The sequence below is a fragment of the Sphaerisporangium aureirubrum genome (assembly GCF_042658925.1).
Classification (GTDB): domain Bacteria; phylum Actinomycetota; class Actinomycetes; order Streptosporangiales; family Streptosporangiaceae; genus Sphaerisporangium; species Sphaerisporangium aureirubrum.
Window position 1 is genome coordinate 1 of record NZ_JBHSRF010000016.1, and the last position, 115,343, is coordinate 115,343.

A 115,343-nucleotide genomic window follows, 5' to 3' on the forward strand; every position below is an offset into this window, starting at 1 on the left:
CGGCGGCGCGGCGCCGGGCCGGGCCACGGCCGTGCCGCGGCCGGTCGCCTTGCGGCGTACGCCCGCCTGGCCGTCGGTGTCCAGCGGCACAGGTTGCGCTCCCGCGGCCGCGCGGGCGCCGGCCTGCTGGGCGGACCCGGCGACCTCCTCGCCGCGCACCCGGCCCTGGGCGACCGACGCGGCGGACGCCGCCGCGCTCCCCGCGCTGACCGCAGCGGCGGCGTTGATGAGCGGCTCGGCCTTGCGCAGGCCCCACCGTCCCATCCGGGCCGCGGCGACCGGCGGCAGGACGTTCGCGGCCCGCGACAGCGTGGGCGCGCTGGCCGCCTCGCCGAGCATGCGGGTGGCGAGCGTGTGCCCGTCCATCGAGGCGAACAGATGCTGGAACGGCCGCCGGTAGAAGAACACGGCGATGGTCAGCAGCGCGATGAACATGATCTGCATGCCCCATGGCAGGGCCGTGGAGATGATCAGGGCATAGCCGTACACCAGCACGCCCAGTACGAGTGCGAGCACCGCTTGTCGGAGCAGCGTGCCGACCAGCATCTCGACCCAGCGCATGGCGATGATGCGCCCGGTGCCCGGATGCACGCCGATCAGCAGGAACACCGGCCCCATGATCAGCAACAGCAGGAACCCGATCTTGAGCGCGATCAGCGACACCGCCACCAGGAAGATCAGCACCCCGGCGACCATGGCCGCGATGAGCGCGCCGATGGCGATGCCCAGCCTGCTGGTCCAGTCCTTGCCCTGGAACAGGAAGAACATCGGGGTGTTCTCCAGCGGCTTGGCGACCTCCTGCTCGAACCGGCTCTGGTGCGCGCCGGAGCCCGGTTTCTGCCCGGACGACTGTTCCTGCAGGTCGCTGGCCTGGATGTCCAACACCTTCGGCCCCATCACCGCCACCACCGGCGCGGCGGGGTCGGCCGTGCCGAACTCGCCCATCAGCCACGGCTTGCAGACCAGGGTGGACCACAGCGCGTCGGCGTTCTGGGTGACGCCGGGGGTGCCGCTCTGGCCGTAGCCGCCGGGCCCGGCCTTGGGGCTGGCCTGGCCCTTGACGGGCAGGCAGGACGCGCCGCCCGCGCCGGGCAGCCCGCTGAACGCCGAGTTGACGATCTCACCGGTCTTGTCGGTCACGGCCTTGCCGAGGCCGGTGAAGTCGCCCGGCCTGCTGAAGAACCACACCGCGACCGTGACGGCGAGGATCATCCAGATGACGCCCTCGGCCGTGGTGCTGGCGCGTTTGCGGATCAGGCCGTACCACGCCAGCCACACCGCGCCGAGCAGGATGATCACCCGCAGGTACGGCCAGTACATGGCGTTGGCGAGGTTGGTGATGATGTCGTCGACCACGTCCTTGATGGACTGCAACGGCCCCTCGGTCGCCGCGGCCTCGTAGGTGGTGATCGTCATGCGGTCGATGGCCTTGGCCCAGGAGAACACCGTGTTGGCCCAGGCGTTGCCGAGCACCGCGGCCACGTCGTTGCAGCCCAGCTCGTAGGTGTGCCAGAACTGCCCGGCCATGCCGTACCGGTCGTAGTTGGTCACCGGGTTGGGCAGCCGCCCGGTGCTCGTGGTGGCCGAGCCGTCCGGGCCGGGCGCCGTGTTGGGCGCCACGGCGTCGTCGGGCAGGGGCGGCTTGACGAGGCCGTCGACGCCGCCGCCGACCATCTCGGGCGCGAGGTCGGGCGACAGGTCGCACGGCCCGGCCGCGCTCGCCGTCAGCGGGGAGAAGGCGATCGGCACCACGACGATCGCCGCGAGGATCGCCAGGACCAGAAGGATCTTGCGCCGCAGCCGCCGCCCACCACCACGCCTCATGACCGCACCTCCTGTGCCATCCCGGACCTGGTCCCAATGCGATCATCACTGCTCTCGCCGGGTTTGTCATGCGTCGGATTCGTGTCCAGCCAACGCAGCAGGTCCTCGGAGATGAGGTCCACCCCGATACGCCCGGCCCGGCCGTCCAGATCCCGGAAGACGCACTCGCCGTTGCCGAGCGCGCGCAGCGCCGCCTTGTGCTCCTCGGACGCCTCCACGCCGAGCAGCGCGAGCACGTGCTCGACCTCGACCCGCTCGGTGGAGCGGAACGCGAACACCGAGGAGAGGCAGTTGGTCACCTGTTCGTTGAGCAGGTCCCCGGCGTTCTGCGAGACGAGCACCAGCGCGGTGTTGCGCGACCGGCCCATCCGAGAGACCTCGGGCACCAGCTTGGCGCCCTCCGGCGTCGAGGTGATCGCCCACGCCTCGTCCAGGAAGATGGCCTTGGGCGAGCGCCGGTCCAGGCCGTTCATCAGCCGCCGGGCGAACTGCGACACCAGGTAGAGCAGCGCCACCGACAGCCGCTGCTCGTACGAGTAGTCGTCCCGCGCGGCGGCGACGTCGGGCAGGGTCAGGCCGCCGAGGGTGAACACCGTGGTCCAGCCCTCGGTGTCGATCTGGGAGCCGCCCGAGCGGTCGAAGCAGAGCCGGGCCAGGTGCATGTCGGACATCGAGCGCAGCACCGCGCCGAGGTTGCGTGAGGCGGGGTCCTCGGCCTGCTCCAGGTGGTCCACGACCTTGCCCAGCGAGGGATCGGGCCCGTTGGAGACCGACGAGACCGCCTGGATCATCGCGGACTCGCGCTCCTCCGACATGCGCGGCAGCAGCAGCCGCAGCGTCTCGGTCGCCATGGTCTTCTTCGCGGCGATGTCGTCGCCGAAGGAGAACGGGTCGAGCAGGCCCGGCTCGGCGGACCCCAGCGGGATGATGCGCGCCTTGCGGCCCCGGCGCTGCAGCAGCTGCACCAGCGACTCGGCGTCCCCCTTGGGGTCGATGACCGCGACGGTGACGCCGCGCAGCGCCATCTGGTAGATCATCAGCAGCGCGAGCGTGGTCTTGCCGCCGCCCGGCTCGCCGGTGATGGCGATGGCCGTCGGGCGGTTGCGGGTGGCCGCCACCAGCGGGTCGAAGTGCACGATCGACCGGGCCCGGCCGAGCGTCTCCCCGATGTACGGCCCGGCCCAGCCCGCGCCGGACTCGTCGATGCGGTCGCCGAGGTCGACGGTGGCGGTGGCCATGCCGCCGGCGATGGTGCGCAGCGGCTGCCGCTGGGCGTAGGCGTTGACCCGCACCCGTTCACCGGGCAGCGCCTCGCAGAAAAGCGAGAACTGGTCGCCGGTGGAGTTCACGATGTCGATGCCCATGTCGCGGTAGTGCTCCACCACCGCCTCGACCCGCTGCAGGCACATCTCCTCGGTCGGCGCGGCCACGATGAGGCGGTGCCAGCCGTACACGAACGGAAGCCGTTCCTTGGTGATGCCGTGCTCCAGCATGCGGGCCGCGTCGATCTGCTCCGCCAGCGCGATGGGAGCCTCGGCGCCGGCCTCGCGGATGTGGATGTCCATGTCCCTGGCGTGCGCGAGCTTGCGCGCGACGTCCTTGCTCGCCTTGACCGGAGGGATCAGGCGCATGCGGGAGCTGACCTCCACGGGGAAAGGTAACTGGTCGACGAAGTGCAGCCAGGGCTCGCCGTCGGGGAACGGCATCAGGTCGGGGAACCGGGCGAACGACAGGTGGGCGACGTAGGAGTCTCCGGCGGGCTGCTGGATGCGCAGGAACGACCGGCCGTTGTGGATCTGGCCCTCGACCAGCGACTCGATCTCGCCCTTGCCCCACCGCCTCGTCGGGGACGCCGACCCGGGCGGGTCGCCGAGGGAACCGGCGGCGGCGTGCCTGAACAGCCAGGCGACGTCGCCGGAGCTCGCGTGGCGGGCGTACAGGGCGCTGGCGGCCAGGGCGCGGCCGAGGCGCTCGGCCTGTTCGGTCCACTTGTCGATCTCGCTGTCCGGGACGTGGTCGTCCTCCAGGCCGAGGGTCTTCTCGCTGCGCTGGTAGAAGCCGATGAGCTGGGCGAGCACGCCGGTGCCGAGCTGCGCGCCGCGGTTGCCGAGCCGGACGCCGAGGTAGACCTCCTTGGACCAGAAGTCCTTGGCCCAGACGTGGCGGTACATCTCCTCCAGGTAGTCGCGCCAGCCGTCGCCCTCGTCGGAGGTGGCGTTCAGCGTCATCGCCCACTCCGCCGCCGGGTACGCGCGGTGCGCCACCCGCAGGTGCACCTCGGCGTCGCTCATGCGGATCGCGGCGAGGGCGATGGTGATGTTGGTGGCGAGCGCCTCACGCTCCTCCGCGGTGACGAACTCGTAGCTCACCGTGGGAAGCCGGAAGTACGCCCACGCCGCCGAGTCGGTGAGAAGGATGCGGTCGTCGAAGTACCGGACGGCCAGCCTGCTCCTCGACCGTGACGATCGCGCCATCAGCCGGACCGCCGTGCCGTCATCGGGACACGTCGTCTGGTGGTCACTGGGCCACTTCCTCCTCGCTCGGGCGGCTCGCCACCGCCAGGCCGCTTGCCACAACCCCCGCCAGGGCGAGGTACGCCCGGCGGCTGCCGACCCGCAGGTGCGCGGGGTCGGCGGCGCCGGGGCGCCCGGGAGCCAGCTCGTCGTCCCAGGGCACCCGGACGATGGCGCGGCAGCGGCCCCTGGCCACCGCCTCCGCCTGCTCCACGCCGCCCATGCTGCGGCGGCTCACGCCGTTGATCACCAGGATGGCCCTGCGGCGCAGCTCGGTGGACCCGTGGCCGTCCAGCCAGTCGAGGGTCATCGCGACCGCGTCCGGGGCGTCCTCGCTGGCGGGGGCCACCATGATGAGCTGGTCGGCGTACGGCAGCATGCGGGCCGCGACCGCGGCGGCGGGGTCGACGAGGATGACGCGGTAGTGGCGGTCGAGCAGCCGCACGGTCTGGGCGAGGCGCTGGTCGGAGAACAGGCCGCGGTCGGCGAGCCGCCGGGACGCCGCCGCGTCGGAGTCGGACGCCACGACCTCCAGGCCCGACTCGCACCTGGTGGTGTAGGCGCGCATGCCGAGGTAGCCGTTCACGCCGTCCAGGCCGGCCAGCAGGGAGGTCAGCGTCTCGGGAGAGTCCACCGGGACGCGGGCGGTCATGGTGTGGTCGCCGACGTTGGCGTCCACGGCCAGCACGCGGTCCTCGCGGTGGCGGGCGAGGGTGTGGCCGAGCATCAGGGTGGTGGTGGTCTGGCCCGCGCCGCCGGTGCAGCCGAGCACGACGACGCGGCGGCTGCCCGTCAGCGGGGTGCGCGTCCTGGCCTCGTCGCTGTCGACGCCGTCGCCGCGGCCCGGCCCGCCGCCACCGACCACGACCTGGGCGAGACGGCGCCAGCCGCCCGACTGGTCCCGGCCGACGACCGACTCGACGCGGCGCATCCTCGGCTCCTCGCCCGGCCTCGGCACCGGCACGGGCACCGAGGGCGCGGCGGGGTCGGCGGTGGTGCCCGGCCCGGCGGGGACGGTCCTGATGGACAGCGGGGGCGCCTGCTCGCGGGTCCCCGGCCGCGCCGGGCTCCGTGCGCCCGGCCTCGGCGCGGACGCGCCCGACCCGCGGGCCGCCGCGGCCTCGCCGGGCAGCGGGCGTCCCGAACGGGACGTGCGGACCTCGGGGAGCCGCCCCGGGCTCGCCGGGCGCGGCGGCTGGCCCTTGCGATGCTGTTCGGCGGCCTCGGTGCCGAGCGCCGCGAGGAGTTCCTGGTCCTGGGCCGACAACAGCCGCTCCCGCCCGGGCGCGGGCGCCACGGCGGCCTCCTGGCCGGGGGTTCCGGCTTCCGGCACGGCGAGTTCCTGGCCGGGGACGGCGAGCTCCTGTCCGGGTACGGCTGGTGCCCCGCCTGGTACGGCCGGCTCCCCGCCGGGTGCGGCGGGCTGCCGTCCGGGGAGGGCGGGGTTCTGGGGCGGGCGGATGGACCGCTGCGCCTGCTCCGGCGAGGCGGCGCGCTCCGCCGTCCTCTTCGCCTCGGCGGACGCCGCGAGCCTGCGCAGGCGGCGCAGGGCCTCGGTCCCGATGGGCTCCTGGGCGGGCTGCCCGGCGGCGGGCGCCGCGGGCTCGGGCGCCGCCACCGGCTTGGCGGGGGGAGGCGTGGTGGCCGGCGGCTGGGAGGAGGGACGGTGCAGGGCGGCCGGAGGCAGGGCCGTGCGGTCCGGCACGGCGGGGATCGCCGCGGGCGGGGCCGGTTCGGGGGTGCCCGTGAGCGGACCGAGCTGAGGGGTGCCCGTGAGCGGACCGAGTTCAGGGGTGCCCGTGAGCGGACCGAGTTCAGGGGTGCCGGAGGTCGGCCGCGGGGCCGGAGTGCCGGTGGCCGGGCGCGACGGCGGAGTCCCGGCGCGCGCCGGGGATCCCGTTCCGGGTAGCGCGGGGGTACCTGTACCCGGGCGTGACGCAGGAGTCCCCGTACCGGGGCGCGACGCGGGAGTCCCCGTACCGGGGCGCGACGCCGGAGTTCCCGTGCCGGGGCGCGAGGCCGGAGTTCCCGTACCGGGGCGCGATGCCGGAGTTCCCGTGCCGGGGCGCGAGGCGGGGGTGCCCGTGCCGGTCCGTGGCGACGGGGTTCCCGTGGTGGGGCGGGAGGCCGGGGTGCCGGTACCGGGGCGGGAGGCCGGGGTGGCCGTGCCGGGGCGGGGGACGGTGGGGGTGGCGGGCTCGGTGACGACGCTGCCCCAGGTGACGCGGGGGCGTTCTGGAGTGCGGACCGCGGGGGTCTCGGCGGGGGACGTGCCGGTCACGGCCGCCGCGGCGGCGGCGACGGCGGGGCGGACCTCACCGGGGACCAGGGCGGGGGCCTGCGTGCGACCGGCCGGCTTGACCGACGGCATGGCGCGGGAGGCGTGCCACGCCTCCAGCGGACGGCGGCGCGGCGCGGTGTGCTTGGCCTTGCCGCGCGTGCCACGCCGCGACCTGGCCGTGGCCCCGGCCGTCGCGGCGGCGCGTCCCGGCGGAGGTGCCGTGCGCCAGACGCGGGCGGTGAGCGTGATCTCGACGGGCTCCTCGACGGGGGCCAGGCGGCACCAGGTGCGCGGCTCGCTGAGGTAGCGGACCTGGGACTGCAACAGCTCGTTGAGCCGCTTGCTCTCGATCACCGGGCGGGTCGACAGCCACGTCACGACGCCGGGCGGCACGAGGTACAGCACGTGCCACGGCGTTTCGAACGGCACCCCGACCAGGGCGAGCAGGATCGACCACGGAGCCAGCACGCCCACGAACACGCCGATCCAGACGATCGGAAGCGGCATCGGCAGCCGGAGGTCGTACAGCTTGTAGAGCCGCTTCTCGATCCGCCAGATATTCGTATAGGTAGGCAGGTCCACCCGATGATCCTCCTCTCCCTGTCACGCCGACGCGGTCATGGTCACTTGATGCCGAGCGCCCCCGCGATGGCCCGTGCGGTCACCTCGATGATGTTGGGCACGTAGAAGATCACTCCGATGGCGATCGCCAGGATGATGAACTGCACGAACCTGGTGATCTCACGCGTGAAGAGGAAGAAGATCGCGACCACGGAGACCACGACGAGGAACAGGGGGGCGAAGAACTTCCGCAGGAAGTCCGCCAGGCCCGCGGTGTTCACCCCGCCGCCCGCCGGTGCCGTCGGCGTCACGAGCTCCAAGGCGCTCTCCACGATTACTTTCAGAACCAACTCTCGTCCTCCTGCTCCTGGTCGCGCCGCCCGGTCCCACAGGCCCGGTCACGCGCTCCCCTCGGTCCACCCTCGCCCTCCCTCATGACGGCCGCCCTCACCCCACAGACCTGGTCGCGCCGCGAATGCTCTTGACGTACCAGTTGTCGCCCTGCTTCTCCATGGACAGGCGGTAGGCCTGCTCCAGGCCCGCCGACTGGGCGGTGGGGTCGGTGGACGTCGCCTCTGGCGCGGGGCTCGCGCTGGTCGGGACGGCCCACACGACCACGGCGGTCACCTCGCGGCTGGTGCCGCCGGGCGGGGCGATGACGGTCTTCAGCTCGGCCAGGGTGACCTTGCCGCCGAAGCCGTCGAGCGTGGTGCCCTGCACCACGAACCGCTGGAGCTGGGTGGCGTCGCCCAGGGCGAACGCCTTGAAGAAGCCCTCCAGCTGCGGGCGCAGCTCGCTCTCGGTGACGTCGTCGCGTTCGGGCTCGGCGGCCTGCGGCAACCCGGCCGGGTCGCCGGCGGGCAGCAGGGCCGGCTGGCCGGAGACGACGAACCGGTGGTCGGCGTAGTAGACGGGGATCGACAGCTTCCAGCGCTGGGGGCCGGACTGGGCGAGGACGGTGACCACGGCGTTCTGCGCGTCGGTCACCTCGACGCCGGAGAGCTGGATGCCGCCGGTGCTCATGCGGCCGAAGCCGTTCCAGCCGAACTGGCGCTCGGCGCCCTCGGGGAGGAACGGCTGGAGCCGCTCGGCCCGGTCGTCGGGCTTGGCGCCGTCGAAGTTGAGGTACGCGGTGGCGAACTGCCCGGCGAACGCCGCCGCCTCGGCCTCGGGGAACCCCAAGCCGGTCGGCTGGGCCGTCACCTGGCCGGGCTGCTCCCCCTGGGTGAACCGCTCGATCGGCGCGCGCACGCCGTTCACCACGATCACGATGATGATGGCCCACAGCACGGCGCGGCCGACCCACACCAGCCAGCGCCCGCCCCCGCCGGACCAGCCGCGCCGCGGGGCGCTGCGTCCCCGAGCCTGCACGGGATCAGGGTCCGGATCGTAGGGCGACGGAGGGTACGTCGAATGCTCGGGTTCGCCAGCGGTCCGCGGACCGTGCTGGACGTCTGACCTGCGAGCCATCACGCCTCCGCTCGCGCCGATCCCCCCGGCTGACGCGCTGTCGTCTTACCATCAATCCCGTTATCCATGGTGAAGTATTCACCTTAGCGGCCTCACCAATTGTTCCAGGAAAGCCACGCCCATGCCGCAGGCATCGCCACGACAGACCAACTGGGTCTTCTTGCTGGTCCTGGCCTCGCGGCGCGAAGTTCACGCGGGGCATGGAGACGTCATCCGCTCGCGAGCCACCATTCACCTCCGCGACAAAGTTCGCAATAGGGACAAAGCTCGCACCAGAGGGGTAATCACTCGGAAAACGGCTGACGATGACGACATTACCGCTGTTCACGGGCTCTTTCCGTCCCGCGGCGACCAATGCGACAGGCTCGGCCCGGAGGCAGCGAACCGTCCGCACGCACCGGCCTCCCTTCCGCCGTCCGCGCCCCTGGGCGCCGCGGCCACGACCACCCGCCCCGCGCACCTCACAGGACGACCCAAACAAAGGAGGGTACGCGGGCGGCGAGCCCCGCTCGATTACCTGACGGCCACGCATTGGTAGCCGCGGCGAAACACCGGCCTCAAACGTTGAAGCGGAACTCCACCACGTCGCCGTCCCGCATCACGTACTCCTTGCCCTCGATCCGGGCCTTTCCGGCGGAGCGGGCGGAGGCCATCGAACCGGCGGCGACCAGGTCGTCGAAGGAGACGACCTCGGCCTTGATGAAACCGCGCTGGAAATCGGTGTGGATGACGCCGGCGGCCTCCGGGGCGGTGGCGCCCTTGCGGATGGTCCACGCCCTGGACTCCTTGGGGCCGGCCGTGAGGTAGGTCTGCAGGCCCAGGGTCTCGAAGCCGATGCGGGCCAGCTGGGTGAGGCCGGACTCCTCCTGGCCGACCGACTGCAGCAGCTCCAGCGCCTCGTCGTCGGGCAGCTCGACCAGCTCCGACTCGATCTTGGCGTCCAGGAACACCGCCTCGGCCGGGGCGACCAGGGCGGCCATGCGGGCCCGCAGGTCGTCGTCGGTCAGCTCGTCGGCGTCCAGGTTGAAGACGTACAGGAACGGCTTGGCCGTCAGCAGGTGGAGGTCACGCAGGGGCGCGAGGTCCAGTCCCGAGGCGTACAGGGTGGTGCCGGCGTCCAGCACCTTGTTCGCCGCCTCGACCGCCTCCAGGGTCGCCTTGGCGTCCTTGTTCTGCTTCGCCTCCTTGGTCAGGCGCGGCAGGACCTTCTCCAGGGTCTGAAGGTCGGCGAGGATCAGCTCGGTGTTGATCGTCTCGATGTCGCGGCGCGGGGAGACCTCGCCGTCCACGTGGGTGACGTCGGGGTCGGAGAAGACCCGGATCACCTGGCAGATGGCGTCGGTCTCGCGGATGTTGGCGAGGAAGCGGTTGCCCCGCCCCTGGCCCTCCGAGGCGCCGCGGACCAGGCCGGCGATGTCCACGAACTCGAGCTTGGCCGGGAGGATGCGCGCCGAGCCGAACAGCTCGCCCAGCGTGTTCAGCCGGGGGTCGGGCACGCCTACGACGCCCACGTTGGGGTCGATCGTGGCGAACGGGTAGTTCGCCGCCAGGGCGTTGCCGCTCTTGGTCAGCGCGTTGAAAAGGGTGGACTTGCCGACGTTGGGCAGGCCGACGATGCCGATGCTCAGGCTCACGTCCGCCGAGTTTAGTAAGCCCCGGACCGTACGCCGTACCGCGCGGGGACCTCGGGACTGGAATCATGCGACAGATGGACGTCATGGCGCTCGCCTTCCAACTCGTGGCAGGGCTCGCGGCCGGGCTGGTCGTGGGGTTCGCGCTCGGCCGGGCCCGCGCCGCCGCCGGGGCCGCGGCGGCCGAGGCGCGGGCCACCGAGGCCGAGCGCCGGGCCGCGCTCGCCGAGGCGGCGGCGCTGGCCGCCGAGGAGAAGGTGTCCTACGTCGAGGAGCAGATGACCCAGCGCTTCCAGACGTTGTCCAACCGGGCGCTCGACGTCAACAACCTGCGGTTCCTCGAACTGGCCGAGGGCAGACTGGCCGCCTCCCGGTCCGACGCCGCCGGGGACCTGGAACAGCGCAGGCAGGCCGTGGAGAACCTCGTGGCACCGCTGCGCGACACGCTGGCGCAGGTGCAGGACCAGCTGCGGCAGAGCGAGACCGGGTACCGCGTGGCGCACGCCGAGCTCGGCAAGCAGATGGACTTCGTCCGGCACAGCTCCGAGCAGCTGCGGGCGCAGACCGGGGCGCTGGTGCGGGCGCTGCGGCGGCCCGAGGCGCGGGGCCGGTGGGGGGAGCTGCAACTGCGGCGGGTCGCGGAGATCGCGGGGATGGCGCGGTTCTGCGACTTCGACGAGCAGGCGAGCGCGACCACGCCCGGCGGGGTCGTGCGGCCGGACATGGTGGTGCGGCTGGCCGGGGGCAAGAACATCGTGGTGGACTCCAAGGTGTCCCTCGCCGCGTACCTGGAAGCCGCCGAGGCCGCGGAGGACGGCGTCGTGGACGTACGGCTGGACGCGCACGCCCGCCACATGCGCGAGCACGTCGACCGGCTGGCGTCCAAGATGTACTGGCAGGCGTTCACCCCCACGCCCGAGTTCGTGGTGCTGTTCATCCCCGGCGAGGCCTTCCTGGCACCGGCCCTGGAACGCGACCCCGCCCTCCTGGAATACGCCATGTCCCGCCGCGTCCACATCGCCACCCCAACCACCCTGATCACCATGCTGCGCACCGCCCAGTACGCCTGGCAGCAAGCCGCTCTGAGCGACAACGCCCGCGCCGTGTTCGACCTCGGCAAGGAGCTCTACGACCGCCTCGGCACCATGGGCCGCAGCCTCGACACCCTCGGCCGCACCCTCGGCCGCGCCGTCGCCACCTACAACCAGACCGTCGGCTCCCTGGAGACCCGCGTCCTGGTGACCGCACGCAAACTCAACGACCTCGGCGTCGTGAACGCCCCCCTCCCCGCCCCCGAGCTGATCGAGGACCTCCCCCGCCCACCCTCCGTGCCCGAGCTCGTCACGGACGACCCCGAGGACGCGTCCCCCGGGCGACCGGGTGACGGCGAGGACGTCCCGCCTGACGATCAGAAGGACGACGGCGGCCTGTCCGGCGACGGGCGGGCCCGGGAGGACGGTCGTGGTGCGGGGATGGGCCCTGAGCCGCAACCCGCTGGTGAAGAGAAGGCAAGGGCGTTCCCGGGTCCGCCCCCGGGCGGTAAGTTTGCGCCAGGCTCGTCGTAGGGCGGCCCCGGCCAGGTGGGGCCGGGCCTGGAGGGGACGACAGTGGTAGCTCGGGAGCGCACGCGACCAGGGGTCAGGCTGACCGCACGGGGAGCCGTCACGCTCGTCTTCGTCATCACCCTGGCCTCCGAGCTGACCGGCTCGATCACCGTCACCTGCGCCACCTTCGCCGCCGCCTGCGTGGTGGCCGTCCTGCTGGTCCAGCCCAAAGACCTGCTCGCCCTCGCGGTGACCCCTCCGCTGCTGTTCTTCCTGGTCACCCTGATCTCGGCCGTCGTCGCCGCCCTGGGCGCCCCGTCCATGGTCCAGGCCCTCGGCCTCGGCATGTTCACCGACCTGAGCGCCGCCGCCCCCTGGTTGTTCGGCACCTCGGCCGCCATGCTCGCCATCGCGTGGTTCCGCGGCCTCCCCGACAACATCACCGCCCTGAAGGCCGACCTGCGCTCGGACCGCCCCACCCGACCGGCCGTCCGCCCGAAGACGGTCCCCGCGAAGTTCGCCCCCGAACCGGAGGGCTACTACGAACCCCGCGTCTACGGCTCCCCGCGCGACCCCAAGGACCGCCCCGGCGTGCAGAGCGGCCCCTGATCCCCGTACGGACCGTGGGTCAGGAAGAGGCGCGGAGGTCGCGGCGGAGCTCGTGGGGGAGGGCGAAGCGGACGCTCTCCTCGACGGACTCGACTTCCTCGACGGTGGTGTAGCCGTGCGCGGCCAGGTGGGTGAGGACGCCTTCGACCAGGGACTCGGGGACCGAGGCACCGCTGGTGACGCCCACGGTGGTGACGTCGGCGAGCCAGGTGTCGTCGATCTGGCCGGCGTCGTCGACGAGGTAGGAGGCGCGGGCGCCGGCGTCCTTGGCGACCTCTACCAGGCGCTTGCTGTTGGAGGAGTTGGTGGAGCCTACGACGATCACCAGGTCGGACTCGCGGGCGATCTCCTTTACGGCGATCTGGCGGTTCTGGGTGGCGTAGCAGATGTCGTCGCTCGGGGGGTCGATCAGCGCGGGGAAGCGGTCGCGGAGGCGGGCCACGGTGTCGGTGGTCTCGTCGACCGAGAGGGTGGTCTGGGAGAGCCAGACGACGCGCTCGGGGTCGCGGACCTGGACCGAGGCGACGCCCTCGGGGCCGTCGACGAGGCGGACGTGGCGGGGGGCCTCACCGGCGGTGCCCTCGACCTCTTCGTGGCCCTCGTGGCCGATCAGCAGGATGTCGTAGTCGCTCGCGGCGAAGCGCTTGGCCTCGTTGTGGACCTTGGTGACCAGGGGGCAGGTGGCGTCGATGGTCTTGAGGGACCGGGCGGCGGCCTCCTCGTGGACGGCGGGGGCCACGCCGTGGGCGGAGAAGACGACGATCGCGCCCTCGGGGACCTCGTCGGTCTCCTCGACGAAGACGGCGCCGCGCTCCTCCAGGGTCTTGACCACGTGGGTGTTGTGCACGATCTGCTTGCGGACGTAGATCGGCGCGCCGTACCGCTCCAGGGCTTTCTCGACCGCCTGGACCGCACGGTCGACGCCCGCGCAGTAGCCGCGCGGCTTGGCGACGAGGACACGCTTGGTCTCGGTGGTCTGAGAAATCATGGGTCCATCGTATGCGCAGGCGATTCCCGGGGCCGCCCGGCCTGTGGACGGCGCGGGGGATAATCCCAAGTCATGGGTGAGCTTCCCCTGGCACGCGCGGTATATCTGCTTCCCTATGCTTGAGGGGAGTGTGCGATAGGACAGCACCGTCCTCGCCCCTTGACCTTACGCGGCACGGTCCGTCCGAGACACGCCGCCCGAGAGCAGATTCTTAGGGAGTCGGCATGTCACTGACCGACATCGTCCGCAGCATCGCCAAGAATGTCCGGCAGACCGTCTCCGATCCCGGTGAGCTGAAGGAGAAGGCCAAGGACCTCCCCCTCAACGTGCTGCAGACGGCGCTGACCGGCGTGGGACAGGCGCTGACGCTCAGCGACCGCGTCCGCACCCGGCTGCGCAACATCGTCGGCGACCGGGACACCGACGTGTCCGCCCCCGCGCCCGGCGACCGCGACTCCGCCTGGGCCACCGCCACCGAAGAGGCCCCCGAGCGGGACAAGCCGGCCAGGCGCGAGCCGGTCATCTTCGCCCCCCGCCCCAGCCCGGCCCCCACCGGCGCCCCCTCCAACGGCGCCACCAAGCCCGCGGCCACCACGACCCCCGAGCCCACCACCGTGGCAGAGCCCGCGTCGACCGTGGCAGAGCCCGCCGCGACCGTGACCGAGCCCTCGGCCACCGTCACGGAGACCGAGCCCGTCGCCGCCCCGGCCGAGGCCGTCGTCACCCCGGCCGAGCCCGTCACCGCTCCGGCCGAGCCCGTCGTCACCCCTGCCGAGGCCGTCGTCACACCCAAGGCCAAGCCCGCCGCGGCGAAGCCCGCCACCACCCGCAAGAAGCCCGCCACCCCGAGGGCGAAGGCGGCGCCCAAGGCCAAGCAGGCGGCCACCGAGTCCGGTGCGGCGCTCGCCGAGCCGCTGGCCGGGTACGCGGAGATGACCGTCGCCTCGCTGCGGGCCCGGATGCGCGGCAAGAGCGTCGACCAGATGCGCGCCCTGCTGGAGTACGAGCAGAGCACCACGGCCCGGCCCGAGGTCGTCCAGATGTTCGCCAGGCGCCTCGCCAAGCTGGAGAGCGGCGAGTAGCACCGCTTTGTAGGCTGCCCGCATGACGGCGAAGACCACACCGGAGCAGCCCCTGCCGATCCGGTCGGTGCTGCAGATGGTGGCGCAGTGGATCGGCAGGCTCGGCGTGGTCTGGGCCGAGGGCCAGATCACCGACCTCTCCTCCCGGGGCGGCACGGTGTACCTGACCCTGCGCGACCCCGTGGCGAACGTCTCGGCCCGGGTGACGTGCCCCCGCAACGTGTACGAGGCCACGGTCCCCCGGCCCGTGGACGGCGCGCGCGTCGTCGTGCTCGTCAAGCCCGACTTCTGGGTCAACCGAGGCTCGTTCGCGTTCACCGCCCTGGAGATCCGCCCGGTCGGCGTCGGAGAGCTCCTGGCCCGCCTGGAACGCCTGCGCCAGATCATCGTGGCCGAGGGCTTGGCGAACGCCGACCGCAAGCGCAGGCTCCCGTTCCTCCCGCACGTCGTCGGCCTGATCTGCGGCCGCGACTCCGCGGCCGAGCGCGACGTCCTGGAGAACGCCCGCCGCCGCTGGCCCGCCGTCCGCTTCACCGTGGAGCAGGTCGCCGTGCAGGGCCAGTACGCCGTCGGCGAGGTCACCGAGGCACTCCGCAAGCTCGACGCCGACCGCGAGATCGACGTGATCATCATCGCCCGAGGCGGCGGCTCACTGGAGGATCTGCTCCCGTTCTCGGACGAGTCCCTGGTCCGCGCCGTCTCGGCCTGCCTCACCCCCGTCGTCAGCGCGATCGGCCACGAGCAGGACAACCCCCTGATCGACCTGGTCGCCGACCTACGGGCCTCCACCCCCACCGACGCCGCCAAGAAGGTGGTCCCCGACGTCGGCGAGCAACTGGCCCTGATCAGGCAGTTGCGCGACCGGGGACGCCGCGTGGTCGTCGGCTGGCTCGACCGCGAACTCTCCTGGGTCTCCGCCGTCAAGTCCCGCCCCGCCCTGGCCGACCCCGTCCGCGAGATCGAACGCCGCGCCGAACAGGTGGACGGCCTACGCGAGCGCTCCCGCCGCTGCCTGACCTCGTCCCTGGACCGCGCCGAGGACTCCCTCGGCCACCTGAGAGCCCGCCTGGTGGCCCTCTCCCCCGCCGCCACCCTGAAACGCGGCTACGCCATCGTCCAGCGCCCCGACGGCGAGGTGATACGCCTGGCCGCCGACGTAACCGAAGGCGACGACCTGAGCGTGCGCTTCTCCGACACCAGGATCGCCGTAACCGTCTCCGAACCCCAATAGGGTGGCCAGAGTGACCGAGGAGAACGCCGAGACCCCGTCCTACGAACGCGCCCGCGAGGAACTGACCGAGGTAGTCCGCAAACTGGAGACCGGCGGCCTGACCCTGGAACAGTCCATCGACCTGTGGGAACGCGGCGAACGCCTAGCCGCCCTCTGCGAGGAATGGCTCCAGGGCGCCCGCGTAAAACTGGCCGCCGCCATGGCCCGCCGCGAGGACGGCCCCGACGCCCGCTCGGATGACGCCCCCTTCTAGTTCCTCACCGCAGGGCCCGGCGATCCCTCGGAGGACACTCCCTATCTGCCGATCGGTCGCCTGAAAGACTCTTGCCACGACCGCCAGGGAGGCGGTGGTCAGGCCGAGGTGGACGTGGAGGCGGCGGTCATTGCTGTTTCCAGTTGGTTCAGGATTGTGTACGCGTCGTGGGCCAGGGTTCTGGAGTCGGGGCTTTCGATGTAGAAGACCCCGGCAAGATTGAGGGAACCTCGTGGGGGGTCGAAGGACGCCATGGGCGTTCCCGGCGGCAGGCTGGTGAGGTCTGGCACGATCTCGATGTGGCTCCCGGGCGAGACCAGGGAACGCAGGTCGAGGTGGGTGGGCTCGAACGTGGGTGTGCTCCTCCATGGGACGCCCAGGGAATCGGCCGCGATCATGTTGACCGAGCCGGCGGCCCGGCGGCCGGGGCCGGTGATCATCTGCTTGGGTAGGCCCGGGTTGTTCCCGAGTGAGGCCATCGTCAGGGCTCCCACCAGGTCGACGCCGTGGATCGCCTCAACCTGCCGGGTCAGCAGGTGCCCGCCGAAGCGGGCAGCCGTCTCCAGCAGGCAGACTCGCCGGCCGGGCAGCAGCTTCATCTCGGTGTGGGTGCCGCAGGTGCCGAGCCCGAGCGCGTTCACGGCCTGTACCGACACCCGCTCGATCTCGCGCTGCAGCGGCTCGGGCAGGACGGACGGCGCGAGGTTGCCCCGCTCGACGAACGGGCGCAGCGTGGGGAGCCGCTCGGTGATGCACACCGGGTGGTAGGTTCCCTCGACGACCAGGCCCTCGACGCTGAGGTAGTCGGCGTACCGTGCGTCGTCGTGCCAGGACGACCGGCTGGACACGATGATCTCCTCGGCGATGAGCTCGCCGGGCTCGGCCACGTAAAGTTCCGCCATGTTCGCCTGCCGCGCCTTCTCGGAGGCGGCGCGGGCCCGGGCGTACGCGGAGGGGATGTCCTCCGGCCGCTCGACGACGACCTGGCCGATCGAGCCCGCGCCCCACGCCGTCTTGAGCAGCACGGGCGGGGCGAGCAGTGTCCAGGCGAGGCGCAGGTCCTCCACCGAGTCGACCGGGTGGAAACCTGGGACCGGCACGCCGGCTTCGGCCCACGTCCGCCGCATGAGCCGTTTGCTGCGCGCCTTGATCACCTCGCCGCCCGGCCCGGGCAGGCCGAGCCGTTCGGCGGCCACGGTGGTGGCGATCAGGGCGAATTCCGAGAAGGTGAGGACGCCCTGGGCGCGGACGGACCGCGCCGCCTCGACGATCCGGCCCGCCAGCGCCTCGCCCGCGAGCCCGTCCCCGGTCGCGTCGAGGACGGAGGCGCAGTGCGCGGCGATGGCCGCCCCACCCCCGGCCGGGGGTGCGGAGATGGCGAGCAGATGGACCTCCGCGTGCGCGGCGACGCGGGGGAGCACGTCGGAGAGCGGCGGTCCGCCACGCGCGTAGACCAGCAGGATCGGGGGTCTGGTCATCGGCCTACTCCTGGAAGACGAAGTAGCCGTTGGCCGCGAAGTCCCAGCCGGGCCTGCGGTAACGGGCGGGCGGCAGGGGGTAGCCGGCGTCGAGGTACGCCTGGAGGAAGTAGGCCGCCTCGGGCTGGTCGAGGCCTATCTCCCGCAGCAGCTCGCCGTCCAGGCCCGTCTCCTGCCCTCGGGCGAAGTCGATGAGCTGGAACAGCAGGCCGGTGCCCTGCGGCATTCTGATCTTCGGGCGCCAGGCCAGGTAGTCGGGGATCACGCCGCTGATCGCCGCGCGCAGGATCCACTTCTCGATGCCGTCACGGAACTTGTACTCCATCGGGAGCTTCCAGGCGAAGTCCACCACCTCGCGGTCCAGGAAGGGGACGCGCGCCTCGACGGTGTTCATCATGGAGAGCCGGTCGACCCGTTGCAGGTCGGTGCGGTGCAGGTTCATCACGCGGTAGCGGCTCATGGCGACCGGGTCGGGGTGCTCGCGGAACAGCTCGTACCCGGCCAGCGACTCGTCGCTGCCGTCCCCGACCAGCACGACCTTGAGGCCGAGCTCGCGCGCCACCTCGTAGGCCGGCGCCATCACGCAGGAGTCCATGATGTCGATCACCTCGAAGGTCTCGACCTGCTGCACGATCGACTTCATGCTGTCGATGAGCTCGCCGTACTCCAGGTGCCGCGTTATCTGCCGGATGCCGAGGTCCCGGCAGGAGCGCTCGGCGAAGTCCAGGTCAGGTGCGCCCGGGAAGCCGACGGTGATCGCCGTCACGTCGGGGTGGTGGCGGGCCGCCAGCCCGAGGACGGCCGCGCTGTCCACGCCGCCGCTGTAGATCACGCCGATCGGCAGGTCGGTCTGGACACGCTTGCGCACCGCGTTGTCCATCAGCCCGCGGAACCCGGCGACGAGCTCGTCCTCGCCGTCTGGCAGGGGGCTGTCGTCCCGCTCGTCGTAGCGGTGCGGGCCCGCGCCGTCCACCATCAGGTGGCCGGGCGGGAACTCCCGGGGAGTCACCTGGATCGGGAGGAAGCACTTGATCTCGGACGCGAACAGTAGGCGGTCGCCGTCCCGGGCCCAGTACAGCGGCTTCACCCCGAACCGGTCCCGCGCGCACAGGAAGCTCCGCCGGGAGGCGTCGTAGACCACGAACGCGAACATGCCGTCGAGGTGGAGGGGCAGGTCGGCTCCCCACTCGCGGTAGCCGTGCACCAGGACCTCGGTGTCGGAGGCGGTCTGGAACCGGTGGCCGAGCCCGGCCAGCTCGCGGCGCAGCTCGGCGTGGTTGTAGATCTCGCCGTTGAACGTCGCCCAGACGTTCCGCGCGGTGTCGGACATGGGCTGGGCGGCCGTCGCGCGGTCCACGATGGCCAGGCGGTTGCAGCCCAGCGCCGCGCCCGGAAGCTCGGCCACACCGCCGAAATGCTCGGCGTCGCCGCGATGACGGATCTCGGAGAGCATCACCTGCACCCGGGTGCCCGGCACGCCGCCGGCCGGCCCGGCTATTTCCGCCGTGATTCCGCACATGGTCTCTCCTCGGTCATTTCTCGCCGACGGCCACAAGGGCCACTCTCGGGATTTCGGCCACCCACTCGGCGCCGTCGCGGTAGACGACCGGCTCCCGCTTCCATTCGGGTCCGGCGTCGTCGGGCGCATATTTCGCACTGTGCGCGAAGTGGTATTGTGCGAGCTTCCACACCGTCTGCCGGAGGTCGTCCAGCGAGGTCTGCGGAAACGCCAGGCCGGTGAGCCCGTACATGTCGAATAGGTAGTCGGCGAGCAGGTTGCGCGCCTCGGCGGCTGAGCCTCCGCGTATGACGAGCGGGTCGTAGACACGGCGAACCAGGACGGATCCGAGCCCGCTGAGTTTCAGATGACCCGCCATTTCCGCAGCCGTGAAATGGTGATAGGAATGACCTGCCCTGGAATATCGGTGGACGACCTCCGAGAACCACAGGGCGGCCGGGGCGCCCGCTTCGAAGTCGTGCAGGACGAGCCGTCCGCCGGGCCGCAGCACCCGGGCCGCCTCCTGGCAGACGCCGAGCCGGTCCTCGGGCGCGATGTGGTGCGTGCCGTACGCGAGCAGCGCCGCGTCCACGGACTCGTCCCGCATGAACAGGAATTGTGCCTGCTGGCGGATGGCGGGGAGCCCGGCGTGCAGCGCCGCGGCGACCATGTGACCGGCCATGTCGCTGGTGATCACGGCGTGGTGTGGCCGGGGAGCCATGGACGCGAAGACCCGGGCCAGCAGCCCGTCCCCGCCGAGGAGGTCGAGCAGGGTCCAGCCGGGCGGAATGGATTCCATGTCCGGCACCCCGGCAGCGAGGGTGAACAGCGTGCGCATGCCGCGCGCCCGAATCATTCGATTGAGCTGCGCCCGGCGATAGGAGTCGCCCCGGCCGTCGTCGTCGTTGGTCTCGAATTCGTTCGTGGTCGCGGACAGCCCGGCCAGCGCCTCGGCGGCGCCTTTTCGGTCGAACCAGAGGACGCGGCCGAAATCAGGGAAACGTTTGCCGATTTGGTCGAGATAATCCCCGAGGGGCAGGCCGGGAAGATAAGGCTGTCGCAGTAACGCCTTTATGGTCACACGCTTCCCTGTTGTTAGAATCGAATAATGCCATGGGCTTCCTATCAAGGGTCAAGTAGAGTGTCAATGAGCGGTGTTAAGCGACGAGCGGCGGTCCCGGAGCATCGACTCAAGATCCATGAATGCTGTGAGTGCCGGATGTGCTGCGGATTCTCCGCGTCGAGGCCAGGAGAAGTCGGGCGCGGCGGCGGGGGGAAATGGCCGCTTCCGGCCAACAGAAGCCGGCACCCGTTCCGGGCGAGCGGACGCGAGGACGCCGCGTCGCCCGAGGAAGGGGCCCACGCGTGCCGGCTCGGCTGAGCGGGGCCGGAGCCCTGGACACCTGGCGCGCGACGCCGCCCGCCGCCCGGGCACTGCTGGCCGGTACCTTCGTGAACCGCTTGGGCGGTTTCCTCCAGGTCTTCGCCATCCTTTACATGGCCGACCGTGGCTTTTCGGACACGCAGGCGGCGTTCGCTCTCGGCGCGTACGGCGCGGGGTCCATCGGCGGCATGCTGGTGGGTGGCTGGCTGTCGGACCTGCTCGGCGGGCGCCGCACGATCGTCGTCTCCATGGCGTGCACGGCGGGGCTGCTCCTCGGCGTCTACTACCTCGGGCCGTACCCCGCGAAGATCGTCCTGATCGCGCTGACCGGCGCGGTCGGCCAGGCGTACCGGCCCGCCTCGGCGAGCATGCTCAGCGACCTGGTGCCGCCGGAGCGGCGGCTGATGGTCTTCGCGATGAACCGGCTCGCGGTCAACCTCGGCGCGACCGCCCTCCCGCTGGCCGGCGTCGCGCTCGCGTCGGTCTCCTACGGCCTCCTGTTCTGGGGTGAGGCCCTGGCCGCGATCTCCTACGCCGTGATCGCGGGCGTCGCCCTGCCCCGCCGCCCCGCCTCGGTCCCGGCCCCCGGCCCCGCCTCGAGCCCGGGAGCCGGGGCGGAAACGTCTCCTGAACTCGCCGCAGCTCCAGCCCTCGGACCGGCCGCGCCGCCCGCCCGAGGACGCACGATGCTCGGTGACCGCCCCTACCTGCTGTTTCTCGCTGCCTTGCTGCTCCACTCCGTCGTCTACGTGCAGTACCTGTCCACGCTCCCGCTGGCGATCCGCGACCACCACATGCCCGTGGTGGTGTACGCCGTGCTGATTTCGGTCAACGGCGTCTTCGTGATCACCTGCGAGCTGCTCGTCACCCGGCTGGTCCAGGGCCGGCCGCCGCGCCTGGCGATCCTCGGCGGGATGGCGCTCACCGGCCTCGGCATGACCCTGTACGCGCCGCCGTGGGGAGTAGCCGGCATGATCGTCGCGACCCTGGTGTGGACGCTCGGCGAGATGGCCGGAGCACCGTCCATGTACTTCGCCTACCCTGCCCAGGCCGGCCGGGGAGGGCACCAGGGCCGGTACCTGGGCGCCGCCAACGCGATGTTCGGTCTCGCCAACTCCCTTGGCCCCATCCTCGGCGTGGCCGCCTGGACCGCCTTCGGGGATGGGGTGTGGCTACTGTGCGGCGTGACGACCGTGGCGGCCATGACGCTCGCCCGCCACGGCGTCCACGCCGGCGCGGGGGCGGACCGCCTGGATCGGGGCCTGGTGTCGTAAGCGAGCTGTGAGGGGTCGTTCCTGGTGTCTGCCGCCTAACAGGAACACTTAATACTCCAGCATCACTTTGTGATCTTCGGTGTGTAGTGTGCCGCTCTTGTGATGGATCATGATCTCGCCGCGTGGGTGGCGGGGTTGGATGACCTGTTCGCTCGGGTGGCGGGCCGGTTCGGCCGGCCGGAGCCGCGGCGGCGGGCGCGGGCGTACGTGCGGGGGCTGCTGGCGCCGATCGAGGGCAAGAACGGGTGGACGCTGGCTGAGGCGGCGGGTGAGAGTAACCCGCTGGGGATGCAGCGGCTGCTGAACGCGGCCCGGTGGGACGCCGACGCTGTGCGCGATGACCTGCGGGCGTACGTGGTTGAGCACCTGGGTTCGCGTGATGGTGTGCTGGTCGTGCACGAGACCGGGTTCGTCAAGAAGGGCGGCAGGTCCGCCGGGGTGCAGCGCCAGTACTCCGGCACGGCGGGCCGGATCGAGAATTGCCAGCTGGGGGTGTTTTTGGCGTATGCGACCGGTGCCGGCCCCACCTTGGTGGACCGGGAGCTGTATCTGCCCAAGTCGTGGATCGGGGATCGGGACCGGTGCGCCGGGGCGGGCATCGGGTCCGAGGTGGAGTTCGCCACCAAGCAGGTGCTGGCACGCCGGATGCTGATGCGGGCGATCGAGGCGGGGGTGCCGGCCGCGTGGGTGACGGCTGATGAGGCTTATGGCCAGGAATACAAGTTCCGTGTGTTTCTCGAGCAGTACCGCATCGGCTATGTGGTGGCGGTGCCGCGCAGTCAGGCGATCAGCGCAGGGCTCGGCCCCAGGGCACGTGCCGAGAGTCTGGTGGCCGAGGTGCCGGCGTCCGCCTGGAAGCGGCTCTCGGCCGGTCAGGGGGCCAAGGGCCCGCGCTTGTATGACTGGGCGATGGCGACCTTGCCGATCATCCGCGACCCGGAGCAGGGGTATGAGCGGTGGATCCTCATCCGGCGCGGCATCGCGCATCCCGATGAGGTGGCCTTCTACCTCGGCTTCGGTCCGGCCGGCACCACGATCGGCGACCTGGTGAAGGTCGCCGGGAGCCGGTGGGCGGTTGAGGAGTGTTTCCAGAGCGCCAAGACCGAGGTCGGACTGGATCAGTACCAAGTCCGCCGTTACCAGGCCTGGTATCGGCACATCACCTTGGCCATGCTCGCTCACGCTTATCTTGCCGTCACTGCGGCAAACAGCCGGCCCAGGCGGATCGAGACGGCCTTGTCCCCCTCTCGATGGGAGAGGTCCGGCGTCTGCTGGCACACATGATCACACGACCACCCGACCTTGATCAAATCTGGACGTGGTCGCATTGGCGCCGTCGCCACCAGTACACAGCCAAGATCAGCCGCTACCGCCGAAGACAGCCAGAGATCACAAAGTGATGCTGGAGTACTGAGTCGGTGCGGGGACGCCTGGCGGCAGGGATTTCCGGGGGGCGAGGGGGGCAGCGCCCCCTGGGAGAACACAGTGCGCTCTGCGCGCGGAGGGAGGCCCGAGGGGTGGGACGCGAGCAGGACCGGCCGGGGTTTTGGGGGCGCTTCAGGATGGTTGGGAGCGGGGCTGGGGTTTGAGGGAGGCGGCTAGGGCGGTCAGTTCTGGCCAGTCGGCTTGGCCGGTTACGACTACGGTTACGCCGGGCTGGAGGCTTATCAGGGTGCGCTGGTTCTTGTCGGGGCGGACGCGTTCCTGCCAGGTGGTGCCGTTGATCTGGCGGGTGCCGGTCACCTTGTCGCTGTTGGCCATGCGGGAGGCGAAGGTGGCGGCGGGTTCGTCGCTCTGGGCCAGCAGGGCGTGGGAGCGGCGGGCGGTGGCGAAGCCGAGGCGCCAGGTGGTGTAGCCGCCGGGGTCGAGGTTGGAACTGTTGGGGACCCAGTTCGACGGGACCGGTGTGGGGACGCGGACCTCGTAGGGGGCGGTGCGGCGGAGCTGGGCCAGGGTCATGGAGTAGTCGACCCTCGGGATGTGCTCGGTGCGGCTCTGCGGGGTGATCAGCAGGAAGACGCCCACGATCGCCAGGCAGAACAGCACGGCGAACACGTAGCCCAGGAATCCCTCGCTGAATCGGCGCACAACCAGGGAGGATACCGCCGTACGAGGTCGGTCCCGATCTCGGGCGCCACGTGGCTCCGGTGATCGCTTCGTGGTGGCGGATCCGTCGTGCGGGTCTTGCCCGGGGTGGGGGTTGAAGGTCGGCCGTGAACCGTCCGGTGTTGTCACCTGCCGTTGCTGGCCAAGCTCAAAGCCTTACTGATGGCGGAGGTGGACGGGTTTCGGGGGGCGAGGGGGGCGGAGCCCCCTGGGGAGAACAGCCCGAGCCGGAATGCGCCCCCGGCGCATGGAGGTGAGGACCCCGGGGGTGAGGGGCACGGCCGCACTGACCGGTCCGGCGCCGTACGGCGGCGCCGAATTCGCCGTACCACGTCCCGCCGCGTCGGCGCCGAAACGAGGCGGGGGGCCAGGGGTGCGGGGGCCGGGGTGACCGGGGTGACCGGGGTGACGGAGGTGACGGAGGTGACGGAGGTGACGGAGGTGACGGAGGTGACGGGTGCATGCTGCGCCACGGGTTGGGTGAGGCTTGGGGGGTGGCGGCGGTTTGTGGGTGGTTAGGGGCGTTTGATGCGGGCGATGATTGTTAGGGTTTCTTCGGCCAGTTTTTTGGTGGTGGGGACGTCGTCGGAGAGGGCTACTTCGGAGACGGCGGCGGCTAGGGCGCCGGTTACCACCAGGACCAGGGCGCCGCTGTCCTCGTCGAACAGGGCGGCGTTGCGGCGGGCCCATTGGCGCATGCGGTCGCGCATGATGACCTCGAAGCCGGGGGGGCCGTCGCCGCGGAGGAACAGGGCCGCCAGCTCGCGTTCGTCGAAGCAGCCGTCGAGGTAGGCGCGGGCGCCGGCTATGAACAGGCGCATGGGGTCGGATTCGCCGGCGGATCTGGCGGCGTGGACGGCCTGCTTGGTGCGCTGGGTCTGGCGGACCTGGAATTCGTCGAAGAGCGTTAGGTATAGATCGGCTTTTCCGGAGAAATGGTGATAGAGGCTGCCGACACTGGCGCCGGCGCGGGAGACGACGTCGGTGACCCCGGCCTCGGCGAAGCCACGGGTGACGAAGATCTCCCGGGCGGCGTCAAGGAGCGCCCCGCGGGTGGCGGCGCCGCGCTCGGAGGTGCGCACCGTCACCGTTCGTTCCGTGTCGCTGCTCATGGTGGTGACAGTAGCCGCCGGAGGGCGCCGAGGTGAGACAACTACGATCGTTGTAGTCGGCTGGATAGGTAACCGGGTGGCCGCCCGGCGATCCGGCGGGCGTCCCGAGGTGCTTGGGCGGGATATGTAAGGGAGCTTGGCATTATGTCGGAAGAGACGTCGGTACCTCCGGTGCTCGCCACCGGTAAGCACGCGCCCGACCGCAACCTGGCCATGGAACTGGTGCGGGTCACCGAGGCCGCCGCCATGGCCGCGGCCCGCTGGGTGGGGCGCGGCGACAAGAACGGCGCCGACGGCGCGGCCGTGAACGCCATGCGCCAGCTGATCAACACCGTGTCGATGACCGGCGTCGTGGTGATCGGCGAGGGTGAGAAGGACAACGCGCCGATGCTGTTCAACGGCGAGCGGGTGGGCGACGGCACCGGCGCCGACTGCGATGTGGCCGTCGATCCCATCGACGGCACCCGGCTGACCGCCCTCGGCATGCCGAACGCCATCTCGGTGATCGCGGTGAGCCCGCGCGGGGCGATGTACGACCCCTCGGCCGTCTTCTACATGGACAAGCTGGCCACCGGCCCGGAGGCGGCGGAGGCGGTGGACATCGAGGCCCCGGTGGCCGCCAACGTCGCGGCCGTCGCCCGCGCCAAGGGGGTCAGGCCCTCGGACGTGACCGTGGTCGTGCTGGACCGTCCCCGTCACGAGCGGCTGGTCAAGGAGATCCGCGAGACCGGCGCCCGGATCAAGTTCATCACCGACGGCGACGTGGCAGGCGCCATCATGGCCGCCCGGCCGGACACCGGGATCGACCTCATGCTCGGCGTCGGCGGCACCCCCGAGGGGATCATCGCCGCGTGCGCCCTCAAGTGCCTCGGCGGGGTGATCCAGGGCAAGCTCTGGCCCCGCGACGACGCCGAGCGCCGCCGTGCCTTGGACGCCGGTCACGATCTGGACCAGGTGCTCGGCACCAACGACCTGGTCAGCTCGGACGACGTCTTCTTCGCCGCCTCCGGTATCACCGACGGCGAGCTGATGTACGGCGTCCGCTACCGCGCCGGTGCCGCCGTCACCCACTCCCTGGTGATGCGCGCCCGCTCCGGCACCGTCCGCAAGGTGGAGAGCGAGCACCAGCTCTGGAAGCTGGGTGCCTACAGCTCCATCAACTTCGACACCGCCACCTGAGCTCAGGAACGGCCGCGCCGGATCTTGCCGCGTTTCGGGGGCTTGGGGCACTTGGCGACGACATTGCCCATCATGATCATTCCGGTGATCTCGATGACGGGGGCGCCGGGCGGGGCCGACTCGGGGACCTGGTTCTTCTTGCCGCCGAGCACCGCCGAGGCCGGCATGACCACCCGGACGCCCTCGGGCACGATCAAGGTGAGGGTGGCCCCCATCACCGTGGCCTGCACCGTGATGTGGCTGCTCTGCAGGAGCGCCTCGCGCAGGTCCAGGGTGACCCCGGTGCCGATGGCGGTGACCGGGTAGTGGGTGGGGACCACCCACCGGCCCTCGCGCTGCTCGGGGCGGAACAGGGCCGTCACCGGACGGCCGTCTGCGCGCAGCGGCTGTTGTTCCTCGGGGAGCAGGTCGGTGGTGAAGGCGGCCAGCTCGCCGAGGGTGCGGGCGGCGTACACGCCCTCGACGCGTTCCTCGTGCTCGGCGTGCGTGATCCTGCCGTCGGCCACGGCGTCGCGCAGCACGGTGATCACCCGCTCGCGGTCCTCGTCGGAGGCCCGCAACAGCCCGGGCCCGGGGTCGCCGCCGCGCTGCTCCCCGCCGAGCACGCCGGTCAGCAATTGCCGCAATGCCGGGGCTCCGTGCTGGTTCCAGCGCTCGCCCCACCGCTCGTTCCGCGTCGCCACCCCTTGACACTAACCGGTCGGTAGGGGGTACCGGGATAGCGGCGTGGCGAGCGTAAACTCGATGGCTTTCAGCCGGTGCCGTTTCCTATGGTGACCGCATGCCCACCGTGCACCTGCGGTCCAAGGACAGCACCACGCCCGCCCGATCCGAGAGCGCCATATCGATCCGCGGCGCGATCAAGCGCTACGGCGACGTCACCGCCGTCGACGGCCTCGACCTGGAGGTGCCGTACGGCATCTGCCTCGGCCTGCTCGGGCCGAACGGCGCGGGCAAGAGCACCACGATGCGCCTGCTCACCGCGCAGTCCCGCGCGGACGCCGGCGAGATCTCCGTGCTCGGCCACCCGCTCCCCCGCGAGTCCAAGACGGCCCGCGCCCTGATGGGCGTGGTCCCCCAGCAGGACAACCTCGACGAAGAGCTCACCGCCCGGCAGAACCTCGAGGTCTTCGCCCACCTCTACCGCGTGCCGAAGGCCGACCGCGCGGCGGCCGTGGGCCGTGCGCTCCAGGTGGCCCAGCTCGTCGACCGCGCCGACACCAAGGCCGACGACCTGTCCGGCGGCATGCGCCGCCGCCTGCTGATCGCCCGAGGCCTCGTGCACCGGCCCCGCCTGGTGCTGCTGGACGAGCCCACCGTCGGCCTGGACCCCCAGGTGCGCCAGGAGCTGTGGTCCCTGGTGGCGGCGCTGCGCGCCGAGGGCGTGACCACGCTCATGTCGACCCACTACATCGAGGAGGCCGAGCGGCTCGCCGACGAGTGCGCGCTGATGTCGCACGGCCGGGTGGTGGCGAGGGGCACCCCGGCGGCGCTGATCGCCGAGCACGCGGGCACGCACGTCGACGAGCACCACGGCTCGCCCGAGCGGCTGGCCGAGATCGCCGATCTGGCCGCCGCCTCGGGCATCAGGACGCGCCGCACCGGCCCGTCCGTATCGCTGCTCGCCGCCGAGCGGCAGCCCGAGTCCCTCCGCGAGAAGCTCGGCGCGCCCACGGTCACGCGCGCCGCCAGCCTGGAGGACGTGTTCGTGATCCTCACCGGGGAGAGTGTGGAATGACGACCCTTGAGCCCGCGAGCCAGGCACCCCCGCCGCGGTGGTTCGAGTGGGCCCCCGTGCGCGGCGTGTGGAGCCGCGAGACGGCCCTGTACAAACGCTACTGGGCGTCCACCTCGTTCGCCTCGCTGGTCGAGCCCACCATCTGGCTGCTGGCCTTCGGGTTCGGCTTCGGCTCGGTGATCGGCGCGGCGTACGGCTACAACTACCGCGACTTCGTGGCGACCGGCGTGGTGGCCACGTCGGTGCTGTTCATCAGCGCGTTCGGCGCGATGTTCGGCAGCTTCATCCGGCGCACCTTCCAGCACACCTACAACGCCGTGCTGGCCGCCCCGGTGGACGTGCACGAGCTGGTGACCGCCGAGGCGTCGTGGCTGGCGGCGAAGGCCGGGCTGTACGGCTGCGCGCCGGTGCTCGTCGGCATGGCCTTCGGGCTGGATCCGAGCCCTGGCATGCTGCTGGTGCCGTTCATCGGCTTCCTGACCGGGCTGGCGTTCTCGCTGTTCGGCATCTGGATGTCGGCCATCGTCCCGTCCATCAACACCTTCGACTACGTGATCAGCGGCATCCTGGCGCCGATGCTGCTGGTGGCGGGCACCTTCTTCCCGATCGACCAGCTGCCGCCGTGGGCGGCCGGGGTGGCCCGGCTGAACCCGCTGTACCACTGCGTGGAGCTGGTGCGCAGCTCCGTCTTCGGCCGGCTCGGGCTCGTCGACCTCGGCCACGTGGCGTTCCTGCTGGGGTTCGGCGCGCTGATGTGGCTGCTCGCGGTCTGGAAGATGCGGGCCCGGCTCATCGACTAGGGGCCGGTTTTCGACACAGGAAACAGATCGGTGTACCTTTGCGGAGGTAAACCGATCTGTTTCCTACGTGTGGAGTCGTCCATGAAGATCCAAGACGCCGTCGTCCTCGTCACCGGTGGCAACCGCGGCATCGGCAAGGCCCTGGTCGAGGAGGCCCTGGCCCGCGGCGCCGGCAAGGTGTACGCCGCCGCCCGTGAGCCGCGGTCCGTCACGACGCCGGGCGCCGTGCCGCTGCGGCTGGACGTGACCGACCCCGAGGCGGTGGCCGCGCTCGCCGCGCAGGCCCCGGACGTGCGGATCCTCATCAACAACGCCGGGGTGGACCTCGGCCTGGACCTGCTGGACGACGACCTCGAGCGGGTCCGTCACGAGTTCGAGGTCAACTTCTTCGGCCCGGTGCGGCTGATGCGCGCCTTCGTCCCGATCATCACGGGCAACGGCGGCGGCCACATCCTGAACGTCAACTCGGTGCTGGGTCTCGCCGTGCCGCCCGGCTTCGGGCAGTACACGGCGTACGCGGCGTCCAAGGCGGCCCTCCTGATGGCGACCAACGGACTGCGCGACACCCTCCCCGCGCGCGGCGTGGAGCTGTCCAGCCTGCACATGGGTTTCACCGACACCGGCATCCTGCGCGACCCGGCCGTCCAGAAGAGCGACCCGGCCGAGATCGCGCGCAAGGCGCTCGACGGCGTCGAGACCGGGGCGGCGGAGATCCTCGCCGACGAGGTCAGCGCCGCGGTCAAGCCCCTGACCGCGCTGGACCCCGCCCAGCTCTACCCCCGCAGCGCCGCCTGACGCGCACCCCCGGGCCGCCCCCCGCGCGGCCGGGGACGGCACCCCCGCGCGAGCGCCGGTCGCACGCCGCGCGAGTCCTGGAAAGGCCACCGCGTAAGTCCTGGAAAGGCCGCCGCGCGAGTCCTGGAGAGGCCGCCGCGTGAGTCCCGGAAAGGCCGTCGCGCGATCCCGGCCCGGGGGCTATTGACCCGGTCCGGAGGGGAGCCATAGCCTGACCAGAACTTGATTCTGGCTCATGTTCTGCGCGGAGGCTGTGGTGCCGACCGACCGCGAGCGGCGTGCGCGTCTCGCCACTTTCGCTGTGTTCTTCGTGCAGGGGCTGACCTTCGCGACGCTGCTCACCCAGGTCGCCGCCCTGCAGCGCAAGCACGGGCTCAGCGACGGGGAGCTGTCCATCCTGCTGCTGGTCGTGCCCGTCATCGCGGGCGCGGGCAGCGTGCTGGCCGGGGAGGTCGCCAAGCGGCACGGCAGCCGGGTGGTGCTGCGGTTCGCCCAGCCGCTCGCCTGCCTGGCGGTGGTGCTGGCGGGGCTGGCGTCCAGCGTTCCGCTGCTGGTCGCGGCGAACGTCCTGTTCGGCCTCGGCCTCGGCTCGGTGGACGCGGGCATGAACATGCAGGCGGTCGCGGTGGAGCGCCGGTACGGCCGGCCGGTGCTCACCGGCTTCCACGCCCTGTGGAGCGCCGCGGCGGTGGGCGGCGCGGCCTGGGCCTCGGCGGCGGGCGGCCTGGAACTTGAGCTGTGGGCCACCTTCGCGATCGCGATGGCCCTGGGTGTGGTGATCAGCGTGCTCGCCGCGGGCACCCTGCTCGGCCCGGACGACGAGCACGCGGGAACGGTGGCGGCCAGATCCACCGGGGACGCCGTGCCGTCCGGCGCCGCGCGGCCCGCACGGTTCCCGTGGCGGCCGATCCTGCCGCTCTGCCTGGCGATGGCGTTCCTGTACGTCGGGGACGCGTCCATCTCCAACTTCGGCTCCGTCTACATGGAGAAGATCATGCACGCGGCGCCCGCCGTGGTGCCGCTGGCGCTCGGCGCCTACCAGGCGACGACCTTCCTGGTCCGGGTCGGCGGCGACTTCGCGGTCCGCAGGTACGGCCCGGCGATGATCGTGCGGATCGGCGGGGCGCTCGCCACGCTCGGCTTCGTCGGCATCGCCGCCGCGCCCAACGAGCCCGTGGCCGTGGCCGCGTTCGCCGTGGCGGGCGTGGGCCTGTCCGTCGTGGCCCCGCAGTCGTTCTCCGCGGCGGGCCGGCTGGACCCGGCGGGCACCGGCGTGGCCATCGCCCGGGTCAACATGTTCAACTACGTCGGCTTCATCGTCGGCGCCGCCCTGGTCGGCGGCATCGCCGAGGCCGCGAACTACCAGGTCGCCTTCGTCGCACCGCTCGTCCTGGCCGCCGCGATCATCGTTCTCGCCCGCGGCTTCCAGCCCTCGGCCACTCCGGACCCCCGGCCCGCCCGGGTCTGACGCGCCGCCGGACCGGGCACCACTCCTCCCGGCCCGGCGGCGCGTACAGGGGCGTCACAGATAGGGACGCTGGTCCCGCTTGGCGTGCAGGTACGCCTCGCGCAGGTCGGAGGTCTCGGCCGCGGGCACGTCCCACCACGCGCTGGTCTCCACGGCGGGCCCGGGGACCGTCTCCACGTACACGGCGGTCGTGGCGCGGGCCTCCCTGGCCTTGAGCAGCGCGGCCCGCAGCGACGTGGGGTCGGCGGCGCGCAGCACGTCGGCGCCCAGGCTGGCGGCGTTGGCCGCGAGGTCCACCGGGACGAAACCGCCGTCCAGATGCCCGGACGCGGTCCGCACGCGGTACGCCGTGCCGAGCCGCCGCGCGCCCACCGACTCCGACAGCCCGCCGATCGAGGCGAAGCCCCGGTTGTCCACGATCACGACGACCAGCTTGACGCCCTCCTGCACGGCCGTGGCGATCTCCTGGGCCATCATGAGGTACGACCCGTCGCCGACCAGCACGAACACCTCGCGCTCCGGCGCGGCCAGTTTCACGCCGAGGCCGCCCGCGATCTCGTAGCCCATGCACGAGTAGCCGTACTCCACGTGGTACCCCTTGGGCCCGGCGGCCCGCCACAGCTTGTGCAGGTCCCCGGGCATCGACCCGGCGGCGTTCACCACCACGCCGTCGGTGCCCGCGACGTCGTTCAGCACCGACAGCACCACCGGCTGGGTCAGGCGGTCCTCGGCGAGCACCACGGCGACGCGCTCCCGCCACTCGCGGCTCAGCCGGGCCGCGCGGGCCGTCCACGACGGGTCGGCGGCCCAGTCCCCGAGGTCGAGCAGCGCCAGGCCCTCCCGGGCGTCGCCCACCAGCATGACGCCCGCGTGCTTGGCCGCGTCGAACGCCGCGACGTTGAGGTTGACGAACCGCACGTCGCCGAACAGCGTGCGCGAGGCGGTGGTGAAGTCGGTGTAGCGGGTGCCGATCCCGATGACCAGGTCGGCCTCGCGGGCGATGGCGTTGGCGGCGGCCGTGCCGGTGTGCCCGATCGCGCCGAGCGCGCACGGGTGGTCGTACGGCAGCACGCCCTTGCCCGCCTGCGTCTCCCCCACCGGCACCCCGTGCGTCGCGGCGAACGCGGCCAGTTCCTCCCACGCCTCGCTGTACACGACCCCGCCGCCCGCGACGATCAGCGGCCTGCGGGACGCCTTGATCGTCTCGACGGCCCGTTCCACCGCCGCCGAGTCGGGCACCGGCCGCGCCACGTGCCAGACCCGCCGCTCGAACAGCTCGACGGGCCAGTCGTACGCCTCGGCCTGCACGTCCTGCGGCAGGGCCAGGGTCACCGCACCGGTCTCCGCGGGGTCGGTGAGCACCCGCATGGCGGCCATCAGCGCGGACGGCAGTTGCTCGGGCCGGTAGACGCGGTCGAAGAAGCGTGAGACCGGCCGCAGGCAGTCGTTGACGGTGACGTCGTAGGAACGCGGGTCCTCCAGTTCCTGCAGAACGGTGCCGGAGGCGCGGGTGGCGAAGACGTCGCCCGGCAGCAGCAGCACCGGGATGCGGTTGATGGTGGCGAGCGCCGCCCCGGTGACCATGTTGGTGGCCCCGGGCCCGATGGAACTGGTGCAGGCGAACGTGGACAGCCGGTCGCGGGCGCGGGCGAACCCCACGGCCGTGTGCACCATGGCCTGCTCGTTGCGCGCCAGGTAGTACGGCAGCGGGTCGCGCAGGCCGCCGCCCTGCTCGGCGAGCGCCTGGCCGATGCCCGCCACGTTGCCGTGCCCGAAGATGCCGAGGCACCCCTCGATGAGCCGCTGCTCGACGCCGTCGCGCTCGCTCCACTGCTTGGCCAGGAAGCGCACCAGCGCCTGCGCCACGGTCAGCCGTATCGTGCTCATGACTGCTCCTCTCCCGCCTCGCCGGCGGCGGGCGCGGCGGTCATCGGCACCCGGGGGTCGACCTCCTGGTCCGCCCAGCCGGAGCGGATCCACGCGTGCCGGGGGTCGTCGCAGAAGGCCATGGACCGCTGCTCGGCCGGCCCGGCGAGCACGTTCAGGTAGTACAGGTCGTAGCCCGGCGCGGCCATGGACGGCCCGTGGTAGCCGTGCGGCACCAGCACAACGTCCCCGCAGCCCACCTCGGCCAGCACGTCGATCGGCCGGCCCGGTGAGCCGTACACACGCTGGTAGCCGGGGCCGCCCTCGAAGTAGTAGATCTCCTCCAGCACGGCCTCGTGCTCCGACAGGGTGTCGTGCTTGTGCGGCGGGTACGACGACCAGTTGCCGCCGGGGGTGAGCACCTCGACGGCGACCAGCTTGTCGCAGTCGAACGCGCCGGGCGCGCAGAAGTTGTTGACCTGGCGGCTCGCCTGCCCCGCGCCGCGCACCTCCACCGGCACCCCGGCCGCGGCGCCGTACCGCACGGGGAACCGCCGGGTGGCGACCGCGGACGGCAGCGCGAAGCGGCCGTGGCCGGTGACGCGGGCGGTGGCGCCGATCGGGAGGTACGCGAAGTCGCTGACGCCCTCGAACACCGAGCGCCTGCCGCGCAGCTCCAGCCGCGCGCCCTCGCATTCGACGGCGCACGAGCCGGAGAGCGGCAGGACCAGCATCTCCTCGTCGCCGGTGGCGAACTCGACGCTCTCGCCGGAGAGGGTGAGCGCGCGCAGACCGGCGTACGTCCACCCGGCGAGCTTGGGGGTGATCGCCAGCGTCCAGGGGGTCACGGCGGTGGTTCCCGCGGGGATGTACGACATCAGGAGACCTCCAACAGCCCGGCGGCGGTGTCCACGGCCGCGGCCACGTCATCGTCGGGAGGGTAGAGCAGCGCTCGGCCCACCACGAGCCCCCGCACACCGGGCAGCCGCAGCGCCTTGCCCCACGAGGTGTACACCTCGTCGGGGGCCGCGGTGGGGTCGCCGCCGAGCAGCAGGGTGGGCAGCGTGGTGGCCTCCATGACCCGCTCCATCTGGTCGATCACCGGGATCTTCAGCCAGGTGTGGGCGGAGGTCGCGCCGAGGCCCTGGCCCACGTGGATGGCGTGGATCATGCCCTCGGCGGACAGGTCGTGGCGCACGCCGGTCGCGTCGCGGTCCGACCAGAACGGCTCCACCATGGCCACCAGCCCCTCGCGGGCCAGGCCGGTCACGGCGCGGGCGCAGGACTCCAGCGTGGCGGCGGTCTCGGGGGAGCGCAGGCCTACCCGGCAGAGCATCTTGCCGCCGTCCAGGCGCATCCGGACGATCGACTCGGTGTCGTAGGCGGTGAACCGGTCGTCGAACTCGAAGACGGCGCCGTGCACGCCGCCGCGGTTCATCGACCCGATCACGACCTTGTCGTGCAGCGCGCCGAGCAGCAGCAGGTCCTCCACGACGTCGGGCGTGGCGAGCAGGCCGTCCACCCCCGGTCGTGCCAGCGCGGCGCGCAGCCGGTCCAGCAGGTCGATGCGGCTGGCCATGGCGAGCGGGCGGCCCCGGACGGCGAGCGTGCCCCTGGCCTGGTGGTCGGCCGCGATGATCAGCAGCTGGTCCCTGTCCCCCAGCAGCGGACGGCGGCGGCGGGCCGCGGCGGCCTCGGCGATCTTGCCGGGGTGGCGGGCGCGGTACTCGGCCAGCAGCCTGCGGTCCTCGTCACGCATGAGCGTCTCCGAGCGGCGCGGCGGCGGTGGCCCGGGGCGGCGCGGCGGCTCCGTGCGGCGCGGTGCGGTCGTCAGGCATGGGCGTCTCCGGACAGGACCGCGTGGACCTCGGCGGTGGTGGGCATGGCGGGCGCGCAGGCGAGCCGGCCCGCGACGATGGCGCCCGCGGCGTTGGCGAAGCGCAGCGTGTCCGCCAGGCCGCGGCCGGCGAGCAGGCCGTCGCACAGGGCGCCGCCGAACGCGTCGCCTGCGCCGAGGCCGTTCACCACCTCCACCGGGACCGGCGGCACCTCCACGGTCTCCTCGCGGGTCATGCCGAGCACGCCGTCCGAGCCGCGCTTGACGACGGCCAGCTCCACGCCGAGGTCCAGCAGCGCCTTGGCGGCCTCGTACGGGTCGGGGGCACCGGTGGCCACCTCGCACTCCTCGGTGTTGCCCACGGCCACCGTGACGTGCCTCAGCGCCTCCCCGACCTGCTCGCGCGCCTCGGCGGCGGACGGCCAGAACATCGGCCGGTAGTCGAGGTCCAGCACGGTGAGCGGCGCGCGGCCCCGGGCCGTCCAGGCCGCGAAGTGGGCCGCGCGGGACGGCTCGGCGGACAGGCCGGTGACCGTCGCCCAGAACAGGCCGGCGCCCCTGACCGCCGCGAGGTCCAGCTCCTCGGGGTGGATCTCCAGGTCGGGGGCCTTCGGGTAGCGGTAGAAGAACAGCGGGAAGTCCTCCGGCGGGCGGATCTCGCAGAACGTCACCGGCGTCGGCAGGCCCGGCACCTCGGTCACGTACCGGTCGTCCACGCCGTACGACCGCAGCGCGTCATGGATGAACAGACCGAACGGGTCGGCCCCCGTCCGGGTGATCACGGCGGCCGAGCGGCCGAGGCGGGCGGCGGCGACCGCCACGTTGGTGGGGCTGCCGCCGAGGTACTTGCCGAAGGTCTCCACCTCCCGCAGCGAGACACCCACCTGCAGCGGGTAGATGTCGACACCCACCCGGCCGATCGTGAGCACCTCGGTCATGCCAGCCCGGCCAGGTAGGCGAGACTCCGCCGCACCGCCGACACCGGCCCGGAGTTGCCGGGCGGCTCGGCGTCCAGCACGACGTCCTGCTCCATGACGTACCAGCCGTCGTACCCGGCGAGGCCGAGCCGTGCCACGATGCCCGCGACGTCCACGTCACCCTGCCCGAGCGGGCGGTAGATCCCCTCGCGGACGGCCTCGGTGTAGGTGATCTTTCCGGCCCGGACCTGGCCGGCGAGCGTGGCGTCCACGTCTTTGAGGTGAACGTGTGCCACCCTTGCTGCTGCCCTGGACACCAGGTCGAGCGGGTCGGTGCCCCCGATGAGTAGGTGCCCGGTGTCCAGGCAAAGCGGCATGTCGGAGCCGTCGAGCACCCGGTCCACCTCGGCCCGGGTCTCGATCATGGTGCCGACGTGCGGGTGGAGCGTCACCGCGCGGCCGGACCTCCCGGCCGCGGCGCGCACCTTCTCCAGGTTGGCCAGCAGCGTGGCCCAGCCGCCGTCGTCCAGCACGGGACGCTCGTCGTAGCCGTCGGTGCCGGTGGCCGCCGCCAGCACGACCATTTCGACGCCGCCCTCGGCGAACGACTCCAGCACCGCCTCCGTCTGGGGCATCGGGTCGTGGCCGGGGTCGTGCAGGACGAGGGGGACGAATCCCCCGATGCCCCGCAGGCCGTACGTCTCCAGCAGGGCGCGGCGCTCGCCGGCGTCCACCGGCAGGAAGCCGTCCGGGCCGAGCTCGGTGGCGGTGAGGCCGAGGGAGCGCATCTCGGCGAGCACCCGGTCCCGGCCGAGCTGGTGACCCCAGCCGGGCACCTCGCACACGCCCCACGAGATCGGCGCCGCCGCCACCTTGAGGGTCACTTCGCCACCTCCGCGACCCGCACCGGGCTCCCGCCGCGGCGGGACGCCTCGGCGGCCTCGGCGATCAGCAGCGCGGCGAGGGCGTCCTGGACGGTGCACGGGCTCGGGCCGCCGTCCGCGGCGAGGGTGAGGAAGGCGTCGATCTCGGCGGCGTACGCGGCCTCGAAGCGGGCCCCGAAGTCGGGCCAGGGATCATCGCCGGGGAAGGAGGCGCCCGGTTCGGCCGAGGTGAGCGGCACGCGCTCGTCCAGACCGGCCACGACGGTGCGCAGGGTGCCCGCGAGCTCCATCCGCACGTCGTACCCCGCGCCGTTGTAGCGCGAGCCCTGGAGGGTGACCAGGGTGCCGTCGTCCATGGTGAGCAGGGCGGCGCTGGTGTCCACGTCCCCGGCGTCGGCGAAGAACCCCGCGCCCCGGTTGCTCCCGGTGGCGTAGACGGTGTCCACCTCGCGGCCGGTCACCCAGCGCAGGATGTCGAAGTCGTGGATGTGGCAGTCTCGGAAGATGCCGCCGGACAGCGCGATGTACGCGGCCGCGGGCGGGCGGGGGTCGGCGGTGAGCATGTGGACGCGGTGCAGGTCGCCGAGCTCGCCCGCGCGCAGGGCCCGGCGCGCGGCGGCGTACCCGGCGTCGAAGCGGCGCTGGAACCCGATGTGCGCGAGCGTGCCGTGCCGTTCGACGGCCTCGGCTACCCGCCTGGTCTCATCGACGCCGAGCGCGACGGGCTTCTCGCAGAACACCGGCACCCCCTCGGCGCAGGCCCGCAGGATCAGCTCGGCGTGCGTGACCGTCGGGGTGGCGACCACCACGGCGTCGGTGTCGAACACGTCGCCCACCTTGGCGCCGACCCGGCCCGCCACCTCCTTGGCCAGCGTCTCGTCGGCGTCCGCGAGGACCAGCTCGCCCACCCGTGGATGGGCGGCGAGCGTCGCCGCGTGGAACGCACCGATCCGGCCGAGACCCACTAGACCCACACGCATGCCGCCTCCGCCCATCGATCAGGTCATCGCACCCGTCCCAGTTCTAAGTACCTGGGCGACGGGAGTCAAGACTTTGTCCAGACATGTGGACTATGGGCGGAGCGTCGTTCACCACCAGCGGGCGTGGCCCGGCGTGGCGTGTTTCTCGTCGTGGGTCCCGATCGGGCGCATGTCGTCCCCCGCCAGATCCTGGCCCGTCCACTCGTGGTGCTCGCCCTCGCGGGACGGCCCCTCCTCGATCCCGGCCCTGCCCTTGGCGCCGGTCACCTCGCGGGTGCCCTTGCGGCCGCGTTCCGCTTTGACCGGCCACTGCACCGGGTCACCGCGGATGCCCTTGAGCACGATGGTCACCAGCGCGACCCCCAGAGCCAAGCTGACGACCACCACGCCGAACACCACCAGGACGATGTATCCCCCCATAGCTACCCCCTTCGATGCATGGAGTGCCGGATTTCATTATCGAACGCGTATATAACGCCTTTCGTCTGATTCGCTACCCCGAGACGTCTGCCTCCTCCCATCGTTTCTTTAAGGACCCCGGCGCCCCGTGTCCGGAACTGTCCGGCGGACGTCGTAATCTGCTGGAGCGACGGCGGGTGCGCGCGTGCCGCCGTGACCGGCGAGACGGAGGAGCACGACCGATGCCCGAGTTCGACTACACCGACCTGCTGCCGCTGGGCGCGGATGAGACGGAATACCGTCTGATCACGGCGGAGGGGGTGCGCACGGTCGAGGCGGCGGGCCGGGTGTTCCTGGAGGTCGAGCCCGAGGCGCTGCGCCTGCTCACCAAGACCGCCGTCCACGACATCTCCCACTACCTGCGCGCAAGCCACCTCGCCCAGCTGCGCCGCATCATCGACGACCCCGAGGCCAGCGGCAACGACCGCTTCGTCGCCCTCGACCTGCTCAAGAACGCGAGCATCTCCGCCGGCGGCGTGCTGCCCATGTGCCAGGACACCGGCACCGCGATCGTCATGGGCAAACGCGGGCGGCACGTGCTCACCGACGGCGCCGACGCCGAGCACATCGCGCGCGGCGTGTACGACGCCTACACCGAGCTGAACCTCCGCTACTCCCAGATGGCCCCGCTGACCATGTGGGACGAGCGCAACACCGGCGACAACCTCCCCGCGCAGATCGAGCTGTACGCCGAGGACCCGCACGGCCACCCCGACGAGTACAAGCTGCTGTTCATGGCCAAGGGCGGCGGCAGCGCCAACAAGTCGTTCCTGTACCAGGAGACCAAGGCCGTGCTCAACGAGAAGCGCATGCTGGCCTTCCTGGAGGAGAAGATCCGCTCGCTCGGGACCGCGGCGTGTCCGCCGTACCACCTGGCCGTGGTCGTGGGCGGCACCAGCGCCGAGTACGCCTTGAAGACCGCCAAGTACGCCTCGGCCCGCTACCTCGACTCCATCCCCACCGAGGGCTCGCCCGCCGGGCACGGGTTCCGTGACCTGGAGATGGAGAAGAAGGTGTTCGAGCTGACCCAGCGGCTCGGCATCGGCGCCCAGTTCGGCGGCAAATACTTCTGCCACGACGTACGCGTCATCCGGCTGCCCCGGCACGGCGCGTCCTGCCCGGTGGCCATCGCCGTGTCGTGCAGCGCCGACCGGCAGGCACTCGCCAAGATCACCCCGTCCGGGGTCTACCTGGAGAAGCTGGAGACCGACCCGGCACGGTTCCTGCCCGAGACAACCGACGACCACCTCTCCGAGGACGTCGTGTCCATCGACCTGAACCGCCCGATGCCCGAGATCCTCGCCGAGCTTTCCCGCCACCCGGTCAAGACCCGCCTGTCGCTGAACGGCCCGCTCGTCGTCGCCCGGGACATCGCGCACGCCAAGATCGCCGAGTTGCTGGACGCCGGCGGGGAGATGCCCGCGTACCTCAAGGACCACGCCGTCTACTACGCCGGCCCCGCCAAGACCCCCACCGGCTACGCCTCCGGCTCCTTCGGCCCGACCACCGCCGGGCGCATGGACTCCTACGTCGAGCGCTTCCAGGCCGCCGGCGGCTCGCTGGTCATGCTAGCCAAGGGCAACCGGTCCAAGCAGGTCACCGACGCCTGCAAGGCGCACGGCGGCTTCTACCTCGGCTCCATCGGCGGGCCCGCCGCGCGGCTCGCCCAGGACTGCATCCGCAAGGTCGAGGTGCTGGAGTATCCGGAGCTCGGCATGGAGGCGGTGTGGAAGATCGAGGTCGAGGACTTCCCGGCGTTCATCGTGGTGGACGACAAGGGAGACGACTTCTTCCAGGACACCACCGGCCCGGTGCTCACCATCGGTCGCAGAATCTGACTGATCCTGACAGAGGATCTCAACAGAGATTCGGCATGGCCTCTACAGGCGACGAAGAACAAATCGGTAAGCTGCCACCCATGCGCGCCCCGTCCGGATACGAGCTAGCCTCGCGATATCGGCTCCTTGAGCCGATCGGCCGTGGCGGCATGGGCACTGTTTGGCGTGCCCACGACGGTCTTCTGGGCCGGGATGTGGCTGTCAAGGAAGTCAGACTGCCCCTCGTGCTGGACGAGGAGCTGCGGGCCGAGCTGTGCGCCAGGACCGAACGTGAAGGCAGGGCCACCGCGAAGGTCGCCCACCCGTCGGTCATCACGGTCTTCGACGTCATCACCGAGGACGACCGTCCCTGGATCGTCATGGAGCTGCTGCACGCACAGTCCCTGGACGAGCTGGTGCGGCAGGAGGGCCCGCTGCCGCCCCGCCGGGTCGCCGAGATCGGGCACCAGGTGCTCGGCGCGCTGCGGGCCGTACACGCCAAGGGCATCCTGCACCGCGACGTCAAGCCGAGCAACGTCCTGGTGACCGAGGACCGCGCCGTGCTCACCGACTTCGGCCTCGCCGCCCTGGAGGGCGACACCTCGATCACCCAGGCCGGGATCGTGCTGGGCTCCGCCGGGTACATCGCCCCCGAGCGGGTCCTCGGCGACCGCGCCAGCTCCGCGGCCGACCTGTGGTCCCTGGGCGCCACCCTCTACACCGCCGTGGAAGGCCGGGGCCTGCACGGCCGCCGCACCGCCGCCGCGGCCCTGGCCGCCCTCACCAGCGGCGAGCCCATCCCCATGCAGCTGGCCGGCCCGCTGGCCCCCGTCCTGCACGGCCTGCTGCAGATCGACCCCGCCGCGCGCCTGGACGAGGGCCGGGCGTCCCTGATGCTCGCCCGCGTCGCCGCGGGCGGCTCCGCCGAGGAGCCCCTGGGCGGCCCTGCCCACCGCTCCCGCGGCTCCCAGATCGCCGCCGCGATGTCCCCCATGAACAGACCACCCGCCCAGCGCTCCGGCAACGCCCGCTCCGCCAACCAGCCCACCGGCCACCCCCAGTCCGCCGCCTTCCCCTTCACGGGAACCCCGCCGGGAACCCCGTCGGCCCCCCGCCGCACCTCCCACCGCGGCCAGCACCGCGCCGACCGAGCCATCTACGTCCCCCCACCCGGCAACGGCACCCCCGTCCCCCGCAACCAACGCCGCCCCATAGAAGGCCTCCACCGCAAGTCCCCCGACCCCTCGTCCAACCGCCGCCGCTCCTCCCCCGGCCCCACCCCCACCACCTTCCTACAACGCCTCACCCAAGCCTTCCTGGGACTCATCTCAGCCTTCCGCCGCGACCCCCGCTAGCCGACTGCCCGTCGGTCTGCTGTCCCACCCCAGCCGGCGCCGGGTCGGCGAGACGTAGTACGGCGAACTCGGCGCCGCCGTACGGCGGACAACCCGTCGTGTGTGCAGCGCCGGTGAAATGGTCCTCGCGGAGGGCGCGCTTCGCGCGGAAAGGCGCAAGGGCTGTTCTCATGCGGGGGAAACCCCCGCACCCCCGATCCTGCCGGGCTCATCGTGCTTCGCCACAACGGGTTCTATTGGATCGGTGTCTCGCCGCACAGCGGCGCCGCATTCGCCGTACACCGTCCCACCGACCCGGCGCCGGTAAGACGACCCCCGACGGGGCAACGGGCTCCGCCGTCGCCGTCGCCGACGCGAGCGCCGAGGAGGCGACGAGCCTGCCGGGCTCATCGTGCACCGCCACGATGGCTTCCCTTAGGCCGGTATCTCGCCGTACAGCGGCGCCGTATTCGCCGTACACCGTCCCACCGACCCGGCGCCGGTAAGACGACCCCCGACAGGGCAACGGGCTGCGCCGACGCCGACGCCGACGCCGACGAAGCGACGAAGCGACGGGCCTGCCGGGCTCATCGTGCCTCGCCACGATGACTTCCCTTAGGTCGGTGTCTCGCCGTACAGCGGCGCCGTATTCGCCGTACACCGACCCGGCGCCGGTAAGACGACCCCGACGGGGCGCGGCGGCGAGTCGGCGGGACCAGGGCAATCTGCGTCGGGGCCAGCGGCAGCAACGATGCAAGGGCGTGCGTCGATCGCACCGGCCCGCGGGACGTGAGCTTGTCGACTGTGGCCCACCCGAGCTCGTGGGTGGGGGACGCCACACCGATTTGGTGCGGTAAGTGCGGCGAAAGCAATTATCAAGCTGGTATCGCTATCTTCTTACTCATGCCGGAACAGCAGCCGCGGCTCCTCGCCGACAGGTACGAGCTGGTCACTCCCCTCGGCCGAGGCACGATGGGCACTGTGTGGCGTGCGCACGACCGCCTGCTGGACCGGGACGTGGCCATCAAGGAGATCCGCCAGGACTCCGGACTGAACAAGGAGCAGCGCGCCGAGCTGCGGGAACGTATGATCCGGGAGGGGCGGTCGGCGGCGAAGATCGCTCATCCTTCTGTGGCGACGGTGCACGACACGATCGTGGTGGACGGGCGGCCGTGGATCGTCATGGAGCTTGTCGAGGCGCGTTCGCTGGAGCAGGTGATCGACGAGGAGGGGCCCCTGCCGCCCCGGCTGGTCGCCGAGATCGGGCTGGATCTGCTGGGCGCGCTCGGCGCCGCACACGAGCAGGGCATCCTCCACCGCGACGTCAAGCCCGGCAATGTCCTGCTCACCGAGACCGGCCGCGTCGTCCTCACCGACTTCGGCATCGCCAAGGCCGAGGGCGACCCCAACATCACCAAGACCGGCATGGTCATCGGCTCCCCCGGCTACACGGCCCCTGAACGGGCCCGCGGCGACCACACCGGCCCCGAGTCCGACATGTGGTCGCTGGGCGCCACCCTCTACTTCGCCGTGGAAGGCCGCCCCGCCTACGAGCGCCGCACCGTCAGCGAGACCCTCGCCGCTTTGATGACCGAGGAAGCCGAACCCGCCACCCAGGCCGGCCCCCTCCGCCCCGTCCTGGAGGCCCTCCTCCACAAGGACTACACCCAACGCCTGACCGCCTCCCAGGCCACCTCAATGCTCCACACCGTGGCCCGCACCCCCGGCAAACAAGCCCCACCCCGCCCGGCCTCCCCCAGCCCATCCAGAGCCACCACCCCGGCCCCGTCATCCAGCCCCCCGGCAAACGCGCCGTCCCGCCCCGCCGCCGCACCCGGCCCCGCCCGGCCCGGCCCGTCCACCGCCCCCAACGGCTCCCCCACCGCCCCACCCGGACCCGGCCCATCCGCCCGCCCCACCACCCCACCCCGAGGCGGCACCCCCACGGCCCCGACACCCGCCACACCGGGCAGCGCCGGCACGTCAGGCGGCCGCACATCAGGCGCCGGCACGCCGGGTGGCGGCGCGCCCTCCGCCCCTCCAGCACGCACTACTCAGGCGGGCAAGCTCGGACGTATGTCGTCGCCCGGCTCGGGTGTGGACGCGCAGACACCGCCGGTCACCCGCCCGGCCGCCGCACGGGCCGACGAGGAACCGACGGACGTCGACCCCAACCAGACGATCACCGTCATCCGGCCCAAGGGCGGCCTCCGCATCCCCAGCCCCACCACGTCACCCCCGCCAGTGGAGGACGACGACCAGCCCACCATGATCGGGCTCCCCCCGATCACCTCGGCGCCCCCCTCCGCCCCGGCCCCCGGCCGGGCAGGACCCCGACCCCCGGCACCCACCGGGCCCCCTTCCAGACCGACGACACCTGGCGAGCCGACGCCCGCCCCCAGCGGACCGCCCTCCCGCGGCGGATCCCTGTTCCAGCCGTCCCCCCCGGCCGGTTCACCTCCTCGGCCGCAGGCACCCGGCGTACCGCCCTCGGCAAGCCGCCCGGCCCCCATCTCCGCACCCCCGCTCCGCCCCCACACCCCCCCGCCCGGCGGGCCCCGGCCCACGCCCGGAACTTCCTTCACCACCCCGCCCCGCCCCGCCGTACCCGGCGCCCCTCCTGGAATCCCTTTCGACGCCCCCACCGGCCCCCGCCCCCAGCCAGGACCCGCACAGGCGGCACACCCGGCAGCGGGCCCGTGGACGCCGTCCGGCGCACCGGAGGCAGGCGACGCCGGACAGGACACGCGCACGGTCCGGGACGCGGGCGGCCTCGGCACCGACCTGTTCAGCTTCCAGGGCACCGCCACCCCCCGCACCAGCAGCCCCGTGGGCATGATCGTGCTGGTGATCATCGCCCTCCTGGGCCTGGGCACGATCATCATGCTGGCCGCCGCCGCCCTCTCCAGCTCCAAGAGCGGCGCCACCGGCCCCGGCAGCACCCCCGCCGCCTCCAGCCCGGCCTCGGGCGACGCCTCGGGCCCGGCCACCGCCACCGCCACCGTGTCCGACTCCGCCCCGGCCTCCTCAGGCCCGGGAGCGAACGCCGAACCCGCCCAAGGCCTGCGCCGCCATACCGACAGCACCGGCTTCGTGATCGACATCCCCGCCAAACTGCAGGACGTCCCCCGGGGCCGCACGGTGAACTTCACCGCCGACGGCGACGCCCGCTCCATCCGCGTCAGCCAGTCCCCCAACGGCAGCACCGACATCCTCGCCACCGTCCGCGCCGCCGAGGCCAGGGCCATCGCCGCCGGCACCTACCCCGGCTACAAGCGCATCAGGATCGCCCAGACCAGCCCCTCCCCGTACACCGGCACCGACGTCGCCGACTGGGAGTTCACCTACGCCGCCCCGAACGGCCAGGCGCGTGTCTTCTCCCGCTGGGTGGCCGTCCCCGGTGGCTCCAGCTACGCCATCTACTGGTCCACCCCCGAGGCCGACTGGCCTGCCCACCGCCCCCAGCTCACCTCCGTCCTCTCCTCCTTCCGTCCCGCCCGCACCGACACCCCCGGTGGCTCGTAAACCGGTCAGGCCACCCGGGGCCACGCACGCGGCGACTCCTGGGGCAAGACTGGGGGTATGGAAGATTTCCGGATCGAACACGACTCGATGGGCGAGGTACGGGTCCCCGCCACGGCCAAATGGCGGGCGCAGACGCAGCGGGCCGTGGAGAACTTCCCCGTCTCCGGGCGCGGCCTCGAACCCGCGCACATAGCGGCACTGGGACTGATCAAGGCCGTGGCCGCCGAGGTGAACGGCGAGCTGGGCGTACTGCCCTCCGACCTGGCCGAAGCCATCTCCGAGGCCGCCACCGACGTCGCCGAGGGCGAGTGGAACGGCGAGTTCCCGGTGGACGTCTTCCAGACCGGCTCGGGCACCTCGTCCAACATGAACGTCAACGAGGTCGTGGCCACCCTGGCCGAGAAACGCCTGGGCCGCCCGGTGCACCCCAACGACCACGTCAACGCCTCCCAGTCCTCCAACGACGTCTTCCCCACGTCCATCCACGTGGCCGCGATGGTCGACGTCGTCTACGAGCTGCTCCCCGCCCTGGAACACCTGGCCGTGGCCCTGCGCCAGAAGTCCGTCGAGTTCGACAAGACCGTCAAGGCCGGCCGCACCCACCTGATGGACGCCACCCCCGTCACCCTCGGCCAGGAGTTCGGCGGCTACGCCACCCAGATCGAGAACGCCGGCCTGCGCATCCGCTCGACGTTCCCCCGCCTGGCCGAGCTCCCCCTGGGAGGCACCGCCGTCGGCACCGGCATCAACACCCCACCCGGCTTCGCCGGCAAGGTCATCGAGAAACTGAAGGAAGCCACCGGCCTCCCCTTCGCCGAGGCCAGGGACCACTTCGAGGCCCAAGGCGCCCGGGACGCACTGGTCGAGCTCTCCGGCCAGCTCAAAGTGGCCGCCGTCTCCATCAACAAGATCGCCAACGACCTCCGCTGGATGGGCTCCGGCCCGCGCGCCGGCCTGGGGGAGATCAACCTTCCCGACCTTCAGCCCGGCTCCTCGATCATGCCCGGCAAGGTCAACCCCGTGGTCCCCGAAGCCGCCTGCATGGTCGCCGCCCAGGTCATCGGCAACGACACCGCCGTGACCTTCGCCGGCGCTTCCGGCAACTTCGAACTCAACGTCATGATGCCGGTGATAGCCAGGAACGTCCTGGAATCGATCCGCCTCCTGACCTCCGTGAGCCGCCTCCTGGCGGACCGCTGCGTCCACCGCCTGACCGCCAACCCAGACCGCCTCCGCGAATACGCCGAAAGCTCCCCCTCGGTCGTCACCCCCCTGAACCGCTATGTCGGCTACGAAGAGGCCGCCGCCATCGCCAAACAGGCTCTGAAGGAACGCAAGACCATCAAGCAGGTGACCATCGAACGCGGCCACGTGAAGTCAGGCAAACTCACCGAACACCAACTGGACACCGCCCTGGACGTCCTTCGCATGACCACTCCCCCGACAGCCTGAGGTGACGACCCGCACACCCGGCCGGAGGGCGGTCATGCCAGGTGGTAGCCCTTGATTCCGCTGACGAACGCTCTCCACCCGTCATCGGTGACGCCGAGCACCGGGCCGCCGGGATTCTTGCTGTCCCGGACGGCGCGACCCGTGCCGGCGAGGACGGCCACTTCCAGGCAGTTCTCCTGCATGCCGCTGTAGGTGCTCTTGCTCCACGTGGACATCGAAGGGGGACGGTCCATCTCTGACCCCTACTCCTGCGGTAGACGAGCGGTCAGCGCGGTGACGTAGGCGATCGACTCATCCGCGGTCAGCGCCACCGACACACCTCGATTATGGAGCAATGCGTACGTCTGGACCTCGTCTGGGCGCTCCAGGAACAGGCTGTCGGTGAAGGTCTCCAGGTACACGATCGACGGGTCGAGGTCGCCGGGGAAGTCGAGGATGACGAAACCGCATGCCATGGCCGCGTGGGCGCCCACCATGGTCGGGAGTACCTGGATGGTGATGTTGGGGCGCCTCGCCATCTCGACGAGGTGTTCCAGCTGCTCGCGCATGACCTGAGTGCCGCCGACCGGCTTCACCAGCGCGGCCTCGTCGATCACCGCCCACAGTCGTGGAGGATCGTCCCTGGTCAGGATCGCCTGGCGGGCCATCCGGCCCTGAACGCGGCGGGGTACGGCCGCTTCTCCGGCTTGAAGGCCGTATCCGGCCCGGAAGATCGCTGTGGCGTAGGCCTCTGTCTGGAGCAGGCCGGGGATCAGGGCGATCTCGTACATGCGCATCTGGCTGGCTTCGGCCTCGAAGCCGGGCAGGCTTCCGCGGAAGACGTCTCGGTAGCTCTGCCACCAACCTCGTTCCCGGGACTGGCGGGCCAGGTTCAGAATGGCTTCACGGATATTGGCATCGGAAACGCTGTACAGATCGAGAAGCAGTCGTATGTTGCCGATATCCGGTCGCGTCCATTTGTTCTGCTCCATGTGCGTTAGGCGACCGCGTGACCATTCAAGCCTTCTGCACACTTCGTCATGGGTCAGCCCGGCTCGTTCGCGGAGCTGGATGAGTTCTGCACTGAGACGTCGGCGTTTGACTGTGGGACTACCCGGCACATGCCACCTCCTCCACGATGACGGCTGATCATACGCAGTGGAAGCGGACACGAACTGCGATTGTCCGAATGCGGACAGTTACCGGTTGGCCTTGAAAGTTGAGGAGGCCGAGGCGAGTCGTCAGGGAGGTGGGGGGAGGTAGCGGGTGCGGAGTTTTTGCAGGGCTCGGGTGGTCAGGTGGCCGCCGGGGAGGTGGGACAGGAGGCGGGTCAGGGGGGAGGGGCGGGGGGTGAGGGTCGTGGGGTCGGTGGTGGGGCGGACTCGGGCGCGGCGGGATCTGGTCAGGTCTATGGCGAAGCGCAGCGGGGATTCTTGGGCGTCGATTTTCAGGTGGGGGGTCCAGATGCCCGGGGTCAGATGGCCTTCGGAGGGGAGGCGGCCCACGGGGACCTTGGCCACCAGCTGGCCGGGGAAACGGCCGGGGACGCCTGGTTCCACCAGGGCGGGGACGGTGATGGTGCGGGCGCGGGCGGTGGCCTGGCGGAGGACCAGCTCGGCGGGAGGACCGCCGCTGGGGGGAACGTAAGGGACGGGGAGGACGATGAAGACCTCGCCGTCGCGGTGGGTGACCGAGGCGCCTGGGGAGACCAGGACGATGGAGTCGGCGAAGGACTTGGGCTCCACGTAGACGCTCAGTTCCTTCTGTTCGGACCAGCAGGGGATGACGAGCTTGCGGGGGTGGCCCGCCAGGACGCCCACGCAGCTGAGCTGGGCGCCGCGGTGGCCGGCCACGCGGGTGCGGGCCTGCTGGGCGCCGCCGTGCATGCGGACGTGGACCTCCCACTCGCCTGCGCGCAGCGGACGGCCGAGGGCCGCGGAGCCCACGTCCAGCCTGGCGCGGCCCACGGCCCAGACGCGGACGCGGTCGTTCTCCTGCGAGCGGCAGACCTCGCCGGTGACGGGGATGAAGAAGATCAGGCCGTTGCCGGTGTGGCGGATGTAGACCTCTATGCGGGCCTTGTCCACGGCCTCGGTGACGTCGGCCAGCGCGGGGGGCAGGGTGAGGTCGTCGAGGGGCGGGGTCCACAGCAGACGGTCGCCGGCCGCCGCGAACGTCACGGGCTCGCCGTCGGACGACACGATCTCCACGGCGAGGTCGAGGGTCAGGATGCTCTCGTCCCAGCGGACGTCGCGAAGCTCGGCGTGCAGTGAGGTGCCCGTGGCGGCCTCGTTGAGGGCCACCAGGCGCCCGAGTTGCCCCGATCTGAGGAGAAGTGCCCGGGCGCGCAGATGGACCGGCAGGTGGCCGTCCAGCTCCGGCGGGAACCGTTCCAGGGTGAGGTCGCGCAAGGCGGCGAACAGGCCGGCGCGCCTGCCGACGGTCGCCGACAGCAGGCGGCGCCCGCCGAGGGGGCGCAGCACGCCGGTGCGGAACCAGTGGGCGTACAGGCGGTCGCGCTGGTCCCCGGGGTCGCTGTACTCGTCGATGACGTCCAGCACCGCGCGCACCCCGGCGGCGCGCGCGAGCGGAGTGGCCTCGGAGGGGCGGGCGCGGCCGAGGTGGCAGCACACCTGGTCGGCGAGGACGGCGACGACCTTGGCGGTGAGGTACGCCTTGACGACGAACGCCTGCTCGGACATCTCGGGCTCGATGTCGGGGAAGCGGATCTCCCGGGAGTCCAGGAACGCGCGGCGGAAGAGCTTGTGCGCCGTGGGCAGCGCGAGCAGGCGGTCCCGGAACAGGTCGGCCCGCTCCCGGTTGCGGGCGAACGCCCGGGACGGCGGGTCGTCGCCGCGTACCAGGCGCCCGATCAGCACGTCCGCGTCCGCCTCCACGGCGGCGCGGTACATCGTCTCCAGCGCCACCCGCTCCAGCCGGTCGCGCTGCCCGAGCAGGTAGACGTACTCCCCGCTCGCGACGGCCAGCCCGACGTTGCGGCCCCGCGCCGGGGTTCCGGTGTGTTCCAGGTGCAGGACCCGCACGTTGGGGCGTACCGCCGCGACGGCGTCCAGCCGCTCCCGGGTCCCGTCGCCGGACCTGTCGTCCGCGAAGATCACCTCATACTCGTCCGACGGCATCGTCTGCTCCAGCAGCGATCGCACGCACGCGTCGAACGCGTCATCGTCCGGGCCTGGCTCGGACACCGGCACCACCACGCTGACCTTCACACCCATGCGCGCCAGCGTGCGCCGCGCCCCGGGCGAAGGCCGTCAGACTTGCCGAACCCTCGAACAACCCTGACTAAGAGTTCGCGCACGCCTGGGCCGCCCGCCCGGCGGCCGTCACGGGGGCAGATTCACGTCCGGCGCGGCCAGGTCGTGGTACTCGCGGCAGGTGTGCTCGCCCAGGGCCAGCGGGCCCTTCGAGGTGGTCTGGGTGATCTTGACGGCCCAGATCTCCTCGCGCAGGCGGGCGGTGCAGGTGATCTGGGCCATCGCGGTCCTGGAGAGCTCGCCGGCGCCGTAGACGATCACGTGCAGCCGCAGGCCCACCGGGTTCTCGGGGTCGTTGCGCACGCCCCGCTCCACGCCGTACCGGCCGAGGACGCTCTGCTCCAGCCGGAAGCCGTTCAGCGCGGTGCCGCCTCCCGGCGGGCCCTTGCCCGCCTGGAACAGGGCGGTGAGGACATCCTGCACGGTGTCGGAGGCGGTGGGAACGTTGCGCGGCGTCAGGCGGCCGTCGCGGAGGATGTAGACGTTGGCGGACGCGCCCCGGGCACTGATCACGGGCGCGGGGCCGATGTCGGCGAGGTCGGACGGGTCCACACCGCACGCCGCCGCCACCAGGAACGGCACCAGCATCCAGGCCGTGCGGACGGATCGGCGCAAGCGGGCCAGCTTCCAGAAGGCCAGGTTCCAGCGCGTCAGATCCCAGTGCGTCAGGTTCCAGCGCATGCGGTTCCAACGCATCAGATCCCGGTGCGTCAGATCCCGGCGCATGCGGTTCCAGCGTGTCAGGTCCCGGCGGGTCACGGCCATGGGATCCGTACCGTGAACAGCGTTCCGGGGTCCACCACGCGGACCTCGATGGTGCCCCCGTGCAGTTCGGCGTTGGCCTTGGCGATGGCGAGGCCGAGGCCGCTGCCCTCGCCGCGTGCCCGGCCGGCCTCCACCTTGAAGAACCGGTCGAACACGTGCGGCAGCGCGTGCCGCGGGATGCCCTTCCCCCGGTCCCGCACCCGCACCTCCAGGCCGGCGGCGGTGGTGCGCGCGGACACCGTCACGGGGGGCGCGCCGTGGCTGAGGGCGTTGCCGGTCAGGTTGGCCACGATCACGTCGAAGCGCCGTGGGTCCACCGAGAACGACAGGCCGGGCGGCACGTCCAGCCGTACCCGGCCCGTCCAGGCGCGGATCTCCAGGCAGTCGGCCAGCGCCACCCCGATGTCCACGTTATCCCTGCTCAGGACCACGGTGCCGGAGTCGAGCCTGCTGGCCTCGATGAGGTTCTCCACCAGTATCCGCAGCCGGTTGATCTCCCGCACCACCAGGTCCACGGCCTTGCCCGCGTCGGGAGGCAGCCGGTCGGCCTCCTCGGTGAGCATGTCCGTGACGGCGGTCATGGCGGTGAGCGGGGTGCGCAGCTCGTGCGACACGTCGGCCACGAAGCGCCGGGACATCGCCTCCAGGGCCCGCAACTCCGAGACGGTCTGCTCCAGCGCGGACGCGGTGTCGTTGAACGTGGCGGTCAGGCGGGCCAGCTCGTCCTGGCCGTGGACGGGGAGGCGGGTGTCCAGGCGGCCCGCGCCGAGGGCCCGTGCGGCCTCGCCGAGGCGGCGCACCGGCAGCAGGACGCTGCGCGCCGACACGAGGGCGACGGTGAGCGCGATGGCCAGGGTGATGCCGCCCGCCTGGGCCAGCGCGATCCGCAGCCGGACGAGGACACCTTCCTCCTCCCGGAGGGAGAGGAACACGTAGACCGTCATCCCGGTGGGCCGTACCGCGCCCGAGCCGGTCAGCCGGTGCACCTGGGTGCCGATGAGCAGCCACGGCTGGTCGTGGATCAGCATCCGCTGCCGGACGAGCCGCGTGGTGGCCACCCTGCGGAACTCGGCGGGCACGTCGGTCAACCCGAGGCTGGAACCGGCGCTGAGCCGCTCCTGGTCGCCGTACTCGAGGATCACCTGGCGGTCCGGGCCGCCGAGCGAGTCGACCAGGTCCTCGAGGTCGCGGTCGGTGATGACGGACGGCGGCCACAGCAGGTCGCTGGTGCCCACCGGCAGGGAGATGCGTTCCAGCACGTCGCGCACGTCGGCGGTGGCGCTGTTCTCGGCGCGGTCCAGCAGCGCCCGGCGTACGAGCTGATAGCCGATGCCCGCCACCAGGGCCGAGGCCGTGACCGCGACCAGGATGAACGTGACGACCAGCCGGCCGCGTAGCCCGGTGGGACGCCGCAGGCGGCCGGTCATGGCGGGCTGAAGCGATATCCGAACCCGCGCACGGTGTGGATGTACATCGGCTCGGCGGGCACGGGTTCGATCTTGGCGCGGATGCGCTGGACGCAGGCGTCCACGAGGCGGGAGTCGGCCACGTGGTTGTGGTCCCACACGGCGCGCAGCAGGTAGCGGCGGTTGAGCACCTGGCCGGGGTGGCGGACCAGTTCGAGCAGCAGCCGCAGTTCGGTGGGGGTGAGGTGGATCTCCCGGCCGTCCAGGGTGACCTTCAGGGCGCCGCGGTCCACCACGAGGTCGCCGAAGCTGATCCGGTCGGCCGCCGCGGACTCCAGGCGGCGCAGGACGGCGCGGATGCGTGCGTCCAGCACGCGGGGCTCGACGGGCTTGACCACGTAGTCGTCGGCGCCGGCCTCCAGCCCGACCACGGTGTCGAGGTCGTCGCCGCGGGCGGTCAGCAGGATGATCGGCAGGGAGTCGAGCCTGCGGATGCGGCGGCACACCTCCACGCCGTCGATGCCGGGCAGCATGACGTCGAGGATGACGATCTCGGGACGGCGTGCGCGTACGTGGTCCAGTGCCTCCTCGCCGGTGGCGTAGGACGTGACGGAGTGGCCTTGGCGGGTGAGCGCCAGCTCAAGGCCCGTACGAACGGACGGGTCGTCTTCGACGAGGAGGATGCCAGCCACCCGAACAGTATTCCGCAGATCCCGGCATGCCCTCCTATGTCATGGAACTGTGACGCGGTGCTCACGGAAACCCCATAGTGGGCGCGTCAGGCTGGGGAGGTCCGTACCCGATCCCGGGTCACCTGCCGCGGGATGCCGGTGTCGCCGCCGATCCGGTGGGTTGGCGGCGCTGTGCGCGGACATCGTTCCGCCCTCCGGTCCGGGGGTCCGGAGGGCGGATCTTTCTCCCCAGTGTGACGAAAATCACAACGGGCGAAATATCCGCACGTAAGACAAGGGTTTGGTCACTCTCGCACCAAGAGATGGTCAAACAACTTTCACGTATCGGTTGCGAACCACCCCCCAGGTCACGGCAAGCTCATAGGCCGTGAGCTCAGGTCAGCAGTTGCGGGACAGGCGGTCCAGGCGGGACGAGAACCAGCCCCCCCCGCCGCCACCACGCGGGCGCGCCCGCAGTGGCTCCCTGCTGACCCCGAAGCGAATCGCGGTCATCGGCCTGACGCTGGCCGTACTGGCCGGAATGGGCGCCTACGCGATCAAGACGATGAAAGACAACGCCGCGGCACCCAAGGACGGCATCACCCTGCCCGAACTGGCCCGCATGCTGGACAACCCTCTGGCACCCGACCCCGAGACCGACGCCTTGAAGGCCGCCGCCGCGCAGGCCCAGCGCGCACAGGCCATCAAGGCAGCTCGCGAGAAGAAGCCCGACTTCGATCCCGTCAAGATCGTCAGAAAGGCCCCCGGCGGCGCCGGCTTCGACCCCGCGAACTTCCCCCCCGGTTCCCGCCCCAACCCCGGCAGCAACAAGGCACTAGGCCAGAAGATGGCCGCCGCCAAGGGCTGGTCAGGCGAGTGGGGCTGCCTGGAGAAGCTCTGGGACAAGGAAAGCCACTGGAACGAACGAGCGATGAACCGCAGCAGCGGCGCCTACGGCATCCCCCAAGCACTGCCCGGAAGCAAAATGGCCAGCGCCGGCAGCGACTGGCAGGTAAACGCCGCCACCCAAATCAAGTGGGGCCTCGGCTACATCGCCGCCCGCTACAAGTCCCCGTGCGGCGCCTGGGCCCACTCCCAGTCCGTCGGCTGGTACTGACCCCACTCCCCTAGTCGACCGGCGAGCCAAGACGTGATCGCCGCCGCCTGAGGCGCCCACGGACACCGGCTGCCCGCTGTACACCGGCTGCCCGCTGTACACCGGCTTGCCCGCCGTGCGGCGGCGCCGCGAAGCCCCGGCGCGGGGAAGCGTCGTCGCCTCGTCGGGGCTCGTCTAATCGGCGCCGGGTCGGTGGGACGTGGTACGGCGAAAACGGCGCCGCCGTACGGCGGAACACCGGCCTCACGGAACGCGTCACGGTGGCGCAGGATGAGCCCGGCAGGCTCGGGGGTGCGGGGGGTGTCCCCCGCAGGACAACAGCCCTAGCGCCTCCCGCGCGGAGCGCCGTCCGCGAGGACCATGTCCGTGGGCGTCCACGGACATCGGGTTGCCCGCCGTATGGCGCCACCGCCACGAAGCCCCGGCGCCGCGAAGCGTCGTCGCCTCGTCGGGGCTCGTCTAATCGGCGCCGAGACGGTGGGACGTGGTACGGCGAAAACGGCGCCGCCGTACGGCGGAACACCGGCCTCACGGAACGCGTCACGGCGGCGCAGGTGAGCCCGGCAGGCTCGGGGGTGCGGGGGTGTCCCCCGCATGAGCACAGCCCTTGCGCCTCCCGCGCGGAGCGCGTCCTCCCGCGAGGACCATTTCCCGGGAGGGCCGGCACGCACGGGTTTGCCGCCGTAAGGCGGCTTCCCGGGGGCGGCACGCGCGAGCTTGCCGCCGTAGAGCGGCTTCCCAGGGGCCGACACGCGCGAGTTTGCCGCCGTAGGGCGGCCTCCCGGGGGCCGGCACGAGGGGGTTTGCCGCCGTAGGGCCGTGCTGGGTTCGGCGTACAGCGTCCCGCTGCCTCGGCGCCGGTGGGGGCCGAGGTGGCGGGACGCTGGGGGCCTGTGGGTCGGAGGCCGGTGGTTGTTGGTGGGGTGGTTAGACGGTGATGTCTTCCAGCATTTCGGTTACCAGGGCGGCGATTGGGGAGCGTTCGGAGCGGGTCAGGGTTATGTGGGCGAAGAGTGGGTGGCCCTTGAGTTTCTCGACTACGGCCACTACGCCGTCGTGGCGGCCCACTCTCAGGTTGTCGCGCTGGGCGATGTCGTGGGTGAGGACCACCCGGGAGTTGGCGCCGATCCGGGAGAGGACCGTCAGGAGGACGCCACGTTCCAGGGACTGGGCCTCGTCGACGATCACGAAGGCGTCGTGGAGGGAGCGGCCGCGGATGTGGGTCAGGGGGAGGACTTCCAGCATGCCGCGGTCGAGGACCTCCTCGATCACTTCGGGGGTGGTCACGGCGCCGAGGGTGTCGTAGACGGCCTGGGCCCAGGGGCCCATCTTCTCGTTCTCCGAGCCGGGGAGGTAGCCGAGTTCCTGGCCGCCGACGGCGTACAGGGGGCGGAAGACGATGACCTTGCGGTGCTGGCGGCGCTCCAGGACGGCCTCCAGGCCGGCGCACAACGCCAGGGCGGACTTGCCGGTGCCGGCGCGGCCGCCGAGGGAGACGATGCCCACCTCGGGGTCCATCAGGAGTTCCAGGGCGATGCGCTGCTCGGCGGAGCGGCCGTGCAGGCCGAAGACCTCGCGGTCGCCGCGGACCAGGCGGACCGACTTGTCGGGGAGCACCCGGCCGAGGGCCGAGCCGCGGGTGGACAGCAGCCGCAGGCCGGTGTGGGTGGGCAGTTCGCGAGCCTCCTCGAGCTCGACGGTGCCGCCGTCGAAGAGGGCCCCCACGTCCTCGGTGGTCACCTGCAGCTCGGCCATACCGGTCCAGCCGGACTCCACGACGAGGTCGGCGCGGTACTCCTCGGCGGCCAGGCCGATCGAGGCCGCCTTGACCCGCATCGGCAGGTCCTTGGACACCAGCACCACGTCACACCCCTCGGCCGCCAGCGAGCGCGCCACGGTGAGGATGCGGGTGTCGTTGTCGCCGAGCCGGAAACCGGCCGGCAGGATCGCGGGATCGCTGTGGTTGAGCTCTACCCTGATGGTCCCCTCGCCTATGGGCATTGGCTCGTCCAGCCTGCCGTGCCGTACACGAAGGTCGTCGAGGAAGCGAAGCGCCTTCCTGGCGAAGTACCCCAGCTCAGGATGGTGCCGCTTTGCCTCCAGTTCCGTGATGACGACGATCGGTAGTACTACCTCGTGTTCGGCGAAGCGGCCCATCGCCGCCGGGTCGGCCAGGAGGACAGAGGTGTCCACAATGTACGTGCGCTTGGCCGGCGTGCCACCGCGCGAGGTTGTGGACGAATTGCTAGAGGACACTGCCACGCGTTCTCCCCCGGGCGCCAGAGTGCAGCGCCCTGCCAGATGAGGTGGTGAACGGACCGGGACCGGTACCCCACCCCCACCCGCACGAGGCGGCGCCGGTGCCCGGCCCTCCTCGCACGCGTGCGACGCAAGGACGGACCCTTTCCCGAAGTAGGCCGAAGGAACTGCCTACTACTTACGGTACGTCGTGGACTCCCCCTACCCAACAGCCCGAGCATGGCGAGGTAGGGGTGTTCACAAGGAGTTTCAGTTGCCGTACCGCCGGTGCCGCGCGGCGTAGGACCGGAGAGCCCGCAGAAAGTCGACTTTGCGGAAGTCAGGCCAGTAGGCCTCGCAGAAGTAGAACTCGGAGTGGGCGCTCTGCCAGAGCAGGAATCCGGAGAGCCGCTGCTCTCCCGAAGCCCGGATGATGAGATCCGGGTCGGGGAGGCCGCGCGTGTAGAGATGCTCCGCGATGTGCTCCACGTCGAGGACTTCGACAAGCTCCTCGATGCTCGCGCCCTTGCTGGCGTGCTCCTGGAGGAGGGAGCGCACCGCATCAGCGATCTCACGCCTTCCTCCATACCCAACCGCAACGTTCACAATCAGCCCAGGCCGCCGTGATGTCACTTCTTTCGCATCTTTAAGGATTCGGGCCGTACGATCGGGCAAAAGGTCCAGAGCGCCCATCGTGTTCACATGCCAGCCGCCGGCGACCAGGCCCAGGACCGTGTCCTCGATGATCTCCATGAGCGGGTCGAGCTCTTCCTTGGGGCGGGTGAGGTTGTCGCTGGACAGCAGCCACACCGTGACGACCTCGACTCCGGCCTCCCTGCACCACAGCAGGAGCTCGGAGATCTTCTCCCCGCCCTTCTGGTGGCCGTGGCTGACGTCGCGCAGCCCCATGGCCCTCGCCCAGCGGCGGTTGCCGTCCACGATGACGCCGACGTGCCGCGGGATCTGGTCGGTGGACAGCTTGGCCTCGAGCCTGCGCTCGTACAGCCGGTACAGGAGATCGCGCGCGCCCATGGAGGCCTCCCCTTCGCGCCCCTCACTCCAGGGCGTAGACACCCCCGCAATTATCCCGCCCCCGGAGTGTGCCCGCCCCCTCGGCGAGGTTGCCGTTACGTCCCGACATGGGGACCGGAAGGTGACATACGGCCGACGCCCATCCTGCGGGCGCCGGCCTCTCGTCCTCAGTCCAGCCGTTCCACCAGGGCGTGGTACTCCTCCCACAGGCCCTCGGGCAGGTGATCGCCGAACGTCGCGAAGTGCTCGGGAATCAGCTCGGTCTCCTGCCGCCACGCGTCCCGGTCCACCGAAAGCAGGGTCGCGAGGTCGTCCTCGGCGATGTCCAGCCCGGTCGTGTCCAGGGCGCCGGCGGGCGGCAGCAGCCCGATCGGCGTCTCGACGGCCTCGGCCCGGCCGTTCAGGCGCTCGACGATCCACTTGAGCACCCTGCTGTTCTCGCCGAAGCCCGGCCACAGGAAGCGCCCGGAGGCGTCCTTGCGGAACCAGTTGACGTAGTACAGCCGCGGCAGCGTGCCGGGCCGGGCCGCGGCGCCGACGTCCAGCCAGTGGCCGAAGTAGTCGCCCATGTTGTAGCCGCAGAACGGCAGCATCGCGAACGGGTCGCGGCGCAGCTCGCCGACCTTGCCCTCGGCCGCCGCGGTCTTCTCCGAGGCGACGTTCGCGCCGAGGAACACCCCGTGCCGCCAGGAGAACGACTCGGTGACCAGCGGCACGGCGGTGGCCCGGCGCCCGCCGAACAGGATCGCCGAGATCGGCACGCCACCGGGGTCGGTCCACTCGGGCGCGATGGTCGGGCACTGCCCGGCCGGCGTGGTGAAGCGGGCGTTGGGGTGGGCGGCGGGCTCGGCCGAGCCCGGCGTCCAGTCGCGGCCCCGCCAGTCGGTCAGGTGGGCGGGCGGCTCGTCGGTCAGCCCCTCCCACCACACGTCGCCGTCGTCGGTCAGGGCGACGTTGGTGAAGATGCTGTTGCCCCACAGCGTGCGGATGGCGTTGGCGTTGGTGGTCTCGCCGGTGCCTGGCGCGACGCCGAAGAACCCGGCCTCGGGGTTGATCGCGTAGAGCCTGCCGTCCTGGCCGGTCCGCATCCAGGCGATGTCGTCGCCGATGGTCTCGACCTTCCAGCCCGGGATGGTGGGCTTGAGCATGGCGAGGTTGGTCTTGCCGCACGCCGAGGGGAACGCCGCGGCGATGTAGCGGGTCTCACCGTCCGGCGGGGTGAGCTTGAGGATGAGCATGTGCTCGGCGAGCCAGCCCTCGTCCCTGGCCATGACGCTGGCGATGCGCAGCGCGTAGCACTTCTTGCCGAGCAGGGCGTTACCGCCGTAGCCCGAGCCGTAGGACCAGATCTCGCGGGTCTCGGGGAAGTGGCTGATGTACTTGGTGTCGCTGCACGGCCAGGGCACATCCTCCTGGCCGGGCGCCAGCGGGGCACCCACCGAGTGCACGGCCTTGACGAAGTCGCCGCGCCGCTCGATGAGCCGCAGCGCCTTCTCCCCCATCCTCGTCATGATCCGCATGGACACCGCGACGTACGGCGAGTCGGTGATCTCCACGCCCAGCTGGGAGATCTCGCCGCCGAGCGGGCCCATGCAGAACGGCACGACGTACATGGTGCGGCCGCGCATGCAGCCGCGGAACAGTTCGCCGAAGGTGTCGCGCATCTCGTCCGGCGCGATCCAGTTGTTGGTCGGGCCGGCGTCCTCGCGGCGCTCGGAGCAGATGAAGGTGCGGTCCTCCACGCGGGCGACGTCGGAGGGGTCGGAGACGGCGTGGAAGCTGTTGGGCCGTTTGGTGAGGCGGGTGAACGTACCCTGTTTGACCAGCAGGTTCGTCAGGCGGGTCCACTCCGCCTCGGATCCGTCGCACCATTCGACACGGTCGGGCCGGGTCAGCTCGGCGATCTCCTGGACCCACGCGACGAGCCCGGCATGCGCGGTCGGGGCGGTCATCTCGATTGACACGGACACGGGGCCGGCTCCTTACTCTCAGGCCAGTCATCATTAACGACATACGGTCCTGAATCCAATTGGCGTAGACCAGTCAATGAAACGCGGGTTCAAGAGCCCTTCAAAAGAGAAGATCTGCGCCCGATATTTCAGTCCTGTTTCCCGCGTGTGAATTCAGGATACCGCCACGACCCCTGCCCGCCACCCGCCCAGGGGGCGTCGTCGCAGGCAGAGGCCGTGATGGTCCGTCGGAGTTTACCCATATTTGGCGGAGATAAAAGAAGGCGACCCGACCGCCCGGGTGCCGGGTGATCGGGTCGCGGATAGAGATTGGTATAGGCCAATTCGAATGGTCTAGGCCGGTTCAATGAATGGTTTAAACCAATTCACGAAGGGAGATCCGGCCCCTCGGAACGCACTCGATCGACCTGTTGGAGAGCATCCCGCAGGTCAGCGAGCCACGTGTCGGTGTGACTGCCCACCAGACGCACGCACCAGGCGAGCGCGTCGCTACGGCTGCGCGCGACCCCCGCCGCCACCAAGGTGTCCAGCACGCGCCGCTCGGGCTGCCGCAGCCGGGTCATCACCGGGATGGAGAGCGTGGTGAACATCACTGTCTCGTCGTCACACAGCACTCCCCAGGAGACCTTCCGCCGGTAGCGGTGCTCGGCCTCCCGCGCGATCTCGATCCGCCGTTCCCGGGTCTCCTCCCGGAACCGCTGCACATGCCCGTCGATCAGCGCGGCCCGCTCCCCGCCGGAGGTCTCCGCCGCCGAGTCCGGCACGGGGATGGGCACGATGATCGCGATCTCCTCGCGATCGAGGACGACCTGCGGCGTCTCGGTGAACCAGTCGGAAGGCAACCGCCCGGTGAACCACGAGGTGATGATCGATTCATCTTTATCCATGTAATGATGATTACACTACTGAGAGTGCAGCACAAGCCACGATGTACGTGCGGAAACACCCGGCGGGGCGTGAGGATGTCAGGCCGGACGGAGCGGAGCCTGTGGTGTGAGGGTCAGCGGGCCTGGGCCGCGGCCCAGGGGCTCACGCGGACCACGCCGGCCAGGTTCCTGGTGTTTATGGGGGCGATTTTTACCACGTCGCCGGTCCGGGGGGCGTGGAGCATTTTGCCGTTGCCCCAATAGATCGCCACATGGGAGATGTAGCCAGGATTGGTGGGGTCGCTACGCCAGAAAAGCAAATCGCCGGGCTGGGCTTGGGCCAGCGGGACCTGGGGGCCGGTGACCCATTGCTGGTGGGTCACGCGGGGCATGCGGACGCCTGCCTGGCCGAAGGCCCACTGGACCAGGCCGGAGCAGTCGAAGGTGTCGGGGCCTTCGGCTCCCCAGACGTAGGGGCGGCCCAGTTTGCTCGCGGCGGCGGTGAGGGCCACCCGCAGCTGGTCGGGGGTCATGAAGGAGCCGGTGGGCCAGGAGCGGTTCTGCTGGACCGGCGGGGGGAGCACGGGGTTGATCAGGGCGACCTGGCTGCCCTTCGGGAGGACCTTGAGCAGGCGGGTGCGCAGGGAGCGGGAGTCGACGCCGGGGGCGCTGACCACCAGCGCGTTGCGTTCCGGCATGCCGAGGGAGCGGCCCACGTCCCTGGCCACGACCGCATTGATCAGGCCCATGCCCATGGTGGCGTACGCCCCGACGCGCAGCTTGCGGCTGCCCGCGTCCAGGGTGGACCCGAGGGCCACCCCGCCGTCGGTGCCCAGCGTGAACGACACCGCCACGTCGCCGGCGGCCACGCCGTTCCACAGCGCGTCGGACCGGGCGGTGGACCGTGGGGTGTAGGCGCGGAACGTCGAGGGGTCGACGCCCATGGTCTGCACGCGCTTGCCGCTCATCATGACGTCCGCGGCACCGACGATCTCGACGGCGCGCACGCCCTTGCGGGCCCGGACCGCGCGGACCACCGCGGCGGACAGGTTCCGTGGCGCCACCACGAACAGGTGGGGCTTGCGCGGCGTGGACAGCGGCGCGACGCCGGCGGGCGCGGTGGGCCGCGGCAGCTCACCGGTGGCCGCGACGTACCCGGTGTCCGGCTTGGCCGCGGGACGGCGGACCGCGGCGCCCGCCTCGGGGCGGTGCGCCTCGAGGTCGCCGAGCACCATCAGGTCGGCCGAGACGACCGCGACCAGGGCCACCGCCACGGCGGGGACCACGCGGCGCAGCAACTGGGACGAGGACCGGCGGCGCGAGCGGCGGGGGGGAACCGGGCGGAAGGCGAGGTCGCGGCGCACCTCGGACAGAGCGCCGCCGAGCCGGCCGCGCACGTCGGTGAGGCTGCGGGAAAGGCCCTCTCGGACGACGGTTGCGTCACGCGGTCGCCGATCGAGCACGTCCACCCCTTCCACGGCGCCTGTCACCGTTCGTCGCCCACGGACCCCTGTGGCACCGTGCGGACCACAGACGAGGGTGCCGTACGCCGCGCGGTCCCGTCCACCCGCGCGCCATCCCCGATGCCGTCGATTCTCGCGAAGTTCGCGGCCGATGTCCGACGTTCGCCCAGAACAGCCGCGATCCGCCGGAGCCGGGCTCCGGCGGATCGGGGTCACATTCGTGTGGCGGACGCGTCAGGCCCGGCGCGCGGGGATCAGCCTCCGATGTAGGGCACCGCTTCGAGGATCTCGACGGTGTTCTGCCGGCCGTTGGGCAGCGTGTAGGTGGCGCGCTCTCCGATCTTCTTGCCGTTGATCGCGGCGCCGAGCGGGGATCGGGGCGAGTACACGTCGATCGGCGAGCCGCTCTCCTCGCGGGAGGCGAGCAGGAAGGTGACCTCGTCGTCGTCGCCGTCGAAGCGGATGGTGACCGTCATGCCGGGTCCCACCACCCCCTCGGTACGCGGAGCCTCGCCGACGCGCGCCTGCTCAAGGAGCTGGCGGAGCTGGAGGATGCGGCCCTCCATCTTGCCCTGCTCTTCCTTGGCGGCGTGGTAGCCGCCGTTCTCCTTGAGGTCGCCCTCCTCGCGGGCGGCTTCGATCTTCTTGGCGATGTCGACGCGCCCGGGCCCCGAGAGATACTCGAATTCCGCCTTCAAGCGGTCGTACGCCTCCTGCGTCAGCCAGGTGACGTTCTCGTCGCGGGAGTCGACCACGGGTTCTCCTTGCGTACTCGTGAGAGTTGCGAGCGTCCGAATTCCGGGAGACTAACAAATTAACCCGATCGAACGCTTTCCCAAAAGTCTTATTGTACGAGATAGCAGTACTGCACGTGGCCCGATGCGGCGGGCGCGCTCGTCCGCAGTCGCTCGGTGAGCTGAACCGTGGACGCCCCCACAGGGATCGTGACGTCCTTGGCGCCCACCTCGGCCTGCCGGGTGTCCATGGCGCGCAGCCTGCACACGGCCGCGCGATCCTCCGGCTTGCTCACCTGGAAGGTTATCGTGATCGAGCCCGGTCCGCCCAACTCGAAGGTGATCACCTGGCTGAGGGCCTGGGGATTGCCCCGGGCGGACATCATGACGTAGCCCCAGCCGGCCATCGCGACGGCCACGACCACGCCGACGACCACGAGCACGACGAGCCGCGCCGACCGCCCGAGCAGCCCCCCGCGCTCCGTAAGATCGGGCACGGGGCCGAGAACCGGCTGGTCGAGGCGTGCGCCACCAGCACTATCGGTCATGGAGGAATCTCCCAGCGGTCGCTCGTCGTTGCACGACACAATTGTCCCCCGCGGGGGCCCCGCCCTCCGCCCCACCCCTGAGCGAACCGACCTCCCCGGGCCAGACCCGGGGAAAAACGAGGAGACACCGAAAGCCGTGAGTGCACCGCTGAGGCTGATGGCCGTTCACGCGCACCCCGACGACGAGTCGAGCAAGGGCGCCGCCACCATGGCCCGCTACGTGGCCGAAGGCGTCGACGTGCTCGTCTGCACCCTGACCGGCGGTGAGCGCGGCTCGGTCCTGAACCCTAAGATGGACCGTCCCGAGATCGTGGCCAACATCTCCGAGGTGCGCCGCCAGGAGATGGAGAAGGCCCGGCTGATCCTCGGCGTGCGGCAGAGCTTCCTCGGCTTCGTCGACTCGGGCCTGCCCGAGGACGAGAACGAGCCGCTGCCCGAGGGCTGCTTCGCGCTGCAGCCGGTGGAGGTCGCGGCGGCCCCGCTGGTCGCGGCGGTGCGCGAGTTCCGTCCGCACGTGATCCTCACCTACGACGACGACGGCGGCTACCCCCACCCCGACCACATCATGACCAACAAGGTGTCGGTCGAGGCGTTCGAGGCGGCCGGCGATCCCGACCGCTTCCCCGATCTCGGCGAGCCGTGGCAGCCGCTCAAGCTCTACTACCACATGGGCTTCACCAAGGAGCGCTTCGAGGCGCTGCACCAGGCCATGACCGAGCGCGAGATGGGCTCCCCGTACGCCGACTGGATCGCCCGCTGGGAGGACCGGCCGCAGAAGTGGGCCGTCACCACGCGGGTGCCGTGCGGCGACTACTTCGAGACCCGGGACCAGGCGCTGCTCGCGCACGCCACGCAGGTGGACCCCGACGGCTTCTGGTTCGTCTGCCCCCGCGAGCTCCAGCAGGAGATCTGGCCCACCGAGGACTACCACCTGGCGCGTTCGCTGGTCGGCACCGAGACGCCGGAGGACGACCTGTTCACGGGCATCCACGCCGAGAACGTCTCGCGCACCCACCCCTGAGCGGACCCGGACCCCCACGGTGGCAGACTTGACGACGTGACTGTTCACGCCGCACACGCGGCCGTCCTGGCGGCCGCGCCCGTCACCCCTGTCGGCCCGGGTCTGATCGGCTTCCTCGTGGTCGCCGCGATCGGTGTCGCCCTGTACTTCCTGATCAGGTCGATGAACAAGCAGATGTCGAGGATCGAGGTCCCGCGCGAGGGCGAGCCGGAACGGCCCGAGTCCGAGGCGAGACCGCAGGACGAGCCCCGCTGAACGCGCCGGGGCGGACGAGAGGACTCCGTTGATGCAGGACGCGGTCGAGGTCGCGGAGAACCACGACGCCCGCCGTTACGAGATCACCGTGGACGGCAGGCTCGCCGGGTTCGTGCAGTACCGCCGCCGTCCCGGTCAGCTGGTGTTCACCCACACCGAGATCGGCGACGAGTACGAGGGCAAGGGCCTCGGCAGCCGGTTGATCGGCGCGGCGCTGGACGCCGCCCGCGCCGCGGGGGTGTCCGTCGTGCCGGTCTGCCCGTTCGTGTCGCGCTTCGTCGAGCACCACCCCGAGTACCGCGACGTGCTCGCCGAGGAGGCCGAGGAGGCCCAGCCGGGCGCCTGACCCGTCAGCGGGCGGACCAGGCGCGCTCCAGGGCCTTCGGCAGGCCCCACCAGCCGAGCTGCGTGAGCACCGAACGCTCGTCCACGATGCCGAGCCGCTCCCACAGGGGCGTGACGGCGGAGAACAGCGACTCGGTCATCTCAAGGTCCTCGGGCTCGTCCATGTCGATGTCGATGTCCTCGGACTCGGCGACGAACCGTGCGATGCGCTCAGGGGACGCCAGCACGCCGGGGCCACGCCGGGACAGCTCCACCACGGCGGCGAGCCAGTCGGCGTGGTGGATGGTGCACAGCGCGGCCAGCGCCGCGTCCTCGCGGCTCAGCTCGCTCTCCAGGTCCCAGAAGCGGTGCTCGTCCTCGTCGTCCTCCTCGATGTCGGAGACCGGGGACGCGACACCCGCCGCGACCATCAGCCACAGCTCGATGTCGCTCTCGGGCAGCGGGCCGTCGTCGAAGCCCGCGCAGGCCCTGAGCACCGATGCGGGGTAGCCGGGCTCGGCCAGCAGCGTACGCAGGCCGCGCGCCGCCTCCTCCAGCTCGGCGAGGGGCAGGTCGGGCTCGGGGAGGTCGGCCAGCACGCGGTGCAGCTCGCTGAGCGCGAAGGCCTCCTCCTCGTCCCAGGCGGCGAACAGCCCTTCGTTCAGCTCCTCGTCCACCACGACGCTCGGCACGCGGCCGTCCGGCAGCGCGGTGCCGAGCCAGCGGTCCTGCACCTCCTCGTACACCTTGCGCGCCTCGTGGTCGCCCGCCACCAGCCGGTCGGGGTCGAGGTCGCCGCGCGCGACGTGCCGCTCAAGATGCTCGACCAGCAGCTCGTACAGCTCGGTGGCGACGGGGCCGCGCTCCCCCTCCTCGGGCCACACGAAGTGACCGCGGGTGATGAGGATCGGCTCGGTGCCGGTGGCCTCCAGCCAGCGCTGGACGTCCCCGACGGTGGCGACGCCGGCCTCGATCCCGGTGAGCGCGGCCTTGGCCGAGTCCCAGAACGGCACGGACAGGGGGTTGCCCGCGGCGAGCAGCTCGCGCCGCAGGTCGGGGATGGACACCAGGGCTTGGCCGCTCGGAACGGCGAGGAGCGCGCGGGCCACGTCCCGCCGGGTCAGGGCGGTCGCGGGGCGGCCCGCGTGCTCACTGACGAACTCCAGATCAACGTTCACGCTGTGTGAGCCTACGCCCCGCCGCGCGGCGGGAACAGCGGGACCGCCGCTCCTGGCGACATTTCACAGCGAATGCCGTGCAACTTAATGGAGCCGACATGTCATCACTGTGCGGCGAGCGCTATAGATGCCCGCTGAGCTGGGGAAAGGTGGGACAGAAGCAGTTTTCGCAACAAGGAGGACTCACCATGACGGTGACCACGACATCACGCCCAAGCCGGGCACGGAGCCAGGCGCGCTCAAGTCCCGACGGTGACCTGGTCGCGCTGGACACCCCCGTCGTCAGCGTCCATCTCCACCGGCCGCACATGCCGCGGATGCCGCGCATGCCGCAGATGCCGGGGATGCGGCGAATGGCGGGCGGCAGCCGTCAGGAGATGGCGCGCGGGATGGAGACGGCGCGCACCTTCCTCCCGCCGCCCGAGCGCATGCTCTACTACGGGGCGCTCGGCGCGCTCGCCGTGCTCGGCCTGGTGGAGTGGCCGGTCGCCGCCGCCATCGGCGCCGGCACCATGATCGCGCAGCGCGCCCGCCGCGGCGCCGAGATGAGGAACGGCGGCCGGACGTCCGCGCGGACCGAGACGGCCACGCCGCGCGCCACCTCGCGGACCACCCGGACCCCGGCGCGGTCCACGTCCCGCACGGGAACGCGCGCCACCACCGCGGCGTCGCGGGCCTCGCGGGCCACCGGCACGTCCCGCGCGACCGGCACGTCCAGGACCGGGACCTCCCGGACGACCGGCACGTCCCGGACGACCGGGACCTCCAGGACCAGGGCGACAGGGACCTCCAGGGCCACCGGCACCTCGAGGACGACCGGCACGTCCAGGACCGCGGGCACCTCCAGGGCCACCGGAACCCGGGCGACGGGGACCAGGGCCACCGGCACCAGGGCCACCGGGACCAGGTCGACCGGGACCAGGGCCACGGGCACCAGGTCGACCGGGACCAGGGCCACGGGCACGAGGTCCACCGGCACCAGGGCGACGGGGACCAGAGCGACCGGGACCAGGTCGACCGGTACCAGGGCCACGGGGACCAGGGCGACGGGTCCGAGCGGGACCTCCCGGGCGACGGCGGCCAGCGGGGCCTCAAGGACGACCGGCGCGGCCGGGACGACGGGGGCCACCGGCTCCACAACCGGGACATCCGGCACCGGAACCGCCTCCGCACCTAAATAGGAGACCACCCCAGGAAGACCTTGAATCGCCTCTGACCTGGGCAGACCTATGATCGAACGATCAAGCTTCCGTCCCGCGGGCTTGGCCGTGCCGAGATCGAGATCCGTCCATGGAGGCGTCGTGTTCCTGCTCCGTGAACTCAGGGGCCCGGCGGCCGCGCTGACCTCCCTGCTGCCCGAGGCGGTGCGCGGGATACTCCCCCGCACACGGCAGGTGCATCCGTGCACCGGCGGGTTGCGGGTGGAGCTCCACCACGTCGGCCGCCCGGGAAGCGCGTCCGCCGCGCGCGCCCTGGAGGAGCGGCTGTGCGCCCTGGACGGCGTGACGCGGGCCGAGGTGAACGGCGCGCTGCGCTTCGTCTACATCGGTGGCGACCCCGTCGTCATCCCGATGGAACAGGTCTACGCGGTCCTCGACGAGCTCGACACCGCCGGCCAGGCCGCCGCCGCTGCCGCCGAGGAAGCCGAGGAGAACGCCTCGCGGAACGGCGAGGCGGAGGGCACGGGACGGCGCGGCGTCCGCCAGCACCACCGCACCGCGCGGCACGCCATCGAGCACCAGACCCGCGCCGTCGTCGAACTCGGCGCCGGGCTCATCGGCGTGGGCGTCGCCGTCATCGGCCAGGTCACCCGGGTGACCCGGGCACCCGCCGCGCTGCCGGCGCTGCTCCAGCTCGCGGAGGCCACACCGCGCCTCCGGCACGAACTGGAGCAGCGGGTCGGGCGACCGGCGTCCAACGTGGTCTTCGCCACGACGCGCTTCACCGCCCAGACGCTCGCGCTGCGCCCCCTCGGGCTGTTCATCGACTCGCTGGCCGCGCTCGGCCACGTCGCCGAGGCCCAGGCGTCCCGCCACGCCTGGCGGGCCCGGGAGACGGAGCTCGCCCGCAAGAAGGGCTCCTACCGCCACATCCGGCAGAACATCACCCCGAGGCCCGTCCCGCTGCCGTACGGCCCCATCGAGCGCTACGCGGACATGGTCAGCGTCGGCGCGCTGGCCTCGTACGGCGTGACCACCGCGCTGTCGGGACCGGAGCGCGCCCTGGCGATGCTCGTCGCGGGCACCCCGAAGGCGGCCAGGCTCGGCCGCGACGCGTTCACCAGCGTCATGAGCCGCGTCGCCGCCCATCGGGGGGCGCTGATCCTGGACCGCGAATGCCTGCGGCTGATGGACCGCATCGACACCGTCGTCTTCGACGCCGAGGCCCTCACCATGGGCAGCTGGACCGTGCACGAGGTGATCCCCCTGGTGGCGGGCCCCGACGAGCTGCACGCCCGGGTCTACACGCTGCTGGAGGGCACGGACGCGACCGCGCCGCGGCGCCAGGACGACTGGGCGGCCACGCCGCTCGCCACCGTGCCCGAACGGGCCGCGCACTGGCGCGACCTCGGTGTGCGCGCCGTCTCCGTCACCCACGACGGCGAGGAGGTCGCCCTGGCCGGCATGGTCCCAGAGGTGCACCCGTACGCCGAGGCGCTGGTGAGCACGGCGGGCACGGCCTGCCGGGCGGTGCTGGCCGGGGGCGATCCGAGCCTGCCGTGGCGGCTCGGCGTGGAGGTCACGGTGCCCGGCGGCACCCGGCTGGGCGCCGCGGTGCGGGAGCTCCAGGCCGAGGGACACGCCGTGGCCGTGGTGGCGCAGCGCTCCCGGCGCGGGCTCGCCGAGGCCGACCTCGGCATCGGGCTGTTCGCCAGGTCCGCGCGGCCGGCGTGGGACGCCGACGTCCTGTGCGAGCCGGACGCCGCCCATCTGCTGCTGAGATGCCTCCCCCTGGCAAGGGTCACCAGCAAGCGCAGTGTGCGGGTGACGGCGGCGGGCACCGCGGCGGGCGGCGTGCTGGCCGTCCTCGGGACGGGCCCGCGGTCGCTGCGCCGGGTGCAGTACGCCGCCGACTGCAGCTCGCTGGTCGCACTCGCCGCCGGCACCTGGACCGCGCGCGACCTCGGCAAGATCGTCCTGCCGCCGCGCGCCGACCGCACCCCGTGGCACGCGCTGCCCGTGCAGGACGTGCTGAGCCGGGTCTCGTCCACGGCGGCCGGCCTCACCGAGGCCGAGGCCGAGCAGCGCAGGAAGGGCCCCGAGCGGCCCCGGCCCGACGGGCCGGTGTCGCTGCTGCGGGCCTCCGCCGAGGAGCTCGCCAACCCGCTCACGCCGGTGCTCGGGGTGGCGGCCGGGATCTCGGCGGTCGTGGGGTCGGCGCTGGACGCCGTACTGATCACCGGGGTGCTGGCCGTCAACGGCCTGATCGGCGGCGCGCAGCGCACCGGCGCCGACCGGGCGCTCAACCGGCTGGCCGAATCGACCGCCGTGCCGGTGCGGCTGCGCCGCCCGGACGGGACGGCGGCGGGCGTGGCCGACCAGCTCGTGCGCGGGGACGTCATCGAGCTGCGGTCCGGCGACGCCGTGCCCGCGGACTGCCGGGTGATCAAGGCACGCGGGCTGGAGGTCGACGAGTCGGCGCTGACCGGGGAGTCGCAGCTCGTCACCAAGTCGGCCGCGCCCAACGCCGCGGTCGCCGTGGCCGATCGCGACTCCATGGTCTACCAGGGCACCACCGTCGCCGCCGGGTACGGCACGGCGGTCGTCGTCTCCACCGGCACCGAGACCGAGGCGGGGCGCACGGCGGAGCTCGGGGACCGGCAGAAGCCTCCGACCGGGGTGGAGCTGCGCCTGCGTGCGCTGAGCCGCCAGATCATGCCGGTGGCGATCGGCTCGGGCGTGCTGCTCATGCTCACCAACCTGATGCGGCGGGTGCCGATCGGCGTCGCGCTCGCCCCGGCGGTCAGCCTCGCGGTGGCCGCGGTGCCCGAGGGGCTGCCGTTCATCGCGACCCTGGCCGAGCTGGCGGCGGCGCGGCGGCTGTCGACCCGGGAGACGCTGGTGCGCAATCCGTCCACCATCGAGGCCCTCGGGCGGGTGGACGTGCTGTGCTTCGACAAGACCGGCACCCTCACCGAGGGGCACATCAGCCTGCAACGGATCTCCGACGGCCGGGTGGAGCGCCCCGTCGACGACCTGACCCCCGAGTTCCGGCGCATCCTCGCCGCGGCCCTGCGCGCCGGGCCGCGCACCGACGGGGACCGCCCGCCCGCGCACCTCACCGACCGTGCGGTCCTGGAGGGAGGGCGCCGGGCCAGAGTGGTCCAGTCCGAAGGGCTCGGTGGCTGGGAACGGATCGCCGAGGTGCCGTTCGAGCCGACCCGTGGGTACCACGCCGTGCTCGGCAGGGTCGTCGCGGTCACCCCCGGCGTACCCGCACCCACCGGCAACGGTGCCGGTTCCGGCGCCGGACTCGCCTCCGTCGTGGCTGTGGGGGCGAGGCCGTTCGCGGGTACGGCCGAGGGATCGGAGTGGGAGGCGCTGCGGACGGCGGCGGAGCTCGCGGCGCGGACGTCGCACCGTCCGGCGGCACCCGGCGGGGCCACGCACGTGCTGAGCGTCAAGGGCGCGCCCGAGGTCGTGCTGCACCGCTGCACCACCATGCTGAACGACGGCGAGGTGCTGCCCCTGGACCAGGAGACGGCCACGTCGCTGGCCAAAGAGGTGGACCGGCTCGCCCAGCAGGGGTACCGGGTGCTCGCCGTGGCCGAGCGGACCGCGTCCAGCCGTGACGACCTGGACGAGTCGCGGATCAAGGACCTGTGCTTCCTCGGCTACCTCGGCCTGGCGGACCCGGTGCGGCCCACCGCCGCGGACAGCGTCCGCAGGCTGATGCGGGCCGGGGTGCGCATCGTCATGATCACCGGGGACCACCCCAGCACCGCCGAGGCCATCGCCGCCGAGCTGGGCGCGCTGAACGGCGGCCGCATCATGACCGGCCCCGAACTGGACAGCATCGACGACGCGGCGCTCGCCGAGGCGCTGCCCGAGGTGTCGGTGTTCGCCCGGGTCACCCCGGCGCACAAGGCCAGGATCGTGGACGGCCTGCAACGCGCCGGCCGCATCGTGGCGGTCACCGGGGACGGCGCCAACGACGCCCCCGCCATCCGGCTCGCCGACGTCGGCATCGCGCTCGGCTCGCGGGCCACCCCCGCCGCGCGGGCCGCCGCCGACGTGGTGGTGACCGACGACCGCATCGAGACGATCGTGGACGCCATCGTCGAGGGCCGCGCGATGTGGAGCTCGGTGCGCGACTCACTCGGCATCCTGCTCGGCGGCAACCTGGGCGAGATCGCTTTCACCGTCGGATCCAACCTGATCGCCGGCCGCAACACCCTGAACGCCCGCCAGCTGCTCCTGGTCAACCTGCTCACCGACATGCTGCCCGCCCTGGCCATCGCCGTACGCCCGCCCCGCGCCACCAGCCCCGAGAAACTGCTGGCCGAAGGCCCCGAGGCGTCACTGGGCGCCGCCCTCACCCGGGACATCTACGTCCGGGCCGGAGTGACCGCGGCGGCCGCCTCGACCGCCTGGATGCTGGCCCGCGCCACCGGCAGCGAAGGCCGCGCCGACACCGTGGGCCTGATCGGCCTGGTCTCGGCCCAGCTGATCCAGACCCTGGGCCTGGGCGGCCGGGACCGTACGGTCCTGCTGGCCACCGGCGTCTCCATGGCGGCCCTGGTCCTCGCCGTGTCGATCCCCGGCCTGAGCAGGCTGTTCGGCTGCCGTCCCGTGGGCCCTGTGGGCTGGACGATCGGCGTCGGCAGCGGCGCCGCGGCCGGCCTGGTGAGCCGCTGGATCAGCACCTTCGAAGGGCTCGGTCACTAAAAATTCACCTCAAAGACACCTGAACCGTTACATACAGCCAGAAACATGCCTAATCCTGTATACAACAGGCGAAACTCCCCAACTGTGAGGTTCTGGTGTCCGACTTCCTGGCCGGCGTACTCGCCAAGGCAGCACTCTTGATCGTTGAGGCCCTCGTGATCCGCCTCGTCCAGGTCTGGGCAACCCGCTCGGTTCCCCAGACCGCCTGACTCCACCACTCCCGCCCCACAGGCGGGAACCGGACCACGACGGCAACGCCACCGTGGCCCAAGCCACCCGACGGCACCACCGCCCTCCAAGCGACGGCGCCGCCCCAAAGGTGCCAACGGCCACGATGGCGTCGCCGCCGTGCCCCGGATACCGGTGGCGATATATCGGCGTGCCGTCCATCTACCGGTGCGCCACCATGGCGGCAGCGTCGTCCCTGAGGCACCGGTCAGCCATGATGGCGGCCTTGTCGTCCCCGGAGTCACCGGTGCCCCACGATGGCGGCGTCGTCGTCCCTGAGGTGACAGTCGGCCATGATGACGGCCCTGTCGTCCCTGGAATCACCGGTGCCCCACGATGGCGGCGTCGTCGTCCCTGAGGTGACGGTCGGCCATGATGGCGGCCCTGTCGTCCCTGGAATCACCGGTGCCCCACGATGATGGCGTCGTCGTCCCTGAGGTGACGGTCGGCCATGATGACGGCCCTGGCTTCCGCGGAGTCACCGGTGCCCCACGATGGCGGCGTCGTCGTCCCTGAGATAGCGGTCGGCCATGATGGCGGCCCTGGCCTCCTCGGAGTCACCCGTGCCCCACGATGGAGGCGGTGCCGTCCCTGAGGTGACGGTCGGCCATGATGGCGGCCTTGGCCTCCTCGGAGTCACAGGTGGGCCATGATGGGGGCGGTGCCGTCCTGACGTGCCGGTGGGGCCATGATGGCGGTGTTGCCGTCCTGGAGGTGCCGGTGGCCGAGCGGCCGTATGTTCTGCTGTCGGTGGCGATGTCGATCGACGGGTATATCGATGACACCTCGGCCGCGCCGCTGGCTCTGTCCAACGAGGCGGACTTCGACCGGGTGGATCACGAGCGTGCCGGGTGCGACGCCATCCTGGTGGGGGCGGGCACCATCCGGGCCGACGATCCACGTCTACTGGTCAGGTCGGCCGACCGCCGGGCGGACCGGGTGCGGCGCGGGCTCACCGAGACCCCGTTGAAGGTCACCTTCACCACGGCCGGCGGCCTGGACCCCGGCGCGAGGTTCTTCACCCTCGGCGACGTCGAAAAGGTCGTCTACGCCACCTCCCCCGCCGCCGCCCGCACCAAGGACGCGGTGGGCGCCGTGGCCACCGTCGTCGACGCCGGCGACCCCCTGGACCTGCCGGGCGTCCTCGCCGACCTCTCCGCCCGACGCGTCCACCGCCTGATGGTCGAGGGCGGCACCTCCATCCACACCCTGTTCCTCTCCACAGGCCTGGTCGACGAGATCCACCTCGTCATAGCCCCCTTCCTCATCGGCGACCCCTCCGCCCCCCGCTTCACAGCCCCGGCCTCCTTCCCCCAGACCCCCACCACCCCCATGCGCCTGGCCGAAGCCCGCCCCCTCGGCGACGTCGTCCTCCTCCGCTACCTCCCCTCCCCGCCATGACCGCCTCCTCCGACCGCCACCCCCCCGAGGACCGCCACGGACCCGGCGTCCACCACGATCCCCCCACCCCCGGCCCTCCCGGCCCGGCGACCGATCTCGCATGGCTGCGCGAGGCGGTGAACCTGTCCCGCCTGTGCCCACGCTCGACCACGGCGTTCGCCGTAGGCGCCGTGATCGTCACCTCCACCGGCCAGATCCTCGCCACGGGTTACTCCCGCGAAGCCGACCCCCTCGACCACGCCGAGGAAGCCGCCCTGGCCAAACTCCCCCCCGACCACCCCCACCTCCGAAACGCCACCATCTACACCTCCCTGGAACCCTGCACCACCCGCGCCTCCCGCCCCCAAGGCTGCACCCAGTTGATCCTCACCGCAGCGATCCCCCGCGTGGTCTTCGCCTGGCACGAACCCGACGTCTTCACCGACTGCACAGGTGCCGAAACCCTCCGCGAAGCAGGCGTGGAAGTCATCGAACTCCCCACCCTGGCCCCCGAAGTCCGCGCAGTGAACTCCCACCTGTTCCCCTCCTGACCTCCCACCGCCGTACCACAGCGACAAACCCGCACGTGCTGGGCGCCCCGGGAAATGGTCCTCGCAGAGGACGCGCTCCGCGCGGAAGGCGCAAGGGCTGTCCTCATGCGGGGGACACCCCCGCACCCCCGAGCCTGCCGGGCTCACCCTGCGCCTCCGCGAGGCGTTCCGTCAGGCCGGTGTCCGGCCGTACGGCGGCGCCGGATTCGCCGTACAACGTCCCACCGACCCGGCGCCGATGAGACCAACCCCGACGAGGCGACGCCGCTTCGCGCCGCCGCCCGCCACGCGGCGGACGACCCGATGTCCGTGGGCGCTCACGGATATGGGCCTCGCGGGCGGCGGGCTCCGCGCGAAACAAGGGCTGTTCCGGATGCCTGCGGTGGAAATCTTGGGGTGGGCGGAACAGGCCGAGGTGGTTGGGGACAGCCGGGGCAGAGCGGCGGTCGTGACGCGTGGGCCCCTTGTGGTCGAGCTGGGGCGGCGGCAGGCGTAGCTGGGTTGCACCCGGGCCAGCGGTGGCTAACCCAGCCGCCAGGCTCCAAAAAATGCACAGTCCGAGCCGAAGGCGAGGCCCATTTTCGAGAGCCGTTCAGGCCGCGTGGGTGGTCACGGTGCGTGTGCGGGTGGGTGGGTGGTGGCTGTGGAGGGGGTGGGGGAGCGGTTAAGATGCAGCGGGCGCTGTTGTGCCGCTGTGCGGCTGAGCTTAGGAGTTTGTGGCAGATGTACAAGGAGTTCGCGCTTGAGGTCGTGGTCTGGCTGATTCCTGTGGTCATTCTGCTTGGGGTCGCTTACCTCGTCACAGCGGGCTGACAGCTGGAGGGCCTCCTGCGAGGGGGTTCGGTGTGCCGACGTTCCGGACATGATGGGAGACGTCGGAGTGCACTGGATTCCATGCCGTAGGAGGACCTATGAACAGGCTGCGGAATGCGACTAGCCCTTATTTGCTTCAGCACGCGGGCAATCCCGTCGACTGGCACGAATGGGGCGCGGAGGCGTTCGCGGAGGCGCGGCGGCGGGATGTGCCGCTGCTGATCTCGGTGGGGTATTCCGCCTGCCACTGGTGTCATGTGATGGCCCATGAGTCCTTTGAGGACGTGGCGACGGCGCGGTCCATGAACGCCAAGTTCGTGAACGTCAAGGTGGACCGCGAGGAGCGGCCGGACGTGGACGCGGTGTACATGAGCGCCACCACGGCCATGACCGGCCACGGCGGCTGGCCGATGACGGTGTTCGCCACCCCGGAGGGCCATCCCTTCTACGCGGGCACCTACTTCCCGAGGCAGCAGTTCCAGCGGCTGCTGTCCGCCGTGTCGCAGGCGTGGACGCAGGACCGCGAGGGTGTGCTGACCCAGGGCGGCAAGGTGGTGGAGGCGCTGGACCAGGCGGTGCTCCTGTCCGGGCCCGCGCCCACCGCCGAGGTCACCGAGAAGGCCGTCCGCGACCTCGCCACCACGTTCGACCCCCGGCGGGGCGGCTTCGGGGGGGCGCCGAAGTTCCCGCCGTCCATGGTGCTGGAGTTCCTGCTGCGCCACGGCACGGACGAGGCCGTCGAGATGGCGGGCGTCACGCTGGAGGCCATGGCCAGGGGCGGCATCTACGACCAGCTCGGCGGCGGGTTCGCCCGGTACAGCGTGGACGCCGAGTGGGTGGTGCCGCACTTTGAGAAGATGCTGTACGACAACGCGCTGCTGATGCGGGTCTACACCCACTGGTGGCGCGCCACCGGCTCCCCCCTGGCCCGGCGGGTCGTGCTGGAGACCGCGGAGTGGCTGCTGCGCGAGATGCGCACCACCGAGGGGGGCTTCGCCTCCGCCCTGGACGCCGACAGCGAGGGCGAGGAGGGCCGTTTCTACGTATGGACACCGGCGCAGCTTCGCGAGGTGCTCGGCACCGAGCGGGGCGACCTGGCGGCGTCGTTGTTCGACGTGACCGGCGCGGGGACGTTCGAGCACGGCACCTCGGTGCTCCAGCTGCCCGCGGACCCGGACGACGCGGCGCTGCTGGACGCCGTGCGGGCCGAGTTGTTCGCCGCCCGCTCGGCCCGGGTGCGGCCAGGCAGGGACGACAAGATCGTGGCCGCATGGAACGGCCTGGCGATCGCGGCGCTGGCCGAGGCGGGAGCGCTGTTCGGCCGCCCCGACCTGGTCGACGCGGCCCGCGGCGCCGCCGAGCTGATCGACGGCCTGCACACCGACGGCGCGCGGCTCTGGCGCACCTCGCGGGACGGCCGCGCGGGCAGGAACGCGGGCGTGCTGGAGGACTACGCGGACGTCGCCGAGGGATTCCTCGCCCTGTACGGCGTGACCGGCGAGGTCCGGTGGTTCGAGCGGGCGGGCGCGCTGCTCGGCACGGTGCTCGACCGCTTCCCCGACGGCGAGGGCGGCTTCTACGACACCCCGGACGACGGCGAGCAGCTGTTCCAGCGCCCGCGCGACGCCACCGACGGCGCCACCCCGTCGGGCCGCTTCGCCGCCGCCGGGGCCCTGCTGACCTACGCCGCCCTCACCGGCTCGGCCCGCCACCGCGCCGCCGCCGAGGAGGCGCTCGGCATGGTCTCCGCCCTGGCCCCGCGGCACTCCCGCTTCGCCGGCTGGGGCCTGGCGGTGACCGAGGCGGCGCTGGCCGGGCCCGTGGAGGTGGCCATCACCGGCGCACCGGACGACCCCCGCACATCAGCACTGCATCGGGCCGCGCTGATGTCCGGCGCGCCGGGCCTGGTGATCGCCCTGGGCGACGGCGACGTCCCCCTGATGCGCGACCGGGGGCTGGTCGGCGGCGAGCCCGCCGCGTACGTCTGCCGGAACTTCACCTGCCGCCTGCCGGTCACCACCCCGGCCGACCTGACCAGAGAGCTGCTCGTCAGCGCCGTGGGGCGTTGAGCTCCACGGGGGGCTCGGTGGCCGGAGGGTCCTGAGGGTTCGGATCGCCGTCCGGGCCCTCGTCGGGACCGGGGCCGTCGTCCGGCGGGCCGGGCGGGCCGTCGCCGGGCGGCGGCGGCTCGGGCGTGCCGGACGGCGGCGGCTCGGACGGCGGGGTGGTCGGCGCGCCGTCGGGCGGCGGCGAGGCGTTGTCGTTCCAGCCGTCGTTGTTGTTCCAGCCGTTGTCCGGGTCGTTCCAGCCCTGGTTGCCGTACCAGTTGTTCGGGTCGTACGACACCGGCTCGGGGAACTGCTTGACCGGCTTGCCCTCCATGGCCTCGGTCATGAAGGCCTTCCAGACCTGGGCGGGCAGCGAGCCGCCGAACAGCGCGCCGTAGCCGGGGACCCGGACGGTCTTGTTGTCGTCCCTGAACATGTTGACGGCGGTGGAGAGCTGCGGGGTGAAGCCGACGAACCACACCGAGCTGGACGCGTCGCTGGTGCCGGTCTTGCCCGCCACCGGCCGGTCGTACAGGCGGGCCGCGGTGCCGGTGCCGCCCTCCACCGCCTGGCGCATCGCGTAGGTGGCGTCGGCGGCGGTGTCCTCCTTGAACGCCCGCACGGCGGAGGCGGCGAACTTCCTGGCCAGCCCCTGGGCGTCGGTGACGGCGCGGATGACGTGCGCCTCGCGGTGCACACCCTGCGCGGCGAACGTGGCGAAACCGGACGCCTGCTGCACGGCGCTCACCGAGGCCGTGCCGAGCGGGAAGGTGGGGAAGGACTTCTGCAGGGCCAGCTGGTCGGCCGGGATGCCGGCCGCCTCTGCGGCCTTGGCGATCTTGCTGAGGCCGACCCGCTGCCCGAGGTCCACGAAGGCGGTGTTGACGGAGTTGCGGGTCGCCTCCACGAGGTCGATCGACGCGCCGTACGACGTCCCGCCGGAGTTCGGGATGGGGTCGCGGGCGGAGGCCACCCTGATCGGGGAGTTGCCGTTGACCCGGGTGGTGAGCCCCAGGCCGTCCTCCAGCGCCGCCGCCAGCGCGTACGGCTTGAAGGTGGACCCGGCCTGCACCTTGGCGGAGAACGCGTTGTCGTACTGGTTGTCGCGGTAGTCCTTGCCGCCGTAGAAGGCGACCACCTCACCGGTGGTGGGGTCCACGGCGGCGAGCCCGGTGCGCACCTTGCCGGGCACCTCGTCGGGCAGCGTGTCCTTGACCGCGCGGGCCGCCGCGCCCATCAGGCGCTTGTCGAAGGTCGTGGTGATCTTCAGCCCGCCCTGCTGGATCTCCTCGTCGGTGAAGCCGCGGCGGTTCAGCTCGGCCCGCACCTGCGCCAGGATGTAGCCCTTCTGGCCGCTGAGCGACAGGGGGTTCTTCAGCTTGGCGAGCTTGGGAAAGGTCATCGTGGCCGCCTCGGACGGCGTGAGCGCCCGGGTCTGCACCATCGCGCCCACCACGGCCTGCCAGCGGCCCTCTGCGGCGACTAGGTCGGCGCCCCGCGGCGCGGCGAAGCGGGACGGCTGCTGGATCACCGCGGCCAGGTAGGCGCCCTCGGACGGCGTCAGCTTGCCGACGTTCTTGTCGAAGTACGCCTGCGCGGCGGCCTGGATGCCGTACGCGCCGCGGCCGAAGTAGATGGTGTTGAGGTACTGCTCCAGGACCCAGGCCTTGGACCTGGACCTGTCGACCTTCAGCGAGATCATGATCTCTTTGAGCTTGCGCGCCGCGGACCGTTCCTGGCTGAGCCCGCTGTAGTAGTTGCGCACCAGCTGCTGGGTGATGGTGGAGCCGCCCTGGAGCTGGTTGCCGGTGACGGTCGACCACATGGCGCGGACGGTGCCCTGCAGAGACACGCCTTGGTCCTGGTAAAAAGTTCGGTTCTCCACGGAGATGACCGCGTCCTGGACGTATTTCGGCACCTGGTCCAGCCGGACGTTCTTACGGTTCACGCCCTGGCGGGCGAGCACGCTCTTGCCGTCGCGGTAGTAGATGGTCGAGCCCTGCGCGGTGGCGAGCTTCTGCGTGGTGTCGGGGATCGGCGTGAGGACCCAGGCGATGGCGAGGGCGCCGACGACGGCGAGGAAGGCGACGGCCCCGGCGATCAGGAAACGACGGAGAACGCGTCGCCTGGTCCGGCCGGTCTTCCCCTCGGCCCCCACGGCGTCACCCCCGATCTGCTGCTCAGCTAAACCCCCGTAAGCTGGGCGGACCGTCCAATCTAAACCATAGATAGCGCTGCTCGGCCCGTCGAGCCGCCTCGCGAACTTCATATGGCCGAGGGTGGAATCAGGTCAGAGCAGGGCATCGGCCGCGGGGCCCGCGGGGAATAATTCGCCAGGTGAGGCCCAAGACGGTGGGAGCGTTTCAGTTCGTCCCGTGCCGCGGCGCGTCGGCGACCAATGGCAGCACACGATAGACGACCGGCGTGTCCAAGGCGATCACCGACGACGTGCGCACCACGCCCTCGACCTCCACGATCAGGTCGATGACGCGCTGCAGGTCGGCGTTGCTGCGGGCGACCACCCGGCACAGCATGTCGTCCCCGCCGGTGATCGTGTGCACCTCCAGCACCACCGGGATGCGGGCCAGGAGCCCCGCGACCGGGTCGTGCCCGCTGACCTGCCGGATGTGCAGGGTGACGAACGCGGTCACGGTGTAGCCGAGCGCGGCCGGGTCGACCTCCGGGCCGAACCCGATGATCACCCCGCTCGCCATGAGACGGTCCAGCCGCGCCTGCACGGTGCCCCGGGCGACCCCGAGCCGCCGGGACGCCTCCAGCACGCCCACTCGGGGCTCGGCGGCCAGCAGGGTGATCAGGCGGACGTCCAGCTCATCGATCGTCATGCTGTACAGCATTGCCGACGATGTCCGGATTCAGCTAGGCAACTTGTGCACTGAATTTTCTATCGCTTGCACATATAGGCCACCTCACCGGAAGGTGGGGCTCATGAGCGATGTATTTCCCGTGCATGGCATGGACTCAGTGGTCTTCGCCGTCGGCAACGCCAAGCAGGCGGCGCACTACTACTCCTCCGCCTTCGGCATGCGCCTGGTCGCCTACAAGGGGCCGGAGACGGGGAGCCGCGACGAGGTGGCCTACGTGCTGAGCTCGGGCGGCGCGCGCTTCGAGCTGCGCGGCTCGACGCGGCCCGGCACCGGGATCGCCGAGCACGTCGCCCGGCACGGCGACGGCGTGATCGACCTCGCCCTGGACGTGCCGGACGTCGAGTCGGCCTACGCCCACGCCCTGGCGCACGGCGCCCGCGGGCTCGCCGAGCCGTACGTGATGGAGGACGAGCACGGCAAGGTGGTGCTGGCCGCCATCGCGACCTACGGCGAGACCCGCCACACGCTGATCGACAGGTCCAACTACAGCGGCGTGTACCTGCCGGGGTACGTGCCCGCGCGGCCGCTCGTCGAGCCGCCGGCCAAGCGGTACTTCCAGGCGATCGACCACTGCGTGGGGAACGTCGAGCTCGGCAAGATGGACGAGTGGGTGGAGTTCTACAAGAACGTGATGGGCTTCACCAACATGGCGGAGTTCATCGGCGACGACATCGCCACCGAATACTCGGCGCTGATGTCGAAGGTCGTCGCCAACGGGACCCGCAAGGTGAAGTTCCCGCTGAACGAGCCGGCGATCAGCCGTAAGAAGTCGCAGATCGACGAGTACCTCGAGTTCTACGGCGGTCCGGGCGTGCAGCACATCGCGCTCGCGACCAACGACATCCTGCGCACCGTGCGGGAGATGCGGGCCGCCGGGGTCGAGTTCCTAGACACGCCCGACTCCTACTACGACGACCCCGAGCTGCGCGCCCGGATCGGCGAGGTGCGGGTGCCGGTCGAGGAGCTGAAGCGTGAGCGGGTGCTGGTGGACCGCGACGAGGACGGCTACCTGCTGCAGATCTTCACCAAGCCCGTGCAGGACCGGCCGACCGTGTTCTTCGAGTTCATCGAGCGTCACGGCTCGCTCGGCTTCGGCAAGGGCAACTTCAAGGCGTTGTTCGAGGCCATCGAGCGCGAACAGGACCGTCGCGGCAACCTCTGAAGTCCTTCCCCAGGGTGGGGAAAAGTTCCACCGCGCGGCCCGGGCATTGTCGTGGATGCCTGATGACCTGGCCCTTCTCGCGTAGGCTGCACGGCATGCGCTTCAAGGGGCCCACGCGGGTGACGGCCGCCCTCTCCGCCGTCGTGTTCGCGCTCAACGCCTGCTCGGCGTCGAACGGCGCCACGGCGCCCCCGGACGGGGCCCCCGCCACCGGGCGGCCCGGAGCGGCCGGGCTGCCCGGCGCCGCGGGCATCGGCGACCCCGACTTCCCCGCGGACGGCAACGGCGGGTACGACGTCGGGCACTACTCCCTGAAGCTCAGCTACGACCCCCCGACCAAGAACCTCTCCGGCACCACCAGCGTCCAGGCCACCGCCTCGCAGGCCCTGTCGCGGTTCGACCTCGACCTGCACGGCTTCACCGTCAAGAAGGTCACCGTGGACGGCGCCGCCGCGACCTTCGCCAGGGAAGGCGACGAGCTGGTCGTGACGCCCGCCACGGTGATCGGCAAGGACGCCCGGTTCACCGTCGCGGTCGACTACGCCGGCAAGCCCGACCCGGTGCGCAACTCCTCCAACCTCGGCACCTACGGCTTCATCCCCACCAAGGACGGCGCGTTCGTCACCAGCGAGCCCAACGGCGCCAAGACCTGGTTCCCCTGCAACGACCACCCGGCGGACAAGGCCACCTTCGACTTCGACGTCAGCGTCCCCGCCGGGACCACCGTCATCGCCAACGGCGAGATGACCAAACCCCCGGCCACCTCGGGCGGCACCTCCACCTTCACCTGGCGCGAGCGCGACCCGATGGTCACCTACCTCGCCACGATCACCCTCGGGAAGTTCGAGGTGCGCACCGGCAAGACGGCGAGCGGCATCCCCGTGTACGCCGCGACCGACCCCGCGTACTCCCACCAGCTCGCCTCGCTGTACACCACGTCGGCCAAGGTCACCGACTACTGGTCCACGGTCTTCGGCCCGTATCCCTTCACGTCCACCGGCGGCGTGATCGACGACTTCTCCGCCGGGTACGCCCTGGAGAACCAGACCAAGCCGATGTACGGCGGTTTCGCCCCCGACCAGAGCATCATCGCCCACGAGCTGGCCCACCAGTGGTTCGGCGACAGCGTCAGCATCACCCGCTGGAAGGACCTCTGGCTCAACGAGGGCTTCGCCACCTACGCCGAATGGCTCTGGAGCGAGCACACCGGGGGCTCCACGGCCGACCAGACCTTCGAGGGCCACAACGCCGCCGACCGTTCGGAGATGTGGGAGTACCCCCCCGGCGTGGCCCGCCGCGACGACCTGTTCCACGACTCCGTCTACACCCGCGGCGCCATGACCCTGCACGTCCTGCGCCGGCGCATCGGCGACGACAAGTTCTTCGAGCTCCTGCGCACCTGGACCAAGGACCACCGCCACGCCAACGCGACGACCGCGCAGTTCATGACGCTGGCCCAGTCGATCGGCGGCAAGCCCGTGAAGGATCTGTTCGACGCGTGGCTCTTCAGCCCCACCCATCCCACCATCACCCGCTGAGCCTCCGGGCTCAGCCGAAGGACAGCTTGTAGCCGTACCGGCGCAGGCCGGCGAGCACCTCGTCGCAGTGGAGCGGGCCGCGGGTCTCCAGGTGCATGAGCACCTCGGCCTCGTCGATCTGCAGGCGGGGCGCCATGCGTTCGTGGACGACGTCGATGACGTTGGCGCCGAGGTCGGCCACGCGGCTGAGGAGCACGGCCAGTGCGCCGGGGCGGTCGGGCAGGCGGATGCGGAAGGCCAGGTAGCGACCGGCGGCCGACAGGCCGTGCCGCAGGACTTTGGACAGCAGCAGGGGGTCGATGTTGCCGCCGGACAGGACGGCGACCACGGGGGGCTCGAACGCGTGCGGCTGGTCCAGCAGGCCCGCGACGCCGGCCACCCCGGCGGGCTCGACGACCTGCTTGCCGCGCTCCAGGCAGAGGAGCAGGGCACGGGACAGCGACTCCTCCGAGACCGTCACCACGCTGTCCACCAGGTAGTGGATCATCTCGAACGTGATGTCGCCCGGCCGTCCCACCGCGATGCCGTCCGCGATCGTGGACTGGGGCTCCACCATGACCGGGTGCCCGGCCGCCAGCGACGCCGGGTAGGCGGAGGCGCGCTCGGCCTGCACCCCGACGATCCGCACCCCGGGCCGCATGGACTTGACGGCCAGCGCCACCCCGGCCGCCAGCCCGCCGCCGCCGACGGGCAGCACGATCGTGCCCACGTCGGGGAGCTGCTCCAGGATCTCCAGCCCCACCGTGCCCTGACCGGCCACGATGTCCCGGTGGTCGAACGGGTGGATGAAGACGCCGCCCGTCGCCTCGGTGTGCTCCCGCGCCGCCGCCAGGGCGTCGTCCACGGTCGTCCCCGCGAAGATCACCTCGGCTCCGTACGCACGGGTCGCCTCGACCTTCGGCAGCGGGGCCCCCTGCGGCACGAACACCGTCGCCTTGCAGCCCAGCGTTCCCGAGGCCAGGGCCACTCCCTGCGCGTGGTTCCCCGCGCTGGCCGCGATCACGCCGCGCGCCCGCTCCTCGTCCGAGAGCCGGGAGATCCTGACGTAGGCCCCACGGACCTTGAAGGACCCCGCCCGCTGGAGGTTCTCGCACTTGAGGTGGACCGGCCCGCCGACGGCCTCCGACAACACGCGGGAGTACAGGGTCGGCGTCCGCACGACGAAATCGCCGAGCAACTCGCGAGCCGCCACGACATCGTCATACGTCAGCTGAGCAAGCCCCATGCCCGAAGTCTCCCACCCCCGCATCACTCGTCCCGCCACCCCCCGCCCTCCCGTCAGGCAGGGGCTGTCCAGTAGTGCTCGGGGGCGAGGATCAGGGCGGCGGCGCCGATGAGACCGGCGTGACGGCCGAGGGCCGCGGGGACCACGCGGAGGCGGCGGGCGAAGGCCATGCGGGCGTGGGCGCGCAGGGCGTCCTCCAGGGGGTCGAACAGCAGGGGGCCGGCCTGGGAGAGGCCGCCGCCGACGGTGACCAGGTCCAGGTCGCACAGGTGGGTGGCGGACGCGATCGCGACCCCGAGGGCGCGTCCCGCTCGCGTGAGCGCCCGCCGCGCGATCTCGTCCCCGGCGGCGGCGTCGGCGGCGAGCTGACGGCCGGTCGCCTTCTCGGTCTCGGCGTAGTCCGGCTCCGCCGCGGGGTGGCCGGTCGCGGTGTACCCCGGTTCCGCCGGCGTGAGGCCCGCCGGGGCGGTGTCCGTGGCGCGGCCGGGGATCCAGCCCTGGTCCACGGCCCAGGCGGCCAGGGCGGGGCCTCGGCTGACGGCCTCCAGGCAGCCGCGGCCGCCGCAGCCGCATTCGGGGCCGCCGGGCTCCACGACGATGTGGCCGATGTGGCCGGCGTTCCCTGTGGCGCCGTCGATCAGGCGGTCGCCGAGGATCAGGCCGCCGCCCACGCCGGTGGAGACCACCATGCCGAGCATGTCGGCGACGCCCTGTCCGGCGCCGCGCCAGTGCTCGGCCGCCGCCAGGCAGATCGCGTCGTTGTGGACGCGCACCGGGACGCCGGGGAAGCGCTCGGCCAGGGCCTGGCGCAGCGGGAAATCCCGCCAGCCTGGCATGTTGAGCGGGGACACCACGCCCTCGGGCCAGCGCATGGGGCCGCCGCAGCCCACCCCGACCCCGGCGCCGGGGCCGTTCGCCACGAGAGGCTCGATCAGGGTGGTGAGGGTTTTCCACAGGGTGTGGACGTTCGCGCCGGGCGGCGTGGCGACCCGCTCCTCGGCGAGGACCCGGCCCGACGCGCCGACCAGCCCGGCGGCGAACTTGGTGCCCCCGATGTCGACGGCCAGCACGAACTCAGAATCGATCTCCGTCCGGGTGCCCCGCGCCACGGAGGAGGAGGGGACGGCCTGGGTCATGTGCTGCGCGTGGTCTTGTGCGTCTTGGCGGCGGCCTGGGTGGGCGGGGCCGTGCTGAAGACCAGCAGGGCGGCCGAGAAGCCGTGGACGTGGTTGTGACCGGCCACGGGACCCACCTCGCCGGCGGCGAAGAACCCGGCCATGCCGATGGGACCGAGGGTGTCCTGGACGGCGAGGGCGTCGTGGTCGGAGCTGCCGAACATCGCCGAGCCCCGGCCGTTGCAGGAGAAGAGCAGGGCGCCGTCGATGCGGCCCCGCGACTCCACGTGCGCGTCGAGCAGGGAGTAGAGGTCCTCGTCGGCGGTGGCGGCGTCGCGGACCTGGAAGCGGACGCTCTGGCCCACGTCCAGGACGTCTCCCACGGCCACGGCCTCGCGCTCGGGGTCGATGCCGAGGATGCCGCGGATCAGGAAGTCTCCGCGCTCGTGGCTCTCGGCGTACTCGTCCATGGCGACGCCGATCTGGAGGCCGGAGGCGACCAGCTCCCGGTCCTCCTCGTCGAGGTCGCTGACGATGTCCTCGAGCCGGGCCAGGGCGGGCTGGCCGGCGAGTTCGAGCAGCAGGTTGTCCTCGGAGCGGGTGACGACCATGGTGGGGCCGATGGGGCGGCAGCCCTGGGAGACGACGGTGCCGACGTTGACGGGGCCGCTCAGCATGACGCCGATGGCGCCCTCGCTGTACATCTCGCCGTCGGCGAAGAGCCGCACCGAGCCGTGGCCGCCGAGGCCGTTGGCCAGGCCGCCGACCAGGGGGAGGTCGCCGAGCACGTCGGCGGAGTGCTCCACGAAGGCGTCGGTGGGGAAGGTGTAGGGGTCGGCGAACAGGATGGCGACCTGGTCGTCGGGGCCGCGGTCGGGCAGGCCGATGATGACGAAGCGGTCCTCCATGCGCAGGGTCTCCAGCACGAACGCGGTGGCCCGCCCGCCGTTGAGGCTGGCGGCCCAGGCGCTCACCGCGGGGGTCAGCTCGACGCCCTGGCCGTCCCCGATGACCCCGGTGGCGCTGCACCCGATCACCTGGGCGCCGGGGGCCATGCGCATCGCCCGCAGCCCGGCCCGGGTGACGTCCTCGGGGTCGTCCCCGCAGATGAAGAAGCACAGCAGGTCGGGGGGCCCCGACAACCCGGCGAGCGCTTGGCGCACCGCGGTCTCGGCGGCCACCACCAGGTCGGACCCCACGGCGAGACCATCCGAGAACCGGCTCGTCAAGACCGCCACACGCCTCGCCTCCTCTTATGACGGGAGTCATCGTGTGTCATACATTGCCCCTCTTGGCCGGATTCTCCCCACTACAGGAGTAACGACGCCCCCGGAGCGTCACACAATGGTCAAGCTCCGAGATGTGCATAAGCTGCCACAAGCTTCCCGGGCGACGTAGTCTCGTCTTCGTGCATGAATCGCCCACACCGCGAAGTGAAACCCCGCACCCGCGCACTCTCCACGAGCTGCGCGAAAGCGGACACACCTATCGCACCGTCAAGGCGGAGATCCGCGAGAACCTGCTGGCCAGACTACGCTCAGGCGCGCCGAGATTCCCGGGCATCGTCGGATTCGACGACACGGTGCTGCCGCATCTGGAGCGGGCGCTGCTGGCCGGCCACGACCTCGTGCTGCTGGGCGAGCGCGGCCAGGGCAAGACCCGGCTCATCCGCACCGTCACCGGCCTGCTCGACGAGTGGACCCCGGTGGTCGACGGCTGCGAGATCAACGACCACCCGTACGCCCCCACCTGCGTGCGCTGCGTCAAGCTGGCCGCCGAGAAGGGCGAGGACCTGCCCGTCGCCTGGCGGCACCGCGGCGACCGCTACGGCGAGAAGCTCGCCACCCCCGACACCTCGGTCGGCGACCTGATCGGCGACGTCGACCCGATCAAGATCGCCGAAGGCCGCACCCTCGGCGACCCCGAGACCGTCCACTACGGCCTCGTCCCGCGCACCAACCGCGGCGTGTTCTCGGTCAACGAGCTGCCCGACCTCGCCGAGCGCATCCAGGTGTCGCTGCTCAACGTCCTGGAGGAACGCGACATCCAGGTCCGCGGCTACAACCTGCGCCTGCCGCTGGACATCCTGCTGATCGCCAGCGCCAACCCCGAGGACTACACCAACCGCGGCCGGATCATCACCCCGCTGAAGGACCGCTTCGGCGCCGAGATCCGCACCCACTACCCCCTCACGCTCGACAACGAGCTGGAGCTGATCCGCCAGGAGGCCACGCTCCTGTGGAGCGACGGCACCGCGGACGCCCCCGGCGGCGCCGAGCTGCCCGACCACCTGGTCGAGATCATCGCCAGGTTCACCCGCCTGGTGCGCGAGTCGACCGCGGTGGACTCCCGCTCCGGCGTCTCGGCCCGCTTCGCCATCGCCGCCGCGGAGACCGCCGCCGCCTCGGCCGTACGGCGCGCCGCCCTCACCGGCGAGGAGCGCCCGGTGACCCGCGTGGCCGACCTGCCGGGCTCGGTGCCCACGCTGCGCGGCAAGGTCGAGTTCGAGGTGAGCGAGGAGGGCCGCGAGGTCGAGGTGCTGGCCCACCTGCTGCGCCGCGCGATCGCCGAGACCTTCCGCCGCACGCTCGGCGGCATGGACCTCTCGGCCCTGCTGGACAAGTTCACCGAGGGCGCGCAGATCGAGACCGGCGAGATGACCACGGCCACCGAGCTGCTGCGGCAGATCGGCCCGGTCAGCGGCCTGGCGAAGATCATGTCCCAGGTGGGCATGGGCGAGGGCGACGAGTCCCCCGGCCACGCCGCCGCCGCGCTGGAGTTCGCCCTGGAGGGCCTGTACCTCATGCGCCGCCTGTCCAAGGACGAGGTCGACGGAGGCGCCGTCTACCGCACCTGACGCGCCACTACGCATATCGGACAGACGAGGATTAGGCTCGGAAGAGATGAGCGGCTACCGATACGGCGAGTATCACGACGGGCCCGATCCCCTGGCACCGCCCTACGATGTGCGGGCGGCGCTCGACGAGATGGGCGACGCGATCCTCTCCGGTTCCACGCCCCAGGACTCCCTGCGCGACCTGCTCAGGCGCGGGCTGCCCGGGGCGCCGGACCGGCGCGGGCTCGACGACCTGCTGCGCGAGGTGCGCAAGCGCCGCCGCGAGCTGCGCGAGCGCGGCGACCTCTCCGGCACGCTGGAGCGGGCCCGGGCGCTGCTGGACAAGGCGATCGGCCAGGAACGCGCCGAGCTGTTCCCCGACCCGTCCGACGAGGCCCGCATGCGCGAGGCCGAGCTGGACACGGTGCCGTCCGACACCGCGAGCGCGGTGCGCCAGCTCGGCTCGTACGAGTGGCGGTCGGCCGCCGCGCGCCAGACCTTCGAGGAACTGCGCGACCTGCTGCGCAGGGAGGTGCTGGACAGCCGTTTCCGTGGCATGCGGGACGCCCTGGCCAACCCCGACCCCGCGGCGATGGAGCGGGTCCGCCAGATGATGGCCGACCTGAACGACATGCTGGACAAGGACGCGCGGGGCGAGCACACCCAGCAGGACTTTGACCGGTTCATGGAGAAGTACGGGGACTTCTTCCCGGAGAAGCCCCGCAACCTGAACGAGCTCGTCGACATCCTGGCCCGCCGGGCCGCCGCCGCCCAGCGCATGCTCGCCTCGATGACCCCGCAGCAGCGCGAGGAACTCCAGGCCCTGATCGACCAGACCCTGGAACAGGCCGGCCTGCGCGACCAGATGTCCCGCCTCGGCCAGGCCCTGTACAACCGCCGTCCCGACCTGAACTGGGACGGCTCCGAGCGCATGGAGGGCGAGCAGCCTCTCGGCATGGGCGACGCCGTCACGGCGCTGGAGGAGCTCGCCGACCTCGGCCAGCTGGAGGAGGCGCTGCGGCAGGACTACCCCGGCGCCCGGCTGGACGACGTGGACGAGGCCGCGATCCGGCGCGCCCTCGGCCGTTCCGCGGTCGACGACCTTGAGGCCCTCAAGCAGATCGAGCGCGAGCTGGAGGAGCAGGGCTACCTGCGGCGCCAGCGCGGCAAGCTCGAACTCACCCCGAAGGCCGTGCGGCGACTCGGCGAGACCGCGCTGCGCCGCGTCTTCGACTCCCTGGACGGCGGCCGGCGCGGCGACCACGACCAGCGCGACGCCGGGGCCGCCGGGGAGCTGACCGGCACCTCGCGCCCGTGGCGGTTCGGCGACGAGCAGCCCCTCGACGTGGTGCGCACGCTGGTGAACGGCGTCCGGCGCGGCACGGCGGCCGACGGCCGCACGCGGGTGTCGCTGTCGGTGGACGACTTCGAGGTGGCCGAGACCGAGCGGCGTACCGCGGCGGCGGTGTGCCTGCTGGTGGACCTGTCGTACTCGATGGCCCTGCGCGGCACCTGGGCGCCCGCCAAGCAGACCGCGCTCGCGTTGCAGGCGCTGGTGGCGTCCAAGTTCCCCGGCGACGCGGTGCAGATCATCGGGTTCTCCAACTACGCCCGGGTGCTCCAGCCCGAGGAGCTGGCCGGGCTGGAGTGGGACATGGTGCAGGGCACCAACCTGCACCACGCGCTGCTGATCGCCGGGCGCCACCTGGACCGGCACCCCGACTTCGAGCCGGTCGTGCTGGTGGTGACCGACGGCGAGCCGACGGCCCACCTCATGCGCAACGGCCGCTACTGGTTCGAGTGGCCGCCGTCCCGCGAGACGCTGGAGCTCACCCTGTCCGAGGTGGACAAGATGACCCGCCGCCGGGCCACGATCAACGTGTTCATGCTGGCCACCGACGAGCGTCTCAAGGAGTTCGTGGACGAGGTCGCCCGGCGCAACGGCGGCCGGGTCTTCTCGCCGAGCGCCGACCGGCTCGGGGAGTACGTCGTGAACGACTTCCTGCGGGTGCGCCGCAGCCGCTGAGCCTACGGCTCGATCAGCCCGACGCGGATCGCGTAGCGGGTGAGCTCCAGCCGGTCCTTCATGCCGAGTTTCTGCAGCAGGTTGGCCCGGTGCCGCTCGACGGTCTTGGCGCTGATGACCAGCATGGCGGCGATCTCCTGCGAGGTGTGGCCCTCGGCGACGAGCTTGAGGATCTCCTCCTCCCGGTCGGTGATCGCCCTGGCCGGGGCGGCGCCCGCCCTGGCGCGGTCGAGGTAGTCGCGGATCAGCGCGGTGACGGCGCCCGGGTACAGGAAGGGCTCGCCGCGCATGGCGGCGTGGCAGGCCTCCACCAGGTCCCGGTCGGCCACCGACTTCAGCACGAAGCCGGACGCGCCCGCCTTGAGGGCCTCGAAGAAGTACTGCTCGTTGTCGTACATGGTCAGGATGAGGATGCGCATCTCCGGCCACTGCCGCGACAGCTCGCGCGCCGCCTGCAGGCCGGTCATGCGCGGCATCGCGATGTCCAGGATGGCCAGGTCCGGACGATGCTCGCGGGCCAGCGCGACGGCCTCGGCGCCGTCCCCGGCCTCGGCGACGACGGTCAGGCCGGGCTGGCCGTCCAGTATGAGCCGCACGCCCCGGCGGACCAGCGCGTGGTCGTCGGCGAGCAGGATGCGCGTGGCGGCCGGCTCCGGCGTGCTCATCGGCCGCCCTCCCCTGGCGCCGTGCTCCCTGGCGCCGTGCTCCCTGGCGCTGCCCCGGGCGTGTCCCGCGCAGCCCCACCCCGGGTGGGTGCGGCCAGGCGGACCTCGGTGCCGCCCATGGGGGCGGGGCCCACGGTGAGGGTGGCGCCGATGAGGAGGGCGCGCTCGCGCATGCCCTGGATGCCGGAGCCCTCCTGGGCCCCGCCGACGCCGCGGCCGTCGTCGCGGACGCACAGTTCCACACCGCCGGCGACGCGGCGCAGCGTGAGCTCGACATGGCGGGCGGCGGCGTGGCGGGCGGTGTTGGTGAGGCTCTCCTGGGCGACGCGGTACAGCACGAGCTCGGTGTCCTTGTCCAGTGGGGGCAGGCCGGGTTCCAGGTGGTGGTGCACGGCGAGGCCGGGGGTGGAGAACTCGCCCGCGAGGGCCTTGAGCGCGCTGGACAGGCCGAGTTCCGCAAGGACGCCGGGGCGCAGGCGCCGGGCGATGCGGCGGATCTCGTCCAGGCCGGTGCGCGTGGTCTCCTGCACCTGGTGGATCTCCTCGCGCACCGGCTCGGGCGCGTGGTCGGCGACGCGCTTGAGCTCCAGCAGCACGGCGGTGAGGGTCTGGCCGACCTCGTCGTGCAGTTCCTGGGCGACGCGGTGGCGTTCGCCCTCCTGCGCGGACAGGGCGCGGGCGCTGCTGCCGGCGCGTTCGGCCTCCAGCCGGTCGAGCATGGTGTTGAACGTCCGGATCAGCTCGGCCACCTCGCCGCGGCCGTCCGCGGCGGGCCGTTTCCCCGGGCGCAGCAGGTCGGTGGTCGACATGGCCCGGGTGAGCCGTTGCAGGGGGGCGAGCCCGATCCGCAGCAGCACGGCGTTGGCGACCAGCATGGCGGCCAGCCCCACCGCGAGGATCGCCGCCTCGGTGAACAGCACGGGCGTGGACACGGTGACCGGCCCGAGCAGCAGCCCGGTGGCCGCAACCAGCACCACGGCGTTCAGCAGGAAGATCCGCCAGAACAGCGACACCGCTCACCCCCTCGTCTCCACTATGACCGTCCCCGGCCGCGCCACACCATCCGTGGCGGCACCCATATCCACCCGCCGTCTGCACGTCCTCCACCAGCGCGAATGGGTGTCGTCACGGATGGCGCCCGCCCCCCTGCCAGGGGGAGGGTGGGAAGTGCCTCACCGGCGGAGCCTTCGGGGGGAGGAACCAATGGCGCACACCGACGACCGCATCCGTACCGATCTCGCGGCGCGGCCGGACCACGGCGCCACGCCCTCCGGCCAGGTTCCGCCGGGGAGGCGCCAGCGCACCTGGCTGCTGCTGGTCCTCGCCGCCGGCCTGACCCTGCTGACCGTGGGCCTGCTGCGCGGCCACGGCCCGCTGATCGCGACCGGCCTCATCCTGGCCGGCGTCGTCGAATGCCTGCTCAACCGCCACCGGCACCCCACGAGGTCCGGGCGGCACCACCGGCTCTGACGCACGCGACCCGCCACCGCCCGCCCACGCCACGAGGAGAACCCATCCACCCGAGAGCAGCGAGCACGACGCCGACCCGCCGCACCTGGAAGGTGGTGACCCGTGGGACATGCTGACACTCTGCTCGCCATGGGCGGCGCCTTCCTGGCCGCCGCGCTGCTCGCCCGGCTCGGTCGCCGGATCGGGCTGCCGACCATCCCGCTGTTCATGCTCGCGGGGATCCTGCTCGGGCCGCACACCCCGGGCCTGGTGCTCGTCCGGGACGCGCACGAGTTCGAGATGTTGTCGGCGCTCGGGCTGGTGCTCCTGCTGTTCTACCTGGGGCTGGAGTTCCATCTGGACGACCTCAGGAGCGGCGGGCGACGGCTGCTGGCCGCCGGGGGCGTCTACCTGCTGCTGAACGTCGGCGCGGGGCTCGGGTTCGGGTTCGTGCTCGGGTGGGGGGCGCGGGAGGCGCTGGTGCTGGCCGGGGTGCTCGGCATCTCGTCGTCGGCGATCGTCACCAAGATCCTCATCGACCTGGGGCGCATCGGGAGGCCGGAGACGCGCCTCATCCTCGGCGTCATCGTCGTGGAGGACATCTTCCTCGCCCTGTACCTCGCGGCCCTCCAGCCCGTGCTCAGCGGCGCCCAGGGGGCCGTGGAGACGGCCACGCAGGCCGGCAAGGCCTTCGGCTTCCTCATGGTGCTCGCGGTGGCCGCCAGGTACGGCACCCGGCTGTTCGGCCGCCTGATGGCGGTGCGGGACGACGAGCTGCTGGTCATCAGCTTCCTCGGCGCCGCCGTCCTGATCGCGGGGATCTCCGAGTGGCTGGGCGTCGCCGACGCCATCGGCGCCTTCATGGTCGGCCTGATCCTCGCGGGCACCTCCTCCGGGCCGCGGATCCGTGAACTGGTCCACCCGCTGCGGGACGCCTTCGCCGCGATCTTCTTCTTCGCCTTCGGACTGTCCATCGACCCCGGCGACGTCGCCTCGGTGGCCGCCCTGGTGGCGGCGGCCGCCGCGCTGACCGTCGTGATGAACGTGGCCGCCGGGCTGATCGCGGCCCGGCTGCACGGCTACGGCGCGCGTCCCGCCGCGGACATCGCCACCATCCTGCTGGCCAGGGGGGAGTTCGCGCTCATCCTGGGCGCGATGGCCGCGGGCGCCGGACTCGACCGCCGGCTCGCCCCGTTCATCGCGGGCTACGTGCTGGTGCTGGCCGTCCTCGGCCCGGTCGCGGCGGGTCAGGCGCACCGGCTCGCCCGCCTGCTGCGGGCCAGGCGCTCCTCCCGGCACACGGAGGAAACGCGTTCGCCCATGTCAGCGGCCGAACGATATCCGGCGGGGCGTTAATTCGTTGCCGATCGATCTGCAATGCCACACGATGCTAATTAAAGGAATTCACCACCCGCTCCAGAAAGCCGCCCCATCCTTTTCCTGCCGTGAAGGGAGAAAACCATGTTCGCGGCAGTTTTCATCCTGCTGGCCATGGTCGTCACGGTCGTGCTGTTCGAGATCACCGTGAACAACCGCCCGCGGCGCCGCCGCCCGCCGTCCGGCACGGGCGTCCGCCCGGAGGCCGTCCTGCCCGAACCGGCCGAGGCCCGCTGATTCCGTTCAAGGCTCCCCGGCCCGGGGCGTTCCCCTGCTGATCACTGAAGCGATAGCCTCGGCGGCATGTCGTTCTTCGACTACCTTCTGCTCTGGCTGCACATCGCCTTCGCGATCTTCGCCCTCGGGCCGGCGACCGCGGCCGCCATGTTCACCCCGAGGTACATCCGCGCCAAGGACGTCGCCGTGTTGCGGTTCCTGCACCGCAACACGCGCGTCTTCGGCCTTCTCACCATCGGCGTGTTCCTGTTCGGCCTGGCGCTCGGCCGCCAGGCCCTGGCCAAGCCGTACCTCTCGGTGTCGATGACGCTGTTCATCGTGGGGGCGGTGCTGCTGGTCATGATCGACCGTGACCAGCGCACCGCCATCCGCGTGTTGTCCACCGAGACGCCCGAGGACGACGCCAAGGTGCAGACCGGCCGCATCGCCATGCTCGGCTCGATCATGGCGCTGATCTGGCTGGTGATCCTCGTGCTGATGGTGTGGTTCAACCCGCGATGAGGAACGAGGTCAGCCGAGCGCCTGGCTGAGGTCGGTGAGCAGGTCGCTGATCGACTCGATGCCCACCGACAGGCGCACCAGATCGCCGGGCACCTCCAGGGCCGACCCGGCGACCGAGGCATGCGTCATGCGCCCGGGGTGCTCGATCAGCGACTCCACCCCGCCGAGGGACTCGGCGAGCGTGAACACCCGCGCCCGGTCACAGACGTCCACCGCCTCCTGTTCCCCTCCCGCGACACGGAACGACACCATGCCGCCGAACCTGCGCATCTGCTTGGCGGCCACCTCGTGCCCCGGGTGCGAGGCGAGACCCGGGTAGAACACCTCGGTGACCCGGGGATGCGACAGCAGCAGGTCGACGACCCGCTCGGCGTTGTCGCAGTGGCGGTCCATGCGCACCGCGAGCGTGCGCACGCCGCGCAGGGTCAGCCACGCGTCGAACGGCCCCGCGACCGCGCCCATCGCGTTCTGGTGGTACGCCAGCCGCTCGCCGACCTCCTGGTCGCGGGCCACCAGCGCGCCGCCGATCACGTCGGAGTGGCCGCCCATGTATTTGGTGGTGCTGTGCACGATCACGTCGGCGCCGAGGGCCAGCGGCTGCTGGAGGTACGGCGTGGCGAAGGTGTTGTCCACCACGAGCAGCGCCCCCGCGGCGTGCGCGATGCCGGCGAGGGCCTCGATGTCGGCGATGCCGAGCAGGGGGTTGGTCGGGGTCTCCACCCAGATGAGCTTGGTGTCCGGGCGCACGGCCGCCCGCACCGCGTCCAGATCGCCGAGCGGCACCGGGTCGTGGTGCAGCCCCCAAGGCTCGTAGACCTTGTCGAACAGGCGGAACGTGCCGCCGTAGGCGTCACCGGGGATGATCACGTGGTCGCCGGGACGGCACAACGCGCGCAGCACGGCGTCCTCGGCGGCCAGGCCGGACGCGAACGCCATCCCCCGGGTGCCACCCTCCAGGGCGGCCACGCACTCCTCCAGGGCGGTCCTGGTGGGGTTGGCCGAGCGGCTGTATTCGTAGCCCTCACGCAGCCCGCCGACGCCGTCCTGCTTGTAGGTGGAGACCGCGTAGATGGGCGGCACCACCGCGCCGGTCCGCGGGTCGGGGTCCTGGCCTGCATGGATGGCCAGAGTCTCGAAACCTTCAATCATGACTCAACGCTATCGCCATCCCCCTGAGGCCGTGCCCGTGTCACCCGGCTACGGCGAAAGGACGAGACCAGGATCCGCCCCCGGTCCGATGGCAACACCCCCCGCTCCCCCTAGGGTCGGCGTCACGGGAGGTGATCGCGCCGCCGAGCCGTCCGTCGGCGGGGCCCACCCGCGACGGTCTCACAACGGAGTGACCAAGCATGCTGGACGTCTTAGCAAGACTCACCACACGCCACGCGTGGTGGGTCCTAGCCGCCTGGACGGCCGTCCTAGCCGCCACATTCCCAGCCTGGCGAGACGCCCTCCTCGTCCCCCTCGGCCCCGACGGGAGCCTACTCGGATCAGGCGGAGGACCCTTCCTCGGGACGGACGCGGGGGTGCCCGGAGCGGACGGGGGTCTGCTCGGAGCAAGCGGGGGGGCGTCCGGAGGGGATGGGGCGCTCGGAGCAGGCGGGGGGACGCTCGGGGTCGATAGGGGGACGCTCGGGGCAGGCGGAGGGCTGCTCGGAGGGGAAGGGCCGTCTGGAGCAGGCGGGGGGACGCTCGGGGCCAGTGGGGAGCCCGGGGCGGGCGTGGCGCGGGGGGCGGACGGAGGGTCGCCGGAGGCCGGGCAGGCGCTGTTCGGGGGTGCGTCCGGGATGGCGGGGGCCGGGGTCGCGCTGCTGGCGCTGGCCGGGTTCCTGCGGTCGCCGCTGGCGGTGGCGGCCGTGGTGGTCACATCGCTGGTCGCGAGGGCGGTCGCCGCGACCGGGCTGGGGGCGCTGGGGCTGGCCTCGCCGCCCGCCCTGTTCGCGTACGGGACGGCCGCCATGGGCGCCACCGTGCTGGTCCACCGGTTCCGGGAGCGGCTCGTCTCGGGGGACCAGCCGGACGACGCAGTGCGCACCGCGCTGGAACGGACAGGCTGGGTGATCGCGACGACCTGCGCGGCCTGGGCCGTCTCCTGCGCCGCGCTGCCGCTGGCCGACGGGGGCACCCGCGGGCTCGGCCCGGCGCTCGCGGTGACGGCCGCGGCCGCCGCGCTGGTACCGCTCACGCTGCTGCCCGCCCTGCTCTCGGTGCTCGGCCACGGACCCGCGTGGCCGTCCCGGCGGCGGCGCGTCGGCGACCCCCCACCGGCCACCGCCCGCCTCGGCCGGGCCGTGGCCGCCCGCCCCCGCCGCTGGACGTTGCTCGCGGCTGCCCTCGTAGCCGCGCTGAGCGCCATCGGGGCCCTGCTGGTGCCGGACCCGCCGCCCTCGGTGGTCGTCGCCGTGGCCGGCGTGCTGACCGCGCTGGTGCTGGCGCTGGTGCTGCGCAGCCTGATCTCGCCGGTGTACGTCACAGCAGGCGCCCTGCTGGTCGCGTGGGGCGCGGGCACGGTGGCCGTGGCCCCGGGATGGCAACTCTCGGTGTTCTTCCTCACCCTGGTCACGAACGTCTGCGCCGCCCTGCTGGTGCTGTCCCGAGTACAGGAAACCGCCCGCAGCGGCCGAGGCCCCCACGCCTGCGCGGCCCTCGCGGTCAAATACGCCGGCCCCCCCGCCCTGGCAGTCCTCCTCCTCACCGGAGCCCTAACCGCCGGCGCCTACGACCTGCTATCCGGCGTAATCCTGGCCGTAGGCGGCACCGCCCTCTCCCTCGTGATAGTCCCCGGCCTAGCCGCCCTCCTAGGCAGCCGCGCCTGGTGGCCCGACACCGCCCCCTCCCCACCCCCCACCCCCGTCAAAATCCCAACCCCCCACTAACCCACCCAAGCACCCCCGCTCCACCCCAGTCCGCTCCGCCTCAACCCAGTCCGCTCCGCCTCAACCCGGTCCGCCTCAACCCAGTCCGACCCGACCCGGTCCTCCCCACTCCGACCAGGTCCGCCCCGCCCCGCCCCGGCCCAGGTCCGAATCGCCCCGTTCACCCCGGTCCACCCCGGCTCCCCGACCGCCCCGGCTCTCGCCATGCGTCTTCCCGGCGCCGCGACGGCGAGACGCGGTACGGCGAAATCGGCGCCGTCGTACGGCGAGAAGCCCGCCACGGGTCACCAGGGATAACAGACGTTAAGGGATCAACAACGTCAAACCCTTCTCCGGCCGGGGTGGATGGACCCACCCGTTGTCGACTCCCACCATGTCGATCACAGCCCACCCGATTCCCGGGATATCCAGCACCGCACGTAGACATCACCCCGCGAGAGTGAGCGGCCCCGGGGGGCACGTTCGCACGGTCCCCATCAACGCACGTGGACATCCCCCAGGGGCGCGGGCACCCGCCACAACCCGCACGACCCGGGCGGGCGTCCCAACCGTCCAGGACGTCCTCTCCCGGCCTGCTCAAGACGTCCTCTTCCGGCGCCGCGACGTCGAGACGCAGCACAACGAAAACGGCGCCGTCGTACGGCGGAAAACCTGCCATGGGTCACGAGAGGTAGCAGACGTTAAGGGATCAACGACCTCAAACCCTTCTCCGGCCGGGGTGGATGGGCCCACCCGTTGTCGACTCCCACCATGTCGAGCACAGCCCACCCGATTCCGGGGATATCCAGCACCGCACGCAGACGTCACCCCGCGAGAGTGAGCACCCCGGGGCCACCTACACACGGTCCCCATCATGCACATAGACGTCACCTCACGAGAGTGAGCACCCCGAGGGCCACGTTCACACGGTCCCCATCAACGCACGTGGACATCACCCCAGGGGCGCGGGCACCCTCCACAAACCGCACGACCCGGGCGGGCGTCCCAACCGTCCAGGACGTCCTCTCCCGACCTGCTCAAGACGTCCTCTACCGGCGCCGCGACGGCGAGACGCAGCACGGCGAAAACGGCGCCGTCGTACGGCGAGAAACCCGCCATGGGTCACCAGGGGTAGCAGACGTTAGGGATCAACAACGTCAAACCCTTCTCCGGCCAGGGTGGATGGGCCCACCCGTTGTCGATTCCCACCATGTCGACCACAGCCCACCCGATTCCCCGAATATCCAGCACCGCACGCAGACGTCACCCCGCGAAGGCGACCGCCCCGGAGACCACGTACACGCGGTCTCCATCAACGCACGTAGACATCACCCCGCGAAGGCGACCGCCCCGGAGACCACGTACACGCGGTCTCCATCAACGCACGTAGACATCACCCCGCGAAGGCGAGCGCCCCGGGGGGGTGACATCTCGCCAGGTGTGTGATTTCCGCTGCGGCAGTCATGAATGCGCTGCCCTCAGTGCCAGGCGGCCGACCATCGACACCCTTCACGAAGCTCCCCAGGAGTCACACCACTCCCGGGACGTCCCCCCCGGGGAGCCACGTTCACACCATCCCCATCAACCCGCGTGAACGTCCCCCCGCGAACGTCAACGCCCTGGGGGCCACGTACACGCGGTCTCCATCAACACACGTAGACATCACCCCACGAAGGTGAACGCCCCGGGGACCACGTGCACGCGGTCCCTCAACGCACCTGCACGTCACCCCGCGAGGGCGGGCGCGCCACGACCCTGCACGACCCGGGCGGACGTCCCGTCCGTCCAGGACATTCCCTTCCGGCCTGCTCAGAGCATCCTCTTCCGGCGCCGCGACGGCGAGACGCAGTACGGCGAAAACGGCGCCGTCGTACGGTCAGCAACCGGCCAGCCCGGGCGGACCCGTCCGTCCAGGACATTCTCTTCCGGCCTGCTCAGAGCATCCTCTTCCGGCGCCGCGACGGCGAGACGCAGTACGGCGAAAACGGCGCCGTCGTACGGTCGGCAACCGGCCATCCTCGATCACCACCATCCCTCCGATGGGGTTGGAGGAGACTTTCGTTCAAGTTGAGTCCCAAGGCCGCGAGGAGCCCGGCAGGCTCGGAGGTGCGGGGGTGTCCCCCGCTGAACACAGCACTTGCGGCTTCCGCGCGAAGCGCGCCACCGGCAAGGACCATTCCCGGGCGGCGCACACACGACCGTCCCGGCCGCGACCCCGTTGCCACCTTGATCACCGTACGGCGGCGCCGTGTTCGCCGTACCACGTCTCGCCATCGCTGCGCCGGAGAGAGACCGTGCGGTGACGAGGGGGGCGTCCGCCGCCGGGGTGGGCGCGTGGAGTAGATGTGTGCCGTGGGGTGGGGGTGAGCGCGTGGGGTATGCGTGCGCGCGTGGGGAGGTGAGCGCGTGGGTGTGGGTGGGACCTCTCGGAGGAGTTCCAAGGCCGCGAGGAGCCCGGCAGGCTCGGGGGTGCGGGGGTGTCCCCCGCTGAACACAGCCCTTGCGGCTTTCGCGCGGAGCGCGCCTCCGCAAGGACCGTTTCCGGGGGCGCCCGCGCACGTCGGGTTGCCCGCTGTAACGGCGGAGCCAGAAGAAAGGAATCGCCTGGACGGACGCGATGTCCGTCCAGGCGGGGCGCAGTGAAGAGAGCCGGCCGGGACTAGGGGTCAGGTGTTGGTGCTGGCCAGGAAGGCCAGGAGGTCCTGGCGGGTGATCAGGCCTACGGGTTTGCCGTCGTCGAGGACTACGGTGGCGTCGGCCTTCTCCAGGGCCTCGATGGCCACCGAGACGGGCTCGCCGGAGCCGATGGTGGGCAGGGGGGCGGACATGTGGTCGGCGATGGGGTCCTCGCCGCGGACTCGGCCGTGGTAGAGGGCCTCCAGGAGGTCGCGTTCCACTATGGAGCCGACGACCTCGGCGGCCATGACGGGGGGCTCCTCCTTCATGACGGGGAGCTGCGAGACGCCGTACTCGCGCATGATGGCGATCGCGGTGTTGACCAGCTCGTGCGGGTGGGTGTGCACGAACTCAGGGAGGCCGGGGCCTTTGCGGCGCAGGACGTCGCCTACCAGGCCCTCGTCGCTGCTGGAGGTGAGGAAGCCGTAGTCCGCCATCCAGTCGTCGTTGAAGATCTTGGACAGGTAGCCACGGCCGCCGTCGGGGAGCAGTACGACGATCACGTCGTCGGGTGTCGCCTCGGCCGCCACCCTGAGGGCCGCGACCACCGCCATGCCGCAGGAGCCGCCGACCAGCAGGGCCTCCTCGCGGGCGAGGCGGCGGGTCATGCCGAAGGAGTCCTTGTCGGACACGGCGATGACCCGGTCGGCCACCGTCGTGTCGTAGGTCGCGGGCCAGATGTCCTCGCCGACGCCTTCGACCAGGTACGGACGGCCGGTGCCGCCGGAGTACACCGATCCCTCGGGGTCGGCGCCGATGATCTGCACGCGGCCGCCGGACACCTCCTTGAGGTAGCGGCCGGTGCCGCTGATGGTGCCGCCGGTGCCGATGCCCGTCACGAAGTGGGTGATGCGGCCCTCGGTCTGCTCCCAGATCTCCGGGCCGGTCGAGTGGTAGTGGCTGGCGGGGTTCTCCTCGTTGGAGTACTGGTCGGGCTTCCAGGCGTTCGGCACCTCGCGGGCCAGCCGGTCGGAGACCGAGTAGTAGGAATCAGGATGGTCGGGGGACACGGCCGTCGGGCACACCACCACCTCGGCGCCGTACGCCCGCAGCACCGCGATCTTGTCGGACGCCACCTTGTCCGGCACCACGAACAGGCAGCGGTAGCCCTTGTGCTGCGCCACGATGGCCAGCCCGACGCCCGTGTTGCCGGACGTGGGCTCGACGATGGTGCCACCGGGGCGCAACCGCCCGGACCGCTCGGCGGCCTCCACCATGCGCAACGCGATCCGGTCTTTCACCGAACCGCCGGGATTGAAGTACTCCACCTTCGCAAGAACCTGGGCCTGTAGGCCCGCCGTCACCTTGTGCAGCCTGACGAGCGGGGTGTTGCCCATGAGCTCGATGAGCGAGTTGTGTACGCGCACCGGGAATGACTCCTCGTTCACATGAATTGCATGATTTGCAGAGCTTGGTCGGCTTCCCGGCCGGACTCAGACGCTTGGTAGCTGTTCCCCGGCCGTTCAACTCCTCACCGTACCTTCACGACTACGACAGCAGCGGACATGTCCCGCGAGTCGCCCTCTCGTCCGGCCGGAGGTGGCGGTGACCATGGACGACGAGCCGCCGGGGACCCCCTGTGGGCGGCGGTTCCGACCCCGGAAACCGCCGGGACCGGGCCGGGCGAAAGTTGTACTAGTCACCGTGGAAGGACTGACGAAGGAGATGTGGACGCCGGGTACCGCGAGAGCGGCCCGCCGTATCGCGACCGCGGCCGCCGTGGGCGGCGGCGGGGTCACCGCGCTCGGCGTGGCCGTCTACGGTCTGCTCCATTTCGAGGCGTTGATCGCGCGCAAGACCATCGGCAACCCTTACGGCATGGCCGGGCCGCCGTCGGACGGTCTGTACGGCGAGTGGCGCGACCCGCGCGACCCGGCCGATCCGGGCGCCGAGGCGAGCAGCCCGATCAGCCTCGTCATGCTGGGCGACTCCACGGCCGTCGGGCTCGGCATGTCCGGCCCGGAGACCACGCCCGCCGTCGTCATCGCCCGTGGCCTGGCCGAGGTGGCGGGGCGGCCGGTGCGGCTCGGCGTGTTCGGCCGGTCGGGCTCGGTCTCCGCCGACCTGGCCTGGCAGGTGGACCGTGCGCTGAAGGCCGAGCCCGAGATCGCGGTGATCTTCGTGGGTGCCAACGACGTGACCACCAAGACCAAGCCGGCGCACGCCGTCCGGCATCTGCAGAAAGCCGTGCGCAGGCTGCGGGAGGCGGGCGCCGAGGTCGTGGTGGGCACCTGCCCGGACCTCGGCACGGTCCGGCCGATCGGCCAGCCGCTGCGGTGGATGACCCGGGTGTGGAGCCGCCAGCTCGCGGCGGCGCAGACGGTGGGTGTGATCGAGGAGGGCGGCCGGACGGTGGCGTTCGCGGACATGCTCGGCCGGGAGTTCGCGACATATCCCGGCGAAATGTTCGGACCCGATCGTTTCCACCCATCTGCCAGAGGTTATGAACGCGCCGCGCACGCGGTGCTACCGTCTGTATGCGCCGCGCTGGCGCTGCGGCCGGAACCCCGGCCGGAGCCCGGCGAGGGTTCGCAACCGATTTACCTCGCGGCGGCCATCGCCGCGGAGGAGCCCGGGACCGAGGTCACCGCGGCCCGCGTCGCCGGCCGGGCGACCGGCCCCTACGGAAGATGGGCCAATCTCCTTCGCCGGCGTCCGGGGGCGATGCCGCACAGCGCCTAGATCCGGTCACACTCCGCGACGGGGCCGTCACTCTCCCCCCATTGGAGTGGAATGCCCGTGATCCGGCCTCTCGCGACACCGGCCGTCGCGCTCGCGGCCACCCTCGCCCTCGCCGGCTGCTCAGGCGGCAGGGCGGCGGCCGAGGAGCCCAGCCCGGCCTGGCACAACGCCGAGGTGAACGCCGTCAGCCGCGCCGCCGTGGCCGCGGGGGTCGCCGCGGTGACCTCCGTGAAGCCGGACGGCACCCTGGAGACCGTCGCCCTCGACCTGACCGGGGGCCGCAGGTTGTGGCAGCGGCCGGCGACGCTCGCCGGGCGGCTCCCCGGCATGGGCGTGCCGCCGCCCGCGGCCGTCCAGGCCCCCGGCGGCAGGGGCGTCGTCGCGGCGGTGGACCCCACCGGGCCGGACGGCCGCGCGGCCCTGCTGGTGGCCAGGGACGCCCGTGACGGGCGCCGGCTGTGGACCCGCGCGGTGCGCTCCACGTTCGGCCCGCAGCGCTGCGGGGCCTACCTCTGCGTGCCCGAGCACACCGCGCTGTCGTCGGCCCGCATGGTCGTGCTCGACCCCCTGACCGGTGCCGTGCTGTGGCGGCTGCCCGGCATCGCCGAGGTCGAGTGGTCCGACGCCGCCCGGGTCGTCGTGCTGCGCCTGGCCAAGCACCCCGTGCTGTCCGCGCACGACCTCAGGACCGGCAAGGCGGTCTGGGAGCTGCCCGTGGAGCAGGCCCTGGCACCCGGGGTGGACGTCTCCGGCGGCTGGTCCTTCGGCGCCGCCGGCGGCGACCTGATCGGCTACGTCGCCCCGTACACCAGCCCGCGCACCGGGCGGCCCTCCACGTTCGGCGTCTTCTCCGTCAAGATCGCCGACGGCACGGTCAACTGGCTCCGGCCCTCGGTGGTGCGCGTGTACCCGAGCGGCAGCCCCGGCTTCGCCCCCGTGGTGCGCCCGGTCGACGAGCAGGGGCGGTTCGGCGGCTTCGCCCGCCTCGACCCCGGCACCGGCCGGGTGCTCGGGCAGATCACCGCGGACCAGGTGCCGGGCACCGGCTGGTGGCTGGCCTTCCCCCGCGACATGGCACGGCTCGGCTTCCTCAAGCCGAGCCACCCAGGCGCGTCCTTCGAGCTGGCCTCCGGGCGGCCGATACCGGTCGCCGGGCAGCGCGGGTGGTCGTTCTGCGTCACCGACCCCAAGCCGCTGGCGCTCACCCGGTCGCTCCAGGGCTTCTACCCGGTGGCGTCGCTGTGCGAGTTCGACCTCGCCACCGGCGCCCGCGCCTCCTCCGGCGACGCCCCGCCGGAGTGGTTCACCGGCAGCCAGGACGGCTGGCGCCTGTGGCGCGACGAGAAGGGCGGCCTGCACGCCGTCAAGGACGCCGCCGGAACCGCCCCGGGCATGTACGGCTGACGCCTCTGTGCTGTAGTACAAAGTTCTGTTTCTGGCGCCCCCACCCGTGGTATCCGGACTTTGGCGCGGTAATCTCCGCACAGGGAGCCGTGCCCACGAACCCAGGAGAGCCAGATGCCCGAGGCAGTAATCGTCGCGACCGCGCGGTCGCCGATCGGCCGAGCCTTCAAGGGGTCGCTGAAGGACATCCGTCCCGACGACCTGACCGCACAGATGATCAAGGCCGCGCTGGACAAGGTGCCGCAGCTCGACCCGCACGAGGTGAACGACCTCATGCTCGGCTGCGGCCTGCCCGGCGGGGAGCAGGGCTTCAACATGGCGAGGGTGGTGTCGGTGCTGCTCGGGCTGGACGACGTCCCCGGCACCACCGTCACCCGCTACTGCTCCTCCTCGCTGCAGACGACCCGCATGGCCTTCCACGCCATCAGGGCGGGCGAGGGCGACGTGTTCATCTCGGCCGGCGTCGAGGCCGTCTCCCGGTTCGTCAAGGGCAGCAGCGACTCGCTGCCGGACACCATGAACCCCCTCTTCCTGGAGGGCAAGGAGCGCACCGACGCCCGGGCCGCGGCCGGCGCGCCCGAGTGGCACGACCCGCGCCAGGACGGGCAGCTGCCCGACGTCTACGTCGCCATGGGCCAGACCGCCGAGAACGTCGCCCAGATCAGGGGCGTCAGCCGCCAGGAGCAGGACGAGTTCGGCGTGCGCTCGCAGAACCTCGCGGAGAAGGCCCTCGCCAACGGCTTCTGGGAGCAGGACATCACCCCGGTCACGCTGCCGGACGGCACCGTGGTGAGCAAGGACGACGGGCCGAGGGCGGGCACCACCTACGAGGCCGTCTCCCAGCTCAAGCCGGTGTTCCGCCCGGACGGCACGGTCACGGCGGGCAACTGCTGCCCGCTCAACGACGGCGCCGCGGCGGTCATCGTGATGAGCGACGTCAAGGCCGCCGAGCTCGGCATCACGCCCCTGGCCCGCATCATCTCCACCGGCGTCACCGGCCTGTCGCCGGAGATCATGGGACTCGGCCCGGTCGAGGCGTCCCGCCAGGCGCTGAGCCGCGCCGGCATGGCCATCGGCGACGTCGACCTGGTCGAGATCAACGAGGCGTTCGCCGCGCAGGTGATCCCGTCCTACCAGGAGCTCGGCATCGACCTCGACCGGCTCAACGTCAACGGCGGCGCCATCGCCGTCGGGCACCCGTTCGGCATGACGGGCGCCCGGATCACCTCCACCCTGCTCAACGGCCTGCGTTTCCACGACAAGACCATCGGCCTGGAGACGATGTGCGTCGGCGGCGGCCAGGGCATGGCGATGCTGCTGGAGCGCCTGAGCTGAGCCACCGGCGAGTGGGCGGGCTCAGCCCATGTAGTCGGGGCCGGCCCGCTTGATGTCGATGCGGACCAGCACGTTGCGCTGCGTCCGCATCGCCTCGCGGTACTCGTCCCAGTTGGGGTGCTCGCCCGAGACGGCCCGGAAGTACTCGACCAGGCCTTCCTCGGCCTCGGGCATGGGGATCACCTCGGCGACCCCCTCGATCTGGACCCACTCCCCGAGGAATTCGTCGACCATCACGCATACGGAGACGTCGGGGTTGCGGCGGAGCTGCTTGGCCTTGGCCGCGCTCTCGCGGGTGCTGACGATGGCGTAGCCCTCGGCGTCGACCCCGACGACCACGGGGGACATCTGCGGGTGGCCGTCGGCGCGCCAGGTCTGAATCACCGCACGGTGGTTTTTCCTGATGTAATCACGGGCCTTGTCGAGATCCATGAGCCCATGATGACCGATCGGCGGCAGAACAGCGCCCACGCCAATGGGCGGCGTGGGCGCACTGGGGTGGGGCAGGGGCTATAGGAAGCCCATGCGGGAACGGCGCTGCCGCTCGTGCTCGATGACGATCGCCGCGGCGTAGCCGTGGGTCAGCCCGTGTTCGTCGGCGAGCCAGTTGGCTCGCTCGTCACAGCGTAGGAACGACGGGCCGTTGTCGATGGCTTGGAACCACTCGGGGAGTGCGCGTCCGGTGATGTCCGGAACCCTGGCGATCAGCTTGTTCTGCGTCTCCGGTGAGTGGTTCAACGACATGGGCACCTCCATGAGTGGACCTCTTTGGGTCGACACTGCATCACCGACGCCGCAATGGCAAGCCCCAAATGGCCAGCCTTCTCTTACAAAACGTAGATCGTCGGTGGCTGTACGTGCGACTCCCAAAGGTTCCACCGGCCCCACGCAAAGCGTGTGCCCCGCCGGGGACCGGCGGGGCACACGGTATGTCAGAGTTGGAAGGACGTCCGAAATCCGTCCTAATCGTTGTTGAAGAAGAAGCTGAGGAAGCGCAGGACCTCAAGGTAGATCCAGACCAGGCTCACCGTGAGACCGAACGCCATCAGCCAGGAGTACTTCTCCGGCACGCCGGCCCGCACACCCTGCTCCACCGCGTCGAAGTCGAGCAGCAGGAAGAAGCAGCCGAGCAGGATCATCGCGATGCTGAAGACCCAGCCGAGCGGGCTGTCGGTGCGCAGCCCGAGACCGCCCTGCACGAAGAAGCCGAAGATGAAGTTCAGCGCCATCAGGCCGAGCGCGGCGAACGCGGCCCCGACCACGAACTTGGTGAACTTCGGCGTGGGCCGGAAGATCTTGAGCGCGTAGACGGCCAGCATGCCGCCGAACGCGACCATCGTGCCGAACGCGGCGGCGATGACGATGCCGTCGTAGAGCGTGTTGTAGACGTGGCTGATCACCCCGATGGCGACGCCGTACGCGACGGAGTAGCCGAGGATCAGCACGGGGTTGGTGCTCTGCCGGAACGAGACGATGAGTCCCAGCACCAGGCCGACGATCACACCCGCGATCGCGATGCCCATGCCGAAGTTGAAGTACCAGGCGAGGGCCGCCGAGAGCACCAGGGTGCCGAGTGTGATGAACCCGCGGACGACGACGTCGTCGATCGTCATCGGCCGCGCCTGGGTGGGCGGGGCGTATGAGGGGGCGTCGTACATCTCCCGCAGGTGTTGCGGGCTCGCCATGGGGCCCGCCCCGTACTGCCGGTTGTTCTGCCCCAGCCGGCCGAGGACCGGGTTCCTGCTCTGCATCACTGCCTCCACTGCGACCTGCGATCAGCCTGTTCGGTCGAGCCGCACAGGGAGTGCCGCCTGTTGCCCATAAGCATTCCATCCGCCGCGGCCGTCGTTAAGGACACGGCCGCGACAGGCCGCCGGGTGCCGGTTCGCGAGCCCGGCGGCACCGGATACAACGAAGCAGCCACCAGGCGAGTTCCGTCGCCCCATGTTGCGTTTCGATCACTTCGCGCGGGCCCGGCCGCCGGCGGCCCGGCGGCCGGGCGCACGGGTGGTGCGCGGGGGCCGCCTCCGGCCCCTCGGGGACGGCAGCCGCGCTCTCGGTTCAGAGCAGTGACGGGCTGGCCGATATTCACATCTCGGGAGGAAAATTCCCGATGTTCAGTGATAATCCGATTTAAGCGGATACTGGCGGAAGATTAGCGGAGGACTGGCTTACCGGTCGCGCTCGGCGGCGACCCGGGCCGTGCAAGGGATCGGCACGGAATGGTAACGATTTACCGGGGGAAGGGTCCGACCCTAGGGCTTGACCAGCGGAGAACCCCCGGGATAAAGCCACCGGGGCCGTGCTGAACCAACGAGGATATCGGAACTTCGGGAGTGACGTGCGGCAGGGCGTTTCTTTAGGCGGCCAAGGGGTGCCCCCGGTGGGACTCGAACCCACACTGGAACCCTTTTAAGGGGTTTGCCTCTGCCATTGGGCTACGGGGGCGCCGTAATCATACGTAACGGACCACACTTGCGTAACGGGTCAGAGCCCACGTCTACCGTCTTCTGTCTGTAGTCCGCTGGATAACGATATACGGCGCGTGCCCCCATGACTCGGGCAATGAACAACAGACCGCTCAAGTAGCCCATTTTTCTCCGCGCGCCTCCGTTCGCCCCTTGGTTCCTCCTTGTAAGGCCCCCGACAGAACAGTACGGCCCGCGCCGGGTGGCGCGGGCCGTACCCCGTCACCTCAGACGGTGGCCGCCGCCGCGCGGAACTCCTCGCGCGGGGTCTCGATCTCACCGAGTGAGACGGTCTCCCGCTTGAAGAACAGCGCGAGCGTCCAGTCGGCCATCACCCGGACCTTGCGGTTCAGCGTGGGCACCCGGGACAGGTGGTACGTGCGGTGCATGAACCACGCCGGGAGGCCGTGCAGCTTGATCCCGTAGACGTTGGCCACGCCCTTGTGCAGGCCGAGACCGGCCACCGAACCGGCGTACTTGTGGCGGTAGGTCAGCAGCGGCCGGCCGGACAGGTGGCGCACGACGTTCCCGGCCAGCACCTTGGCCTGCCGGACCGCGTGCTGGGCGTTCGGCGCGCAGTACTTGCCGGGGTTGGTCACGTCCGGCACGCCCGCGACGTCGCCGGCGGCGAACGCGCCGGTGACGCCGGCCACGGTGAGCTGGGCGGTGGTCATCACGCGCCCGCGCTCGTCCAGCGGCAGGTCACCGGCGTTCACCACCGGGTTGGCCTTCACGCCCGCGGTCCACACGATGGTGGCGGACTCGAACTCGTCGCCGTCCGACAGCTTCACCAGGCCGCCCTCGCAGGAGCGCAGCAAGGTCTGCATCTTGACGTCGATGCCCCGCTCGCGCAGTTCCTCCAGGGTCCAGCGGCCCATCTCGGGCCCGACCTCCGGCAGGATGCGGTCGCTGGCCTCCACCAGCACCCAGCGCAGGTCCTTCTCCTCGATGGAGTCGTAGTACCTGACCGCGTCTCTGGCCATGTCCTCCAGCTCGGCCAGCGCCTCGACGCCCGCGAACCCGGCGCCGACCACGACGAAGGTGAGCGCCCTGCGCCGCACCCGCTCGTCCTCGGTGGCGTCCGCCCGGTCGAGCATGCCGAGCACCCGGTTGCGCAGCGCGATGGCCTCGCCGACCGACTTGAAGCCGATCGCGGCGTCCGCCAGCCCGGGGATGGGCAGCGTGCGCGACACCGAGCCCGCCGCCATCACGATGACGTCGTACTCAAGCTCCTGGCTCGGTCCCACGAGGGGCTGGAAGGTGACGGACCTGGCCCCGTGGTGCACCTTCGTGACCTTGCCGTTGAGGATGCGCACGCGCGGCAGCACGCGCCGCAGGGGGGTGACGACATGGCGCGGGGACAGGTTGCCCGCCGCGGCCTCCGGGAGGAACGGCTGGTAGGTCATGTAGGACTGCGGGTCGATGATCGTGATCTGCACGGAGCCGGATCGCAGCTCCCGCCGCAGTGCCCGCTGCAACCGGAGCCCGGTGTACAGCCCGACATACCCGCCGCCAACGATAAGAACGTGCTTGGCCTTGTGGTTCACCTCAGTGCCCCTTCGCGGCATCGTCGCTTGTGAAACCATTCACAAGCTTACGTCACGTACAAGCCTCGGCGCCAATCGGTTATTCCGGATCTGGTAGATCAGTGCGTGAGGCCGGCCAGCGCCGCGGCGCGGGCGAAGACGTCGTCGAGCATCTGCTCGGTGACCCGGCCGGTGAAGGTGTTCTGCTGGCTCGGGTGGTAGCAGCCGAGCAGGTGGACGGCGGTGGCGCCGCGGGTCAGCGGCACCTCGGCGCCGTGGCCGAAGGGCGGGCGGGCACGCGGCAGGGCGTACCCGGCGGCCCTCAGCGCGGGCCAGACGGCCTGCCAGGCGTAGCCACCGAGGCAGACGATCACCCGCAGGGGGCCGGCGACCAGTTCGAGTTCGCGGGCCAGCCAGGGGTAACAGGTGGCGCGTTCCTCGACGGTGGGCTTGTTGGCGGGCGGGGCGCAGCGGACGGCGGCCACCAGGCGGGCGCCGATCAGGCGCTGGCCGTCCCCGGCGTGGACGCTGGTGGGCAGGGCGGCGAAACCCGTGCGGTGCAGGGACGCGAACAGCCAGTCGCCGCTGCGGTCCCCGGTGAACACCCGCCCGGTGCGGTTCCCCCCGTGCGCGGCCGGGGCCAGCCCCACCAGCAGCACCCGGGGCTCGTCGTCGCCCCAGCCCGCGATCGGCCGCCCCCAGTACGTCTCGTCGCGGAACGCCCGCCGCCGCACGTCCGCGACCTCCTCCCGCCACTCGACCAGCCGCGGGCAGGCCCGGCACACCGACTGCCGCGCCGTCAGCTCACCGAGCGCGTCACTGCTCCGCGCCAGCTCCCCGACCTCCTCCGGGGTCCGCGCCACCGGCGTCCCCGGCCCGGCCGGATCCTCCGGCCAGCCGCTCCCGGGCGGGACGAAGCTCATAACGCGGGCTCCCACGGACGGCCGCGTCCCGGCGCCGGACCGATCAGGCCGCCGGTCCCGGGGCCGCTCACGCCCAGGACTCCTGTCCCAGCCCCCGGGCGATGCCGTCGAGGATGTCGTGCTCGCTGACCAGCACGTCCGTGAAGCCGAACCGCTCGACCACGCGGTCCAGGATCAGGGCACCCGCGCCGATCACGTCCACCCGGCCGGGGTGCATGACCGGGATGGCGGCGCGCTCCTCGTGCGTCATGCCGAGCAGCCGCCGGGACACCGCGTGCACCTCGGCCGCGGGCACCCGGGAGCCGTGGGTCCGGGACGCGTCGTAGGCGGGCAGGCCGAGAGCGATGCCCGCGACGGTGGTGACCGAGCCGGCCAGGCCGATGAGGGTGCGCGCCCGTGCCACCGGGACCTCGGCGGCCACGCGCGTGAGGGCCGCGTCGATGTCCGCGGTCGCCGCCGCCACCGCCGTGTCGGTGTAGCCGCCGGTGAAATGGCGCTCGGTGAGCCGTACGCACCCGATGTCCACCGAGATGGCCACGTCCACGTCGGCGGTGCCCAGCACGAACTCGGTGGACCCCCCGCCGATGTCCACCACCAGCACCGGCGCCGCCGCCCCGCTCAGCCCGGAGGTGGCGCCGAGGAACGACAGGTGGGCCTCCTCGGCCCCGGTGACCACCTCGGGCCGCACGCCGAAGATCTCGCGCACCCCGTCAGTGAACTCGGCCCGGTTGGACGCGTCCCTGGTCGCGCTGGTCGCCACCACCCGCACCCGGGTCGCGCCGTACGACCGCACGAGGTTGGCGTAGCCGCGCATCGCGGTGAACGTGCGTTCCAGCGCCTCGGGCGCCAGCCGCCCGGTGCGGTCCACCCCCGCGCCGAGGCGCACGATCTCCATGCGCCGTTCGACGTCCGCCAGTTCCCGCCCCGCGAGGTCGGCGATGAGCAGTCGTACCGAGTTGGTCCCGCAGTCGATCGCCGCCACGCGCGTCATGCGCCCTCCTTCGGATCCGCGGCATCAGGTACGCAGGCCCCTTCCCGCCACCAGTCCGGCAATGCGTCCAGCGCCTCGCGGCCGAAGGGATTGCCGCCCGGCACCGCCAGCTCGTGCCCCACCAGGGCGTGCAGGCACTTCACCCGGTCCGGCATCCCGCCCGCGCTCTGCATGTCACGCGGCAGCGGCTCCAGCCCCTGCTCGGCCGCTGCCAGGTCCCGCCGGGCGACGTAGTCGGCGTGCGCGGCGGCGTATCGCTCGGCCAGGGCGGGGTCCTCCGCCAGCCGGGCCCGCATGCGGGCCATCAGCCCCGACGCCTCCAGCGTGCCGATCGCCGAGGCGGCCTTCGGGCACGTCAGGTAGTACAGGGTGGGGAACGGCGAACCGTCGGGCAGCCGGGGCGCCGTCTCCACCACGTCGGGCAGCCCGCACGGGCACCGGTGCGCCACCGCTCGCAACCCCCGGGGCGGCCTGCCGAGCTGCCGTTCCACCGCGGCCGCGTCGGCCGGATCCATCATCTCGTCGACTCCCTGCCGGACCTTTGTTCACGGGGCGGGGGTACGGCCCGCCTCCACACGCCGCCCGTCGCCCCGGTCGGCGGCCTCGATCGACTCCCACAGCGTCTGGTACCACGGCGACTTGGCCCGCGGCGTCGCTCCGGCCTTCGGCCGGGTGTCCCCCTGCCGCGCCGAGTCGCGCACCACGTAGCACTTCTCCGCGGTGCCGCAGTAGTGCAGCCGCACCCGGGCCTGCTGCCTGATGTACGCGGGGTCGTCCAGTTGCTTGGTGCGCTCGGACAGCTCCGCCAGTTCCTTGAGCGCCTGGGCCTGCTGCCGTTCCAGCTGGGCGATCTGGCGCCGCTGCGCGACGTACTCGCGGATGGGATAGGCGAGGCTCATGGCGATGGCACAGACCACGACGGCCAGGATCGCCGCACGGCCGGTCAGCTGCGGACGCTTCTTCATGCTCCCCCCAGGGTCGGTGCGGCCCGCGCGCCGGGTCCGGCGGCGCGGGCCGTACCGGAAAAACTAGCCCTGGAAGCGCGGGAAAGCTCCGCGACCCGCGTAACGGGCCACATCATCCAGGAGTTCCTCGATGCGGAGCAACTGGTTGTACTTGGCCACGCGGTCCGAGCGGGCCGGGGCGCCGGTCTTGATCTGGCCGCAGTTGGTGGCCACCGCGAGGTCGGCGATCGTGGTGTCCTCGGTCTCGCCGGAGCGGTGGCTCATCATGCAGCGGTAGCCGCTGCGGTGGGCGAGGTCGACCGCGTCCAGGGTCTCGGTCAGGGTGCCGATCTGGTTGACCTTGACCAGCAGGGCGTTGGCCGTGCCCGTCTCGATGCCGCGGGCCAGCCGCTCGGGGTTGGTGACGAAGAGGTCGTCGCCGACGAGCTGCACCTTGGAGCCGAGGGCGGCGGTGATGGCCTGCCAGCCGGACCAGTCCTCCTCGTCCAGCGGGTCCTCGATGGAGACCAGCGGGTAGGAGCGGACGAGGTCCTCGTAGAAGGCGATCATCTCCTGCGCGCTGTGGCCCTTGCCGTCCAGGGTGTAGACGCCGTCCTTGTGGAACTCGGTGGCCGCGACGTCCAGCGCGAGCGCGATGTCGGAGCCCGGGGTGAACCCGGCCTTCTCGATCGCCACGAGGATGAGGTCGAGCGCGTCGCGGTTGCTCGGGAGGTTCGGCGCGAAGCCGCCCTCGTCGCCGAGGCCGGTGCCGTATCCCTTCTCCTTGAGCACGCTCTTGAGCGCGTGGTAGGTCTCGGCGCCCATGCGCAGCGCGTCGGAGAACGTGTCGGCGCCGATCGGCGCGATCATGAACTCCTGGATGTCGACGTTGCTGTCGGCGTGCGCGCCGCCGTTCAGGATGTTCAGCATCGGCACCGGCAGCACGTGGGCGTTCGGGCCGCCGAGGTAGCGGAACAGCGGCAGGTCGGCGCTGTCGGCGGCGGCCTTGGCCAGGGCCAGGGAGATGCCGAGGATGGCGTTGGCGCCGAGGCGGCCCTTGTTCGAGGTGCCATCCATGTCGATCATGGTCTGGTCGACGAGGCGCTGCTCCTCGGCGTCGTAGCCGATGATCTCTTCGGCGATCTCGTCGGTGACGTTCAGGACGGCCTTCTGCACGCCCTTGCCGCCGTAACGGCCGTCGCCGTCACGCAGCTCGACCGCCTCGAACTGCCCGGTGGACGCGCCGCTCGGGACCGCCGCCCGCCCGGTGCTGTAGTCGTCGAGCAAAACCTCGACCTCGACCGTGGGGTTGCCCCGGGAGTCGAGGATCTCGCGTGCGGTAACAGCCTCGATCGCAGCCACGAAGCTCTCCTAGAAAGTGTCAGGTCCGGGGGCTCCCCCCGGCCACCGCGCCATCGTTGCGCGATGTGGTCATGGACGTTTTGCCGCACGAGCCTACCGGGGTCCGCGAAGAGGTACGCGACCGATCCCCATCCGGGTACGTTACCCCAGCTCAGGACGGTTTCAGGTCACCCGCCGGAGCCGCGTGAACGTTCCCAGGCGCGCACCCGCTCGCGGTAGTCGCGCGCCGCGGCGCGCAGCTCGGCCTCGGGGTCCAGATTGGCCGCCCTGGCCCGTCCCACCAGGTCGAACAGCTCGCGGCCGATGCCCTGCCCGACGGCGCGGGCCAGCGTGGCCGGCACGCCCGCCCGCTCGGCCCGGCTCTGCAGGCCGTGGGCCAGCGACAGCGCGGGCTGGCCCATCGGGACGCCGTCCAGCAGCGAGTCCCAGCCCTTGGCCGCGCGCTCGGCGGCCTTGATCGTGTCCCAGTTGTCGCTGACCTCGTCGGCGCCGCTGACGGCGGTGTCCGCGAACACGTGCGGATGGCGGCGCACCAGCTTGTCCACGATGCCGGCCGCCACGTCGTCCACGTCGAAACCGCCCTCGTCCGCGGTGCGCTCCTGCGCGAGGCGGGCGTGGAACACCACCTGGAGCAGCAGGTCGCCTAGCTCCTCGCGCAGCGCCGCGTGGTCGCCGTCCTCGATGGTGGCCAGGACCTCGTAGGCCTCCTCCAGGAGGTACGGCACCAGCGACTCGTGGGTCTGCTTGGCGTCCCACGGGCACGAGCGGCGCAGCCGGTCCATCACGGTGACGAGGTCGAGCACGCGGGAGCCCGGCAGGTCGTACGACCCGGGGATCACCTCGATCACCGGCGGCTCGGGCATGGCCAGCGCGGCGTGCCCGACGGCGCGCATCAGGGCCTCGTCGCCGTCCTGCGCGGCCAGCCACACCACGGTGCCCTCGGCGCCCCGGCGGGCCAGCGCCGCGGCGTCCGGCGCGACGACCTCGACCGCGACGCCCTCCTCGGCGAGGTAGGGCAGCGCCGGGTGATCGGCCGCGCCGGTGAGCACCGGGCCGTCCTTGAGGACGGCCCAGGCCCGGCCGCTGAGCAGGCCGGGCGCCACCCGGGGCGAGGTGGTGACGAGGACGAGCGTCACGTCACTGACCGGCGGCGGGGTCCGGCTGGGCGCTCGGCTCTCCCCCGGCGGGCGTGCCGAACCGGTTCTCGTCGATCAGGCCCTGCTGGAGGTTCCACGAGCCGAAGCGGTGCGAGACGGAGATCGGGATCTTGTCCATCTGCTCGAACAGCTTCTGCTGCGCCGCCTGGGTGGACGCCTGGTCGCTCAGGTTGGCGCCGTACTTCTGCAGGGACTTCTGGTAGATCACCGCGGTGCGGATCCAGCGGCGGGTCTCCGACGGCGGCACGCCACGCTGGAGGGCGGCCGGGCCGATGGTCTGGATCCCGCCCTGCTCGGTGATGAACTTGTCGACCTCGCCGTCGGTCACCACGACACCGTTGCGCGCGGCGTACTGCTCGAACTGGCGGAAGTTGATCAGCTGGAGCAGTACCGCCCTCGGCACCGAGGGCATCTGAAGCTGGCTCTCGGGGATCTTGGCCTGCTTCAACGCGGCCTGGTACTCGGTGACGTCCGCGGTCAGCTCCTTGGAGGTGATCCGGACGTCGCCGACCGTGGCCGCCGTGCCGACCCCCACCGGGGAGGACGAGCAGGCGGTCAGCGCGACACCCGCGGCCACCACGGCCAGCAGCACGCGCACAGCGTTCGACTTCACGTGAGGTCCCTTCAACAGACGCGGGTAACTCTACTCAAACCCGCGAGTGGGGTCACCGGCCGTCCGCCCCGGCGCCCGATCATCGCCCGGCCGCCGGAGCGGGCTGCGGGAACATGGCCTCCACCAGGTCGCTGCACCAGGTGAGCAGCTCCAGGTCGTGCAGCGGGCGGCCGCCCACCGGCTTGGTCTTCGGCACCGGCACCAGCAGCGTGCCCGCGGCGGACTTGTAGATCGCCTTGGGATACAGCCGGTCCAGGCGCACCCGCTGCGAATCTTTCAGCGACACGGGGGCGAACCTGATGTTCGGCCCCTGCAGCGCGACGTCGGTCAGCCCGGCCCGGCGGGCGCGCACCCGGAAGCGGGCGACCTCCAGCAGGTTGTCCACCTCCTGCGGCGGGCGGCCGTACCGGTCGACGAGCTCCTCGCGCACCGCCGTGATGTCGTCCTCGCTGCCGACCGCCGCCAGCCGCTTGTACGCCTCCAGGCGCAGCCGCTCGGAGGTCACGTAGTCGTGCGGGATGTGCGCGTTGACCGGCAGCTCCACCTTCACGTCGGCGCGCTCCTGCGCGACCTCCTCGCCGGCGAGCTTGGCCTTCTGCTCCTGCACCGCCTCGGCCATCATGCGCACGTACAGGTCGAACCCGACGCCCGCGATGTGGCCGGACTGCTCGGCGCCGAGGATGTTGCCCGCGCCGCGGATCTCCAGGTCCTTCATCGCGACGTACATGCCGGCGCCCATCTCGGTGTGCTGCGCGATGGTCGCCAGCCGCTCGTGCGCCGTCTCGGTGAGCGGCGCCTCCGGGGGGTACAGGAAGTAGGCGTATCCCCGCTCGCGGCCCCGGCCGACCCGGCCGCGCAGCTGGTGGAGCTGCGACAGGCCGTAGTTGTCGGCGCGGTCCACGATCAAGGTGTTGGCGTTCGGGATGTCCAGGCCGGACTCGACGATGGTGGTGCTCACCAGCACGTCGTACTCCCGCTCCCAGAAGCCGACCATGATCTTTTCGAGCTGCTGCTCGTTCATCTGGCCGTGCGCCACCGCGACGCTCGCCTCGGGGACCAGCTCGCGCAGCCGGGCGGCGACCCGGTTGATGGACGACACGCGGTTGTGCACGAAGAACACCTGGCCGTCGCGCATCAGCTCGCGCCGCACGGCCGCGGCGATCTGCTTCTCGTCGTACGGCCCGACGAAGGTGAGGATGGGGTGGCGCTCCTCGGGCGGGGTGAGGATGGTGGACATCTCGCGGATGCCGGTGAGGCCCATCTCCAGCGTGCGGGGGATCGGCGTCGCCGACATGGCGAGCACGTCCACCTGGGTGCGCATGTGCTTCATGGCCTCTTTGTGCTCGACGCCGAAGCGCTGCTCCTCGTCCACGATGATCAGGCCGAGGTCCTTGAAGCGCACGTCGGGGTTGAGCAGGCGGTGGGTGCCGATCACGATGTCCACGCCGCCGTCGCGCATCCCCTCCAGCGTGGCGCGCACCTCGGCGTCGCTCTGGAACCGCGACACCGGCCTGACCATCACGGGGAAGCTGGCGAACCGCTCGCCGAACGTCGAAAGGTGCTGCTGGACCAGCAGCGTGGTGGGCACCAGGACCGCGACCTGCTTGCCGTCCTGCACGGCCTTGAACGCCGCGCGCACCGCGATCTCGGTCTTGCCGTAGCCGACGTCGCCGCAGATCAGGCGGTCCATGGGGATCGAGCGCTCCATGTCGCGCTTGACCTCGTCGATCGCCTCCAGCTGGTCGCCGGTC

General features: G+C 71.6%; 92 protein-coding genes and 1 tRNA gene (1 of these 93 running past the window's edge). 36 read left to right on the plus strand and 57 right to left on the minus strand.

What is annotated here, in order from left to right:
• The 6 genes from ACFP1K_RS14125 to ychF form a co-directional block, all read right to left on the minus strand.
• The coding region (locus ACFP1K_RS14125) for a type IV secretion system protein (protein WP_380752025.1) at positions 1–1,824 on the minus strand (1,824 nt) is incomplete at its 3' end.
• Positions 1,821–4,298 (minus strand): ATP-binding protein, encoded by a 2,478-nt coding sequence (locus ACFP1K_RS14130; RefSeq protein ID WP_380752028.1) that lies wholly within the window; start codon positions 4,296–4,298, stop codon positions 1,821–1,823. The genes ACFP1K_RS14130 and ACFP1K_RS14125, both read right to left, overlap by 4 nt.
• A gap of 43 nt (positions 4,299–4,341) precedes the next feature.
• Positions 4,342–7,200: a TcpE family conjugal transfer membrane protein gene (locus tag ACFP1K_RS14135; protein ID WP_380752031.1), complete on the minus strand. Its 2,859-nt coding sequence runs from the start codon at positions 7,198–7,200 to the stop codon at positions 4,342–4,344.
• 41 nt (positions 7,201–7,241) lie between these two features.
• The gene (locus ACFP1K_RS14140; RefSeq protein ID WP_347638730.1) at positions 7,242–7,511 is read right to left on the minus strand and encodes a hypothetical protein; all 270 of its coding nucleotides are present in this window, start codon (positions 7,509–7,511) and stop codon (positions 7,242–7,244) included.
• Between the two features lie 115 nt (positions 7,512–7,626).
• The gene (locus ACFP1K_RS14145) at positions 7,627–8,550 is read right to left on the minus strand and encodes a conjugal transfer protein (protein ID WP_380752034.1); all 924 of its coding nucleotides are present in this window, start codon (positions 8,548–8,550) and stop codon (positions 7,627–7,629) included.
• 656 nt (positions 8,551–9,206) lie between these two features.
• A complete protein-coding gene (gene ychF, locus ACFP1K_RS14150; protein ID WP_380752037.1) occupies positions 9,207–10,283 on the minus strand; it encodes a redox-regulated ATPase YchF in 1,077 nt (358 codons plus the stop codon).
• Positions 10,284–10,357: 74 nt separating this feature from the next.
• Here ychF and rmuC point away from each other — a divergent pair, with 74 nt between their 5' ends.
• Complete coding sequence (rmuC, locus tag ACFP1K_RS14155) at positions 10,358–11,845, plus strand: DNA recombination protein RmuC (protein ID WP_380752335.1); 1,488 nt, start codon at positions 10,358–10,360, stop codon at positions 11,843–11,845.
• 42 nt (positions 11,846–11,887) lie between these two features.
• Complete coding sequence (locus ACFP1K_RS14160; RefSeq protein WP_380752040.1) at positions 11,888–12,433, plus strand: DUF6542 domain-containing protein; 546 nt, start codon at positions 11,888–11,890, stop codon at positions 12,431–12,433.
• A 19-nt stretch (positions 12,434–12,452) separates the two neighbouring features.
• Here ACFP1K_RS14160 and ACFP1K_RS14165 read toward each other — a convergent pair whose 3' ends face one another.
• The gene (locus ACFP1K_RS14165) at positions 12,453–13,421 is read right to left on the minus strand and encodes a 4-hydroxy-3-methylbut-2-enyl diphosphate reductase (protein ID WP_380752043.1); all 969 of its coding nucleotides are present in this window, start codon (positions 13,419–13,421) and stop codon (positions 12,453–12,455) included.
• 224 nt (positions 13,422–13,645) lie between these two features.
• Between ACFP1K_RS14165 and ACFP1K_RS14170 the strand changes: the two genes are divergently transcribed.
• The 3 genes from ACFP1K_RS14170 to ACFP1K_RS14180 are packed head-to-tail and all read left to right on the plus strand — an operon-like array spanning position 13,646 to position 15,987.
• Positions 13,646–14,503, plus strand: a complete 858-nt coding sequence (locus ACFP1K_RS14170; RefSeq protein WP_380752046.1) for a hypothetical protein — start codon at positions 13,646–13,648, stop codon at positions 14,501–14,503.
• A 22-nt stretch (positions 14,504–14,525) separates the two neighbouring features.
• On the plus strand, positions 14,526–15,734 hold the full coding sequence (xseA, locus tag ACFP1K_RS14175; RefSeq protein WP_380752049.1) for an exodeoxyribonuclease VII large subunit: 1,209 nt from the start codon (positions 14,526–14,528) through the stop codon (positions 15,732–15,734).
• A 10-nt stretch (positions 15,735–15,744) separates the two neighbouring features.
• Positions 15,745–15,987 (plus strand): exodeoxyribonuclease VII small subunit, encoded by a 243-nt coding sequence (locus ACFP1K_RS14180; protein ID WP_380752052.1) that lies wholly within the window; start codon positions 15,745–15,747, stop codon positions 15,985–15,987.
• Between the two features lie 98 nt (positions 15,988–16,085).
• Here ACFP1K_RS14180 and ACFP1K_RS14185 read toward each other — a convergent pair whose 3' ends face one another.
• Genes ACFP1K_RS14185 through ACFP1K_RS14195 form a run of 3 tightly spaced genes read right to left on the minus strand, consistent with a single transcriptional unit; the run spans position 16,086 to position 20,044 of the window.
• A complete protein-coding gene (locus ACFP1K_RS14185; RefSeq protein WP_380752055.1) occupies positions 16,086–17,465 on the minus strand; it encodes an ATP-grasp domain-containing protein in 1,380 nt (459 codons plus the stop codon).
• Positions 17,466–17,469: 4 nt separating this feature from the next.
• Positions 17,470–18,984 carry an asparagine synthetase B family protein gene (locus ACFP1K_RS14190; protein WP_380752058.1) on the minus strand — a complete coding sequence of 505 codons (1,515 nt, stop codon included), beginning with the start codon at positions 18,982–18,984 and terminating at the stop codon, positions 17,470–17,472.
• A gap of 13 nt (positions 18,985–18,997) precedes the next feature.
• The gene (locus ACFP1K_RS14195; RefSeq protein ID WP_380752060.1) at positions 18,998–20,044 is read right to left on the minus strand and encodes a class I SAM-dependent methyltransferase; all 1,047 of its coding nucleotides are present in this window, start codon (positions 20,042–20,044) and stop codon (positions 18,998–19,000) included.
• 284 nt (positions 20,045–20,328) lie between these two features.
• Between ACFP1K_RS14195 and ACFP1K_RS14200 the strand changes: the two genes are divergently transcribed.
• On the plus strand, positions 20,329–21,621 hold the full coding sequence (locus ACFP1K_RS14200) for an MFS transporter (RefSeq protein WP_380752063.1): 1,293 nt from the start codon (positions 20,329–20,331) through the stop codon (positions 21,619–21,621).
• 102 nt (positions 21,622–21,723) lie between these two features.
• Positions 21,724–22,905, plus strand: coding sequence for an IS701 family transposase (locus tag ACFP1K_RS14205; protein WP_380752066.1), 1,182 nt, complete (start codon positions 21,724–21,726; stop codon positions 22,903–22,905).
• 273 nt (positions 22,906–23,178) lie between these two features.
• Here the strand turns inward: ACFP1K_RS14205 and ACFP1K_RS14210 are convergent, their stop codons facing one another.
• Positions 23,179–23,709, minus strand: coding sequence for a DUF4245 domain-containing protein (locus ACFP1K_RS14210; protein ID WP_380752069.1), 531 nt, complete (start codon positions 23,707–23,709; stop codon positions 23,179–23,181).
• Between the two features lie 533 nt (positions 23,710–24,242).
• Positions 24,243–24,839 carry a TetR/AcrR family transcriptional regulator gene (locus ACFP1K_RS14215; protein ID WP_380752072.1) on the minus strand — a complete coding sequence of 199 codons (597 nt, stop codon included), beginning with the start codon at positions 24,837–24,839 and terminating at the stop codon, positions 24,243–24,245.
• A gap of 144 nt (positions 24,840–24,983) precedes the next feature.
• On the opposite strand from ACFP1K_RS14215, the gene glpX reads away from it, so the two are divergent.
• A complete protein-coding gene (glpX, locus tag ACFP1K_RS14220; RefSeq protein WP_380752076.1) occupies positions 24,984–26,018 on the plus strand; it encodes a class II fructose-bisphosphatase in 1,035 nt (344 codons plus the stop codon).
• Between the two features lie 2 nt (positions 26,019–26,020).
• Here the strand turns inward: glpX and ACFP1K_RS14225 are convergent, their stop codons facing one another.
• Positions 26,021–26,701: a DUF1707 SHOCT-like domain-containing protein gene (locus ACFP1K_RS14225; protein ID WP_380752079.1), complete on the minus strand. Its 681-nt coding sequence runs from the start codon at positions 26,699–26,701 to the stop codon at positions 26,021–26,023.
• Between the two features lie 98 nt (positions 26,702–26,799).
• Between ACFP1K_RS14225 and ACFP1K_RS14230 the strand changes: the two genes are divergently transcribed.
• The 4 genes from ACFP1K_RS14230 (at position 26,800) to ACFP1K_RS14245 (ending at position 30,819) form a co-directional block, all read left to right on the plus strand.
• On the plus strand, positions 26,800–27,756 hold the full coding sequence (locus tag ACFP1K_RS14230; protein WP_380752082.1) for an ABC transporter ATP-binding protein: 957 nt from the start codon (positions 26,800–26,802) through the stop codon (positions 27,754–27,756).
• Positions 27,753–28,556 carry an ABC transporter permease gene (locus ACFP1K_RS14235; protein WP_380752085.1) on the plus strand — a complete coding sequence of 268 codons (804 nt, stop codon included), beginning with the start codon at positions 27,753–27,755 and terminating at the stop codon, positions 28,554–28,556. The genes ACFP1K_RS14230 and ACFP1K_RS14235 overlap by 4 nt, the downstream gene beginning before the upstream one ends.
• An 81-nt stretch (positions 28,557–28,637) precedes the next feature.
• Complete coding sequence (locus ACFP1K_RS14240; protein ID WP_380752088.1) at positions 28,638–29,351, plus strand: SDR family oxidoreductase; 714 nt, start codon at positions 28,638–28,640, stop codon at positions 29,349–29,351.
• A gap of 256 nt (positions 29,352–29,607) precedes the next feature.
• The gene (locus ACFP1K_RS14245) at positions 29,608–30,819 is read left to right on the plus strand and encodes an MFS transporter (protein WP_380752091.1); all 1,212 of its coding nucleotides are present in this window, start codon (positions 29,608–29,610) and stop codon (positions 30,817–30,819) included.
• A 54-nt stretch (positions 30,820–30,873) separates the two neighbouring features.
• On the opposite strand, the gene iolD is transcribed toward ACFP1K_RS14245, so the two are convergent.
• From iolD to ACFP1K_RS14280, 7 genes are all read right to left on the minus strand, one after another.
• Positions 30,874–32,706 (minus strand): 3D-(3,5/4)-trihydroxycyclohexane-1,2-dione acylhydrolase (decyclizing), encoded by a 1,833-nt coding sequence (iolD, locus tag ACFP1K_RS14250; RefSeq protein WP_380752094.1) that lies wholly within the window; start codon positions 32,704–32,706, stop codon positions 30,874–30,876.
• Positions 32,703–33,563, minus strand: coding sequence for a 5-deoxy-glucuronate isomerase (gene iolB, locus ACFP1K_RS14255; RefSeq protein ID WP_380752097.1), 861 nt, complete (start codon positions 33,561–33,563; stop codon positions 32,703–32,705). Before iolB ends, iolD begins: the two co-directional genes overlap by 4 nt.
• Positions 33,563–34,444 (minus strand): Cgl0159 family (beta/alpha)8-fold protein, encoded by an 882-nt coding sequence (locus ACFP1K_RS14260; RefSeq protein ID WP_380752100.1) that lies wholly within the window; start codon positions 34,442–34,444, stop codon positions 33,563–33,565. Before ACFP1K_RS14260 ends, iolB begins: the two co-directional genes overlap by 1 nt.
• A gap of 71 nt (positions 34,445–34,515) precedes the next feature.
• Entirely contained in the window at positions 34,516–35,460 is a 945-nt protein-coding gene (gene iolC / locus ACFP1K_RS14265; protein ID WP_380752103.1) for a 5-dehydro-2-deoxygluconokinase, read from the minus strand.
• The gene (locus tag ACFP1K_RS14270) at positions 35,457–36,323 is read right to left on the minus strand and encodes a TIM barrel protein (RefSeq protein ID WP_380752106.1); all 867 of its coding nucleotides are present in this window, start codon (positions 36,321–36,323) and stop codon (positions 35,457–35,459) included. Before ACFP1K_RS14270 ends, iolC begins: the two co-directional genes overlap by 4 nt.
• A complete protein-coding gene (locus ACFP1K_RS14275) occupies positions 36,320–37,303 on the minus strand; it encodes a Gfo/Idh/MocA family protein (protein ID WP_380752109.1) in 984 nt (327 codons plus the stop codon). Before ACFP1K_RS14275 ends, ACFP1K_RS14270 begins: the two co-directional genes overlap by 4 nt.
• A gap of 108 nt (positions 37,304–37,411) precedes the next feature.
• Complete coding sequence (locus ACFP1K_RS14280) at positions 37,412–37,723, minus strand: hypothetical protein (protein WP_380752112.1); 312 nt, start codon at positions 37,721–37,723, stop codon at positions 37,412–37,414.
• Between the two features lie 221 nt (positions 37,724–37,944).
• Here ACFP1K_RS14280 and ACFP1K_RS14285 point away from each other — a divergent pair, with 221 nt between their 5' ends.
• The 4 genes from ACFP1K_RS14285 (at position 37,945) to ACFP1K_RS14300 (ending at position 45,890) form a co-directional block, all read left to right on the plus strand.
• A complete protein-coding gene (locus ACFP1K_RS14285) occupies positions 37,945–39,600 on the plus strand; it encodes a fumarate hydratase (RefSeq protein WP_380752115.1) in 1,656 nt (551 codons plus the stop codon).
• 80 nt (positions 39,601–39,680) lie between these two features.
• Positions 39,681–40,934, plus strand: coding sequence for a serine/threonine-protein kinase (locus tag ACFP1K_RS14290; protein WP_380752118.1), 1,254 nt, complete (start codon positions 39,681–39,683; stop codon positions 40,932–40,934).
• 882 nt (positions 40,935–41,816) lie between these two features.
• A complete protein-coding gene (locus ACFP1K_RS14295; protein ID WP_380752121.1) occupies positions 41,817–44,438 on the plus strand; it encodes a serine/threonine-protein kinase in 2,622 nt (873 codons plus the stop codon).
• Between the two features lie 57 nt (positions 44,439–44,495).
• Positions 44,496–45,890 (plus strand): class II fumarate hydratase, encoded by a 1,395-nt coding sequence (locus ACFP1K_RS14300; RefSeq protein WP_380752124.1) that lies wholly within the window; start codon positions 44,496–44,498, stop codon positions 45,888–45,890.
• Between the two features lie 32 nt (positions 45,891–45,922).
• On the opposite strand, the gene ACFP1K_RS14305 is transcribed toward ACFP1K_RS14300, so the two are convergent.
• The 6 genes from ACFP1K_RS14305 to ACFP1K_RS14330 all read right to left on the minus strand — a co-directional run bounded on the left by ACFP1K_RS14305 (position 45,923) and on the right by ACFP1K_RS14330 (position 52,007).
• Positions 45,923–46,123: a DUF397 domain-containing protein gene (locus tag ACFP1K_RS14305; protein ID WP_380752127.1), complete on the minus strand. Its 201-nt coding sequence runs from the start codon at positions 46,121–46,123 to the stop codon at positions 45,923–45,925.
• A 9-nt stretch (positions 46,124–46,132) separates the two neighbouring features.
• Entirely contained in the window at positions 46,133–47,041 is a 909-nt protein-coding gene (locus ACFP1K_RS14310) for a helix-turn-helix domain-containing protein (protein ID WP_380752131.1), read from the minus strand.
• A 69-nt stretch (positions 47,042–47,110) separates the two neighbouring features.
• Positions 47,111–49,105: a glycosyltransferase family 2 protein gene (locus tag ACFP1K_RS14315; protein WP_380752134.1), complete on the minus strand. Its 1,995-nt coding sequence runs from the start codon at positions 49,103–49,105 to the stop codon at positions 47,111–47,113.
• Positions 49,106–49,213: 108 nt separating this feature from the next.
• Positions 49,214–49,909, minus strand: a complete 696-nt coding sequence (locus ACFP1K_RS14320) for a hypothetical protein (protein ID WP_380752137.1) — start codon at positions 49,907–49,909, stop codon at positions 49,214–49,216.
• A complete protein-coding gene (locus tag ACFP1K_RS14325; protein ID WP_380752140.1) occupies positions 49,900–51,336 on the minus strand; it encodes a sensor histidine kinase in 1,437 nt (478 codons plus the stop codon). The genes ACFP1K_RS14320 and ACFP1K_RS14325 overlap by 10 nt, the downstream gene beginning before the upstream one ends.
• Complete coding sequence (locus ACFP1K_RS14330) at positions 51,333–52,007, minus strand: response regulator (RefSeq protein ID WP_380752143.1); 675 nt, start codon at positions 52,005–52,007, stop codon at positions 51,333–51,335. Before ACFP1K_RS14330 ends, ACFP1K_RS14325 begins: the two co-directional genes overlap by 4 nt.
• 367 nt (positions 52,008–52,374) lie before the next feature.
• Here ACFP1K_RS14330 and ACFP1K_RS14335 point away from each other — a divergent pair, with 367 nt between their 5' ends.
• Positions 52,375–53,103 carry an aggregation-promoting factor C-terminal-like domain-containing protein gene (locus ACFP1K_RS14335; RefSeq protein ID WP_380752146.1) on the plus strand — a complete coding sequence of 243 codons (729 nt, stop codon included), beginning with the start codon at positions 52,375–52,377 and terminating at the stop codon, positions 53,101–53,103.
• Between the two features lie 927 nt (positions 53,104–54,030).
• On the opposite strand, the gene ACFP1K_RS14340 is transcribed toward ACFP1K_RS14335, so the two are convergent.
• The 7 genes from ACFP1K_RS14340 to ACFP1K_RS14370 all read right to left on the minus strand — a co-directional run bounded on the left by ACFP1K_RS14340 (position 54,031) and on the right by ACFP1K_RS14370 (position 61,954).
• Positions 54,031–55,299, minus strand: coding sequence for a PhoH family protein (locus tag ACFP1K_RS14340; protein WP_380752338.1), 1,269 nt, complete (start codon positions 55,297–55,299; stop codon positions 54,031–54,033).
• A 312-nt stretch (positions 55,300–55,611) separates the two neighbouring features.
• Complete coding sequence (locus tag ACFP1K_RS14345; protein WP_380752150.1) at positions 55,612–56,373, minus strand: isoprenyl transferase; 762 nt, start codon at positions 56,371–56,373, stop codon at positions 55,612–55,614.
• Between the two features lie 167 nt (positions 56,374–56,540).
• Positions 56,541–58,325, minus strand: coding sequence for a phosphoenolpyruvate carboxykinase (GTP) (locus tag ACFP1K_RS14350; protein WP_380752341.1), 1,785 nt, complete (start codon positions 58,323–58,325; stop codon positions 56,541–56,543).
• Between the two features lie 383 nt (positions 58,326–58,708).
• The gene (locus ACFP1K_RS14355; RefSeq protein WP_380752157.1) at positions 58,709–59,230 is read right to left on the minus strand and encodes a hypothetical protein; all 522 of its coding nucleotides are present in this window, start codon (positions 59,228–59,230) and stop codon (positions 58,709–58,711) included.
• A 113-nt stretch (positions 59,231–59,343) separates the two neighbouring features.
• Positions 59,344–60,672, minus strand: coding sequence for a C40 family peptidase (locus tag ACFP1K_RS14360; protein ID WP_380752162.1), 1,329 nt, complete (start codon positions 60,670–60,672; stop codon positions 59,344–59,346).
• Between the two features lie 254 nt (positions 60,673–60,926).
• On the minus strand, positions 60,927–61,427 hold the full coding sequence (gene greA, locus ACFP1K_RS14365) for a transcription elongation factor GreA (RefSeq protein WP_184986284.1): 501 nt from the start codon (positions 61,425–61,427) through the stop codon (positions 60,927–60,929).
• 89 nt (positions 61,428–61,516) lie between these two features.
• The gene (locus ACFP1K_RS14370) at positions 61,517–61,954 is read right to left on the minus strand and encodes a DUF4307 domain-containing protein (protein ID WP_380752166.1); all 438 of its coding nucleotides are present in this window, start codon (positions 61,952–61,954) and stop codon (positions 61,517–61,519) included.
• Between the two features lie 136 nt (positions 61,955–62,090).
• Here ACFP1K_RS14370 and mca point away from each other — a divergent pair, with 136 nt between their 5' ends.
• The 3 genes from mca to ACFP1K_RS14385 are packed head-to-tail and all read left to right on the plus strand — an operon-like array spanning position 62,091 to position 63,576.
• On the plus strand, positions 62,091–62,975 hold the full coding sequence (gene mca / locus ACFP1K_RS14375; protein WP_380752169.1) for a mycothiol conjugate amidase Mca: 885 nt from the start codon (positions 62,091–62,093) through the stop codon (positions 62,973–62,975).
• A gap of 36 nt (positions 62,976–63,011) precedes the next feature.
• A complete protein-coding gene (locus ACFP1K_RS14380) occupies positions 63,012–63,230 on the plus strand; it encodes a hypothetical protein (RefSeq protein WP_380752172.1) in 219 nt (72 codons plus the stop codon).
• Positions 63,231–63,261: 31 nt separating this feature from the next.
• Positions 63,262–63,576, plus strand: coding sequence for a GNAT family N-acetyltransferase (locus ACFP1K_RS14385; protein WP_380752175.1), 315 nt, complete (start codon positions 63,262–63,264; stop codon positions 63,574–63,576).
• A 4-nt stretch (positions 63,577–63,580) separates the two neighbouring features.
• On the opposite strand, the gene ACFP1K_RS14390 is transcribed toward ACFP1K_RS14385, so the two are convergent.
• Positions 63,581–64,732, minus strand: a complete 1,152-nt coding sequence (locus tag ACFP1K_RS14390; RefSeq protein WP_380752178.1) for a hypothetical protein — start codon at positions 64,730–64,732, stop codon at positions 63,581–63,583.
• A gap of 436 nt (positions 64,733–65,168) precedes the next feature.
• Positions 65,169–65,888: a hypothetical protein gene (locus ACFP1K_RS14395; RefSeq protein WP_380752181.1), complete on the minus strand. Its 720-nt coding sequence runs from the start codon at positions 65,886–65,888 to the stop codon at positions 65,169–65,171.
• Between the two features lie 145 nt (positions 65,889–66,033).
• Between ACFP1K_RS14395 and ACFP1K_RS14400 the strand changes: the two genes are divergently transcribed.
• From ACFP1K_RS14400 to ACFP1K_RS14415, 4 genes are all read left to right on the plus strand, one after another.
• Positions 66,034–70,620 carry a cation-translocating P-type ATPase gene (locus tag ACFP1K_RS14400; protein WP_380752184.1) on the plus strand — a complete coding sequence of 1,529 codons (4,587 nt, stop codon included), beginning with the start codon at positions 66,034–66,036 and terminating at the stop codon, positions 70,618–70,620.
• A gap of 948 nt (positions 70,621–71,568) precedes the next feature.
• On the plus strand, positions 71,569–72,249 hold the full coding sequence (locus tag ACFP1K_RS14405) for a RibD family protein (protein ID WP_380752187.1): 681 nt from the start codon (positions 71,569–71,571) through the stop codon (positions 72,247–72,249).
• Positions 72,246–72,779, plus strand: a complete 534-nt coding sequence (locus ACFP1K_RS14410; protein ID WP_380752190.1) for a deaminase — start codon at positions 72,246–72,248, stop codon at positions 72,777–72,779. Before ACFP1K_RS14405 ends, ACFP1K_RS14410 begins: the two co-directional genes overlap by 4 nt.
• 911 nt (positions 72,780–73,690) lie before the next feature.
• Positions 73,691–75,661, plus strand: a complete 1,971-nt coding sequence (locus tag ACFP1K_RS14415; protein WP_380752193.1) for a thioredoxin domain-containing protein — start codon at positions 73,691–73,693, stop codon at positions 75,659–75,661.
• Here ACFP1K_RS14415 and ACFP1K_RS14420 read toward each other — a convergent pair.
• Positions 75,642–77,798 (minus strand): transglycosylase domain-containing protein, encoded by a 2,157-nt coding sequence (locus ACFP1K_RS14420; RefSeq protein WP_380752196.1) that lies wholly within the window; start codon positions 77,796–77,798, stop codon positions 75,642–75,644. The genes ACFP1K_RS14415 and ACFP1K_RS14420 overlap by 20 nt on opposite strands.
• Positions 77,799–78,003: 205 nt before the next feature.
• The gene (locus ACFP1K_RS14425; RefSeq protein WP_380752199.1) at positions 78,004–78,483 is read right to left on the minus strand and encodes an Lrp/AsnC family transcriptional regulator; all 480 of its coding nucleotides are present in this window, start codon (positions 78,481–78,483) and stop codon (positions 78,004–78,006) included.
• A 103-nt stretch (positions 78,484–78,586) separates the two neighbouring features.
• On the opposite strand from ACFP1K_RS14425, the gene hppD reads away from it, so the two are divergent.
• Both hppD and ACFP1K_RS14435 read left to right on the plus strand, forming a co-directional pair.
• Positions 78,587–79,687, plus strand: coding sequence for a 4-hydroxyphenylpyruvate dioxygenase (hppD, locus tag ACFP1K_RS14430; RefSeq protein WP_380752202.1), 1,101 nt, complete (start codon positions 78,587–78,589; stop codon positions 79,685–79,687).
• A 62-nt stretch (positions 79,688–79,749) separates the two neighbouring features.
• Positions 79,750–81,225, plus strand: coding sequence for a M1 family metallopeptidase (locus ACFP1K_RS14435; protein ID WP_380752205.1), 1,476 nt, complete (start codon positions 79,750–79,752; stop codon positions 81,223–81,225).
• 10 nt (positions 81,226–81,235) lie between these two features.
• Here the strand turns inward: ACFP1K_RS14435 and ilvA are convergent, their stop codons facing one another.
• The 3 genes from ilvA to ACFP1K_RS14450 are packed head-to-tail and all read right to left on the minus strand — an operon-like array spanning position 81,236 to position 84,803.
• A complete protein-coding gene (ilvA, locus tag ACFP1K_RS14440) occupies positions 81,236–82,450 on the minus strand; it encodes a threonine ammonia-lyase (protein ID WP_380752208.1) in 1,215 nt (404 codons plus the stop codon).
• Positions 82,451–82,503: 53 nt separating this feature from the next.
• A complete protein-coding gene (locus tag ACFP1K_RS14445) occupies positions 82,504–83,586 on the minus strand; it encodes an ROK family protein (RefSeq protein WP_380752211.1) in 1,083 nt (360 codons plus the stop codon).
• Positions 83,583–84,803: an FIST signal transduction protein gene (locus ACFP1K_RS14450; protein ID WP_380752214.1), complete on the minus strand. Its 1,221-nt coding sequence runs from the start codon at positions 84,801–84,803 to the stop codon at positions 83,583–83,585. Before ACFP1K_RS14450 ends, ACFP1K_RS14445 begins: the two co-directional genes overlap by 4 nt.
• Before the next feature lie 122 nt (positions 84,804–84,925).
• On the opposite strand from ACFP1K_RS14450, the gene ACFP1K_RS14455 reads away from it, so the two are divergent.
• Both ACFP1K_RS14455 and ACFP1K_RS14460 read left to right on the plus strand, forming a co-directional pair.
• On the plus strand, positions 84,926–86,422 hold the full coding sequence (locus ACFP1K_RS14455; protein WP_449329152.1) for a sigma 54-interacting transcriptional regulator: 1,497 nt from the start codon (positions 84,926–84,928) through the stop codon (positions 86,420–86,422).
• A 46-nt stretch (positions 86,423–86,468) separates the two neighbouring features.
• Positions 86,469–88,427 (plus strand): vWA domain-containing protein, encoded by a 1,959-nt coding sequence (locus ACFP1K_RS14460; protein ID WP_380752220.1) that lies wholly within the window; start codon positions 86,469–86,471, stop codon positions 88,425–88,427.
• Positions 88,428–88,429: 2 nt separating this feature from the next.
• On the opposite strand, the gene ACFP1K_RS14465 is transcribed toward ACFP1K_RS14460, so the two are convergent.
• Together ACFP1K_RS14465 and ACFP1K_RS14470 are read right to left on the minus strand one after the other, a co-directional pair.
• Positions 88,430–89,092 (minus strand): response regulator, encoded by a 663-nt coding sequence (locus ACFP1K_RS14465; protein ID WP_380752223.1) that lies wholly within the window; start codon positions 89,090–89,092, stop codon positions 88,430–88,432.
• Entirely contained in the window at positions 89,089–90,105 is a 1,017-nt protein-coding gene (locus tag ACFP1K_RS14470; RefSeq protein ID WP_380752226.1) for a HAMP domain-containing sensor histidine kinase, read from the minus strand. Before ACFP1K_RS14470 ends, ACFP1K_RS14465 begins: the two co-directional genes overlap by 4 nt.
• 190 nt (positions 90,106–90,295) lie before the next feature.
• On the opposite strand from ACFP1K_RS14470, the gene ACFP1K_RS14475 reads away from it, so the two are divergent.
• The 4 genes from ACFP1K_RS14475 (at position 90,296) to ACFP1K_RS14490 (ending at position 92,656) form a co-directional block, all read left to right on the plus strand.
• Positions 90,296–90,562, plus strand: a complete 267-nt coding sequence (locus ACFP1K_RS14475; RefSeq protein WP_380752229.1) for a hypothetical protein — start codon at positions 90,296–90,298, stop codon at positions 90,560–90,562.
• Positions 90,563–90,664: 102 nt separating this feature from the next.
• The gene (locus tag ACFP1K_RS14480) at positions 90,665–91,897 is read left to right on the plus strand and encodes a cation:proton antiporter (protein ID WP_380752232.1); all 1,233 of its coding nucleotides are present in this window, start codon (positions 90,665–90,667) and stop codon (positions 91,895–91,897) included.
• Positions 91,898–92,002: 105 nt separating this feature from the next.
• Positions 92,003–92,155 (plus strand): hypothetical protein, encoded by a 153-nt coding sequence (locus ACFP1K_RS14485; protein WP_380752235.1) that lies wholly within the window; start codon positions 92,003–92,005, stop codon positions 92,153–92,155.
• A gap of 66 nt (positions 92,156–92,221) precedes the next feature.
• Entirely contained in the window at positions 92,222–92,656 is a 435-nt protein-coding gene (locus tag ACFP1K_RS14490) for a hypothetical protein (protein ID WP_380752238.1), read from the plus strand.
• Positions 92,657–92,665: 9 nt separating this feature from the next.
• On the opposite strand, the gene ACFP1K_RS14495 is transcribed toward ACFP1K_RS14490, so the two are convergent.
• Positions 92,666–93,805 carry a cystathionine gamma-synthase gene (locus tag ACFP1K_RS14495; protein ID WP_380752241.1) on the minus strand — a complete coding sequence of 380 codons (1,140 nt, stop codon included), beginning with the start codon at positions 93,803–93,805 and terminating at the stop codon, positions 92,666–92,668.
• Between the two features lie 572 nt (positions 93,806–94,377).
• On the opposite strand from ACFP1K_RS14495, the gene ACFP1K_RS14500 reads away from it, so the two are divergent.
• Positions 94,378–95,532, plus strand: a complete 1,155-nt coding sequence (locus ACFP1K_RS14500) for an MMPL family transporter (RefSeq protein ID WP_380752244.1) — start codon at positions 94,378–94,380, stop codon at positions 95,530–95,532.
• Between the two features lie 2,645 nt (positions 95,533–98,177).
• On the opposite strand, the gene ACFP1K_RS14505 is transcribed toward ACFP1K_RS14500, so the two are convergent.
• On the minus strand, positions 98,178–99,554 hold the full coding sequence (locus tag ACFP1K_RS14505) for a cystathionine beta-synthase (RefSeq protein ID WP_380752247.1): 1,377 nt from the start codon (positions 99,552–99,554) through the stop codon (positions 98,178–98,180).
• A gap of 277 nt (positions 99,555–99,831) precedes the next feature.
• Between ACFP1K_RS14505 and ACFP1K_RS14510 the strand changes: the two genes are divergently transcribed.
• The 3 genes from ACFP1K_RS14510 to ACFP1K_RS14520 all read left to right on the plus strand — a co-directional run bounded on the left by ACFP1K_RS14510 (position 99,832) and on the right by ACFP1K_RS14520 (position 103,608).
• Positions 99,832–100,869: an SGNH/GDSL hydrolase family protein gene (locus ACFP1K_RS14510; RefSeq protein WP_380752250.1), complete on the plus strand. Its 1,038-nt coding sequence runs from the start codon at positions 99,832–99,834 to the stop codon at positions 100,867–100,869.
• A 51-nt stretch (positions 100,870–100,920) separates the two neighbouring features.
• Entirely contained in the window at positions 100,921–102,273 is a 1,353-nt protein-coding gene (locus ACFP1K_RS14515; protein WP_380752253.1) for an outer membrane protein assembly factor BamB family protein, read from the plus strand.
• Positions 102,274–102,387: 114 nt separating this feature from the next.
• Positions 102,388–103,608: an acetyl-CoA C-acetyltransferase gene (locus tag ACFP1K_RS14520; RefSeq protein WP_380752256.1), complete on the plus strand. Its 1,221-nt coding sequence runs from the start codon at positions 102,388–102,390 to the stop codon at positions 103,606–103,608.
• Positions 103,609–103,629: 21 nt separating this feature from the next.
• Here ACFP1K_RS14520 and ACFP1K_RS14525 read toward each other — a convergent pair whose 3' ends face one another.
• The 13 genes from ACFP1K_RS14525 to mfd form a co-directional block, all read right to left on the minus strand.
• Positions 103,630–104,040, minus strand: a complete 411-nt coding sequence (locus tag ACFP1K_RS14525; RefSeq protein WP_380752259.1) for a PPOX class F420-dependent oxidoreductase — start codon at positions 104,038–104,040, stop codon at positions 103,630–103,632.
• Between the two features lie 78 nt (positions 104,041–104,118).
• The gene (locus ACFP1K_RS14530; RefSeq protein WP_380752262.1) at positions 104,119–104,352 is read right to left on the minus strand and encodes a DUF4287 domain-containing protein; all 234 of its coding nucleotides are present in this window, start codon (positions 104,350–104,352) and stop codon (positions 104,119–104,121) included.
• 218 nt (positions 104,353–104,570) lie between these two features.
• Positions 104,571–105,359 (minus strand): Bax inhibitor-1/YccA family protein, encoded by a 789-nt coding sequence (locus ACFP1K_RS14535; RefSeq protein ID WP_380752265.1) that lies wholly within the window; start codon positions 105,357–105,359, stop codon positions 104,571–104,573.
• Between the two features lie 624 nt (positions 105,360–105,983).
• A tRNA-Leu gene (locus ACFP1K_RS14540) sits at positions 105,984–106,056 on the minus strand.
• 247 nt (positions 106,057–106,303) lie between these two features.
• Positions 106,304–107,662: an NAD(P)/FAD-dependent oxidoreductase gene (locus ACFP1K_RS14545; protein ID WP_380752268.1), complete on the minus strand. Its 1,359-nt coding sequence runs from the start codon at positions 107,660–107,662 to the stop codon at positions 106,304–106,306.
• A 59-nt stretch (positions 107,663–107,721) separates the two neighbouring features.
• On the minus strand, positions 107,722–108,525 hold the full coding sequence (locus tag ACFP1K_RS14550) for a uracil-DNA glycosylase (protein WP_380752270.1): 804 nt from the start codon (positions 108,523–108,525) through the stop codon (positions 107,722–107,724).
• A 67-nt stretch (positions 108,526–108,592) separates the two neighbouring features.
• Complete coding sequence (locus ACFP1K_RS14555) at positions 108,593–109,516, minus strand: Ppx/GppA phosphatase family protein (protein WP_380752273.1); 924 nt, start codon at positions 109,514–109,516, stop codon at positions 108,593–108,595.
• Positions 109,513–110,034, minus strand: coding sequence for a DUF501 domain-containing protein (locus ACFP1K_RS14560; protein WP_380752276.1), 522 nt, complete (start codon positions 110,032–110,034; stop codon positions 109,513–109,515). Before ACFP1K_RS14560 ends, ACFP1K_RS14555 begins: the two co-directional genes overlap by 4 nt.
• A 27-nt stretch (positions 110,035–110,061) precedes the next feature.
• Positions 110,062–110,481, minus strand: a complete 420-nt coding sequence (locus ACFP1K_RS14565; RefSeq protein WP_380752279.1) for an FtsB family cell division protein — start codon at positions 110,479–110,481, stop codon at positions 110,062–110,064.
• Positions 110,482–110,544: 63 nt separating this feature from the next.
• Positions 110,545–111,822 (minus strand): phosphopyruvate hydratase, encoded by a 1,278-nt coding sequence (gene eno / locus ACFP1K_RS14570; protein ID WP_380752282.1) that lies wholly within the window; start codon positions 111,820–111,822, stop codon positions 110,545–110,547.
• 167 nt (positions 111,823–111,989) lie between these two features.
• A complete protein-coding gene (locus ACFP1K_RS14575; RefSeq protein ID WP_380752285.1) occupies positions 111,990–112,958 on the minus strand; it encodes a MazG family protein in 969 nt (322 codons plus the stop codon).
• Between the two features lies 1 nt (position 112,959).
• Positions 112,960–113,592, minus strand: a complete 633-nt coding sequence (locus ACFP1K_RS14580; protein ID WP_380752288.1) for a SurA N-terminal domain-containing protein — start codon at positions 113,590–113,592, stop codon at positions 112,960–112,962.
• Positions 113,593–113,671: 79 nt separating this feature from the next.
• Positions 113,672–115,343 carry the 3' portion of a transcription-repair coupling factor gene (gene mfd / locus ACFP1K_RS14585; protein WP_380752292.1) on the minus strand. The gene runs 1,922 nt beyond the window's last position, so the window shows 1,672 of its 3,594 coding nt (coding positions 1,923–3,594); its start codon lies beyond the right edge, outside the window; its stop codon occupies positions 113,672–113,674.

Excerpts from the sequence above, each read along its gene's own strand:
- ACFP1K_RS14490 (WP_380752238.1), top strand. The coding sequence starts at position 92,222 with ATGTCGTTCTTCGACTACCTTCTGCTCTGGCTGCACATCGCCTTCGCG.
- ACFP1K_RS14240 (WP_380752088.1), top strand. The coding sequence starts at position 28,638 with ATGAAGATCCAAGACGCCGTCGTCCTCGTCACCGGTGGCAACCGCGGC.
- glpX (WP_380752076.1), top strand. The coding sequence starts at position 24,984 with ATGTCGGAAGAGACGTCGGTACCTCCGGTGCTCGCCACCGGTAAGCAC.
- ACFP1K_RS14165 (WP_380752043.1), bottom strand. The coding sequence starts at position 13,421 with ATGATTTCTCAGACCACCGAGACCAAGCGTGTCCTCGTCGCCAAGCCG.
- ACFP1K_RS14205 (WP_380752066.1), top strand. The coding sequence starts at position 21,724 with ATGGATCATGATCTCGCCGCGTGGGTGGCGGGGTTGGATGACCTGTTC.
- ACFP1K_RS14300 (WP_380752124.1), top strand. The coding sequence starts at position 44,496 with ATGGAAGATTTCCGGATCGAACACGACTCGATGGGCGAGGTACGGGTC.
- ACFP1K_RS14370 (WP_380752166.1), bottom strand. The coding sequence starts at position 61,954 with ATGACCGATAGTGCTGGTGGCGCACGCCTCGACCAGCCGGTTCTCGGC.
- ACFP1K_RS14520 (WP_380752256.1), top strand. The coding sequence starts at position 102,388 with ATGCCCGAGGCAGTAATCGTCGCGACCGCGCGGTCGCCGATCGGCCGA.
- ACFP1K_RS14545 (WP_380752268.1), bottom strand. The coding sequence starts at position 107,662 with ATGGTTTCACAAGCGACGATGCCGCGAAGGGGCACTGAGGTGAACCAC.
- ACFP1K_RS14460 (WP_380752220.1), top strand. The coding sequence starts at position 86,469 with ATGAGCGGCTACCGATACGGCGAGTATCACGACGGGCCCGATCCCCTG.
- ACFP1K_RS14495 (WP_380752241.1), bottom strand. The coding sequence starts at position 93,805 with ATGATTGAAGGTTTCGAGACTCTGGCCATCCATGCAGGCCAGGACCCC.
- ACFP1K_RS14350 (WP_380752341.1), bottom strand. The coding sequence starts at position 58,325 with ATGACCGCCCCGACCGCGCATGCCGGGCTCGTCGCGTGGGTCCAGGAG.
- ACFP1K_RS14565 (WP_380752279.1), bottom strand. The coding sequence starts at position 110,481 with ATGAAGAAGCGTCCGCAGCTGACCGGCCGTGCGGCGATCCTGGCCGTC.
- ACFP1K_RS14410 (WP_380752190.1), top strand. The coding sequence starts at position 72,246 with ATGACCGCCTCCTCCGACCGCCACCCCCCCGAGGACCGCCACGGACCC.
- ACFP1K_RS14515 (WP_380752253.1), top strand. The coding sequence starts at position 100,921 with ATGCCCGTGATCCGGCCTCTCGCGACACCGGCCGTCGCGCTCGCGGCC.
- ACFP1K_RS14185 (WP_380752055.1), bottom strand. The coding sequence starts at position 17,465 with ATGACCAGACCCCCGATCCTGCTGGTCTACGCGCGTGGCGGACCGCCG.
- ACFP1K_RS14455 (WP_449329152.1), top strand. The coding sequence starts at position 84,926 with ATGTGCATAAGCTGCCACAAGCTTCCCGGGCGACGTAGTCTCGTCTTC.
- ACFP1K_RS14475 (WP_380752229.1), top strand. The coding sequence starts at position 90,296 with ATGGCGCACACCGACGACCGCATCCGTACCGATCTCGCGGCGCGGCCG.
- ACFP1K_RS14415 (WP_380752193.1), top strand. The coding sequence starts at position 73,691 with ATGAACAGGCTGCGGAATGCGACTAGCCCTTATTTGCTTCAGCACGCG.
- ACFP1K_RS14355 (WP_380752157.1), bottom strand. The coding sequence starts at position 59,230 with ATGGATAAAGATGAATCGATCATCACCTCGTGGTTCACCGGGCGGTTG.
- ACFP1K_RS14170 (WP_380752046.1), top strand. The coding sequence starts at position 13,646 with ATGTCACTGACCGACATCGTCCGCAGCATCGCCAAGAATGTCCGGCAG.
- ACFP1K_RS14560 (WP_380752276.1), bottom strand. The coding sequence starts at position 110,034 with ATGATGGATCCGGCCGACGCGGCCGCGGTGGAACGGCAGCTCGGCAGG.
- ACFP1K_RS14530 (WP_380752262.1), bottom strand. The coding sequence starts at position 104,352 with ATGTCGTTGAACCACTCACCGGAGACGCAGAACAAGCTGATCGCCAGG.
- ilvA (WP_380752208.1), bottom strand. The coding sequence starts at position 82,450 with ATGGGGCTTGCTCAGCTGACGTATGACGATGTCGTGGCGGCTCGCGAG.
- iolC (WP_380752103.1), bottom strand. The coding sequence starts at position 35,460 with ATGACCGAGGTGCTCACGATCGGCCGGGTGGGTGTCGACATCTACCCG.
- ACFP1K_RS14485 (WP_380752235.1), top strand. The coding sequence starts at position 92,003 with ATGTTCGCGGCAGTTTTCATCCTGCTGGCCATGGTCGTCACGGTCGTG.
- iolD (WP_380752094.1), bottom strand. The coding sequence starts at position 32,706 with ATGAGCACGATACGGCTGACCGTGGCGCAGGCGCTGGTGCGCTTCCTG.
- ACFP1K_RS14435 (WP_380752205.1), top strand. The coding sequence starts at position 79,750 with ATGACCTGGCCCTTCTCGCGTAGGCTGCACGGCATGCGCTTCAAGGGG.
- ACFP1K_RS14315 (WP_380752134.1), bottom strand. The coding sequence starts at position 49,105 with ATGGGTGTGAAGGTCAGCGTGGTGGTGCCGGTGTCCGAGCCAGGCCCG.
- ACFP1K_RS14280 (WP_380752112.1), bottom strand. The coding sequence starts at position 37,723 with ATGGGGGGATACATCGTCCTGGTGGTGTTCGGCGTGGTGGTCGTCAGC.
- ACFP1K_RS14445 (WP_380752211.1), bottom strand. The coding sequence starts at position 83,586 with ATGACCCAGGCCGTCCCCTCCTCCTCCGTGGCGCGGGGCACCCGGACG.
- xseA (WP_380752049.1), top strand. The coding sequence starts at position 14,526 with ATGACGGCGAAGACCACACCGGAGCAGCCCCTGCCGATCCGGTCGGTG.
- rmuC (WP_380752335.1), top strand. The coding sequence starts at position 10,358 with ATGGACGTCATGGCGCTCGCCTTCCAACTCGTGGCAGGGCTCGCGGCC.
- ACFP1K_RS14305 (WP_380752127.1), bottom strand. The coding sequence starts at position 46,123 with ATGGACCGTCCCCCTTCGATGTCCACGTGGAGCAAGAGCACCTACAGC.
- ACFP1K_RS14260 (WP_380752100.1), bottom strand. The coding sequence starts at position 34,444 with ATGCGTGACGAGGACCGCAGGCTGCTGGCCGAGTACCGCGCCCGCCAC.
- ACFP1K_RS14385 (WP_380752175.1), top strand. The coding sequence starts at position 63,262 with ATGCAGGACGCGGTCGAGGTCGCGGAGAACCACGACGCCCGCCGTTAC.
- ACFP1K_RS14345 (WP_380752150.1), bottom strand. The coding sequence starts at position 56,373 with ATGGGCGCGCGCGATCTCCTGTACCGGCTGTACGAGCGCAGGCTCGAG.
- ACFP1K_RS14465 (WP_380752223.1), bottom strand. The coding sequence starts at position 89,092 with ATGAGCACGCCGGAGCCGGCCGCCACGCGCATCCTGCTCGCCGACGAC.
- hppD (WP_380752202.1), top strand. The coding sequence starts at position 78,587 with ATGAGCGATGTATTTCCCGTGCATGGCATGGACTCAGTGGTCTTCGCC.
- ACFP1K_RS14190 (WP_380752058.1), bottom strand. The coding sequence starts at position 18,984 with ATGTGCGGAATCACGGCGGAAATAGCCGGGCCGGCCGGCGGCGTGCCG.
- ACFP1K_RS14285 (WP_380752115.1), top strand. The coding sequence starts at position 37,945 with ATGCCCGAGTTCGACTACACCGACCTGCTGCCGCTGGGCGCGGATGAG.
- ACFP1K_RS14555 (WP_380752273.1), bottom strand. The coding sequence starts at position 109,516 with ATGACGCGCGTGGCGGCGATCGACTGCGGGACCAACTCGGTACGACTG.
- ACFP1K_RS14550 (WP_380752270.1), bottom strand. The coding sequence starts at position 108,525 with ATGAGCTTCGTCCCGCCCGGGAGCGGCTGGCCGGAGGATCCGGCCGGG.
- ACFP1K_RS14215 (WP_380752072.1), bottom strand. The coding sequence starts at position 24,839 with ATGAGCAGCGACACGGAACGAACGGTGACGGTGCGCACCTCCGAGCGC.
- ACFP1K_RS14320 (WP_380752137.1), bottom strand. The coding sequence starts at position 49,909 with ATGGCCGTGACCCGCCGGGACCTGACACGCTGGAACCGCATGCGCCGG.
- ACFP1K_RS14235 (WP_380752085.1), top strand. The coding sequence starts at position 27,753 with ATGACGACCCTTGAGCCCGCGAGCCAGGCACCCCCGCCGCGGTGGTTC.
- ACFP1K_RS14325 (WP_380752140.1), bottom strand. The coding sequence starts at position 51,336 with ATGACCGGCCGCCTGCGGCGTCCCACCGGGCTACGCGGCCGGCTGGTC.
- ACFP1K_RS14525 (WP_380752259.1), bottom strand. The coding sequence starts at position 104,040 with ATGGATCTCGACAAGGCCCGTGATTACATCAGGAAAAACCACCGTGCG.
- ACFP1K_RS14275 (WP_380752109.1), bottom strand. The coding sequence starts at position 37,303 with ATGCGTGTGGGTCTAGTGGGTCTCGGCCGGATCGGTGCGTTCCACGCG.
- ACFP1K_RS14290 (WP_380752118.1), top strand. The coding sequence starts at position 39,681 with ATGCGCGCCCCGTCCGGATACGAGCTAGCCTCGCGATATCGGCTCCTT.
- ACFP1K_RS14230 (WP_380752082.1), top strand. The coding sequence starts at position 26,800 with ATGCCCACCGTGCACCTGCGGTCCAAGGACAGCACCACGCCCGCCCGA.
- iolB (WP_380752097.1), bottom strand. The coding sequence starts at position 33,563 with ATGTCGTACATCCCCGCGGGAACCACCGCCGTGACCCCCTGGACGCTG.
- ACFP1K_RS14295 (WP_380752121.1), top strand. The coding sequence starts at position 41,817 with ATGCCGGAACAGCAGCCGCGGCTCCTCGCCGACAGGTACGAGCTGGTC.
- ACFP1K_RS14425 (WP_380752199.1), bottom strand. The coding sequence starts at position 78,483 with ATGACGATCGATGAGCTGGACGTCCGCCTGATCACCCTGCTGGCCGCC.
- ACFP1K_RS14130 (WP_380752028.1), bottom strand. The coding sequence starts at position 4,298 with ATGGCGCGATCGTCACGGTCGAGGAGCAGGCTGGCCGTCCGGTACTTC.
- ACFP1K_RS14535 (WP_380752265.1), bottom strand. The coding sequence starts at position 105,359 with ATGCAGAGCAGGAACCCGGTCCTCGGCCGGCTGGGGCAGAACAACCGG.